Here is a 115343-nt window from a genome sequence, read left to right as displayed (position 1 = left end):
GCAGGAGCGGCTCGGGCACGCGATCGACGTCGCCGAACACGCGCGCCACCGGCGGCATGTACTGGGCCACGGCATTGCTGCCCCTGACGCTGCGATCGAAGCCGATGCCGTCGCGATCGGCGCGGTGATAGTAGACCGAGGTCCAGTCCGCGCGCGGACCGCCATCGACCCAGGGGCCCGGGCCATAGTGATGGCCGCGCGCCATCAGGTGGTGCAGGCCCAGCGGGGTCATGTAGTCCACCGCCGCCTCGCGCGAGGCCATCATCATCTCCACCACCGGCCGCACCACCGCCGGGTCGGACGAGAAGGTCATCGCGGCCCAGTCGCGGGCGATGTCACGCGCGGACTGATCGGGATTCCACGCCAGGCGGCCGAACGCGTACCAGTTGGCCTGATCGAAGTGGGAACCGCTCCAGTTGCGGTCGGCCCCGACGTTCGCCACGCCCGCCATCCCGGTCAACGCCGAGCCATGCAGCGAACCGTCCACGACCCGGGCCACCGTGGATCCGGCGCCGCGCGCGTGGGTGTCGGCGCGCAGTGTCTCTTCGTAGAGGGTGCCCAGATAGACCAGGTGGGTGGCGAAGCCCAGATACTCCTTGGTGATCTGGAATTCCATCATCAATGGGGTTTTCGGCATCGCGCCGAACAGCGGATGGAACGGCTCCCGCGGCTGGAAATCGATCGGCCCGTTCTTCACCTGCAGCAGCACGTTCGGACGGAACCGGCCGTCCTGGTGGATGAACTCGGCATGGGCCTGCTTGGCGCGGTCATCCGCGACCTCGTGCGAATAGACGAAGGCGCGCCACATCACCACCCCGCCATAGTCCGCCAGCGCATCGGCCAGCAGGTTCGCGCCGTCGGCATGCGAGCGACCGTAGTCCTGCGGGCCGGGCTGGCCCTCGGAATTGGCCTTCACCAGGAATCCACCGAAGTCGGGAATCAACTCGTGGATCTCGCGCGCCTTGTCGCGCCACCAGCGCCGCACCCGCGGGTCCAGCGGATCGGCGCTGTCCAGTCCTCCGATCTCGATCGGCGCGCTGAAGCGCGCGCTCAGGTACACACGGATGCCATACGGTCGGAAGACGTCCGCCAGCGCCGCCGCCTTTTCCAGATACATCGGCGTCAGGCTCAGGGCATTGGCATTGACGTTGTTGAGGACGGTGCCATTGATTCCCAACGATGCGTTCGCCCGCGCGTAGTCGGTGTAGCGCGGATCCCGCCAGTCCGGCAGCTTGTGCCAGTCCCACAGCGAGGCGCCCGCGTAGCCGCGCTCGACATGGCCGTCCAGATCGTCCCAATGGTTGAGCAGCCGCAACTTCACCCGCGGGGCTTCGCGGATCTCCAGGACGTCCAGCGAAGCACCGGTCTGCAACAGCCGCAGCAGATGGAACACGCCGTACAGCACGCCGATGTCACCGCCGCCTGCGACGACGAGGGTTTCTTTTCCGTCAATGTTCGTCTGGCGCAGGAGATAGCCTTCCGGCCCCAATCCGCGCACTTCATCGCCCAGCGTCGCGATCCACCGCGAGGAAGCGGGCGTGCCCAGCAGCAGCGTGCCCTCGCCGATGGGGCCGGAGGACAGGCGCGGCGCCCGCCCCAGCAAGCCCTCCAGTCCGCGCAGCAGTTCGTCGCGCGCGGCGCGCTGGGTCGGCGTGGCCTCCGGCGCGACCAATTCGCGCAGGCGCGCCCGGGCTTCCACGGCCTGCGCCGGAGCCATCGGCACGTAACGCATCCACAGCGCGTAGCCGTCCTCGGCGCGCGCCGCGCCCGCGATCAGCACCATCCACAGCAGCACGAGTTCGGCCAGCACCGGCAGAACGCGCCGCCGGCCCGGGTCGCCCCGACGCAAGGTTAGCGTTAACATTCGCCAGCCAGGCGGGCACGCGGGCGTGATGTGTTCCATCATCATCCTGCGAGCCTGGCCGGGTTCGGGCGGCCGCGGAAAGACGCGGCCATGGTCGAAGAAGGGAAAACAGGTTGGACAAGCCGAAGAAGTCGATCCGCCGCAAGAGCAGCGGCGTGACTATCGATGAGGTGGCCGCCCTGGCGGGCGTGTCGCCGATGACGGTCTCGCGCGTCATCAATGGCCAGGGAAAAGTGCGCGACACCACCCGCGAGCGGGTCATGCAGGCGGTGCGCGAACTGGACTACACGCCCAATCTGGCCGCCAGTTCGCTGGCGGCGGCCCAACACACCCGCATCGCCCTGATCTACACCAACCCCAGCGGCGCCTATCTTCGCGAACTGCTGGTGGGACTGCTGCGCGTGGCCTCGCGCACCGCGATCCAGCTGGTAGTGGATTACTGGGACGGCCTGGGTGGCGAAGCCGAGCGTGAAGCGGCGCGCGCGCTCGCCCACCGCGTCGATGGCGTGATCTTGCCGCCGCCGCTGTGCGAATCCCGCGTCGCGGTGACCGAACTGGTCAAGGCCGGCGTGCCGGTGGTCGCGATCGCCTCGGGACGTTTCAGCAACGACATCTCCTGCGTCAGGATCGACGACTTCACCGCCGGCAAGGAGATGGCCGAGCACCTGATCGAACGCGGCCATGCCCGCATCGGCTTCATCCGCGGACGCAACGACCTGAGCGCCAGCTCGCGGCGCTATGACGGCTTCGTCACCGCGCTGCACGAAGCCGGCCTGGAAGTCGACACCGACCTCGTCCAGCAGGGCGACTACACCTATCGCTCCGGACTCAAGGCCGCCGAGAAACTGCTTGCGCACCGCAAGCCGCCGACCGCGATCTTCGCCAGCAACGACGACATGGGCGCCGCCGCGATCTCGGTCGCCCATCGGCGCGGGCTGGACGTGCCGCGTGATCTTTCGGTGGTCGGTTTCGACGATACCTCGGCCGCGACCACGGTCTGGCCCGAACTGACCACCATCCACCAACCCATCGCGTCCATGGCCAACGCGGCCGTGGACATCCTGCTGCGCAGCATCCGCCGCAAGGGCGACAGCACCCGCGTGCTGATGGACCATGTGGTCCCGCACCGGCTGGTCAGCCGCGAATCGGTGGCGGCACCGCCCAAACGTCGCTAGCGCGTCGCAAGGCCTGCCCGCACCGCACCCGGCAGCGGCATCGTCGACAGGCAGCGGCATACCGGCCCGGCGGACCAGCGCGCGTGCGATATCGGGGTTCCACATGCCCATGCTGTTTCCCGCCCCTCCCGATGACACGGATGCCTGATCAGCTGATCCGGCCGTCCGCCCTGGTCTGTATTCCGTCCGAACAAACCTGCGTCCCGATGCACGGCGCACCACGCCTGCCGACTCCCACGCCGGCCCGCTCATCGCGATGCCGGCGCCGGTCCGGGCTCATCCCTCCATCTGTTCCAGTTCCTTGCCCTTGGTCTCGTGCACGTACTTAAGGACGAAGAACACCGAGATCACCGCCGCGGCCAGGTAGATGCCGTAGGTCGCCGCCAGGCCGATGGCGGCCAGCAGGATCGGAAAGGTCACGGTGATGGCGAAGTTGGACGTCCACTGCGCCGCACCCGCCACCGCCAGCGCGGAACCGCGGATCTGGTTGGGGAACATTTCCCCCAGCATCACCCACATCACCGGTCCCCAGGACAGGTTGAAGAACACCACATAGAGATTGGCCGCCACCAGCGCCAGCGTGCCCATGCCGCCGGGCAGTTGCAGATGGCCGTCCACCAGCGATCCGCTGGCGAAGGCCCACACGACCAGTGCCAGCGACGCCGCCATGCCGGCCGAACCGATCCACAGCAGCGGCTTGCGCCCGATGCGGTCGATCAGCAGCACGGTGACGAGGCAGGCACCGATGCTCAGCGCGCCGGACAGTACGTTGATCAGCAGGGCGTCGTTTTCCGAGAAGCCCACCGCCTGCCAGAGCACCGCGCCGTAGTAGAACACCACGTTGATGCCCACCAGTTGCTGGAAGGTGGCCAGGCCGATGCCGACCCACACGATCGGACGAATCCGGCCGGTGGCCTTGTTCTTCAGATCCGACAGGCGCGGGCGATGGTGATCCTCGGACAGCGAGGCATCGATTTCGGCCAGTTTGACGCGCGCCTCGCCCGCGCCGAACAGACGGGTGAGCACGCGCATCGCTTCGTCCTTGCGGCGCTTGACCACCAGGTAGCGCGGGCTTTCCGGAATGGTCAGCAGCAGCACCAGGAACAGCAGCGAGGGAAACGCCTGCATCCAGAACATCCAGCGCCAGGCCGCCTGGCCGCCCCACAGCGCCCCGGTCGAAGCGCCCGCGGCGCGGGCCAGCAGATAGTTGCTCAGGAACGCCGCGAACAGGCCGCTGATGATGGCGATCTGCTGCACCGTGGCCAGCCGTCCGCGGTACCGCGCCGGCGCCACTTCGGCGATGTAGGCCGGCGATATCACGCTGGCCGCGCCCACCGCGAATCCGCCCAGCACGCGCGCGGCCACGAACACCAGTGAACTGTGCGCGGCACCGGCGCCGATCGCAGACAACAGGAACAGCGCCGCCGAGATGATCAGCACGCTGCGCCGGCCCCAGCGATCGGCCAGCCGGCCGGCGAAGAACGCGCCGATCGCGCACCCCAGCAGCATCGAGGCGACCTCGAAGCCCAGCCCCGCCTTGCTGGATCCGAACGCCTGCTGCAGGCCGTCCACGGTGCCGTTGATGACCCCGCTGTCGAATCCGAACAGGAATCCCCCGATGGTCGCCACCACGCTGATCAACACGATCAGCCGGGTGTTCTCGTTCTCCGTCAACGCCTGGCTCATGCCGTCCTCCCCTTGCTCAGTTCATGACCGTTGCGATGGCCACCCGACCGCTCAGCGCAACAGGTACTGGTTGAGCAGATTCTCGTAGCGCTCCTGCTTGCCACTGATCTGCCTGGGTTCGCCGTTCCCGGCGGCCAGCGCCGCCAGTCCGGACAGGTCCAGCCTACCGCTTTCGAAGTCCTTGCCCGCACCGCTGTCGAAGCTGGCATAACGCTCGGCGCGCCATTGTTCCCACGGGGATTCGGTCAACAGCGCGTGCGCGACCTCCAGGCCGCGCGCGAACGCGTCCATGCCGCCGATGTGGGCCAGGAACAGGTCCTCCAGATCGGTCGACTCCCGGCGCACCTTGGCGTCGAAATTCAGCCCGCCCTCCAGCCCGCCCTGGCGCAGCACCACCAGCATCGCGCCGACGGTGTCGTACAGGTCGGTCGGGAACTGGTCGGTGTCCCAGCCATTCTGGGCATTGCCGCGATTGGCATCGATGCTGCCCAGCAGCCCGTGATCGGCCGCCACCTGCAGATCGTGTTCGAAAGTGTGGCCCGACAGGGTGGCGTGGTTGGCCTCGATGTTGAGCTTGAAGTCCTTCTCCAGGCCATGCTCCTTCAGGAAGCCGGCCACGGTGGCGCTGTCGAAGTCGTACTGGTGCTTCATCGGCTCCATCGGCTTGGGCTCGATCAGGAAGTTGCCCTTCAGCCCGATGCTGCGGCCGTAGTCGCGCGCCATGGTCAGGAAACGGGCGAAATGGGCGATCTCGCGCTTCATGTTGGTGTTGACCAACGAGGCGTAGCCTTCGCGACCGCCCCAGAACACGTAGTGCTCACCGCCCAGTTCCACCGTGGCTTCCAGCGCCGCCTTCACCTGCACCGCCGCGCGCGCGACCACGGCGAAGTCCGGATTGGTCGAGGCGCCATTCATGTAGCGCGGATGCGAGAACAGGTTGGCGGTGCCCCACAACAGCTTCATGCCGGTCGCCCGCTGGCGCTCCCCGGCCAGGCCGACCATGTGCCGGAGGTTCTTTTCGTAGGTGGCGATGTCTTCCGCGTCCGGCGCCAGATCCACATCGTGGAAGCACCAGTACGGCACGCCGAGCTTGGTGAAGAATTCGAACGCCGCATCCACCTTGGCTTCGGCGGTGGCCATCGGCGAACCGGCCTCCCACGGGAAGTGCCGCGTGCCGGGGCCGAACGGGTCATGGCCGGCATTGCAGAACGTATGCCAGTAGCAGACCGCGAACTTGAGGTGCTCGGCCATGGTCTTGCCGCCAATCCTGCGGTTCGCGTCGTAGATCTTGAAGGCCAGCGGATTGTCCGAGCCGCGGCCCTCGAACGGGATGCGGCCGATGCCGGGGAAGTATTCCTTGGCGCCGATGAAGGGCTGCGTGCTCATGCTGGATTTCCTTGGGTTGTGCCGGAGGAGAAGCGTCAGCCGCGCTGCAGCGGCGTGACGGCATCGAGGTACTGGAGGAAGCGCCGGTAGCCGTTGGCGTACGCTTGCCTGCGTGATGGATCGGGCGTGGCCGACAACGCCGGGTCGGTCGTCACATGCGCCTGCACGACGGTGGCGATGGACGCGGAGTCGCCGTTCGCGCGAGCGCGGGCCCACAGCGCCTGCAGGGCCGCGCCAAAGGCCGCGCCTTCGGCCTGTCGCGGCACGTCCACCGGCAGGCCGAACACATCGGCCACCAATTGCCGCCAGGCCGCGCTGTTGGCGCCGCCGCCGGTCAGCACGATGCGATCGAAACGCATCCCGGCGCGGACGAAGGCGTCATAGCCGTACTTCAGGCTGTAGGTCGCTCCTTCCATCGCCGCGCGATACAGGTGCGCCGGACTGAGGTTGTGCACGTCCAGGCCGGCGAGCACGCCCTTGCCCAGCGGCAGATCCGGGGTGCGCTCGCCGTTGAGGAACGGCAGCATCACCAGCCCGTCGGCGCCGGCCGGCGTGGACTGCACGAGCGCGTCGCCGTCGCGCGCGTCGAAGCCGAACAGGCGCGCGACCTGCTCGGTCGCCACCGTGCAGTTCATCGTGCAGATCAGCGGCAGCCAACCGCCGGTGGACGAGCAGAACGCCGCCCACGCGCCGGCCGGATCGACCACCGGCGTGTCTGAGTACGCGAACAGCGTGCCCGAGGTGCCCAGGCTCATCGCCAGCCGGCCTTCGGCCACGCAGCCGGTGCCGATGGCCGCCATCATGTTGTCGCCGCCGCCGACCGCGACTTTGACGGTGGCGGGCAGGCCCAGCTTCGCGGCCATCGCCGGCATGATGTCGAACAGCGCGTCCGGCGCGGCGATCGGCGGCAGGCAGGCCGCCAGATCGCGATCCGGATCGGTGGCATGCAGCATCGCCTTCGACCAGCCGCGCGTGCGCACGTCCAGCCAACCGGTGCCGGAGGCATCGCCGTACTCGCAGAAGCGCTGTCCGGTCAGCACGAAATTCAGGTAGTCGTGCGGCAGCAGGATCGTCGCCAGCCGCGCGTAGGCCTCGGGACGATGCTTGCGCGTCCACGGCAGCTTGGAGGCGGTATAGCCGGCCAGGATCGGATTGCCGGCCAGCTCGATGGCGCCTTGCGCGCCGCCGACCGCCGCCATGATGTCGACGCACTCGCCGGCCGTGCTGGTGTCGTTCCACAACTTGGCCGGCGCCAGTACCTGTCCGTCGATGTCCACCGCCACGAAGCCGTGCTGCTGGCCGGACACCGCCAGCGCATCCACGCGCGCGCGGATCGTCGGGTCGATGCGATCGAAGCAATCGCGCATCGCCTCCACCCAGTCCGACGGATGCTGCTCGCGGCTGCCGTCCTCGCCACTGGTCAATGCCAGCGGCGCACTGGCATTGGCGACCACGGCGCGGGCCTCCGGGTCGTACACCACCACCTTGAGGCTTTGCGTGCCTGCGTCGATGCCTGCGGTCAGTGCCATGCGAAGTCCCCGGAACAGAAAGTTAGCGCTACCATTTCGGCGGTAAAAAAAATCCGCGTCCGCGAATACCGCCGGGAAAGCCGCTGCCGCGGCCCGGTCCCTAGCCTGCGGCCACTGTATACACGACCGCGCCGGAGTACATGCTGCGGCGCAGAATACCCGTCCCGACAAGGACTTGCGGACGGCGGACCGTGCGCTTTCATGCCCGCTGCTCCCGCGCCGGGGCAGGACGTTGCCGCCACACCTCGGCGTTGGCCGGGCAGTAGCGTTCAATGAAGTCCTGCTGCGCCGGCATCGCCGCCACCGCCCGCGTGATCGGCGCGCGGATGCCGTCCAGCAGGCGCTTCAGATCCGGGTCGGACAGGCCACGCGCCAGCGGATGGTGCGCCTGCGGCTGCAGGCCCTGGCCCAGCATCACGTGGGTCCAGGAATCGACGCGGAACAGTTCGTTGGCGCCCTGCCAGGCGTGCGCGCGCTCGCGCCACGCCTGCAGGCGGACCGCCAGCGAATCCGGCAATTCCATGTGGCGGCATTCGCGCCACATCGGTTCCTCGCGCTGGTTGGCGTGGTAATGCAGGATGATGAAGTCGCGCACGTGCTCCATCTCGATCCGGCTGGTCTCGTTGTACAGCCGCACCAGCGCGTCATCGATGCCATCGAGCGGAAACAGTTCGATCAACCGCACGATCGCGGTCATCGCCAGATGCAGGCTGGTCGATTCCAGCGGCTCGATGAAACCGCTGGCCAGGCCCAGCGACACCACGTTCCTGTTCCAGGCCCGCAGGCGACGCCCGGTCCGGAACGGCACCCGCCACGGATCGCGCACCGGCGGCGCGCCGACGTCGGCCAGCAGTTTGGCGCTGGCTTCGTCGTCGGACATATGACGGCTCGAAAACACCAGGCCGCAACCGACCCGGTGCTGCAACGGGATGTGCCAGCGCCAGCCGGCCGCATGCGCGATCGCGCGCGTGTACGGCACCGGCGCGTCGGTCGGCTCGGTCTGCACCGCCACCGCGCGATCGCTGGGCAACCAGCGGTTCCAGTCCTCGTAGCCGGTTTGCAGGGTCTGCTCGATCAGCACACCGCGAAAGCCGGTGCAATCGATGAACAGATCGCCCTCGATCACCTGGCCATCCTCCAGCAGCAACGCGCGCACGTCGCCGGTCCCGGCGTCCTGGCGCACCTCGCGGATCTTGCCCTCGATCCGCTTGAGTCCATTGCGCTCGGCATGCCGGCGCAGGAAACGCGCGTACAGCCCGGCGTCCAGGTGGTAGGCGTAGTTCACCGCGGGCTGCCCCCCCAGGGCGAACCGATCCCGCAGCGACGCCTGGGTTTCCAGGCAGAAGTCGCCGAGCGCGGAGGCATGGCCGCGGCGCAGGCTCTCCAGCCAGAAATGGTGGAACGCGCAGACCAGGGTGCCCTGACCGGTGATGCCGAACGGATGGATATAGCGCTCGCCGTGCCGGCGCCAATGCTCGAACGAGATCGACAGCTTGAACGTGCCGGCCACGGCCTGCAGGAATTCTTGCTCGTCGATCTGCAGGAAGCGATGGAAGCTGCGGATCGGCGGCACCGTCGATTCGCCGACGCCGACCGTGCCGATCTGCTCGGATTCGATCAGGGTGATGTCCAGCAGCCCGCGGAACTGGTGCGCCAGCGCGGCGCCCGCCAGCCAGCCGGCGCTGCCGCCACCGGCAATCACCACCCTGCGTATCCGTCCAGCTTCCATCCGTCCCCTCTCCCGGCGTGCCGGTCAGCGATTGAGTTTGTCGATCAGCATGGCGCGCAGCTGCCGCGCCATCGCTTCGTCCAGCGGCCCCATCACCCCGCGCGCATCTTGGGGCAGGTGCGCGCCGGCCTGATCGGCGGCGCCGAACACGTAATGATCGAAAATCGCGCGCCATCCCCGCTTCTCGCGCTCGGGCCGATCCCGAATCGTCCACAGCGCGTGGTACAGCGCGTGCATCGGCGTCGGCAGATAGGCCGGCGCGCTGCTCCACCAGTAGTTGATCAGTACGTTGAACGGCTCCAGCCCCTGCACGTGGTGCCACCACAGGCTCGGCATGAAGATCGCGTCGCCGGGTTCAAGCACCGCCTCGCGCGCGGTCGCCCACGCCTCGGCGAAGCGCGGGTGGCGCTGCAGATCCGGTGCGGCGAAATCCACGATGCTGACCGCCTGCCCGCCGGGCGTCGGCGCCAGCGGTCCCGGATACAGGTTGGCGATCTGTTCGGGCGGGAACAGGGTGAAGCGGCGCCGTCCGACGGCGCAGCAGGCGATGTTGTTCAGGGCGTCGTAATGGCATGACGCGGTCACCCGGTTGCCGATCCAGATGCTCGGCGGCGCGTGGATGCCCTGGGCCGCGAGCCCGAGATCGTTGCCGGCGCGCAGGCGCGGAAGACGGGCGTCCACCGGCAACGACGCCACGTAGTAGGTCGGTGGCCGTTCGTCTTCGATGTGCCGTGCGATCCCGTCGAGTACATCACCCAGGCCATCGCGGCGCACCTCGCAGTTCAAGCCGGTGAAGCCGGCATCGTAGAACGGCCGTCCCGCCACCTCCGGCGCGCCCCACGAATAGGTGACCGGCTGGCCATTGTCGTGATCGCGCAGGTAGTCCATCGCGGCGCGCATCGAACTCCGGCCGGCCCGCACCAGTTCCCAATCGCGCGCGACCCCGCGCAGCACGACCGGCTCGCCGCCGGCCAGCAGCGCCTGCACGGGCACGTTCTCACCTGGCGACAGCGCCAGTTCGGGCAGCGGCGTGGCGGCAGGCAACATCGCTCAGGCTGCCCGTGCCTGGCGCAGGCGACGCTGCTTCTCGGCCATCAACCGGCGCAGGTTCTGCATCGACGCCTGGATCAGATACGCCCCTTCCAGATATCCGGCGCGGTGGAGCCCGTGCAACGCCCCCGCGTCCAGCGCGGCCAGGCGTTCCCGATCCAGGCCATGCAGGCCGGCCAGGCTCACCCGGTGCTGGTCGTCCAGCTGCAATTCCAGGTCCAGCGGCTGGATCAGCTCCAGCGCGTCGAACGCGGCAAACATCGACGCGCCGGATTCGATGCCGTCGCGGACGCCGCGCAGCACCGCCGAGACATGATCCAGGTAGGGACTGTGCCCGCCGTGCGGCAGGAACACCGCTTCGCCTTCGCTGAAACTGGCGCGCGGATGATCCAGGTCGACATGGATCACCGGTTCGTGCCGGAGTTCGCCCTCCACGCTGCGCTCCTGGAAACCGATCAGGAACGGCCCCTTGGCGACGATGCCCGGCAGGTAGGTGGCGTTCCAGCGGCCATCGCGCAGGAACAAGTTCTCGCGCGCGTCGAAGCCCAGCAGGGCGACCGCCTGCCAGGCGCCGTCGCGGTTGCGGTCGCGACGGAAGAAAATCGGATACTCGCGCTGCAATTCGGCGAACTCGGTCGGGAACGCGGTGACCATGCCGACATCGTCGCCGAACTCCGGCCCGAAGCGGGTGATGACCCGCAGGTCCTTGTGGGCGACGTTGTTCAGCAGTTCGTGTCGTGCCATGGTGATTCGGGACCGGGTGGCGTGCGCGGAGTTATGCACCGTCCCTGCCGGAATTGGAAGGGCCGCCGCCGAAAGCCGGGCGGGCGACCGGTGGGTGAAAAGGGATCGCTGCCGGAGCAGCGATCCCATCCTTCACGATAGCCGGAGAGGGCGGTATCGCAGGACCCTAGAACTTGTAGCGGACACCGAGCATGTAGCGCGGACTCTGATCGACCAGCTTGATTACCTGCTTCTCCGAGCGGCCGTGCCAGCGCACGTCCTCGCCGGTCAGGTTGATCGCCTCGAAGCCCAGCGACCAGCGGTCCGACAGCGCGTAGTTGACGCTGAGATCCCACTGCTCGTATTCCTCGACGTAGTACGGATTGCGGTTGGATCCGTTCTGGTTCGCCGCGATGAGGTACTCGTCGCGCCAGTTCCACGCCAGGCGGACCGACCAGCCATACTTCTCGTACATCAGCATCAGGTTGGCGGTGTCGCTCAGGCCCAGCAGCGCGAACTGGTCGCGGTCCAGCACCGTGTTGTCGAAGCCGACGTCGCCATTGACGATGGTGTAGTTGGCGAACAGACCGAAACCGCTGTCACCGAGGAAGTACTGGCCGCCGATTTCCCAGCCGCGCAGCTTGGCCTTGTTCTGGTTGACCGGCCGGTTGACGTCGAACAGGTACAGCGGATCGTCCGCCTCGCCGACCAGGTTGTAGTCGGTCTCCATCTCCAGCACCTGCGCCGAGCTGCCGTCGTAGGCGGCCAGGCCACCGGTTGCACCGGCGTTGCGCAGCATGGCCAGGGCCGTGAACAGCGCCGTGTCGTTGGCCGAGCAGGCGGCGTCGACGTCGTTGCCGGCGCCGCTCACCTGGGTGACGCAAGCCTGGCTCTGCAGGAAGTCCAGTGCCGCCTGCGCATCCGGACCGGAGGTCGGGTCGGTCAGGCCGTACAGCGATTCGCGGACCACGGTGTTGCCGATGAAATTGTCGACCGCCTTGTTCCAGTAGGTCACCGACACGTAGCTGGCATCGGCGAAGTACCACTCCAGCGCCAGGTCCAGGTTGTCCGATTCCAGCGGCTCCAGCGCCGGGTTCTGGGCGTCGCCGCCAGCGCGCGTGGACGGATTGACCAGCACCGAACCGGTCGGCTGGTTCGGGTTCGGACCGGCGTACAGGTTGCCGTACGGCGGACGCGCGATCGTCTTGCTGAACGAGGCGCGGCCCTTCAGGGTGTCGGTGAAGTCAATCCCGAAGTCCAGGTTCGGCAGCAGGTAGCTGTAGCGGTTGGTCTCGCTGAACGGCTGCACCTCGTCCGAGCGCAGGATGCGGAAGTCGTTGTTGGCCGACCACTCGATCGCGTTGGGCACGGCCACCGCCGAAGTGGAGGTGACATCGGTGCGCTCGTAGCGCACGCCAATCCGCGTCTGGGTGGCCATGCCGCCGAGCTCGCCCTGCATTTCCAGCTGCAGGTAGACCGAATCGGTCTTTTCCTCGATCTTGTTGTCGGCCGCCAGTTGCGGGTTGTAGCGGTTGCTCGCCCCGTACTCGCCGGCCGCCCACCGCGCCAGGTCACTGGTGTTGCCTCGCCATGCGCCGGGCGCCGCGCCGTTGGCGCTGTAGTCGTCGAACAGGCCGATGATGCTGGTCCGCCGCAGCAGATCGGTCAGGCCCGGTTCGTCGCCGGCATTGGCCACGCCCCAGTCGCCGAGCGTGGCGTACATCTCGGTCGCCTGCCGCCGCCTCATCGTCATGCGCGAGGAATCGACGCCGAACTGGAAGCGGCCATCCTCGAAATCGAACTCGCCGTCGATCCGGCCCTGCTTGATCTCGGTTTCCTGGGTCTGCGCGTTGATGCGCAGCACCTGCGAGCCCAGTTGCTCGGGCGGGAAGTCGGGATTCAGGGTGCCGCCGGTGCCGGCCACCGCCGATGCCGCGTCCGGATACCAGGTGCGGGCGCCGAGCGGCAGGCCGTTGTTGAAGCGCAGCTCCTGCGCCCAGTTGCCGCCGCAATACGGACCGACCGTGCAGTTGTTGGTGCCGGCCAGGCTGAAGTAGGTCGCGCCGCCACCGGTCAGCGGGTCGTTCGGCTTGCTGCTGGACTTGGTGTTGTGGGCGTCGAAGTTCAGCCGGAACCGATCGCTGACGTCCCACTTGGCGTTGAAGCCCAGCGAGTCCAGCTTGTACTTCTGCTCGTTGTGCTGCTGCTCGTAGCCGAAGTCCTTGGCACCTACGATGTCGCGCAGGTAGACCGGCGTGGCGACGGCCTCGTTGGTGTCGAATGCCAGGTGGGTGAAGCTGTTGGCACGCTGCAGCCAGATTGTCTGCTCACCGCGATCCTCGGAGATCTCGTTGGTCGAGTACGTGTAGTCCAGGGTCAGGGTCAGGCTGTCGATCGGCGCGAACTGGATCACCGCCTGGCCGTTGATGCGCTCGCGTTCGAAATCGGCGAAGGCGTAGCGCAGGTCGTTCGGCATCGCGTAGAGCTGGCCGATGGCCGGCGCGTTGACCACCTCCGCGCCGGCGCGCAGCGCCGGATCGGTGCCGGTCCAGCGCTGGATGTTCCAGGCGTTCTCGGTCGCCTGCACCGAACCGCCGTGGCGCTTCTGGTAGCTGGCCGCCAGGCCGACGCCCCAGGTCTTGTCGTCGTTGGTGTAGCTGAAGATGCCCGAGACTTCGGGCGTCATGTCGGTGTCGAACGGCTGCGAGTCGTCGTAGACCGCCTTGGCGCCGGCGCTGGCGACCACGCCGGTGTGGTTGAACGGCCGATCGGTCTGGATGTTGATGGTCGCGCCGATGCCGCCGCTGGGCACGGTGGCCTGGCCGGTCTTGAAGACCTCCAGCGCGCTGATCGCCTCGGAGGCCAACTGGGCGAAATTGAACGCGCGGGTGCCGCCGTCCACGCCGCCGATCGGGATCTGGCCCGGCGCGCCGAACGCGTCGGCGCCGGGGATCTGGCGACCGTTGAGGGTCACCATGTTGAACTGCGGGCCGAAGCCACGCGCGGTGACCTGCGCGCCCTCGCCGTCGCGGCGCTCGATCGAGATACCGGTGATGCGCTGCAGGGACTCGGCCAGGTTGGTGTCCGGGAACTTGCCGATGTCCTCGGCGGTGACGCCATCGACGACGCCGATGGCGTCGCGCTTCATCCCCATCGACTGATCCAGACTGCTGCGGATGCCGCTGACCACGACCGTGTCCAGGGTCTTGGCCTGGTCGGTCGCCTGCGACGTGGATTGCTGGGTGGTGTCCGCAGGCGTGGCCTGCATGGCGGCGTCCTGGCCGAACGCGGGGTTGATGACCAGCACGCCCCCCACGAAGGTGAACATGGCCTTCGATTTGAATCTCGCCAACGTCCGGCTCATGAACTTGCCCTCAGGTCTGGAGTTGCACGGAAACTGCACGCGTTCATGGATCTCCCCTTTCACGATCAATGGATGTATCGCCCTCCCAAGGGCGCCCACGGGCATGGCCCGTTATTTCCAGACCGGAACCGGGCGCGGCGTCCGAGGGCGCACGACCTGGTATTCCGGCTTCAAAACGTGGTTGGACGACTAGCGCGCGATGGAGGGGCAGGCCATTGACCGGGCTGTGCAGCAGTCGAGTGGTAGCGCTACCATTACGTTGGGCCGCAGACTAATCACGCGTCTTCGTCCTTGTCACCATGCAGCGCAGCAAATCGACGCAAAGTTCCCGAAACACCGCGCCGAGTACGTTGGGAGGAACCGTGATGGAAACGATTCCAGCCACGGGACTGCGCGTGTAATGGAGGTTTCCCGCCCGCAGGCCGCCTGAACCACGCAGAATGGCCGGATGAATTCCCGCATGAACAAGACCAGCAAGTCGGTCCGCCGCAAGGGACGGGCCATCACCATCGACGAAGTCGCCGCGCACGCCGGCGTCTCGCCGATGACCGTGTCCCGCGTGATCAATGGCCACGAAGGCGTGCGCGACGCCAATCGCGAACGGGTGATGCGCAGCGTGCGCGAGCTCGGCTATCGGCCCAACCTGGCCGCCAGCGCGCTGGCCGCGGCGCAGCACACCTGCATCGCGCTGATCTACACCAACCCCAGCTCCAGCTACCTGCGCGAGCTGCTGGTCGGCGCCTTGCGCGGCTCGGCGCGCGCGGCCGCGCAATTGGTGATCGCCACCTGGGACACCCTCGACGCGGAAGGCCAGCGCGCCGCCGCGCGGCAGTTGGCGCAGAGCGTGGCGGGCGTGATCCTGCCGCCGCCGCTATGCGAGTCCAAGGCGATCGTCGCCGAGTTCGCGCAGGCCGGAATTCCGGTCGTCGCGATCGCGTCGGCGCATTTCAGCGACCGGATTTCCTGCGTGCGCATCGACGACCATCGCGCCAGCCACGAAATGACCACGCACCTGATCGCGCACGGCCATACCCGCATCGGCTACATCAAGGGCGATCCCAACCAGACCGCCAGCGCGCATCGCCTGCGCGGCTACCAGGAAGCCCTGGCCGAGGCCGGCCTCGCCTTCGACGAGGCACTGGTCCAACCCGGATATTTCACCTACCGCTCGGGCCTGGAAGCGGCGGAGAACCTGCTGTCCCTGCGCCGCCCGCCGACCGCCATCTTCGCCAGCAATGACGACATGGCTTCCGCGGTGGTCTCCGTCGCCCACCGCCGCGGCCTGGACGTGCCGCGCGATCTCTCCGTGGTTGGCTTCGACGACACCTCGGCGGCGACGATGGTCTGGCCCGAACTGACCACCGTCCACCAGCCGGTCGCCTCGATGTCCGATGCGGCCATCGACATCCTGCTGCGTGAAATCCGGCGCCCGAATACCTCGGCGCGCACCCTGGTCAACCATGTCGTCCCGCATCAACTGGTGAAGCGCGCGTCGGTCGAAACCCTCGCCAAGCGCAAGACGGGCGGGCGATAGCAGATCGGGAAACAGGGACCGCGCGGAGAAAGAGTAGCGCGGGACCACCGGTGAAGTTCCCGATGGCGCTTCCGTACCGGCACACGCGGTCGCTTGACGTTGGGTGCTACCCCGTCAATGTCAGAATCGGTATGTCGCGGCCAAGGCGAAGTAGCGTCCGTAGATGTCATCGACCGCTATGTTGTAGCCGCCGGTGTAGTAACGATAGTCCACGGGACGTCTGTCAAGCAGGTTGTTGATGCCGAGCGAATATGACCAGCCTTCCGGGCTTGAATAGCGGGCATTGAGTCCAAAAAGCGTCGCCGCCGGATTGGCGCACTTGCCGGCATCGCGATTGGCCTCGGGGCAAGCCTGTCCGGCGGAATAGGCGTACGAGGCGCCGAAATGGCGCATGGTCAAAGTCGTCGTCCAATTGCCATGTTGCCATCGCACGTCGCCCAGCAAGGTCAGCTTGGGCGTGTCATGGCCGGCGCGCTCGACCGCTTTGGGCTCGGTGATGCTCGACGTGGCATATCGACTGAGATAGTGGGCCGCCAGGCGGAAGCTGATCTCTCCCAGTTCGTCGTTCCTCAGCAGATAACTGGATTCGAACTCCCAACCTCGGGTTTCGGACTTGCCGATATTGGCCAGATACCTGTTGGCGCGATAGAGCACGCCATTGGCGTCGCGAACCAGGCCATCCGGGAAAAGAGATGGGTAGCGGTAAGCATCGGCAATACCGAACTCATCGGTGCGCGATACATGGTAGGTGTCCAGGGTTGCGCGGAATGCCGGTGTCGGAGTCCAGGCCACGCCGAGGGTCAGGCTGCGGGAGAACTCCGCGCGCAGACGAGGATTGTCGCTCACGCCATACTCGACCCGGCATCGATCCGGACCTACCTGGACGCACGGCAGCAACTGTGGAGTGATGCGCATGTACAGGATTTCGGTCGCCTCTTCGAAGGGCACACGTGCATCGTTGAGACTGGGCGCCCGATAGCCTTGCCCGAAGCTGCCACGGACAAGAAAGGACTGGCTTGGGTTCCACTTGAATCCGAACCGGGGAGACGTATTGGACCGAAACCCCCGGTGATGATCGAGACGGGCGGCCAGGTCGACCTGTAGCGTCCGATGCAGCGGCAGATCGAGTTCGGCGAAAATGGCGGAATCGCGACCACGAAGATCGTACGGTTCAATGACGGCCGGGCCAAATGAAATGCTGTTGTTGATCTGCAAGGGATCCGGATTGCTCCTTCGCCGGGCGGAATGAATCGCCATCCCCACCACAACCTGCGCCGTCGCACCATAGGCATCGAACAATGGGCGGTTCGAGGTGGCTTCCAGCGTGTCCACTGAATAGGACCCGGTCGGCCGGATGGACGCTCTCATCTCGTTCATGACATCCGTATTGTCCGACCCATCGATACGGATACGATTGACGTTCTCCCTCACCTTGGCCACAAGGAAAACGTTATCGATGGCGCTACGAACCCGACTCTCGCTGCGGGAAAGCGCGACGTTCCAGTTCCATCCGCCCGCCAGCCCTTCGAGGCCGATCGATACGTGATTTAGGATATTCGTGCTGTGGTTCCGGGGAGATCCGAATTCATAGAAGGGGTAATAGACATCCGCGTCCGGGATGGGAGCCTTCGCATAGTCCGGGTGAGAGGGAGTCATGGGAAAAAAGCCTCGGCTCGGCGAATACTGCAGCGTCTGCTCGCTCAGGCCATGCAATCCGGAGAAGTACAGCGAGAATGAACTGCTCAGCTCCTGATCCCATCGGACAAGCAGGGATCTGTTACGCAAGCCGGGCTGCAAGGTTCGATACCTCGCGGAGTCGAAGCGACAATAGGGGGAATCCGGATTCTCCCCTGCTGCCTGGCACTGAGGAAGCGAAAGTAAAGGCTTGTCATCCCAGGTCGCGAACCCGAGGAATGGGCGATCGTCCGGCAGTCCAACCCGGGAGCGGTCATTTGTATGCCATCCGCGCCGGTCACCACCGAGTTCGTCTTGCGAAGAAGTCGTCGCCGCAAGCAGTAGATTTCCGCCTGATCCTGTCCGCGTTCCAAAGATCATGGAGGTTTGGCGAAACTGGGCATCCGCCTGCTGCGAGGTACCGAACCGCGTGGAAATCTCGCCTCCCTCATGATCTTTCTTCAGGATGATATTGATCGTGCCCGCCATAGCGTCCGCGCCATAGATCGCGGAAGCGCCACCGCGCAGGATCTCGATGCGATCAACGAAACTCAAGGGAATGCTGTCCAGATCGATCAAGCCACCAAGATCGCTGGATGCGAGCCCGAAGGGGGCAATACGCTTTCCGTCCAGCAAATAGAGCGTTGCGCGCGGTCCGAGAGAATAGAGGCTGGCACCCGAGGCAACCACCGTCGGGTAGTACCGTCCTTCGCTGGCCACCGTCATGGGGTGGTGACTCACCAGGCCGGGGCGCTCACTCAGCAAGTCGTGCAGCGTTTGTCGTCCACTGCGTTCGATTTCGTCCGCGGTTATTACGGTCACGGGGACGGACAATTCCAGGGAAGATTTCGGAATGTGCGTGCCGGTGACGTCGACGGTGGCGAGCCCGGTCACGCTGACTTCAGAGGTGGTTTCCGTCTGTCTGGAAAGGACGCTGGCGACGCGGACCTGATTCTTCACGCTCCGCAGAAGGTAGGTGTTGGAATTCACCGAAACCGCGGTCAGGCCATGCTCCGCCAGCAGTCGGGCCAGACCGACTGCAATCGTATGGTCTCCCCGCAAACCGGGGCTGTGCTTGCCACGCACCAGCATGGGTGAGTAAAGCAACTGGATATTCGATTGATTGGCAAAAGCCTGCAGGGCTTCGTCCAGCGTACCCGGGACGATTTCGTACCGGGATGACGCGGGAGAGTCCCTCGGCCCCGCGCAAGCGTTTTGCGTGGCGATGGCCAGGAACGTCAGAACGAATAGGCACGCCAGTCGGCGTCTGAGGGATTCGCGATACACAGTCATCACGCGGTGTTTTCCGCAAGACTGATCGGCATGGTCGACCGTGCTCCCCAGCACCTACTGCTTCGTTGTGGACAGTTCGATCCGATTTCCGGCGACGGGCTTCGCCTGCAGGCCCCAGCCTTGGCGCAGGGTGGCGAGCAGTCCTGGCTGGTCGTCGGCATTGAATACGCCGCTGATCCGGATCTCGCCTAGTTCGGGCTGGGAAAGAATCAGTTGTTCATGAGAATACCGATTGAATACCGCAATCAAATCGGCAAGGCGTTCTTCCTTGAATACCAACCGCCCCCGCGTCCAGCTCTCCGCGACACCGCGATCAACGCTTTCGGGGGATCCCAGCTTGCCATTCGCGTCATAGGCCAGTTGTTGCAACGGGCGCAGTTCAATGGCGTGACCGGGTTTGCTTCCGTGTGCATCCACGATGACGCGTCCCTGCAGCAGGGCAACGACAGTGCTCGCACCCCGTCGTTCCACCTGGAAGACGGTACCCAGCGCCCGGACGCTGCCGACGCCCGAGCTCACCACGAACGGCCTATTGCCATCGTGTGCGACACTGGCCTGGACACGACCTCTCAGCAGAACGATGTGGCGCCGCGAACGCTCGTAGGCCACCTCAACGCGCGTGTCGGTATCAAGCACCAGCGTGGATCCGTCGGGCAGATCGACATGGCGCTGCTTCCCTATCTCCGTTGCATATGGGATGGGTTGAGTGCTGCGAAACTCGGCAAGCATCCAGAGGCCGCCGCTCACGGCCAGCATCAGGACGGCGGCCCAGGCCAAAGGACGAAGCCAGGTACGCTTGCGTCGCGTGGTCGGTATGCGGATGGTCGGGCGAGGTTCCGGAGCATGCGACGTCATATCCGCGCGCAATGCCCCGGCCAACTGGTGAATGCGTTCAACCTCGGCGTAATCGAGCGCATTCCGGGAGGACATGGCCAGCCAGCCCTCGAAGGCGGCGTGGTCGGACGCGCTGCATTCGGGTGATAGCAAGCGTGCCAGCCAACCTTCAGCCGAATCGGGAAAACCCTGGAGAGGAGGTGTCGCGGTGTTCATGGGAGCTCTCCGGGTGCGCCCATGGGGCGCGTTTGAATGGAGAGCTGCTTCCTGAGTGAGGTCAGTGCTTTCCCCATGTGCTTCTCGACCGCTTTGACGGAGATGCCGCAATGCTTGGAGATTTGACTGTAGCTCATCCCTTCGATGCGGTTAAGCAAGTAGATTTCCCGACAGCGTTCCGGAAGGAGACTGATGGCCGCGCGTACCCGTGCCAGCTCTTCCCGGTTTTCCGCCCACTGTTCCGGCCGCGGCATCTCGTCCTGGATGTCGTGCGCCTGGAGATTCATATCGGACAAGGATGTCTGATGCATGCCGGATTGCCGCCGCCGGGAATCGTGGAGCGCGTTGAGTGCAATCCGGTAGAGCAGCGGTCTCAGGGCTTCGACCGGCAAGTCGCGATAGCGTGTCAGCTTGTAGAGGCTTTCCTGCGCGATGTCCTGGGCGTCGTCGAGCGAGAGCCCCCGGCCACGCAGATAGCTGACCAGCATCGGGCGTTGCTCGCCCAGAAATCGTTCGAAGACCTGATGGCTGATCCCAGCGTCCAAAGTGGCACTCATTGGCCCCACCCGCCGAAGGAAGTCGCCTTTGCGGCCGATTTTATCAGTCCCAAATGCAAATTCACTACCGTCGGGGACTGACCATCCTTGCCGGTGCGGTCCGGGTGGCGACGGCTATCCCGCTATGACGGGTGCAAGCTATGGGTGTGGTCTTGCGATGGCGCCATACCTTTTTCGCCTTCACTCCTCGAAAAAGTACGCGGCGGATTCCTCAGACTTCGCAGCCCTCGGCCACCTGCTTGAGTTCGGCCTTGGTCCGGCGAATCTCCGTTGATCCACGAAAGGCTGGCTGGTGCTGCCTTGGATGCCGGATGGATGCAATCGGCCCCTGTGCCCCCTGCCCCTAACTGGGCTTCGATGGGCCTTTGTCCGCGCTGAAGCCATTGACCATTCCATGAACGGTTCATCCCCGCCGGTCGCGGAGGGAGGTAGGGAGGCAGGCGCCTGACTGCGTTTAGCTCCTGAGAGCAGTGGGCGGAGGCGGCAAGAACAATGGACATGGCGACGCGTGAGCGCGTGGCGCGTCAGCGTGCGGAGGGGACGGAACGTCCGTGGGCGGCACGGTGGGGGTCCGTCGGACCTTCTGGACAGACAGGCGCCCTGAATGACCGAACCTGTTCGCCGGCCGCATGGGCCGGGCGCGCCACGTGGTGGGCGGGCACCGGAATGTTCCTCTCCGTAGCGTCCGTTGGCGTTGGCGTCGCCTATGCCAGCGTCGGATTGGCGCGCCTTGGTCTCGACCCGATTCCATTGCTGCTGCTTTCCCTGGCCAGCCTGGTGATGGGGCTGCGAGCGCCGTGGGTCTTGCTGGGGGCGCTGACGCTGATGTTGCTGGCCTGCGTGGGCTTGGACGTGTTCCACCCTGCTACGGCGGCGCTGGCCGCCGAGGTCGGCAAGCCCCTCTCCATCGCCGGGTTCTGGCTGATCATCGCGTTGGTCCTGGATCGCACGGTGGCCGCCCTGCGCAACAGCCTGGAAGAGTCCGAACGACGCAACCGGGCGCTGGAACATGCCTATATGCGCCTGGAGGAAGAAATCGCCGCGCGCGACCGCACCCGCGAGCAGCTGTTCCATTCGAGAAAAATGGATATGACCGGGCAGCTGGCCAGCGGCCTCGCGCACGATTTCGGCAACGTCCTCACCATCATCCTGGGATACGCCCAGAAGCGAAACCGGCTGGCCGCCGACGGCGGTGAGCCAGCGCTCGTATCGGCGCTAGAGCGCGTGGAACTGGCCGCCGGCCGTGCCATGACCGTCAGCAGGAAGCTCATGGACTTCAGCCGCCTGGACCTCTCCTATCCGGAGACCTTCGATGCCGGCACCGCACTGGACGATCTGCAGACGATGCTCCGCCAGTTGCTCGACCCGCAGGTTCGTTTGTCGCTGGAGCGACCGGAAGTTGGTCTCCCCATCCACATGGACAAGGGCAACTTCGAATTGATGATTCTCAACCTCGCCGGCAATGCCCGGGACGCGCTCCCGGACGGGGGAAGCTTCCGCATCACCGCTTCACGGAACGACACGCCCCACCTGCTCACCCTGACCCTCAGCGACAACGGCCCGGGGATACCCGAGTCGATACAGGCCAGCGTATTCACCCCCTTCTTTACCACCAAGCCCAAAGGCGAAGGCACCGGGCTGGGCCTGTCCCTGGCGCGCGACATAGTGATGGACGCGGGCGGTGAGATCAGCATCGAATGCCCGCCCGCGGGCGGGACCTCCGTGCAAATCACGCTTCCCTTGGTGTCACTGGTCGGGTAATCGCCAAGGAGAAGCATCGGCTCCCCAGAACCTTCAACGCATTTTTGTTCCAGCCCTTATGGGGCCAGATAAAAGTCCATGGGGATGAGTTCGACAGCCCACCCTCCCTCTTCGCCCAAGATGGCGGCCGGGTGCATGGAGGCGATGCGCAATGCCTCCTCAGGGCTGTCCGCCTCAATGATGAACAGGCCACCCACCACTTCCTTCGCCTCGGCGTAAGGTCCATCGGTGACATGCGTCTTGCCGCCACGCGGACGGAGCGTCCGCCAGTTGCTGGTGTCGCCCAGTGATGCGGACACCCGCACCTTGCCGGTCGCGAGCATCTTTTCGTCCAGTGCGGGGCACTGGCTCTCCAGCGCTTCCACTTCGTCTGGACTCATTGCGGCGAACTTTTCGGGGGAGAAATAGGCCAAGCCGAGATACTTCATGGGAGTTCCTTTGAACAGGGGTGTGTTTGACGACGAAGCGGAGGGCTGGAAATCGACTGTGCTTACGCAAAACTGGGAAGAGGACTACTCCCTAAATGGCCCACCCGCCATGGAAAGATACTCTGCCCCCCTTTTTTAGCTTCACTTGGCGCATTTTTTTCGCCGTAGCCCGATTCATGGCTACCCGGTGCTCCCGGGAGCACTAGCCTTTGTGCTCACACATGATTCTTGCCCCAGCATCTAGGCGCAAGCCATGTTCCTTGCAGGCACATCGGGCACCGTGATAGCGTTCCGGAACCTCCAACATCCCGCTCGACATGAAGTATTGATGTGCAGGCAGATGGCCTGCTTCGCTACAGAATCCTGGATTCAATGAGCAAGGCTCATAAGCGAAAGGCAATGGCCGGCTCCAGGCGCCAGCCCCCATACGAGAAGTTCCAGGCTTACGCTACGGCGAACATTCTCTTGTTCTATCTCAGAGTCCGCGGCTCATCAGCGAGATAGATCTACCTGACTACACACGCTGTACCTGCCAGCACTGGCATATGAATGCTCTATCAGGCGTAGACCCTGTCATGGCCTGACGGACATTTCCGCACAACTTCAACCAAAACAGGAAAGCGCTATGAGTAATTCACTCACTGGCGGCGTGCGCGTGCGCGCCGACAACGGAAAGTTCTATGACATTGAAGCAACCGACTTTTAGCTCGCAGAAAGTGGGCGCCGTCATCTTGGCGATGGGGAGTACCAGTTCGAGCGCCTGTACGTGGCCAATCTCTGGACCGACAACGTCAACATCGAAGTCCGGTTCGAGGTCGCTAGTCGAAATGGGATGGTGCGCGCCTATGTACCGACCGTGGTCGATGCCACCTATATCGAAGACGATCTTGCGGAAGTAACCGTCGACGAGGATGAGGACGAGGACGAGGACTCCGACTAACATCTCACTCGCAGAAGGTCCGGCCATGGCCGGACCTTCTCATACCCTCCTGAAGGTCTATCGAGCAAGTTTTCAGACTGAACGCGAGTGCTTACTGCTGCTGCTTGTCGGCCGGCGAACTGTTCCTAGCCAAAGCCCTGGCCGGCGAAACAGTGCCCCTTTAACCTCGCGAACAGAAGAACTCCAACCTACTACTTGGGTGCTCCATCTTCATCATCGAAGTGAATGACACCAATCCCATCCGCTTGCAGTGGCCGAGTAGCGCCCAAGACTCCTTCTGCGCATCGTTCGTTGTATTGCTCAACCATCTGCGCAAGCATGTTGTTCAAGTAAACCATCCTATCGAGCAGTTCATCAGGAAACAGTGGATTGTCGATATTTCGAACCCATAGCTTCGCGTTGTCATTTGCGATGCGGGCCAAGGAAATCAGTGTGTCCCCATGCAAGCAAACCGCAGGCGTCGCTCTTGTGGGCAAGCGGACTATGGCGAGATTAGTTTCAGAACTCAATATTTCGGCATTCATCATCAGCGTCCCTTGGCGTCGAAAACTGACGCAGTCGGCCTCTAGCATACTACTAGTAGCGATAGGCCAAGAGTCCGAATCCCGCCTCAAAGTATTTCATAAGTATTTCGGCTTCATGGACTGATGTTACGACCAGCTCCTCCAACAATATAGTGCAAGTCCCTTGCCTAGAATCAAACCTCCTGTCTGTCACTATAAGAAATCCATCAAAGCTGGCACCAGGCAAAGTGGAGTCCCTAGAAAACAAGAATGAAACCCTGTCTCCCACGGCCGGAACAGCGCAGAGATCAAGGCTTCCCGTGACATTCCCATAGGCATCATCTGGAGAAGTGAAAACTGAGAAATCAATCGCTACTTTCATCATTAGCTCTACCGAGATACAAAGGTGAATAGAACCTTCGCCATACAGTTCTATTCACCGCACCCTTTCCTAAAGCAGAATTACCCCCTGCTTTATCCTGATTCAGAGATTCGATGTCTCCACGGCGCTGCATGCCTAGCTGTGTCAGGCATTCCTAGAAAGGTAAAGATACCTCTCTGCGTCGGGGTAGTGAATCAAACCTCCATCAGAGGACTCGACGAGCACCCCAGACTTGAGATAGCCCCACTCATCAGCGGAGTATCCCGCCGCATAACGGCCAGCATCTATCACCGCCACGACAACACCGGTGGCTTCGCCACCAACAGCAACGACGTCGCCTAAGTTAGCTGGCGTACCATCTTTGTAGTTTCCTGTTCCCAACCCCTGTTTCCTCGCGATAGTCCGAAATACCGGTCACCTTGCTTCATCCGCGCCGATCAGCATGAACATAAGAACTAATGAAATAAGTTGCTCGCACAGGCGGTCGGCGGCATCAGTATGCTGGACCAATGACTACCAAGGCTTCACCTATATTTAGACTCCTCACGAACAAAACCTAGTCGTTCCAGCAACTGCATTGATCTTTCAACATCGTCGCTATCATCAAATACATCTTCATCGCATGACACCATCCATTCAATGTCGCTCGATGCTTTGACTGCTTCACTGGGCACCCGAACTTCTGAAACCTTGAATGACATACCTTTGGAGATCTTGCCTATTTCCAAGCTGCTGCCAATTGACAAGTAGTCATTCACCTGAGGAGTTCTAGACAAATCGACCGTTCCGGCCGCAAAGCCGGCATGCCTGCCATCAACCATCTTGAAATCGATAAAGACATAGCACTTCATGGATCAGGTATCCCTGGAAGTTGGAGAGCCACGTACCGGTCGTACTCAGCTCCCATGTTGCAGCCTAATTTGTGGCCAAGATTGATCATGTTCCTAATTAGCTCTAATAGCTCGCGCGTGGTGCTTTGGTGTCCCTCCCACGTGGTATGTGTACCAGTGGCCGCAAAATTGGGCTCATGCCTCGCCAGTTCATAGAGATTATGTATGAAACGATCTCTCCGCATCCGGTCAATCTGACCTTCCGCGATATCAATAAACTTGTTTACGTTGAGCTTGAGTTCTTCACATTTATCGTCCCCCTTGCAGTACTTGGCCATTATTGACTGCTCAGCTGGGTTATACAGCCCCCTGTTGGATCCAGCCGCCGCGCCCGTACTGGCCATTCCAACGGGTTCACAGCTAATGACGTTGAAAAATACTCCGTAGGTAGTTCTACACGCTTGGAGCCCCTGAGGATCAACGAACAACAAGGGCGAACGTCCCGTGTACGCGAAGGTTGAGATGCCACCCGACAGTCCAATAGAGTCGCTTTGGATATATCGGCCTGAGCCGGGCTCATAGTCCCGGAAGTAGTTGTAGTAGAGGTTTGAAGCCACGTCATACCGCTGCCCCGGAAACCGCATGTCCAGCACGAAGGGAATGCCATCCCCATCCGGGTCCTGTTGCGGGGCGGTGCTGCCGAAGGCTTCGCCTTTCAGGTCCCAGGTCCACACCGGTACGTTGCGCGCGGCTTCAATCACCACGCGCGGGCTGCCCAGGTGGTCGGGCTGGAGGTAGTGGACCTGGTTGCCGTTGGCCAGCAGGCCCACCGGCAGGTCGTCCATCCACAGGGCCTGCTGGACGGGCGCGCCGCTGTCGTCATAGTCGCCCAGCCAGTGGCCGGCTTCGTCATAGACGGTGTAGGTGTTGGTGGCGCCCAGGTAACGCCGCACCTGTTCGCCGCGGCCGTTGTAGGCGTACTGCCGGGTGGTCACGCCGGACTGCTGCACGAGGCTCATCCGGTTGGCGTCGTTGTAGGCGAAGCCACGGTTGGCGTCGATGGCGGTGGTGTTGCCGACCGCGTCGTAGGTCCGGGGGACACCGGCCACGTCCGTCAGGCGATGGCTGGTCGTCGGGTACGTGTAGGCCGAGGAGCCCGCCGCCGTGGTGTGGGCGGTGCGGTTGCCGGTGGCGTCGTAGGCGTAGACGTCGATGGCGGCCTGGGTCGGGCCGTCCTCGGTCCGGGTCAGTCGACCCAGGGCGTCGTAGCCGAAGCGGATGGCCGGGGTCGCCATGCCTTGCGCCGTGCCCAGCGTCGTCAGGTTGCCCACCGCGTCATAACCAAAGCCCAGTGACAGGCCCCCGGTATTGGGGTCTTCGATGGTGAGCGGCCGGTAGTCCTGGTCCAGCGTCCGGCTCAGGCTGCGGCCGTTGCCGTAGGTCCAGCCGGCCACCGGGCCGAAGGGGTGGTAGCTGGCCTGGTGCAGCAGCACCTGCCGGGGCTGGCCGCTGCGGGTGACGCCGACCTCGGTCACCTGCCCCTGCGCGTTACGGCCGTAGTCCACCGTGGTGCCGTCCGGGTAGACCATCGCCTGCAGGTGGCCGGCCAGGGTGTAGGCATAGCGGACCACGAAGCTCATCCCGTTCGTGGTCTGCACCTTGCGCACCAGATGACCGAAGCGGTTGTAGCAGTAGCGGGTGCTGCCGCTGGCATCGTCCATCCCGCTCAGCCGGCCCACGCCGAAGGTCTCCCCCGCTTCGCACGCGGTCGGCACCGTGTCGTAGGTGTAGCTGACGTTGAGGGCGGTGTCCGGGTAGTTCACCGCCGTCAGCCGGTTCAGGGCGTCATGGGCGTAGGTCGTGGTAACCCCGCGCGCATCGGTCTGGCTGGCGCGGTTGCCGGCGCTGTCGTAGGTATAGGTGGTAGTGCCGGTGTCCGGGCTCTGCAACTGGGTCAAGTCCCCCAGCCCGTTGTAGGTGTAACTGGTATTGAGCCCCTTGGGGTCGGTGACCTGAGTCAGGTTGTCCATCAGGTCGTACTTGAACCAGGTTCCGGCGGCAATACCACCCACATTCTGCAACGTGCGCACCAGCCGGTTGAGCGGGTCGTGGTCGTGGTCGGTGACTCGGCCCAGTGCGTCAGTGACCGTGTTGGCGTTGCCGTTGGCGTCGTAGGTGAAGTCGGTCGGGTGGGCCTGCGCGTCGGCCTGGGTCGCCAGTTGGCCCAGTTGATTGTAGACCCGGCTCAGCGTTCGCTTGAGCACACCGCCCGCGTCCTTCGTCTCCTCGGCGATGCGGTTGCCGGCATTGTCCAGGACATAGTGAATCGTATTGCCGGCGTTGTCGCTGATGTCGGTCAGGCGATGGGCCGCGTCGTAGGTGTAAAGCGTGAACGCCCCATCGGGCTGGGTGATCTGCTTCACGAGGCCAGTGGGCCAATACGCCACGCGGGTGATGGCGTCGTCGGTCTCCACGGCATTGTCCGGACCCCGCACCTTACTGGCCGTCAGCCAGCCACGCGGGTGGTACTCGTAGTCGGTGATGATGCCATTTGCATCTTTGGCTGCAAGAAGCCGACCTTCACCATCGTAGCCCAGCAGTTCAGCGACATGGCCCTGGCTATTGGTCACACGCCACAGATCGCCCTTCCGATAAGCGCACTGTGCTGGTGACAACGCACACCCAGCACTATCACTGGCGTAGTAGGCATATGTCGTGACGTCATTGAGATCAGTCCGAGACCCGTTGACTGAAATCAACAAGCCTTCTCGCGGACATGCCCCGGCAATCACATCAGCCTGTTCACAATACGTGAGTGCTAGAACTCGACCAATACTTGTAGCAGGATCCGTTCGCGCCAATGTAAGCAACTGACCGCGACTGTTGTAAGTCCAGTTGGTTCGCGAAACAAATTGGTTGTATCCACTATACACGCGCCGCTCTACTGGCAGGCTGTGCTCGTTCGACCAATCAGTCAGGGTAAGTCGCTTTGTTTGCGGCAAGTCATTCGACTCTGACCGCAAAGTTTCGAGGCCGCGCGTATCGTAGTCATAGGACTCAGCAATGCCGTTGCGCACGACACGATCCTGGAATCCATTCATGTCGTACGAATAACTTGTTTCTTCCGTGACGCATCCCGTACAGGTTGTCATGGAAGACACTGGCAGTACCACTCCATTAACTGCCGCAAACTGGGTTGTTCGCGTTGCCCCTCCTGGAAGGGTAACTATCGCTTGTCCATTGTATGACTGGGACTGATCCAACTGGTACGCGCCAGAACTTTGTCCTACGGCGCCTGCAAGGCTCGTCCCAATCGCACGAGAGGTGTCGTAGGTCGTTGAGGAGTAGCGCACGTTGCTCTCATCCACAATTCCCGTCAGCAGCCCCTCTTCCGCACCCGCGGCTACAAGCGCCGACTCGTCGTGCAGGTATCTCTTACTGGTTCCATCGGGGTAAACCGTACGTGTCAGATAGCCGTTGGCGTCGTACTCATAGCTCAACTGCCCACCGCCGGGGGTGACAATATTGTCGACTCTACCGTTCACGTCATAGTTGTAAACAAGCTTTCGACCGGCCTGATCAATGACCTCCTGTATTCTTCCGACGGAGTCATAGATCAGAGAATTCAAGCCACCCAGTCGGTTAGACATCTCAATCAAACGGCCACTGGCCTGGAATTTGTATGTCAGACCCTCCCCATCGTCCAGTCGCCATCCACTAATATCGCCTCCCGCACCATAAGAGGCACTCAGGCGTAGCTTGCTGCCTCCGAATGCCACCCAATTCTGTCCACTCCGAAAAAACCTCGAAACCCGCCCGTCCTCGTGGATGAAGTAGGCGGTATCTTCCTCGCCAGGGAAGCTCACCTTCCGAATTGACTGAACATACCGATATGCGCGCTTCTTTCCCAGTATCAGCCGTGACGACTCAATGGGATGCGCGGGAACCGCCGAGTTGTATGTCGACCTGATAGTGAGTGGCAGCGGCCCCGTTCCCACATAGTCCGCGACAACTTCAAATCTATTGCCCGTTCCGGCATTGATGCCATCAAAGCAACCGTCTTTACAGGGTGGGACCCCTAGATTCCTGTCCTCGTTTGGCTTTCCGCACTGACGGGTTTGCGGATCCCAGGACTGTCCGTTCTCACATACCAGGTTCGCGTAGTGATTGTTGGCAACGTTTGAATCATAGAGTCCACATGGCAACTGACTGAATCTGTTGTTTGGATCACTGATGTAATGCCCATACACATGACAAACAAAGTACCAAACTATCTTGCCACGTACGATGTAGTAGCCTTGGGGACAGTTATATCCCTTCTTGACCATGGTCGCGTGGACTCCTGCCGCCGCGCCATCTGCAAGGCATCCCGCGTTTGCATCGGGGGCAGTGGGGTAGTGCTTATCCGAAGCGTTTGCGTTCTGGATCCCCACCCATAGCAACACTAGTCCCACCAAGAGCAGCATAGCCTTCCGCATGATGCTTCCTGGCCCACGAGAAGAAGGTCTCTCTCCCCCAGCACTTTCCAGACAAGTGGATTCCACCAAACAATGCCAATCCCGCTCTCTGCGCTCCATGGTCCCTCCTTGGTTATCCTTGTCATGACAGGTTTTCTGCTCGACATCTTCGCGCATATTGCAGCAAAGATACGGCTCCTATTCATTCCATTTCACAACTTAGACAGTCTACGCAGAAGGACCGGAATGACCGCCCCCCTTTTGCCCATGAATCTGTTTGCCCCCTCGGGGGGCATGCCTCAGAGCGCTATTTCCTGAGCATTACTTATAGAACTAGCCGCTCATCGTTACAACGTACTCTGACTCATTTCCAGCGGAAGCGACATGGTAGCCGGACTACCCTCATCTTGGAAAAGCGCAATCTCAGGCCATACGATTCAAAGTCTTGACAGGCCAGACGTACCCCTCCACTAGCGGCGCCGCCTGATTTGCGCTAGTTTATATATTGGGGGTTGCAGGAAGATTTGGTCGCCGCCGTTTCGCGGCATCAGAAACAATTACTGGATGGATTTGCCCCGATGGCGCGGATTGCAGCGCAGCGGTCGCATGTTAGCTAAAGAGTTCCTGCAACCCTCATTTCTCACACAGGGATGTGATATGAGCAAGCTCGCTGCCTTGAAAGCATGTTCTAGCATTGGCGATCTGGCTCTGCTTCTCGGCTTCAAAGCCCAAACGTTGGGATATATCGCACGAGGCCTGCGTGATCCCGCGAAATACACGTCATTTGATATCCCAAAACGTTCCGGTGGAAAGCGCACCATCCATGCACCGGTGCCAAAGCTAAAGCTCGTGCAGCGGAAGCTTTGCAACCTTCTTGAGGAGTGTCAAAAGGAAATAGAGAGTACTCTCGGCGTCGAGAAGCGATTGGCGCACGGCTTTAAGAAGCACCACTCGATCTTCACCAATGCTGATGTGCATCGCCGCCAGAAGTATGTTCTTAATTTTGATCTTGAAGATTTTTTTGGAACGATTAATTTCGGCCGAGTTCGCGGCTTTTTCATAGCAAACCGGCACTTCAAGCTCAATAGCGATGTGGCGATGCTTATCGCTCAGCTAGTTTGCTGTAACGCAAAGCTTCCACAGGGAAGCCCTTCATCGCCCATAATCTCCAATCTAATTGGGAATATTCTAGATATAAGGTTGGCCAAGTTAGCTCGCGCAAATGGATGCTCGTACTCACGCTACGCGGATGACATCACCATTTCAACGTCTTTGCCGGATTTCCCGTCCGCCATCGCCAGCCTTGTCACCGGAAGTCATGTCTGGACACTTTCAAGTGACGTGATGAACACGATATCGGCTTGTGGTTTCAAATTAAACCCAAAAAAAACGCGACTGCAATACCACCATTCGCGCCAGGACGTGACCGGGATCGTAGTCAATCGTCATGTCAATGTAAGTTCTGACTATCGCCGCAAACTGCGCGCTATGGTGGATCGCCTACGGTCTACTGGAAGTTTTACCTATTCAGCGACCGAGCTAGATACCGCAGCATCGACGAAAGTTTCCGTAAAAACTGGGACTCGGAATCAACTGCAAGGAATGCTCAGCTTTGCATTGCAAGCAGAGCGATATCGACAAGCCTCGACTTCGACGCCGGCTCCTGAATGCCTGACAGGCAATGAGAAGCTCCTCCGTCGGTTTCTTTTCTATACGACATTTGCAAGCCACGAACGCCCACTCGTAATCTCGGAAGGAAAAACCGACGGCATTTATCTCGCCTCTGCGATAAGAAGTCTCGCCGCTACTTTCCCAGAGTTAGTCGCTCCCAAGACTGGGGTCCCTGCGGTTCGATTTTTGCGCCTAACCCGCTCGATGGAACGCCTGTTTGGGCTCTCAGGGGGAGACGGACCACTGAAGGAATTCGTTCATCAATACGCAGAAGAATATCGCCATATCAAGGGGCCAAAAGGTTCAATGCCAGTGATTGCCATCTTCGACAATGACACTGGGGCAAAAGGAGTTCTCGGGTTGCTCAAGGGATTTTACAAAATGCCCATGCCTGCTGGCGCGCAGTCCGTTCACGTTCACGGAAACTTGTACGTCGTGCTGACCTCACCTCATATCACAGGAGCACCGAGTCATTGCATCGAAGATTGTTTCGATGCCGCAACGCTTGCCATAACACTCTCTGGCAAGACGTTGAGCCTGGCCAACAAGACGCTTGGCCCCAATGAATATGGAAAGGCATGGTTTGCGGAGAAGGTCATTAAGCCTAACGCCAAGACGATTGATTTCGCGGGCTTCAATGGCCTACTTGGGGTGATCTCTCAGATCGTCAAAGGTCATACGCCACCGCCGGTGGCGCCACCCGCACCTTCATCTGTGGCACTTCCTCTTGTCACCCCGAAACCATCCATTCCATAGAGCTTTTAACATTGACGGCTTAAAACAAGACTGATTGCCTAAGCTATTCCCGCCCTTACTCCCCACAATCACTATCTGATGTCGTCTGCGATGCCACCCAAAAAGAACCCGGCTAACGCCGGGTCCAAGGGGACTGCAAAGGACACTTCGGCAAATCAGAAGGTATACCGGTAGTTGGCAAACACCTGCCGCCCCACCGGGCTGTAGGAACGCCAGAAGAAGGGATAGCTGGTGAAGCTGTCGTCTCGGGGATGCAGTTTGTTGAAGACGTTGACCGCGCTGAAGCCGATGGTGGCCTTGGGCGTAATCTTCTTCTGTACGTCCAGGTTCCACAGGAAGTACGGCGCGATGCGATGGGTTTCGTCCCAACTGGGCAGTGATCCGTAGCGATAGCCGTACAGGTTGGTGCGCCAATCGTTCCTCTCCCAGCCGACCAGCCAGTTGGCGCGACTGCGGTAGTTGAAGTAGCGGCGATGGTCGCGGATGTTCTCCACCTCGTCATCGGCGAACCGTTGCAGTTCGAGCTTTGTGACGTGGGTGTAGTTGAGCTGGAAGTTGAATTTGCCCAGACGGTCCGTGTCCAGCGCGTACTTCCAGGTAGCGTCGAAGCCTTCCGAACGGGTCATCGCCTGATTGACGGGATAGGCAGCGTAGCGAGTCACCTTGCCGTTGCTCAGCGAGGAAGTATCGCGGGTGATGAGGCCCAGGAAGTGGAGGCAGGACGGAGAGGTGGTGTCCACCGGGTTTCCCCGGGTGTCCGTGCCCAGGCGGCAGTCGGCGTAGTTACGCATCAAATAGTCTGAATGGATTTCGCCTACCTGGTTCTCCAGCTTGATGCTGTAGTAATCAAGGCTGATGGACATCTGGTTCATCACGTCCCATACGACGCCCGCGGTGCTGGAACGTCCCTCTTCCTCTCTCAGATCCTTCCTGCCCTCGTAGGTCCGGAATACCTGATAGTTGTAGTCCGCGCCCGAGCAGTCCGGCGAGGCCGGGTCGATGCCTTTCACCCGGCAGAGATAAGCGTCGGTGATGTAGGTATAGCCGCCCGAGTGTCCGGCGTAAACGTAGTGCATGTCGGGTGCCCGGAAGCTGGTCGCATGGGTGCCACGCAGCAGCAGCGCACTCAAAGGACGCCATTCCAGGCCCGCTTGCCAGGTGAACGCGCCATCCACGTCGGTCTGGTCGTCGTAGCGGTCATAGCGGCCGGCCAGGTTGGCCTTCAGGTTGTGCAGCAGCGGCGCGCTGAACTCCACACCGAGCGCGTAGCGGTCGCGACTCCCGCCACCCCGGGTGCTGGTCAGGTTGTAGATGCTGTCCTTGCCGGCATAGTCGGGCGTGCTGCGCACATCGGGAGCCAGTGAATACTTCTGGCGTGCGCCTTCCACGACGAGCGCCATGCCGACCGGGCCGGCCGGCAGGTCGAACAGATCGCCCGTCAGGGTGAATTGACCTTGGCTGGATTGGGACTCCGCCGTCGAGTGGACGGTCGTGATCAGCGATTGGTAGTCCGCTGTAGACAACGGGCTGAACAGGCGGTCGACCCGCACGTGATAGCTCGGGTACTTGTTCGTCCCGACATGTCCCAGCAGGTCGCCAAAGAAATAGTCGTTGACCTTGTCCGTGGTGAAGTAAGGCGTCTTGATGCTCATGTCATAGCGGGCATGGGACATCGAACCTTCCCAATCGAAACGGCCGTCCCGCCACGTGCCACGGACCCCCAGGTGCAGGCTCAGCGTGTCTTCCTCGAAGACGGACTTCTGCGAGCCTCCTGTTTCGGAGGGCGTGAAGATCCTCTGCGCCTGCACATAGCCAATGTCGGGGTCATGGACCCAGCCGGCCGTCTGCCAGAACCGCGTTGCACTCGCACCGGTATTCTTCGAATGGGTGTACAGCAATTGGCCGTAGGCCTGCGTGTCCTGGCCAAAGTCAAAGGTGCCGGACAGGTATGCCGATGCCTTGTCGAAACTGTTCTGAATGGACTGGGTGGCCGGATAGCCGAAATAGCCGCACCGGTTCTCGTCGGTGACATTGCGCGCGGAGCGGTAGGGCTGGAAGTCCGGCGAGGTCGCAGTGCAAGCATAGCGAAGCGCATCCGCCGAATCGGAAAGCTTGCCGCTCGCGTCCGGCCACACATAGCCCGGGCCATTCCGGTACAGGTACACACCGCTGACGGCAGTCGCGTTATGCGGATCGTTTCGGTACCGGGGATTGTCATGGTAGGAATCCATGAAATCGCGCTGCGAGGCGAGGATGGACTCCCGGTTGAAGTACTCCAGCGCGTAGATCAGGTTCCAGCGATCGCCAGTCTTTCCGCCGGTCCATTGGAACAGGCCGGTATCGCCACCGCCGCGCGTTGTGGTACCGCCTCGAACGTACAGCGAGTCGCCGTCGAAATTGGACTTGGTGATGATGTTGACCACGCCCGCCACGGCATCGGAGCCGTAAATGGCGGACGCGCCGCCGGTCATCACCTCAATGCGCTCCACCGCCGCCGCCGGAATGCTGCTCAGACTGACCGCGTTGGACTGGCTGTTGTAGGGCATCGGATAGTCGGCCAACCGCTTGCCGTTGAGCAGGACCAGTTGATAGCCGGGGCCGAGACTACGCAGGTTGATGAACTGCGCGTTGGGCGTGAAGCCGCTCTGGTTGATTTCGTTCTGCACGCTGCCGGTGAACTGGCTGAGCGTGGAAAGCGCCTCGTAGACGGTCGAGAAGCCCTCCTTCTGGATATCGTCCGCCGTGATGACGGTCACCGGCGAAGGGCCTTCGATATCGACCCGCTTGATGCGCGAACCGGTGACCGTGACCTTGTCCAGGTTGGTGGCGGACGGCTTGTCGGCGCGGCTTACTTTGTCCTTGTCTTCCTGCGCCAGCGTCGGCCCATGGAACGAGAGCGACACAACAGCGAACACGACGGCCGCGCCTATAGGGCAACGGCCTGATACGGCGTGATGGACTTGCATGACTTCCCCTTAGTCGATTGCAGGGAGTTAGCCTCTCTGCACACGAACCCAATTGGTTCGCAATTCGAACATAGGAAGACGACCGCCTACATGCAAGCTTTTGATTTCAAAGTATTTGATGTCACGTTTGTAACGCCGTTCCTGCCTGGCGGTTTAATCGCGCGGCGCATGCCAGGGCGAAACACATCGCCCTGGCATGGCCATCGACTGCGGTTTGTCCATCGTCATGGACATCTGACTTTCGTGCGCTGTCCGCACAAGCCTTCAATAAGCCGAACCACCCGCCTGGGTGGAACTCAGCACACCGGCTTCGGCCGTGACCGTGTAGGTGGTGCCACCCACCGGCGCCCAGTTGACCAGATCGAAGCCATCGCCGGCGGCGATGCGTGCGACGCCGATGTTGCGGTAGGTCAGCGGTTGCTTGGCCGAGCACACCTGCGGCAATCCCGGCGCTTGCAGGAAGTACACCTTGCCGGTGCCGACCACGCTGGCATAGCCGCCGTTGGCGACCAGCAAGGCGGTCGCTTCATCGACGGCGATGCCACGCGGCGCGGAGCTCCAGCCATTGGCCGCCACGCGGCACAGGAAGGCGAGGTTGCGGCCCATGCGGTCGCGCGCGGCGAAGTGGGGATCGCCGATGATGCCCTGCAGCGTCGACACCGCGGCGAAGTTACGGTCAAAGGTCAGATAGCGGTTGAACGGATCCGCCAACGCCTGGCTGCTGGTCGCGCCCTGGCTGGCGTTCGCGCTGTAGACGAACTGGGTGAGCACGTTGAGACCGGCGCTCGTGCCACCCACCGGCACGCCCTGCGCGATGCGCGCGTTGAGCGTGGACTGCACCGGCGTGCCCTTCCAGAAATTGATGTAGTTGGACTGATCGCCGCCGGCAATCCACACCACCTCCGCCTTGGCGATGATGGCCGCGACGTCTGCATGGTTTGCCGCCGCCGCGTCCGGAATGATCAACGTGGCGACCGAGTTCGCGTTCGGGCACAGGCCCTGCACGTACGGGTTGTAGGCGTCGGCGCCGGTGGCGCGGATGATCAGGAAATCGCCGTTGCCGCCCAGGTTGCAAAGCCACTGGAAGGCGGCATCCACATCGCTGCCGCCGCCCATCAGGACGGTGCCGGACGTGGTAGCCGGCGAGACATCGCTCGCACTGCCGACGCGGACATACGTGTAGGGCGGGGCCTTGCCGGCCATCGCGGAAGTAGCCAGGACCGAAGCGAACAGGAACACCAGCAGACTGCGCATGGAACACCTCATCGTTGGGTGACAAAAACCCAGACGAGCCAGTTGTCCCCATCCCCCACGCACCGCGACAGGCGGTCGCGTGCGGGCGCCTTGCCCGAAATCCTTCTTACGCCCGCACCCAAGCCCTCCAAGGCAGGCCCTGCTCCGCCAACGCATGCCAGGGCGGAACACATCGCCCTGACATGACCGTCGCCCGGTGCTAGCGCATCGCGCGCTTGCGCTTCAGCACCTTCCGCTTGGGACCGTCGCCAGCCTCAGCCGGCCGGACCGATATCCACTCCGACTGGCTCATGATCCGGTCCACCTGGCGCTCCATGTTCTCGAAGCTCGCATACCAGCGGTGAATCGCCATGGTCGGCTCGTTGTCCTCATCGCCACCACACGCGGCGCTGAGACAGCTCATCAGATTGAGCTGGTTGCGCAACTGCTTCAACTCGTAGATTGCGGCTTCGGAAAAGAAATAACCCGTGCGTGGCAACGGGGTCGCGGGGGCATCAGAACTCATCGGCGGTACTCCAGTCCGTGGGGAAAGAACCCCGTTTGCGGAAGGGCAAAACGGGGATGTCGGGAGGCTAGAAAACCGCGTAACGTCGGCGGGCGTATTCCCTCAAGAAGAGGTGTTTTATTAGCCGCCCTCCCGACGCAGAGCTGACATGCGTCGGAGTACCGATATGGTGCTGGTACCAATGAGAGTCACCTAAAACTTCGTCGGCAACTCTACGTTACGAAGGAGTTTCTAGACTCCGGCGACGAGTCTGCCTTCATCGTCGAACACGTTCAATGCTTTGGCGTTCAATGTTAGTGGAGTGACTCTCTCGTCCTGCAACTCTTGTTTTGTTTGTTGCAACGCTTGCTAGTGTGGTTCCGGCAATCGACCCTCATCACTTCATATATCTCATACAACGGCTAGTTCCCGAGACGTGAAAATCCGTTGCTAATGGGTTGTGCAGGGGTGGTCGAACGCACACATGTCTCGCAGGATATTCGACGCTCGCGACCGAAGCGATGAACAGGAAAGTTACTCAGATAAGGATGCGTTCCATGCTGAAAGCGAGTTTCCATATACCAAATGGAAAGCCTTCGCCCGGATACCTTCTCAATTTGTCGAAATCACTTTCTACCATCGGTGCACGTTTGATCCCGGATCTGTCTCGCTTCCATCACCTGCCACCCCGGAACATGCGCGCTCATCAACGCTTTAAAGACCCGCCCATGAGTTGCATAGCGCAGGTGCAGCAACTCGTGAACGATCACGTAGTCCTGAAATTTTGGCGGCTGGTCGAGGAGATCACAGGCCAACGTGACTATCCCCGACGAAGAGCAGGATCCCCACTTTCGACGCATTTCCTGCACTCGAACTACCCGAGGATTTACCTTTAGCTTTAGCGCCCACGCCATTGCGCGACGTTTCAGTTCTTGCTCTGGGTAAAGGGGTGACTTCATCCGTCCGAATCCTCGATCAGCAATCCGAGTACTAGATCGACGGTGCGCGCACGTTTCTCGGGCGGCAATCCAAGCAATGGCTTGTAAATCGCCGCGCGCAAGCGACGCTGCTCGTCGGGATTGACCTGAGCATTGGGGAAACGGCCCAACAGCTCTTCGATATCCTTCGCCAGAGCCATTGCGTCCAAGCCAGCTGTCTTGACCGCGGCGTCTTCGCGCAGCACCCAGAAAACGCCGAAAGCACGCGCCGAAAGGCCGCTTTCACGCGCCTCCTTCATCGCGGCATCCTTCTCGGCTGCCAGCGCCGCAAGCTGATCCATCGCGGCAAGACCCGTGGTCTTGCGCTCCTCCAGATCTTTCAGGATGCGTTCGGCGCGTTCCTTCAACGGCTGCAACACCGGCGCGGCGGCGGCATCATCGTCAATCTCCTTCTGCAAGCCGCGCACGAGGTTGAATACCTTACCCTCTTCCGAACCCTTGTCACCGCGCAAAGATTGCAACGTCGCCACATCGAAGATCACGCTCTTAGTCAGCCGCCCTAGGCCCTGCTGCTCGGCACTTTCCTCGATAAGCCGCCGCGTCTTATAAGCCAGGTCGGCGACGAAGCCCACTTTTTCCGCATAGGCATTGCGCACCGCTGCGTAAAGCTCGCTCAGCTGCTTGTAGCTGGCGATGTGATCCCGCAGTTCCGGCGAGGGCGAGAGGATTTCCCACAGCGCCTCGATTTCCTTGTACTTATCGAAGAAGGTCTTGCGCGCTTCCGGGTCAAGGAAACGACCGAACACCAGCTTTTCCAACCGCTCGTCCGGCGTACCGTCCATTTTGGCATCGAGGTATTCCTGCTTGGCCTGCGCGATGCGCTGCAGGAAATCCTGCAACAGGACATCCAAGTCCTCGATTACGCCACCCATGTCGCTGGAGTCGAATTGCAACGCCTTCTTTAGCTCGCGCAATACGCCGACGAAGTCCACCACTAGGCCGACGCGCTTTTGCACTCCGTTAGCGTCCACATAGGGCCGGTTCACGCGCGCGATAGATTGCAGCAACACGTGGTCGCGCATGGGCTTGTCGAGATAGAGGCAGTAAAGCGGCGGCGCGTCGTAGCCGGTAAGCAACTTGTCGGTGACGATCAGGATTTTCGGGTCTTCGGCCGGTTTCTTGAACAGCAAGCGCACTTGCTCTTCGGCTTCATCGGAAAGCTGGAGCTTCGCCACCAGCGGGCGGTCGATGACGTCCGCCACGTTCTGCGTATAGACCGGCGCACTCCACTCCGGTGGCAGCAGTTTGTCCAGCGCCTGCTTGTACTTGGCGCAGGCTTCGCGGTTGACCGCGACGACAAACGCCTTGTAACCCAACGGCAGCACGTTTTCCTGAAGGTGCTCTGCGATGAAAGCCGCTACCTTTTCGATACGGTCGTCAGCGGTGAGAAAGGTGCGCAAGCCCACGGCGCGGTCGAGCACCTTGTTGAGCTCCTCCACATCGGTGACGCCTTCGGCCTCGGCCAGGGCAAAGAATTCCTTGTCCAACCGCTCGGCGGGCACCGTCATCTCGCTAGGGGCCATCACGTGCTTGATGGGCAGCGTAGTTTCGTCGGCGATGCTCTCGGCAATCGAATACTTGTCCAGATAACCAGCTTCGTCCTGAGTACCAAAGATCTTGAACGTGCCTTCGCCCTGCACGCTATGCGCAATGGGCGTGCCGGTGAAGCCGATGATGGTGGCCTCGGGCGTGGCCGCCATCAGGTACGTGCCCAAGTCCTTTGCCACAGAGCGATGCGCCTCGTCGATAAAGACGTAGACGTTCTCACGTAGATTGCTGTTTTTGCGAACCTCCTCGAACTTGTGAATCATCGAGATGATCAGGCCGCGGAAGTCAGCGTCCAGCAGGGCCTGCAGTTCAGCCTTGTTGTTTGCGCGCCGAACAGCGATGTCCTGCTGCTGCATTTCGCCCAGCAGGCGCTCGACCCAACCCTTTAGCTGGCCTTCCAGTTCGGTGCGATCTACCACCAGCAGAACGGTGGCGTTGTCAAAGCGTGCCTTGTCTTCCAGGATAAGACGTGCAGCCGTCAGCAGCGTGAACGTTTTGCCAGAGCCCTGGGTGTGCCAGATGAGGCCGCGATTCTTGGCAGGATCGGCGCAGCGGCCGAGGATAGCGTCAATGGCGCGGCGCTGATGTTGGCGCAGCACGGACTTCCGGGTTTCTCCGTCCTGTACGTAGAACAGAATCCAGTGCTGCAGGGTGCGCAGAAAGTCAGTCGGCTCAAAGAATGCCTGTACGGCAAAACGATAGGTCTCCTCCGGCGCCTGCTTCCAGCGCGCCATATCGCGGCGGTTGGCGTTCCAGGTCACGCCGTACCAATAGTCGAGCAGGTGAGTGACGTTGAACAACTGGGTCGTTGCCAGCAGTTCGGGGGTCTCCAGTTCGTAGCGGCGCAGTTGCTTGATGCCGCGCTCGATGGCACCGCCATCCTTGGGGTTCTTGTGCTCGACGATGACCACGGGGATGCCGTTGACCACGAACATCACGTCGGCGCGATTGCCCTTGGGGCGCGCAGGCGGCTTGATCTTCCATTCCCAGGTGACATGAAGTTCGTTCTCGGCCGGGTGTCCGAAATCGATTAGCATAACGGGCCGGTGTCGCTTTTCGTCCTCGTCGTACCAAGAGCGCTCTCCGCGCAACCAGGAAAGCAATTCGCGGTTGCCGTCGATGGTCGCCGGGAAAGAGTCTAAGGTTTCGACGATCGACCGGACAGCATCTGGCGTCAGCCAGGGATTGAAGGCGGCGAGCTTAGCTTCAAGCACATCGCGGAAAAAAGTGCCCGCATCACCGCCGCGCTTCGCGCGGGCGTCGTCGGGCGTGATCGTCGTCCAGCCGATTTCGGCCGCGTGCTTTACCATCGGAAACTGCACGGTGCCCGCTTCGCTGATTTTCAAAGGCCTGCTCATGCCGCGACCTCCGTGGCTTGCGATTCTGTCAGTGTCGACAGATCCAGGTCGGCGACGCGGATCTCGCCGTTCATCAGCTTGTGTAGCAGGGCCTGGAACATTTCTTCGAGCACAGCGCGCTTTTGCCGGTGCAGGGCGATCTTGCGATCTAGGGCGTCGAGAATGGCGACGATTTCGCGCTGTTCGTCGAGGGCGAGAGGCAGCGGAAACGGCAGGTCTTTCAGGAACGCGCAGGTCAATGCGCCCTTTGTGCTGCCGCCGCCTGATGCCACCTGCCGAAGATTGTCGTATTGGGTTTCGAGGTAGCCCCGGACGAACCCCGGCACTGCTCGCTCGATGTCGGTCTGAACGTACGCGACGTGTTGGCTGATGGTGGCTTCGATGTTGAGAACCGCGCAATGGCCAAGGGTCTTGCCCTGACCAGTAATCGCCATTAGTACAGCACCTGGTTTGACCCTCGGCAGATGGCATCCTTCCAATGCCGTTTCGGTGACGAACTGGTCTGCCTGCTCAATCTCGCGGTCATAGACCTTGGCACTCGTCAGCCACGGAAACTTGCCGCCAACCCAATATGCTGGAACCGTGCGCTTGGGCGTCGAGCCATTGCCAATCTTGCCAAGCGAGCCGAGTGACACAACCTCCCAGCTTTGCGGCATTAGACCGATCTCGGTTTCTTTTTGCACCTCGCCGCGCAGGCCGCGCGTGAACAGGCGGGCCATGGCAGCACGTTTGAGTTCTTGGGCCTGCTCAAGTTGCGCCGCCTCAGAACGACTACTGGCCCGAACCTGCTCAACCAATGTGCCAATGATGCGCTGTTCCTCGAATGGGCGACGAGGCACTTCGATTTCGCGGAAGCGCGCACCAATTATGCTGGCCTGTGCAACATGCGAGCGCGCCAGCATTTCAGATTTGCCCGCCATCCAATGATGCAGGATGGCGAAGTTGAGGTATGCAGGGTCATATGACGGCTCCGCCACGCGTATGCGCGTCATATGATTGGAAAATACCGGATGCAGCTCGCTTGACCATATCGCGCACTTGCCGACCAGTTCCTTTGTATTCGTATTATTGAAAACAATGTCTCGCGGCTGAAGCTTTGGTTTACCAGCAGCGGCAGACGTAGGAATTGATTTGATCTGGTTCAGATAGATGTCGCCGTCTGTCCCGACGTTGAAGGGACGGATGTGCGGCACGCCTTCGCCGCTCTCGTTGTGTCCGCCGAATGGAAATCCGGTTGTGACCTGAATCGCTCCTGCATCCATTAGGTCGCCAAGCGACACCCACTCGATGTTTGCGTCCTCCATCCTTCATTCCTCCTTGATCTCGGAAAGCATGGCAAACAGCGCATTGTCGATTTCACGACCGGCGTTAGCGAGACTCCTGGCCTTCTCGATCAAGTCGCTGAGGCTCGCGCCGCCTGCAATTTCCGTTTGCCCCACCCACCGGCTTGGACTCAGGTTGTAATCCGCTTCCTTCGCCTGCTGCAAAGTGATTACCGCCAGTTCGCGCTCGACTGGCTCACCCTTCAGATACATCGCCGCCAGTTGCCGAATGTCCTCCTCCGGCAGATAGTTCTTGGGCTTGCCCTTACGGAAGTGCCTACTGGCATTGAGCAATTGAATCCTACCCTTGCGCGCGACGGGCTTACGCTTGTTCAACACCACAATCACACCCGCCGCCGTGGTGTTGTAGAACAGGTTTTCGGGCAAAAGAATCACACCATCGATCAGGTCGTGATCGACGAACCACTTACGGATGTTGCGCTCCTTATCTTCGTTCTTGCTGCCGGATCCGCGCGTTACCGCGCCAGTGTCCAACACCACTGCAGCACGTCCATCGGCAGATAGGCAGGCCAACGTGTGCTGCAGCCAGGCCCAGTCGCCCTTACCACTGGTAATGCCACCCGCAGTCTGAAATCGGTCGAACGGATCGTTTTTGAACAAATCCTGCGCGAACGGCTGATTCCACATCGGGTTGGCCACCACGATGTCGTGCCCGCGAATCTTCCCACTGGCGTCACGAAACTTGGGGTTGATCATGGTGTCGCCGCGCGCCAGCTCCACCTCCATGTCGTGGATGATGGCGTTCATGCGCGCCACCGCGAAGCTCTCAGCCTGCAGCTCCTGACCGCTTAGCTTGAGTGGTACTCGGCTGGTGGGGTCCAGCTCCCTTGCCACGAGCTGCAGCTTAATCAGCAGCCCCGCCGAACCACAGGCGTAGTCATGACAGGTTTCGCCAGGGCGTGGACGCAGGATGTGCGCCATCAAGAAGCCCACCTCGGTCGGAGTGAAGAACTCGCCTGCACTCTGCCCAGAGCCTTCGGCAAACTTGCGCAACAAATATTCGTAAGCGCGGCCCAGGAAGTCGGGCTGCACGTCGGCCAAGCCGAGGCGATAGCGTGGATCGGAGAAAGTTTCGACTACGCCACGCAGCTTGGCGGGGTTGATGTCGCGCTCGCCATTGCGCTCCGCCGCGAAGTCAACCACGTCGATCACACCCGAGAGGTCGGGGTTCTGTTTGACCACGGCGCGCACGGCCTTGGTCAGGTGCTCTCCAATGTCGCGTGGGGTTGTGGGGCGACCCTTGTCGTCCAGCGGCCAGTTGTAGGCTTCGCGTCCGCTGATCACCGCCCAACGCGCTTCGGGGGGCAAATAGAACCGCAGCAGCGAGTGATCCGTTTCGGCGATTTCCAGTGCAGTGTCCTTGTCACCGTACTCTTCGGCCAGGCGCGCAATTTCGTCATCGAACACGTCGGACAAGCGCTTCAGGAACAAGAGCGGGAGCAGGTAGTCCTTGAACTTGGCGGCGTCTTTCTCACCCCGGATGGAGCAGGCCGCGTCCCAGAGCATCTGCTCCATCGACTTGGTCGAGGGGGTCATACCGAGACGAGTACGCGTGCGGCGTGCCAAAGCGGGGGCGACACCAGCCTCGGCTGCCTCCCCCTCTTCGACCCCAGCCTCCAAGGCCAGGGCAGCAATCGCCGAGGCCTGAGCACGCTGGGGCTTGCTTGTCTCGCCTTCCCAGCGGTTCACTGTGGCGAAGGAAACACCAAGCCGGTCGGCAAGCTGTTCCTGAGTCAGGTCGAGCTTGGCCCGGATGGCGCGGAGGATGTGGGCGGTCGCGGCTTTATTTGTCATATTTGATATATTTGACATATAGCAAATTATTGTCAAGCCTTTCGCACATTCTTGAAATAGCCTCAGCGAGCTGCTCAGTCCCACCGGCGACCACTCTGTCGTAAGTGGCTGATTTCTTGAGCCACTCAGATCAACCCCCACCCCCACGCTGCGTCGTCGCCGCCTCCACCAGCGGGTACCCACTGAACGGCTTGACCTCGTCCATCAGGAAGTACGAGACGATCTTCTCCACGCCGTAGTCGCCGCCGAGCAGCAGGCGGGCGATGTCTTTCCAGTGGTGCACGTCGTTGACGATGACCCGCAGCAGGTAGTCGTACGCGCCTGAAATGCGGCAGGCCTCCACCACCTCGGGCATGGCCAGGATGCGGCGGTCGAATTCGGTGAACTCTTCCAGCGCGTGCTGCTTGAATGAGACCTGGGCCAGCACGACGGTCGCGGAGCGGATGCGGTCCACGGCCACGTGGGCCCGGTAGCCGCGGATGAGTCCCTTGGCCTCCAGCGTGCGCACGCGGGCCAGGCAGGCGCTGGGCGAGAGCGCGACCCGCTCGGCCAGGGCCTGGTTGGTGATGCGCGCGTCCTGTTGCAGCACATCCAGGATCTTCAGGTCGATGCGGTCCGGCGTTTTGGCGGTCATGGGTGTCCGGCGGTTGGGGGGTGCCGCAGGTTGTTCACCATTTGGCGGTCCTCGCCGCAGATTCTGCATATTTTTTGCGGGAGACCAACCACATCTTCGGCCTACCGCACAGCAGCATCATTCGAATCAATCAGTTACGGCAACCCTGGCGTCCGTTGATTCTGCTGGACAGCGGTGGCCTTTTTCACTTTCACTCGGGTCAGCCATGTTGGCCGAGGCGCGAAAGCCGCCGGCGGCCCTTTCCATCGCCATCCCGGGGAACCGTGTCATGTCATCGCATCCGCGTCTTCGCAAGCTCACCCGCGCCATCCGTTTCGGTTGCTGTTTCGGCCTGATGGCCAGTACGCCTGCCTGGGGACAGGACGCGGCGCCGCAGACGGATCCGGACGCCGCCACCAACCTGGAAACCGTGGTGGTCACCGCCGGCAAGTTGAACGAGTCCGTCCGCGAGATTGCCGGTTCGGTCTCGGCGGTCACCGACCAGCAGTTGCAGGACCTGGGTGCGCAGTCGTTGGCCGACTACATCCAGCGCACCCCCGGCGTGGTGTTCAACAGCTACCAGCCCGGCGTTTCCCATGTGGTGATGCGCGGCATCGCCACCAGCTCGGGCAATGTGCAGGGCCAGCCGACCACGGGCTACTTTCTCAACGAGGTGCCGCTGACCGAGCCGGGTTGGACCATCGCCATTCCCGATGTGGATGCCTTCGACCTCAATCGCGTCGAGGTGCTGCGCGGGCCGCAGGGCACGCTGTTCGGATCGGCGTCGATGGGCGGCGCGGTCAACTACGTGGCCAACGTGGCCGATGCCAGCGGGTTTGATGCCTCCGCCGAGCTCACCGTCAGCCAGACGAAGAACGCCGACGTGGGCTTTGCCGCCAAGGCGATGGTGAACGCGCCGCTCAAGGAGGACTTGCTGGCCGTGCGCGCGGTGGCGCAGTACCGCGATGCGCCGGGCTTTCTGGACAACATCGGCACGGGCCGGAAAGGCGCCAATGACAGCACGCTGGAGGGCGGCCGCCTGTCGGTGGTGCTCACCCCCAGCGAAGCGACCACCCTGACCTGGCTGAGCCTGTTGCAGAACAGCGACAGCGACGACAACAGCTATCAGATCGTCGGCCTCGGTGACCTTGAGCGCAACACCGCGCTGCCGGAATTCACCAACACCAAGATTGCCGTGCACAGCCTGCGGCTTGACCAGGATCTCGGCTTTGCGGATCTGACGGCGCTGCTGGCGCACCAGAAGAAGCAGCAGGACTGGCGGTTCGACTACACGCCTATCCGTGCGGCCTACAACGCCGACCTGGGCCTGGACCTGAGCACGCCGCTGTACATCGTGTCCGGCGGCGAGAGCCGGGGCAAGAGCATCGAGTTGCGTCTGGCGTCCAAGCCGGGCGGCCGCGTGGACTGGCTGATCGGCGGCATGTACTTCGACTCGGACAAGGATCTGTACGAACGCATCGGCGCCGAAGGCGCGGCGGGGGCGTTCGATCGTTCGCCGCTGTTCGGACCCGGCAGTGGCGCGGTCATCGCGCCGGACGGGCAGATCTTCAACAGTTACTTCACCGATCTCGCCGGCTCGGAGGCCGCGCTTTTTGGCGAGGCCAGCTTCCATTTCAATGAGCAATGGAAGCTCACCGCCGGCGGCCGCCTGTTCCGCAACAAGGTGCAAACAACCAGCACCCAGGTCGGCTTCTCGACCTATCCCGGCAATCCGATCATTTCCCGGCAGCAGACCGAGGAGGACGGTTTCAATCCGAAGGTGGCGCTGACCTGGCAACCCAGCGCCGATGTGATGGTCTATGGCCTGGTCTCGGAGGGCTTTCGCTTTGGTGAGCCGAACACCGCCGGTCTCAGCGCGTATCCGGTGCCGTCGGGTTCCAAGAGCGACAGCCTGATCAACTACGAACTCGGTACGCGCACCACATGGGCCGATGGCCGTCTTCTGCTGGATGCGACGCTGTTCTACGTGGACTGGAAGGACATCCAGCTGCGCCTGCAGACGCCGGACCTGTTCAACTACGCGAGCAATGGCGGCAAGGCCTACAGCCGCGGCATCGAGATGGCCGCCACCTGGCGTCCGACGGACGCCTTCGAATGGCAGGGTTCGGCGACCTGGCAGCGCGCGCGGCTGGACGAGGATCTGTTCATCCTCTACTACGGCACCGCGCCGGCCGGCTCGCAATTGCCGGGTTCGGCCGACTGGACGGTCAGCAATCTGCTGAGCTACCACTTCGACACGCGCTTCTCGCCGACGATTTCGCTGTCGCACCAGTATGTCGGCGGCGGCATCAGCGACCTCAACTCCGCGGTGCCGGGCGTCACCCCGAATCGCCAGGGCAACTACAACCTGTTCGATCTGCGTTACCGGATGACCTTCGGCAACACCGAGGTGACCCTGTTCGGCAGCAATCTCACCGACAAGCGCGGCATTACCCGCACCGTGCCCGAGACCAATGGCATCGGCCAGGGCGTGGTGCGGCCGCGCACCTACGGCGTGACCGTGCATTGGCGCTACTGACGCGATGGAAGGGAGCGGCTTAGTGAAAGCGCGTTCGATGGGACGCTGGCAGTTGGCCACCCGCCGCAAGTCGCTGGAGGCGGTGGTGGCCGACGGCGAGCGTGCCGGCCTGCATCGGCGGCTGGGCGCCGGCAGCCTGCTGGTGCTGGGCGTGGCCAACATTCTTGGCGCCGGCATCTATGTCGTCACCGGCACGGCGGCGGCCAGCTTCGCCGGTCCCGCCGTGGTGCTGGCCTTCGTGCTGGCGGCGTTGGCCTGCGGGTTCACCGGCCTGTGCTATGCGGAGCTGTCCTCGGTCATCCCGGTGTCGGGATCGGCGTATTCGTACTGCCAGGTGACCCTGGGCGAGGGTGCGGCGTGGGCGTTGGCGTGGATGGTGATCCTGGAGTATCTGCTGGCGGCCGCGGCGGTGGCGGCGGGGTTTGCCGGCTATCTCACCAGCCTGCTGGGTGACTGGCACGTTGCAGTGCCAATGGCGCTGGCCACTTCCAGCGTCACCGCCAGCCAGCAGGGCGGGCATACCGAACTGGCGTTCAGCGGCGGCATCAATCTGGTCGCGATGTTGGCGGTGCTGGCCGCGGCGGCCGTGCAGATTGCCGGCGTGGGGCGCTCGGCCTGGGCGAACCTGGTGCTGGTGCTGATCAAGATCGCGGTGTTGCTGGCGTTCGTGGCGGTGGGTTCGCAGTTCATCGATGCGGCCAACTGGCGGCCGTTCCTGCCGGCGAACGAAGGCGGCTTTGCCTATGGCTGGCCTGGCGTGCTGCGGGCGGCGGCGATGCTGTTTTTCGCCTACCTCGGGTTCGAGACCGTTTCGATGGCGGCCGCCGAAGCGCGCCAGCCGCGTCGGGATGTTCCGGTGGGCATCCTCGGTTCGCTGGTGGTCTGCACCATTCTCTACATCGCCGCGGGCGCGGTGCTGACCGGCCTGGTGCCTTTCCGTGAACTCGGTGTGCCGGATCCGGTGGCGCTGGCGGTGGATCGCATCGGTTGGCCCGGCTTCGCGGTGCTGATCAAGATCGGGGCGTTGACCGGACTGGGCTCGGTGCTGCTGGCCAATGCCTATGGCGCCTCGCGTATCAGCCTGAGCATCGCCCGCGATGGCCTGCTGCCGGCCTTCTTCACCCGCGTGCATCCGAAGCTGGGTACGCCCTGGCTGGCCAGCGTGGCCTTTGGTGCGGCCAGCGCGCTGCTGGCCGCGCTGCTGCCCATCAGCATCCTGGGCGATTTGATCTGCCTCGGCATCGCCTCGGCCTTCATCGTGGTGTGCATCGCGGTGATGTGGCTGCGTTCCCGGCGTCCGGACCTGCGCGGCGGTTTCCGTGTGCCGCTGGGCGGGGTGTGGATAGGCCGCACATGGATTGGCGTGGTCCCCGTGCTGGGCATCGTGATGTGCCTGGCGATGATGGCCCCGGTCCTGGGCGACATGGTGGCGCAGGTGCGGCGCGGCGATGTGCTACCCGCCAGCATCCTGGTGGTTTACGTATTGGCAGGCGCCTCGCTCTATCTCGGTTATGGCCAGCGCCGGGCACGCCGGCAAGTCCAGGATTCCAACGCATGACCTTTCAAGCTTTTCCCCTGGCCCAGGCGCTGCAGCTGGGCTGCCTGGATGCGCACGATCAGTCCGCCCTGGTGCATCGCGGTGAACTCTCGCCACGCGAGCTGACCGCCGCCGGCATCGTGCGCGCACGCCATCTCGACCCCACGCTGGGCACGCTCAGCCATGCCGACTTCGAGGGCGCGCTGGATCGCGCCTCGCGCGTTTCCCCCGACGCGCCGATGGCTGGCGTGCCGTGGCTGCCGAAGGATTCGGTGCGCTATCCGGGCATGCCCACGCGTGGCGGCTCGCGTTCGCGCAGCAGTGTTCCGGCGACCGACGCGCCGCCCTTCGTCCAGCGGTTTGATGCGGCCGGACTGGTGGCGATTGGCAAGAGCGCCATGCCCGAGTTCGGTCTGATGGGATCCACCGAGCCCCTGCTCGGTCCGGTCACGCGCAATCCCTGGAGCCTGGATCATTCGCCCGGCGGTTCCAGCGGTGGCGCGGGCGCCGCGCTCGCCGCCGGTATCGTGCCGTTGGCCCATGGCAGCGACGGGGCCGGATCAATCCGTATTCCAGCGTCTGCCTGTGGTGTGGTCGGCCTGAAGCCCGGGCGCGGCGCCACGGTGGCGGTGCGTGGTCGCCATGCCATCGAGGATCTGATCGTGGCCGACAGCCTGATGTCGCGCAGTGTGCGCGATACGGCCTGGGCGTTCGCGGCCGCCTACCCGGATGCCGACTTCAGCGTGCAGGCGCTGACCCGTCCGCCCAGGCGTTTGCGAATCGGCGTGATTGACGCCTCCTTGCCCGGGTTGGCGCCCGATCCTGCGGTTTCCCGCGTGCTGGAAGACGTGGTCGCGCTCTGTTCGTCGCTCGGCCATGAGGTCGAGACCACGCAATATCCGCTGCCCGGTTCTGATGTTTGGCAGGCGCTGTACATCCTGTGGTCCAGGCTTGGCCTGGATGCCGTGGAGATGGCGGCCGCGCAAGGCGGCGACGACTTCGCCGCCCGGTCGCTGGAGCCGTGGACGCACGGGCTCGCCCGTTACCATCGCACGCGTTGCGGGGTGGCGGAGCTGGAACAGGCGTATGCGGTCGTGGCCGCGCTGCCCACTGCGTTCGCCGCGCTTCATCAACATGTGGACGTATTGCTGACGCCAACGCTGCGCAGCCCGCCTCCCCTGCTGGGCGAATTGTCGCCGGATCGCGATTTCGAGGAACTGCTTCCCGCGATGTTCCATTGGATGAGCTATACCCCGCTGCAGAATCTGGCGGGCACGCCGGCGATATCGCTGCCGTTGGGGCAAAGCGATCGATTGCCGATTGGCGTGCAGTTCGCCGCCGATCGCGGGCAGGAGCCGTTGCTGCTGCAACTGGCGGCCGAACTGGAGCAGGCGGCGCCCTGGCATGACCGCTGGCCTGATGTTTCCGCCGCCGCCGCAGTGAAGGAGATCCGCTGATGGGACATGCCCGTGACAGCCGCTACGCGGCGCGAACGCAGGACGACGTGCTGCGCCTGCTGGCCGACCATCCGCTCGCCTGGCTTGTGTCATGCGGTGGCGAGGATGCCGCGTTCACTCCGCTTCCATTGCGCGCGGAGTGCGACCCCAACGGCACACTGTTGGCGCTGCGCGGCCACCTGGCCAGGCGCAATCCGCATGTCGCTCGCCTGCAACGCGACGGCCGCGCGCAGGCACTGGTGATGGGGCCGCAGGCCTATGTGTCTCCCAGCTGGCTGGATGACCGCACCCAGGCGCCCAGCTGGAACTATGCCGCCGTGGCTTTCGACCTGGAGGTCACGATGAGTTCGGACGAGGATGACATCCGGACGGAACTCGAGGCGCTGACGGCGCAGATGGAGTCCGGTCGTCCGCGTGCCTGGTCGCTGGAGGAGATGGGCGAGCGCTATGTGCGATTGGCCTCGGGCGTTGTGGCGTTGCGTGGTTCGGTTCGCGAGGTGCGTGCCACCTTCAAGCTTGGCCAGGACGAAGCGCGACATGACCTCGCTCAATTGCTGACGGGTCTGGAAGCCGGTGGCGAGCACGCACTGGTCGGCTGGATGCGGGATTTCGCCGGTGATGCGAAGGAGCGCGCATGAGCCGCAGCCTGGAGGCGCTGGACCCGCAGATCCGCCGTTTCATCGAAGACGTCTGCCGGGAAGGCGCGCGGCTGCGCGGTGGCCGCGCGCTGGACTGGCCCGAGCGCCGGCTCATCGCGGCCCAGGCGCGCACGCCGTGGCGCGAAGGCGGTCCCCGCATGCTTGCCACCCGCGACTATCGCCTGCCCTCTGCACACGGTGAGTTTGGTCTGCGCGTGTTGTATCCGCAGGTCGTGGAGGCGCAGCCCTCCCCCGCATTGGTGTACTTGCACGGCGGCGGATGGTGCATGTTCGGACTCGATACGCATGACCGTCTTCTGCGGGAGTACGCCGACGCTTCGCGCCGGGTGGTGGTGGCGATCGACTACAGTCTGGCCCCCGAACATCCCTATCCGGCCGCGCTCGACCAGGCCGCCATCGCGCTGGATTGGTTGAAAGAGAACGGAGCGGAGGCGGGTATCGATACCATGCACATTGCGTTGGGCGGTGATTCCGCTGGCGCCAATCTGGCCGTGGCGGCCGCGCTGCGCCTTCGCCAGGCCGGACAGCTGGCGCGCATATCGGCGTTGGTCCTCAACTATGGCGCCTGGACGCCGGTTCTATCCGCTGTCGCGCGGCAGACCCTGGGGACGTCCGAGGACATGCTCAGCGGCGCGGAGATGGACGAGTTCTGGGCCGCGTATCTGGGGCCCGAGGCGGAACGCACGGTCACTCCGCTGTCGGCGCCGCTTCTTGCGGAACTGCATGACTTGCCACCCGCCCTGCTGCTCTGGGGCGACCGCGACGTCCTGGCCGAACAGAACGCGGCGATGGCGCAGCGGCTGCAACAGGCGGGCGTGCAGGTAAGCACCCACGTCTATCCCGGCGCGCCACACAGCTTCATCGAGGCGATGTCGGTCTCCGATCAGGCGCGCGACGCCATTGCCCGTGGGGCAGAATGGATACGCCGACACACTCCTGTTTTCTCCTCGCAAGGACTTCCTGCATGAGGCCGATGCTTCACCGTCTGTTCGTCATCGGCCTGATGATGGCGGCTCTACCGACCTTGGCCTTGGCACAGGCGTCACCGGTGATCCCCACGCCGGACATGATCATGGCGCTCAAGATCGTCGGCGATCCGCAGATCGATCGCGAGGGCCGCTGGATCGCCTACACCGTGGGGACACCCCGGAGCCACGGGAAGCGGCCGCTCAGTCGCATCTGGCGCGTGCCGGCGACGGGCAAAGGGGGCGCCCAGGAAGTCGTCGCTCCCGAAGACGCCAACGAGGAACATCCGCGCTGGAGTGCGGACGGCCGCTACCTGTACTTCATCTCCAATCGACCTTCATCCGCGGCGGATGACTCCAAGGACGTGGCCGACGCACAGGTGTGGCGGGTCGACGCGAACGGCGAAAATCCAACCGTCCTGACGCATTCGCCCGGTGATGTCAGTGCGTTCGAAGTCGCGCGCGACGGAAGCCGCATCGCCTATCTGGCTGCGGACGCACCCAGTGCCGCCACCGTCGCCGCGCGCGAGGCCAAGGATGACGCGGTGCTGGCGGATCACCCCACACAGTTCTCACGCGTATGGCTGCGTGACCTGGGCAACGGGGAAGCCCGGGCACTGACCGCGCCGGATCTCCAGGTTCACGACCTGGCCTGGTCTCCGGATGGGCGACGCCTTGCCATGCGGGTATCCCGTGGCACCACGCTCAATGACTATTGGTATCGCTCGCGCGTGGTGCTGATTGACGCCGATACCGGCGAGCTGGCCAAGGAACTGGAAGCGCGCGCGTCGGCGCATCCCCTGCAATGGTCGCCCGACGGAACGCGACTGCTCTATGGCCACCTGGGCGAGTACGGCATGGTCGCCGACGTCACCGTGCACGACCTCGGGAGTGATCGGAAGACGGTGCTGGCGCCCGGCTGGAACGGCACGTTGTGGCTGGCGCGCTGGCAGGATGATCGCACCCTGCTGGGGCTGGGCCAGCGCGGTGTGCGGGGCGCGTTCCTGCGCCTGGACGCGGCGACCGGTCAGTGGCGCGAAGTCGCACGGCCCCGGATTCCGTTTGCTTCATTCACCACGACGAGCACCGGTCGAAGCGCCTATCTGGGCATTCGCGACGACCAGCCCGCCGAGGTATGGACCCTGGATGGCGGCACGCTCGCCGCACGCACCGACACGCATCCGCAGGTCGCTGGATGGGCGCACGGCCAGGTGCGGGAACTGGCCTGGACGTCCTCGCGCGATGGTTTGGGCATCACCGGCCTGCTGGTCACGCCGCCCGGCTGGAAACCCGGCACGCCATTGCCCACGCTGGTGCAGGGCCATGGTGGCCCGGCATGGGCCTGGTGGTCGGGCTGGCTGGGCTCCTGGCATGACTGGGCGCAGCTGCTGGCGACCCACGGCTATGCGGTGTTCCTGCCCAATCCACGCGGCTCGGAAGGCGGCGGCCATGCCTTCGCCGAAATGGCGCGTGGCGACTGGGGCGGCGGGGATTTCCAGGACATCCTCGATGGCCTGGACATGCTGGAAAAGGAAGGTGTGGTCGATCCTCGGCGACTGGCCATCGGCGGCTGGAGCTACGGGGGCTACATGGCGGCCTGGGCGGTCACGCAGAGTGATCGCTTCCGCACCGCGATTGTCGGAGCGGGCGTCATCGACATCGGCGCGATGGCGCTCACCACCGACACGCCCGACTACCTGCCAGGCTATTTCGGTGATCCGGTAACGCAGCGCACGCGCTATGACGCGCACTCGCCGATTCGTTACGCCGACCGGGTGAAAGTGCCGGTGCTTATCCTGCATGGCGAAGAGGACAAGCGCGTGCCGCTGTCGCAGGGCGAGATGTTGCATCGCGCACTCGTCTTCAACGGCACGCCGGTGACCATGGTCACCTATCCGCGAGGACCGCATTGGTTCTTCGAAACCGCCCACGGTCGCGACGTACAGCAACGTGTTCTGGACTGGCTGGATCGGCAACTGGGAACGGGGCGGTCCCCATGAGTTTCGGTATGGAGGTCGCCTTCATCGGGGGCGGGCACATGGCGCGCTGCCTGGTGGAGGGATTGCTGAGCCAGGGCCGGGATCCGGCACGGATCACGGTGGCCGATCCCGTGGCGGCCACCCGTGATGCCTTGTCCACGCAGTTGCAGGTCCGGGTGTTCGAGCAGGGTATCGACGCGGTCGCCACCGCCGACTTGTGGGTGCTGGCAGTGAAACCACAGGTGGCCCGCGCGGTTTGCGAGGCGCTGGCCGGACAGGCGGCGCGGACGCGACCATTGGTCATCTCGGTCATGGCCGGCATCACCCATGCGCAGCTGAGGCAATGGCTGGGGATCGACACCCTCGTGCGCAGCATGCCGAATCAGCCTGCGGCCATTGGCGCGGGAATCACCGCGCTGTATGCGGATCCCGCGCTGGACGTCACGTCGCGGACGGTCGCCGAGGCGGTCTTCAGCAGCACCGGCACCACCGTCTGGATCGAGCACGAGACACAGATGGACATGGTCACCGCCATCTCCGGCAGTGGCCCGGCCTATCTGTACCGGTTGGCCGAAGCCATGGAGGGCGCCGCCTGCGCGCGCGATCTGCCGCCCGAGATCGCACACCATCTCGTGGTGCAAACCCTGCTTGGCGCCGCGCGCATGCTGCAGGTCTCGGGAGAATCCCCGGCGCAACTGCGCGGACGGGTCACCTCTCCCGGCGGCACCACCGAGGCGGCCATCCAGACCCTGGAGAATGGCGGTTGGGCGAAGCTGATCGATGAGGCCGTGGACGCCGCGCATGCACGCGGACGAGCGCTGGCCGAACAGTTCGGTTGAACCTGCGACAGGCCCGTGCACCGAATCGTCCACTTGGATGGGGGATACGCAGCCGGCTCATTCGCAACGACATCGGAAGTGACGGCGTGTTGCGGCCCGAACATCGAGCACGCCCGGAGTGCTTTTGGTGGGCCCACCAGGACTCGAACCTGGAACCAAAGGATTATGAGTCCTCTGCTCTAACCATTGAGCTATAGGCCCGCTGCCGGGGCATTGTAGCGGGGGGCGGGGGCGGAAACGAAGAACCCGCCTTGCGGCGGGTTCTTTGCTTTGCTGGGTTTGCCTGCTGGCTGGAATCAGTCGATGTCCAGGAAGCTGCGCAGCTGCTCGGAGCGGCTGGGGTGGCGCAGTTTGCGCAGGGCCTTGGCTTCTATCTGGCGGATGCGCTCGCGGGTGACGTCGAACTGCTTGCCCACTTCTTCCAAGGTGTGGTCGGTGTTCATGTCGATGCCGAAGCGCATGCGCAGCACCTTGGCTTCCCGCGGGGTGAGGCCGGCCAGCACGTCGCGGACGGTTTCCTGCAGGTTGATGTTGGTGGTGTTGTCGATCGGGGACTCCACGTTGGTGTCCTCGATGAAGTCGCCCAGGTGGGAATCCTCGTCATCGCCGATCGGGGTTTCCATGGAGATCGGCTCCTTGGCGATCTTCATGACCTTGCGGATCTTGTCCTCGGGCATGTCCATTTCCTTGGCCAGCTCCTCCGGGGTGGCCTCGCGGCCGTACTGCTGGAGCATCTGGCGGGAAATGCGATTGAGCTTGTTGATCGTCTCGATCATGTGCACCGGGATACGGATGGTGCGCGCCTGGTCGGCGATCGAGCGGGTGATCGCCTGGCGGATCCACCAGGTGGCGTAGGTCGAGAACTTGTAGCCGCGGCGGTATTCGAACTTGTCCACGGCCTTCATCAGGCCGATGTTGCCTTCCTGGATGAGGTCGAGGAACTGCAGGCCGCGGTTGGTGTACTTCTTGGCGATGGAGATCACCAGGCGCAGGTTGGCCTCGACCATCTCCTTCTTGGCCTTGCGGGCCTTGGCTTCGCCGTAGGCCATGGCGCGGCTGATTTCCTTGATCTCGGCCAGCGGCAGGTGCATCGCCTGTTCGACGGCGATGGTGGCTTCCTGCTCGGCGATGATCTGGTCCTTGACCTCGCGCAGGCCGGAAGACCACTTCTGCTTGCGCTTGAGGACTTCGTCCACCCAGCCCAGGTTGGTCTGGTTGCCTTCCCAGGCGCGCAGGAAGTCCTTGCGCGGCATCTTGGCGATGTTGGCCGACAGGTGCATCACGCGGCGCTCGTGGTCCTTGATCTCGTTGACCACGTCGCGCAGCTTGCGGACCAGGGTGTCGGTCAGGGCGAGCGGCAGCTTGAGGGTGACGAAGACCTCGGCCATCTCGGTGCGGATCTTGGTGACGGCCTTGTTGTCCGGGCCGCTCTTGGCGTGCGCCTTCTTGAACTTGGCATAGCCGTCGGCCAGCGCCTGCATGCGGCGGGCGACTTCTTCCGGATCCGGACCGGTGGGCGCCGCCTCTTCGGCCGCGTCGTCACCGCCATCCTCGTCTTCGTCGTCGCTGTCGGCGTCGCTGTCGGAGGCTTCGACGGCTTCCGGCACTTCTTCCGCCGGTTCCTCGACGTCGTTGAAGCCGACCACGACTTCGGCCAGGCGCTTCTTGCCGGTCTTGTGCAGTTCGTACTCTTCCAGCAGCAGTTCGATCGACCACGGGAAGTTGCCGAGCGAAGCCTGGACCTGGCCCAGGCCTTCCTCGATGCGCTTGGCGATGGCGATTTCGCCTTCGCGGGTCAGCAGCTCGACGGTGCCCATTTCGCGCATGTACATGCGCACCGGGTCGGTGGTGCGGCCACCTTCGGTGTCGAGCGAGGTCAGCGCGGCGGCGGCTTCCTCGGCCGCGGTCTCGTCGACTTCGCGACCGCCGGTGTTGCCGTCGGACAGCAGCAGGGTTTCGGCATCGGGGGCGACTTCATGGACGTCGATGCCCATGCCGTTGATCATGCCAATGATGTCTTCGATCTGTTCCGGGTCGACCAGGTCGTCCGGCAGGTGATCGTTGACTTCGGCGTAGGTCAGGTAGCCCTGCTCAAGACCCTTGCTGATCAGCAGCTTGATTTCAGATTGTTGGGCAGGACGTTCGTTGGCCATGGAGGTTGCGCCACCGGCAGGAGAGGAGGAAGGAACCTAGTATTATACCAGCCCGGGCCACCCCTCGTCCCTGAAAACCATCGTGGGGACGCTGTGTCCGCCTGTCTTGACGTCAGGGGCGGAGCAGGAAGGTCACGGGCCCGTCATTGACCAGGCTGACGACCATATGGGCGCCGAAACGCCCGGTTTCCACCCCTGGCGCGTGTTTTTGCCGGCAGATTTCGACCAGTCGGTTGAATCCCCGTTCAGCCTCCTCCGGCGGGGCGGCGGTGGTGAAGCTGGGACGCATGCCGGAGCGGGTATCGGCGGCCAGGGTGAACTGGCTGACCAGCAACAGGCCGCCGCCGGTATCGGTCAGGGAGCGGTTCATCTTTCCGGCGTCGTCGGCGAACACCCGGTAGCCCAGCAGGCGCTCGGCCATGCGCTGGAACTGCGGCTCGGCATCGCCCGGCTCCACCGCCACCAGGGCCAGCAGGCCGCCGCCAATGGCGCCCACGGTTTCGTCGTCCACGGTCACCGACGCCCGGGTGACCCGCTGTATCAAGGCAAGCATGCGGCCATGCTCGCGGCCCGGCCGGTCACGGTCAACCGCTAGACTGATCACGATGAAGCCGCAGACCACCGCCCTCCTCCTCTACACCGCGATCGCCTGGTTCATGCGCCTGCCCTGGCCGCTGCTGCGGTGGCTGGGGAACCGGCTGGCCTGGCTGTGGCTGCGCACCGACGCCCGCGAGAGCCGGGTGGCCCGGCGCAACCTGGAGCTGGCCTTCCCCGGCCTGGACGACCGCGCACGGCAGGCGCTGCACCGGGACATCCTGCGCGCCACCACCCGCCAGCTGATGGAAACCCTGCGCTTCTGGACCCAGCCACACGCGCGGAACCTGGCCTGCCTGCGCGAGCTGCACGGCGCCGAGCTGTACGACCAGGCCCGCGCCGCCGGCCGCAGCGTGATCATCGCCGCGCCCCACTACGGCAACTGGGAACTGCTGAACCAGTGGCTGGCCTCGCGCGGGCCGTACGCGTTCGTGTACCGGGTGCCGGAGTCGCCGGTGGGCGACGCCTTCCTGCTGCGCGCGCGCGGCGCGGCCAACATCACCCAGGTGCGCGCCGAGGGACCGGCGGTGCGCCAGTTGTGGAAGCAGCTCAAGGACGGCGGCGTGGTGGCGATCCTGCCGGACCAGCAGCCCAAGGCCGGCGACGGCGAGTTCGCGCCGTTCTTCGGCGTGCAGGCGCTGACCATGACGCTGCTGTCGCGGCTGGCCGAGCGCACCGGCGCGGTGGTGCTGTTCGCCTGGTGCGAGCGGATTGGCGACGGCCCGGATTTCGCCCTGCACATCGAACCGGCCGAGCCGGCCATCGCCGATCCGGATCCGGTGGTGGCGGTGACCGCGCTCAACGCCGGCGTGGAGCGGATCGCGCGTCGCGATCCGGCCCAGTACCAGTGGACGTACAAACGCTATACCCTGCGGCCACCGGGCAGCGGCGAGGACAATCCTTACCTCTGAACCCGCGTGACGATTCGAACGCGACAAGGGGACGACATGCGTGCAATGGGATTGTGGCTGGCGCTGTGGGCGGCGCCGGCGCTGGCGGCGGGCGATGATCTGGCCGAAATGAACGCGGTCAGCCGCGCCTGGGATCGCTACGCGGAGCTGGTGAACGCGAACAAGCCCGAAAGCGCGGATCTGCTGGCGGCCTCCAGCTTCACCCATTTCACTTTCCTGCGCGACGCCGCGCTGTACGCCTCGGCCGACCAGCTGCGGCGCCTGCCTTCCGATGATCGGATCAAGGCCTACCTGCTGCGCGCCACCCAGGACGAGGCCGCGCTGAAGAAGATGGACGGCGTCGCGCTGGCGCGCCTGTTCGCCAGCAAGGGCTGGATTTCGGTGCGCAGCGACGAGGAGGACGGCCCCGTCTCGCTGACCCACGTGACCATTTCCGGCGATCACGCCGTGTCCGAGCTGGGCCCGCCGACCGAGAGCAATTTCCAGTTCGGCCCGGATTTCGTGCGCGAGAAGGACGGCTGGAAGTACCGGCTGGAATCCTCGGCGCTGGCGGCGTCGGCGGCTTTTGACCAGTCCGCCACCAATGCCGGCGTCACCAGCACCCAGATGACCGAGTTCGTGCTCGGGCGGATCCTGGAAGCGGAGCCGCCGCGGCTGGCGGTGCTGGATCGCGCGCCGGTGGACGATGCCGCCGCGCGCATCCGCCTCAATGAGCAGTGGCCGGACTACGACAGCGTGTTCCGCTTCCGGGTGGAGGCGCTGTGGCGCAAGGCCGAGGCCGAGGACGGCCTGGCCCAGTTGGCGCTGGGTTCGATGATGCTGGACGAGAATCCGCAGTACGTGCAGCGCGATCCGAAGCAGGCGCTGGAGTGGCTGGAACGCGCAAGCAACAACGGCAACACGCGCGCGGCGATGTATACCGCCGGTCTGCTGATGCAGGACCCTTCGCAGTTCGGCGATGCCCTCTACCGGCGCGTGCTGCCGCATCTGCAGCGCGCGGCCAATGCCTCCAATGGCATGGCGATGGTGGAGTTGTCGCATTTCTACGCCGAGGGACTGGCCGGTCTGCCACAGGACTGCCGGCAGGCGGTCGACTGGCAGGCGCGCGCGGAGGAAGCGGGCGTGGAGCACGCGCGCAACGAACAGGTGTGGACACTGGCGACCTGCCCGGTCCCCGGGCAGCGTGACCCGGCCCGCGCGCTGGAGCTGGCGCGGTTCATGATCGAACGCAAGGACAAGCTGTCCTCGGGCGAACTGGACACTGTCGCCGCGGCCTTCGCCGCCAACGGCAAATTCGAACAGGCGGTCGCCTACCAGGCCGAGGCCGTGGCCAAGGCCCCGGAGGAGTACACCGACCGCAAGGCGCTGGCCGCCACCCTCAAGCGCATGAAGGGACGGCTGTCCGACTACCGCAAGGGTCGCGACTACGTGCTCGACTACAGCATGTACGAACAGGCGAAGGCGGAGAGTCGCTGATGAGCGACCTCCCCGTCGAAACGCCAGACGCGGCACCGCCCGCCGCGCCGGACACCGCGTCCGGCTGGCAGCCCGTGCCACCGCGCGGTGGCGTACTGGCCGCCTTGGGCGGCGCGATCATCGGCATCCCGCTGGCGGTGGGCGCGGCGTTCGTCAGCCAGGCGTCCGGCTGGCTGTCGCCGTGGCTGGCCGCGCCGGCCGTGTTCCTGATCGGCGCGGTGCTGTGCGGTTGGCTGAGCCTGCGCCGGCACCTGCGCACACGCTGGAAGCTGGACGAGTCCGGCTTCGCGGTGCGGCGCGGCAACTGGTGGCAGAGCGAAACCCATGTGCCGATTTCGCGCGTGCAGCACCTGGACCTGAAACGCGGCCCGCTGGAACGCGGCATGGGCCTGGCGACGCTGGTCGTGCACACCGCCGGCACCCGCCAGGCCACGGTCAGCGTGCAGGCGATGGATGCGGCCGACGCCGAACGCCTGCGCGACCGGCTGGCCCGGCAACTCGACCTCGACGACGCGTTGTGAGCGTTCCCGAGCCTCCCCCGCTCCCTTCCGCCGCCGACGCGCCGATGGCGGTGGAGCAGCGGTTGCATCCGTGGTCGTGGCTGTTCGTGCTGGTGCAGCAGCTCAAGCAGTTCATCCTGCCGCTGATCGCGCTGGTGGTATTCGGCGGACGCGGGGATCCGGACAATCTGTGGGCCACGCTGGGTCCACTGATTGCCGTCGGCATGCTGGTGATCCTGTCGGTGGTCCAGTACTTCACCTATCGCTACCGGATTGGCCGCGATGGCCTGACCATCCGCAGCGGCTGGCTGCATCGCAGCCTGCGCGAGATTCCGTTCGCGCGCATCCACAACGTGGGCATCCACCAGTCGTTGCTGCATCGCCTGTTCCAGGTGGCGGAAGTACGGCTGGAGTCGGCCGGCGGGCAGAAGCCCGAAGCGGAGATGCGGGTGCTGAGCCTGTCGGCGGCCACCGCGCTGGAGAACCTGATCCGCCATCGCGGCCAGGCCGCGCCGGCATCGATGACCGATGCGCCGTCCCTGCCCGCTTCGAACACCTTGCTGGCGCTGCCGCTGACGGAAGTGATCCGGCTCGGGCTGGCCTCCAACCGCGGCATGGTGGTGGTCGCGGCGGCGTTCGGCCTGGCCTGGCAGGTGCTGCCCGACAAGATGATGGCGGGGCTGGTGCGGCGCTATTCGCGCGAAGCCTTCGGCTACGCGAGCCATCTGGAATGGACGTGGCAGAGCGGCGCGCTCGCCGCGCTGGCAATCCTCGCGCTGGTGCTGGTGCTGACCCGCCTGCTGTCGGTGCTGCTGGCGCTGGTGCAGTTCCATGGCTTTCGCCTGAGCGAATCCGATCGCCGCCTGACCGTCGAACGCGGCCTGCTCACGCGCCTGCGCACCAGCGTGTCGCGCCGGCGCATCCAGGCCTGGACCTTGCGCGAAGGCGTGGTGCAACGCTGGCTGAAGCGGCGCAGCCTGCACATCGATACCGCGGTGGCCAGCCGGGTGGATCACGACGATGGCCGGGCCTTGAAGGTATTGGCGCCGATCGCCACGCGGGACGCCTGCGATGCGCTGGTCCGCCATCTGCTGCCGCATTCGGACTGGCCGCCCACGCGCTGGCAGCCAATGCCGGCGCGGGCGGCGTGGCGGCTGTGGCTGCCCGGGCTGATCCTCACGCCGCTGCTGGCGCTCGCGCTGTGGTTTCCGTTCGGCGCCTGGGCGGGCCTGGCATTGCTGGCCTGGCCGCTGACCGGTTGGGCCGCATGGCAGAACGCGCGCCGTTCCGGCTACACGGCCGGCGATGAACTGATCGCGGTGCGCGGCGGCTGGTGGTGGCGCTGGTGGCGGTTCGCCGAGGTCGACAAGCTGCAGGCGCTGCGGCTGGCGCGCTCGCCGATCGATCGCTGGCTGGGCACGGCCACGCTGTGGCTGGACACCGCCGGCGACAGCGGTCTGGCCTCGCCCCTGCGATTGCGCTTCCTGCCCGAGCCGGAAGCGCGGGCGATCTACCAGCGACTGGCGCAGGCGCTGGCGCGCCGCCGCCTGCGCTGGTGAGCGCTCAGCGCGCGGCCGGTCCCCAGTAGCCGAGGTCCTTGCGGATCTGCAGCCCGCGCAACAGGCTGCCGAACGGCTTGCGCGCCAGCGGACCCAGTTCGCCGCGCAGCAGCCGCTCGGTGGCAATCATCACCCGCTGCGAGGAATGCCCGTCGTGATAAGGATGGATCGCGGTGGCGTAGTCGGCCAGCGCGGCGCGCAACGCGTCGTCCGGCGCGAACGCGCGCGCCAGCATCTCCGGCAGGCGCGCCGGATCGTCGAAGTCGATCATGTGCGGCTTGGGCGCACGGTTGCGGAAAGTCACCACCGGCTTGCGCTGGACCACGAATTCGCTGACCACCGAAGTGGTGTCGGCCACCAGCACGTCGGCCGCGCGCTCGGCGCTGATCAGATCCTCGGTCTCGACGAACACGGCATTCGCGCCGGCCAGCGCGCGATAGCGCGCGAACAGGTCCGGCGCGCACTTGGGGTGCAGGGTCAGCAGCCAGAAGCGCTCGCCGGTGGCCACCTGCGCGGCGATGGCCTCATGCAGGTGCGGGGCCGCGCTCAGGCGTTCGGTGAAGGTCGACGCGAACATCGCCACCGGCCGCCCGTTGGCCTGCGCGCGCCATTGCCGGACCCGCGCGTCCTCCGGCCCGAACAGCGGATCCAGCTTGGGCCAGCCGGTCTCGACCACCTTGAAGTGACCGGCCTCACGGGCCAGCGCCTCGAACGGCGCGGTGGTCGCCGGCCCTTGCGTGCAGTACAGGTCGAACATGCCGCGCACCCGGAAGTGGCCGCGCGCGGCATCGCGCTTCTCCACGTTGAAGCCATGGAACAGCTGCACCTTGGCGCCGGACACGAAGGTCGGCACCCAGTTGGCGGCGCTGAACACCGCGCGCGGGCGCAGGTCGACGGCCTGGCGCGCGTGTTCGATCATCCTCACCGGCGCAGGCAGCCGCGAGCCGGCGGCACCATCGACGAACCAGGCGTGCACGCCGTGTCCGGCGGCTTGCAGCGCATCGGCCAGCGGCTGCAAGATGGGCAGCGCATAGCGTTCCGTCGCAAACAACAGGTAATCCGCCATCAACGCCTCCTCGAACCACCGGGTCCCGATTTCGGCCTGCATTATCGCGTTTAACGAAGCGGACCGCATTGGCGACTGCCTGGCCTCGCTGGCGTTCTGCGACGAGATCGTGGTGGTGGATTCGTATTCCACCGATGCCACGGTGGCGATCGCGCAGGCGGCGGGCGCGCGGGTGCTGCAACGGGCCTTCGACGGCTTCCGCAGCCAGAAGCAGTTCGCGATCGAACAGGCCCGGCACGACTGGGTGCTGTGCCTGGACGCGGACGAGCGCGTGGACGACACCTTGCGCGGCGCCATCGAGTCGGCGCGCGCGACCGGTTTCGAGGGCGCGGCCGGTTACCGGTTCGCCCGCCTGTCGGACTATTTCGGCCGCTTCCTGCGCCACGGCAACGCCTATCCGGATCGGGTGCTGCGCTTGTTCGACCGCCGCCGTGGCGGCTGGCGCGGCAAGCGCGAGGTGCACGAAGCGGCCAGCGTGGACGGCGCGGTGAAGACCCTGCGCGGGGACTTGATCCATTACCCGTACCGTTCGCTGGAACAGCAGTTGCTCAAGACCCAGCGCTACGCGCGGATGATGGCCGAGCACGATTTCGCGCGCGGCAAGCGCGCCACCCTGGCCAAGCTGGTGCTGTCGCCGGCCTGGCGCTTCTGGCGCGGCTACCTGCTGCGCGGCGGCTTCCTCGATGGCTGGCACGGCCTGGTCTACGCCTACGTGCGCGCCAACTACGTGCGCCAGAAGACCGTCATGCTGTGGCTGCTGCAGACCGGGCAGCCGGTCGTGACTCCCGTTTCCCCCGAACCTGCGAACAAGGCCTGACCATGTGCGGCATCGCTGGCGCCTGGTCGCCCCAACCGCGCACGGGCGCGGACGAACTCCACGCCCTTGGCCGGCGCATGGGCGAGGCCATTGCCCACCGCGGTCCGGACGACAGCGGCACCTGGGTGGACGCGGATATCGGCCTGGTGCTGTCGCACCGGCGCCTGTCGATCCTGGATCTGAGCCCGGAAGGCCACCAGCCGATGGTGTCGGCCGACGGCCGCTGGGTGATCGCCTTCAACGGCGAGATCTACAACCACGCCGCGCTGCGCGCGGAGCTGGAAGCGCTGGGACACCGGTTCCGCGGCCACTCCGACACCGAAGTGCTGCTGGCGGGCATCGCCCAGTGGGGCGTGCAGGCCGCGCTGGAGCGCGGCAACGGCATGCTCGCGCTGGCGGCCTGGGATCGCCAGGAGCGGGCCCTGTGGCTGGCGCGCGACCGGGTCGGCAAGAAGCCGCTGTATTACGGCTGGACGACGGACGGCACGCTGGTGTTCGGCAGCGAGCTGTCCGCGCTGCGCGCCCATCCGGGCCTGCGCCACGAGGTGAATCCCGACGCGCTGGCGCTGCTGCTGCGGTTGGACTACATCCCCGCACCGTACGCGATCCTGCGCGGCGTGCACAAACTGCCGGCCGGCACCCTGCTGCGCCTGGATCCGGCCGCGTTGGCGGCGGGCGACGCCGGCCACGATCCGCTGCGCGCGCCACTGCACTGGTGGAATGCGCGCCAGCGCCAGGAAGCCGCGATCGCGCAGGGTTTCGACGGCGACGAGGGCGCCGCGCTGGACGCGCTGGATGCATTGCTGCGCGACGCGGTCGCGCTGCGCATGGAGGCGGACGTGCCGCTGGGCGCGTTCCTGTCCGGCGGCACCGATTCCTCGCTGGTGACCGCGCTGATGCAGGCGCAGTCGGCGCGGCCGGTGCGCAGCTTCTCGATCGGTTTCGACAACACCGACCACGACGAGAGCGCCTATGCCACCGCGGTGGCGCGGCACCTGCGCACCGATCACACCGAACTGCACGCCGACGGCCGCGCCGCGCTGGATCTGGTGCCGGACATGGCGCGGATGTTCGACGAACCCTTCGCCGATTCCTCGCAGTTGCCGACCGCGTTGCTGTGCCGGCTGGCCCGCCAGCACGTGACGGTGGCGCTGTCGGGCGATGGCGGCGACGAACTGTTCTTCGGCTATGGCCGCTACCTGCGCGCGCTGCGCAACGACGCGCGGCTGGCGCGCCTGCCGCGGCGCCTGCTGGCCCGGCTGGCCGGCAATCCTGGCGAACGCTCGCGGTTGGGCGGACTGGCCGCCGCGCGCGCGGAACTGGCGACCGGCGATCTGCAGGGCGTCGCCCTGCAGCGGGTCAGCCGCTGGCGGCGGCCGGAATCGGTCGTGCGCGGTGCCCACCGCGCGATCACCGCCTACGACGATCCGGCCGCGCTGCCGGCCAACGGCGGTCCCGCCGACCAACTGATGGCGCTGGATTTCGCCTGCTACCTGCCCGAGGACATCCTGACCAAGGTCGACCGCGCCAGCATGGCGGTGGCGCTGGAGGCGCGCGCGCCCCTGCTGGACTGGCGGGTGGTGGAGTTCGCCTGGTCGCTGCCGCTGGCGATGAAGTACCGCGATGGCCAGCTCAAGCACCTGCCCAAGCGCCTGCTGGAACGCTACCTGCCGACCGCGCTGGTGCATCGGCCCAAGTCGGGTTTCGGCGCGCCGGTCGGCGATTGGCTGCGCGGTCCGCTGCGCGACTGGGCCGAGGCGCAGCTGGACGAGCGCCGCCTGCGCGAGGAAGGGCATTTCGATCCGGCGCCGATCCGCGCCATCTGGGGCGAATTCCTCGCCGGCCAGCGCAAGTGGCACACGCACCTGTGGGGCGTGCTGATGTTCCAGGCGTGGCGCGAGCAACAATGAATGCAATTACGAATTTCGATACGAGCAAGAGGCGCGTCAGTGCATTGAGTTCGCTCCATTGCGCTCGCGGCGATATCCAACTCTGCTGTCAGCTCGATCAGCAAAAAGACGGAGCGTCACTTGCTCGCGTGGGCAACGCGCACGGCCACCTCGATGTTCCCCATCGCCCAAGTGGAGGAATATCCGCCTCCAAGTTGACAGTATGAAGACGGTGTTCGATCTGCATGCTTGCTTGTTTAGGCCGCTGAACGGAGAATGAGCGAGCGTATTAGTCAATACGCTTCTGCTACTCAAACAATGGAGTTGTATTCATGAGTATGGTTCGCGTTTTTTCCGGTGCATTGTTGTTGGTCTCCTTGTTCGCGTCCGCGAGCAGCCAGGCGGTAGAGCCTATTATCAAAGCTCGTATCCAGATGCGATTGGATAGCGATTTCAGCAAGTGCTGGGATTTTGCGGAGGGTGATACCTCCAACAACGTCACGCTGCAGGTCTGGGGCTGCCAGACCGACAAGCAACAATGGTTCGCATGGCTTTACCCTTGGACGCCCGGTTCCCAGCAGGTCCGTGTGAACTTTATCAGCCGCTCGAATGGCACCTGTATCGCGGTTGAGAATGACTCGCTCGCTAACGGTGCGCGTATCGTCCAACGCGCATGCGATTTGGATAATCCCAGCCAGCAGTGGGTTCGACTGACTCGCGATCCCTATCTTTACAACAAGTCCAAGTACATGAACGTTCGCAGCGGCAAGTGCATGGACGCGCCGTATTCCAGCAACGGAACCGTGCTGCAGCAATGGACCTGCGCTTCTGCTAGCTACTGGCCGCAGCAAATGTTCAGGGCAGTAGAGATTCCTCCGTACGCCCCATAATCACGTAGCACGCGGTTTACATACCGAAAATCTGCGTGGTGACATGGCGCCATCCGATCAGGGTGGCGCCATGCTCTCATAATCTTTCGTTTTCTCTCGTCTAGCCACATAGCATCGACGCTCCGTTTATAGGTACTGCGAAGCCTTTTTCGCACGCATGTGCGAAAACATCTTCGATTGCCATATCTCGCTTCACATCACAATTTTCATCCCAGATGATCACCCAGAATGGTAGAGCGCGTGGATGATCCGCGCGCAGATTATTCAAAATGACAAGGAGTTGTAGCGTATGAGTATTGCTCGCGTACTGTCCGCAACCGCGCTGGCTGCCGGCCTGCTTGTATCGTTCCGCAGCGAAGCATTGGACATTGTCGGAGTTTTCCAGATGCGTCTGGATAACAATGCCAGCAAGTGCCTGGATTTTACCGCAGGCGACATGTCGAACAACGTAACTCTGCAGCTTTGGGGATGTGCAAACAACTACAACCACCAGCTCTGGTGGGTCTATGGCCTTCCCTATGCCGGCAACGATCAAATCCGGGTGATGTTCCAGAACTTCAACAATGCCACTTGTATCGCCGTCGAGAACGATTCCATTGCTAACGGCGCCCGCCTCGTGCAGCGGATCTGTGACGTCAACAACCCAAGCCAGCAATGGATTCGTTTGACCCGTGGCCCCAATATGGGTGACCGCTCGAAGTTCATGAACATCCGTAGCGGTAAATGCATGGATGCTCCGTACTCGAGCAACGGAACCGTACTGCAGCAATGGGATTGCGCTTCCGCGAGCTATTGGCCCCAGCAGATGTTCAGGGGAACCTTCATCCCGGTCCAGGGTCCGCCGATCTGGCCACTCTGATGCGTTGACCACAAGCACTCGCCGGTCCCAGCGGCCGGCGAGTGCCCTGTCAGGAAAATGGGTATGACTGCTTGGGATGCCTACGTGTTTCCGGGTATTTCGCCGTCTACACGTTACGTCCAAAGAGATTGAGAAACGCCCTACGGGCGGGAGCTATCTGACCGGCATCAGATACAGCCTGTCCCATGCGTGATGCAAATGCCTCGTCTGATCGTTTGAAGAAGGCTCGCGCCGCGGCCGAGCGCTTCACGATCTCTTCCTCTGGCAACGCCAGTGCCTCGGCCACCGCCCGTTCTATCACGGCACCATCCACCAGATAGCAGGTTGCCAAATTCTGTGGCCGCGTGGCGACATGCTGAATTAGTATGCCGCGTTCATTGCTCACCAGTTCGTTCATGGGTTCCGCATCCGTGGCCAGGACGATGGCTCCCACACTCAGACCTTCCATGATGTAGTGACCAAAACCTTCGGTTTCCGAGGGACAGATATGGAACAGGTGCTCATTCTGCAACTGCAGGAGTTCCGTATCGTCGATGTAGTCGATCCGGTGGTGGATATTGTGGACGGGTGCGAGCGCCTTCGCTTTCGATGGGTGCTGGATTACGGTCAGCAGCGGCCATTCCGGATGGCGCAGCCAGGTTTCCAGCAACACATCCGTCTGCTTTGCGCTGCTGCGCCCGGCTAGATGGAAAAAAGTTCGTTGACGCGGAACCGCGCCGCCGTCATAGCGGTCTTCGCTTGTAAATCCGATGTACTTCACATCGCACCCAAGCTGTTGGAAAATCTCAACCGCATGCCGGGTCTTGACGAGAACCCGATCCATCTTTTGCAACAGCTTCACATCACTGGGCAGGCACCATTCCGGGTTGGGAATGAACATATTGCGCCCTGCCAGCGGCAGGAACTCGGGCTTCAGATGCTCCAGTTGCAGGTTGATGTCAAAGCCGTATCGACCGTTGCGCACGAGTCCCCACCACGTCTTGACTCGTCGCACCCATGGCCCAAACCACTTGCGCAGCTTTCCCCGCCCTCTCGCCGGCTGAAGAGTAACCACCATTCCGCTTCGTTGGAGTGTCCGCTGGATCAACCGCAGATCTCGGCTCAAACCCACGCCGTTGTCCCAAGCAATCAGATTGACGCGCATGCGCCTGTCCCCAATCAAAGTACACCTACACTGAACAGCAACATTGTAGCCTTCCCCCTATCTACAGTAACGATTTGCCACGGCAGGCGCACAGCGGTAACCGATGGCGTTCAGCATGCTGGGCTGGGGCTGAATGCGCGAAATCATTTACAGTCAATAGAGGCTTGATGGTTGACCAGCCACCAGCTACGTCGGTTTGCGGTACCGAGAGGCACTGCGGATGGGCGCTCGACGCATGCGGGAAGTGACTCGTTCTGGATCATCAACACGCGTTGTTCAGGAGTCTCTCGCAGCCAGGCCAGGCCGCGCTGCCATTGCAGCTCGACCGGCGCGCGGAAACCGAACTCGGTCACCTCGCCTTGCGCCTGCAGCAGTTGCTGTTCCTTCCAGTCCACCAGCCCGATGGCGGTGTCCACGCCGGCGCGTGCGCGTGCTTCGGCCATCACGTCGCGCGCCGAGTTCTCGCCGTCCAGCAACGGCGCCAGCGCCATGCCGTAGCCGACCCACAGCACCAGCACGGTCACCAGGGTCAGCGGGATCGCGCGCGCGCGCCGCAGCCACAACGCGGCGGCGACGATCAGTCCCCCCATGACCGCCAGCGCCAGCCACAGGTGATCCGCATGCGGATCGCCGGCCAGGCCGCGCTCGGCTTCCAGCTTCAGTTCGAAACGCGGATCGCCGGTCAGCGCCATGCCTCCGGCTACCAGCAGCAAGCCGCCCAGCGCCACCGCGAACACCAGCAACCCGGCGCGCACGCCGCGACGCTCGCCCAATGCGGGCAGGAACGGGGCCGCCGCCCACGCCAGCGCCGGCAGCGCGGGCAGGATGTACATATCGCGCTTGCCCGGGCTGGCGCTGAAGAACAGCAGCACCAGCAGCATCCACGCCAGCGGCCACCACACCCGCGCGTCGCGCTGGCGCCAGGCCTCGCGCCACGGCTTGATCAGCCAGGGAATGAAGATCGAGAACGGCAACCAGAACAGCGCGATGACTTCCAGGAAGTACCACGGCGGCGCCTGGTGGTGCCATGCGGCGACGTAGCGGGTGGCGGTCTGGCGGAACAGGATTTCGTTGAGATAGGCACGGTGCTCGGGATCCCCGCTGGTCAACGCGGTCACCACCATCGGCACGAACCACAGCGCGATCGCCAACAGGAAACTGGCCCCGCCCAGCCACCATCGGCCCGCGCCCTTCGGCGCCGGCTCGGTCAGTCCCTGCCAGCCGCGCCAGCGCATCAGCGCGTAGGGAATCAGCGCCAGCAACGGCAGGAAACCCACGCCCTTGCTGATCACGCCCAGGCCGGCGGAGAAGCAGCCCAGCCAGTACCAGCGCCAGTTCGGTCCCAGCAGCATGTGCCGGCCGAGGCCGTACATGCCCAGGGTGATGAAGAACACCACGGTCGGATCGATCTGCGCGCGCTTGCCCTGGTAGACGAACTGCATCGCGCACAGCACCGCGCCGGCCGCCCACAGCGCGGCCTGGCGGTTCCAGGTACGGCGTGCGAAGTCGTAGGTCAGCACCAGCGTGCCCAGCGCCGCCAGCAGCGACGGAATCAGGAAGGCGACGTTCCAGTGGCGCACCACCGCGTAGATGGACGCGATCATCCAGAAATACAGCGGCGGCTTGTCCGGATAGAGCTCCTGGCCGCGGTGCGGGAACAGCCACTGGCCGGACTCCCACATCTGCTTGGCCACCAGCACGAAACGCGGCTCGTCGGCCGGCCACGGCGCGCGCATGCCCAGCCCCGCGCCGATTACCACCAACGCGAACAGCAGGAACCACCAGAAGTAATGCTGTTCTTTGATTACTTTGGACATGTCAGAAGATTCTCAAGAGATAGCGGACGTTCCGGTACTCAGGGAAACACGACGACGGCCGGACTGCCCTAGGAGAAATCCGACAATGATCGCGTACGCGCTTGCGCTCAACGCATGGGCGAACATCGATTGCGACAATCCGGCCACGACATATACAAACACAACCACCAGTCCGGTCCGGGCAACAGTCTTCGTTTCGAGGTCCATTGCAGCTCGCCCCAGACGCATGAACAACGCGATCGGAATGCCATAAATCGCCAAGATCATCAGCAATCCCGGAATCCCCATTGTCGCGGCCCATTCCGCCAAGTCGTTGTGTGCATGGCCCAACACGCACATTCCCATGGGCGAACGCGTCTCGCATCCCGGTAGCTGATCAACAAGCGAGCCGAACCGCTGGATTCCGATACCGGAGATGGGGTGCTGAAGAAACGTATCCCATGCCATTTTCCATAACTGGAATCTTGCGCCAATTGGCGAATCCGGATCGCCCTTGAGATAAGCATTCACATTGGGGACGACGGCATCGAGTCGCATCTGGTCGACCAACGATGGCGTGTTCCCAATCAGCAATATCACCACTAGGCTGATGCCAAGGAATGCGAAAAATCGACGCCAGTTCCACCGTTCCTCCTTCCAAGCCACCGAAATCGGCATCAGCAGGATGGACGTGACGAGTGCGGCTCGGCTCCCCGTCATGACAATAGCGGCGACTCCCAATCCCACCACAAGCCATCGCAACAGGCTCGCCGAAGGACGCTGGAAGTCCGGCCCCAGGAACGTGACCACCACGAGGAGGACCAGGATGAGATTGGCGAACACGATCGGATTCCCCAGTCCAGCCCGCTCTGTCCCGGTACTCACCTGCCAGCAGGCCACGGCAAACGCCAACACTAGTCCGGAGACGCTGCTCCACCACAGATCACTTCGCCTGATATCCATCGTCGACGCCAGCCATGCGCACCATGGAATCAGCAACAGCCGGCTGACATTGTCCAGAGTCCGCAAGGGTTGGTCGTGCAATAGCAGCGAGCACAGTACGACGACATTCGTTGCAACCGCGAGCCAACCCACCGTTTTCAGTCCATAGGGCCATATCGAGGGCGGTGACGGTTGTTGCCGCCAAGCTACCAACGACGACACCACGAGCAAGACCCCGAATATCAGCAATCCTTTTTCCACGACCAATGCGCAACCGAGCAAGAGGACGGCCAAACGGGCAACGCTGTGTCCCAGCACTACGGCTGAAACATCCTTTTTCTGGATATTCTTCACATCGTTACCCGCGCTGAGCGATTCGCCTGCGTTGCCATGGACAGTGGTCTTTACTCTGCTACCGTCACGATGTTCGCAGATGCTTGGCAAGCTTGGCGTAGAAGAAGCCGTCCATGCCATCCTCGCCCGGCAGGCGCTGGCGGCCGGCGCCGGAGGCATGGCCGAAGCGCGGGTCCAGCGCTTCGGTGCGGGCGTCGGGCGTGCGCGCCAGGAAGGCGTCGATCTGGCGCTCGTTCTCGTCCTTGAGGATCGAGCAGGTCGCATACAGCAGCATGCCGCCCGGCCGCAGCAGGGTCCACGCCGCATCCAGCAGGCGTGCCTGCAGCGCGCGCAGCGCGTCGATGTCCTCCGGCCGCCGGTGCAGCAGCACGTCGGGCTGGCGACGGACGATGCCGGTCGCCGAACACGGCGCGTCCAGCAGGACCGCGTCGAACGGCTGGCCGTCCCACCAGATCGAAGGTTCGCCCGCATCGGCTGCGCGCAGTTGCGCCCGCACGCCGACCCGCGCGAGCGTTTCGCCCACCCGCTGCAACCGCCGTGCGTCGACATCCATCGCCAGCAGGCGCAACGTGCCATCGCGTTCGAGCAGGTGCGCCGCCTTGCCGCCGGGGGCGGCGCAGGCATCGAGCACACGCGCACCGACGGCGGGTGCCAGCGCATCGGCCACCAACTGCGCAGCGCCGTCCTGGACCGACACGTCGCCGCCGGTGAAGCCCGGCAACGCGGCCACGGCCACCGGCGTATCGACGCGAATCGCATCGGTGGCCAACGGCGAGGCGGACGCGACGAGTTCCGGCAACGTCTGTCGCAGGCGTTCCAGATAATCCGCCACCGGCATGCGCGCGCGGTTGACCCGCAGCCACAGCGGGGCGGCTTCGGCGCTCGCGGCGAAAACCGCATCGGCCTGCCCGGTCCAGTCCTGGCGCACGCGCTCGCGCAGCCACGCCGGCCAGGCCTGTTCGGGTGCGGCGGCCGGCAGGCCTTCGCGCTGCGCGCGGCGCAGGATCGCGTTGACCATCCCGGCCTGGTGCGAGCGCTTCAGTTCCCGCGCGGCTTCCACAGTGGTAGAGAGCGCGGCATGCGCCGGCAGTTGCAATGCATCGATCTGGGCGAAGCCGACCCACAACAGCGCCCGCAGTTCGCCGTCGCGCCGGCCCAGCGGTTTCTGCATCCAGCGGCGCAGGGCTTCGTCATAGCGGACGCGCTGGCGCAACGCGGCGAAGCAGATCGCTTCGGCCAGCGCGCGATCCCGCGGGTCCGGCAGGCGCGGCAGGCCCGCGGCCAGTTCCGCCTTGAGCGAACGCCCCCGGTGCGCGACCGCATCGAGGATGCGCGCGGCCAGTGCACGCACGGCGGCGCCGGTGCCCGGATTCACGCGGTCACCAGATCCCGGCGCGCGTTGAGGTAGTCGGCGGCGGTGATCGCCTTGCCGCCCTCGCGCTGGACCACCCGCAGGCGCAGCGCGCCCTGGCCGCAGGCGATGTCCAGGCCCTGCCGGCCCGCCGTGAGCAGCGTGCCGGGTTCGGCCCGGTGCGCCAGATCCAGCGCGACCGCGCCATGGATGCGCAGGCGTTCGCCGGCCACGCTCGCCTCGGCCACCGGCCAGGGTTCGAACGCGCGCACCTTGCGCGCCAGCGCGTCGGCCGGCTGCGACCAGTCCAGCCGCGCTTCGTGCTTTTCCAGCTTGTGCGCATACGTGGCACCGGCTTCGGTCTGCGCCTGCGCCACCGGGCGCATGCCCGCGCGCAGCAGGCCAAGCCCGTCGGCAAGCACGCGCGCGCCCAGTTCGGACAGGCGGTCGTGCAGTTGCCCGCCGGTTTCCTGTTCGCCGATGGGCGTGCGCTGGGACAGCAGCACCGGGCCGGTATCCAGCCCGGCTTCCATCTGCATCAGGCAGACGCCGGTTTCGGCGTCGCCGGCTTCGATCGCGCGCTGGATCGGCGCGGCGCCACGCCAGCGCGGCAGCATCGACGCATGCACGTTCCAGCAACCGTAACGCGGGATGTCCAGCACCGCTTGCGGCAGGATCAGGCCGTAGGCGACGACGATCATCAGGTCCGGGGCCAGTTCGCGCAGGGCTTCCTGCGAGGATTTCTTCCTCAGCGATTCCGGTTGCAGTACCGGGATGCCGCGCTGGATCGCCTCCAGCTTGACCGGCGAAGGCGTCAGCCCGCGGCCGCGGCCGGCGGGCCGATCCGGCTGGGTGTACACCGCGACGACTTCATTGCGCGCGTGCGCCGCGCGCAAGCTGGGAACGGCGAACGCCGGCGTGCCGGCAAAAACGATTCTCATGGAAGACGAGGTATCCGGAGAGGAAGAAGGAGGATGGCGGCCGGCGCGACCCGCAACCTGGCTCTTGCGAATCCCAAATCCCGAATCACCAATCCCGCGGCCGTCAGGCCGCAGCCTGACGCCGCTGCTTGGCCAGCTTCTTGCGCACCATCTCGCGCTTGAGCGGCGAGAGGTAGTCGACGAACAGCTTGCCGTCGAGATGATCCATTTCGTGCTGGATGCAGACCGCCAGCAGGCCGTCGGCACGCAGTTCCTGCGCCTGGCCCCGGCGATCGACGAAGCGCACGGTGATTTCGTTGGAACGGGTGACGTCGGCATAGATGCCGGGAACCGACAGGCAGCCTTCCTGGTAGACCTGGTCGCCGGCCCGGTCGACGATCTCCGGATTGATGAAGACCCGGGGGTCGTTCTTCTCTTCGCTGATGTCGATGACCATGAAGCGCTGGTGCACGTCCACCTGGCTGGCGGCCAGGCCGATGCCCGGGGCCTCGTACATGGTCTCGAACATGTCGTCCAGCAGGGTCTGGAAGGCCGGCTCGGTCACCCGCGCCGGGTCGACCGGCACCGCCTTGGTGCGCAGCCGGGGATCGGGGAATTCGAGGATGGGAAGCAGTGCCATGGTGTGTCCGAGATGGGGGCGCCAGTGGAATCCGGCAAGGCCTCACGGATTCTAACTCGGGCGCTTGCGTTGCGCCGGGTTTTCTGGACTATAGTGCGGACCACCTGTCGGGGAATCAGGTAGATACAGCCATGTTTAAACATTTTCGTACGGTTCTCGCCGTTGCGGCGATTACCGTGGGCAGCTATGCCGCCGCCGCAGAAATGGCGGGGGACCACCCGGACACGTACGTGGTCAAGCGGGGGGACACCCTCTGGGACATTTCCGCCCGCTTCTTGAAGAAGCCGTGGCTGTGGCCGGAGATCTGGCAGGCCAATCCGCAGATCAAGAACCCCCATCTCATCTACCCCGGCGACGTGCTCAGCCTGGCTTATCTGGATCGCGTGGCGGTCCAGGCCGGTCCGCGCCAGGAAGCCCCGCTGAACGCGATTCCGCTGTCCGACGTCGAGCCGTTCCTGAAGAACCTGAGCATCACCGACAGCTTCCAGCATCTGCCGTACGTCGCCGGGCTGGAAGAGAACATGCTGCGCGCCACCGCGGGCCAGAACGTGTACGTGCTCGGGCTGGACCAGGCCCAGCCCGGCCAGCGCTACGCGATCGTGCGCCCGGGCCTGCGCTACACCCAGACCCGGGTGAAATCCAGCGGCGAGTACCTGACCTACAAGGAAGACCTGGACTACCGCGGCGCCCGCATCAAGGGCGCGCCGGCGGACTGGAACCGCCAGTGGTCCAGCTCGGCGCTGTCCGACGGCGGTCCGGTCGAACTGTTGGGCTACGAGCTTGAGCAGGTCAACGTCGGCACCATCACCCGCGGCCTCGTGCCCGGCAGCGAAACGGTCACCCTGACCCTGCAGGACAGCGGCAAGGAAGTCCGTGCCGGCGATCGCGTGGTCCCGGTCGAGGCCAAGCCGTACGACCTGCAGTTCTTCCCGCATCCGCCGGCCACGGCCATCGCCGAGGGCAAGCTGCAGATCCTGGCCGTCGCCAACGCGCTGACGTCCGGTGGTCCGCGCGACGTCGTCGCCATTTCCGGCGGCAGCCGCGAAGGCATCGACAATGGCACCGTGCTGTCGGTCTGGCGCCGGGGCGACCATGTCGCCAACAAGGTGCGCTGGCCCAATTCCTCGCGCATGGACGATTCGCCGCGCAACGGCGCCGGCCGGGTCAGCCTGCCGGACGAGTACGCCGCGCACGTGATGGTGTTCCGCACCTTCGACAAGGTCAGCTACGGGCTGGTGATGGAAGGGGTGAAGGCCACCCGGGTGGGCTACGAGCTGAAGCATCCGGACGCCACCTACTGAGTCTTCGGACAAACCCTACGCAACACCGCGACGGCGCCCGAGGGCGCCGTCGTCGTCTCCGCACTAGGCTGGCCTCATGTCCCGCCACGAAGACGACTCCGAGGCCCTGTTGCGCCTGACCCTGGCCGGCGGCGGCAGCGCCGCCCGCCGCCGCCTGCTGGAACGCCATGGCAGCCCCGGCGCCGCGTTCGCGGCCGGGCCGCGCGGATGGCGGGCGGCCGGACTGGACGATGGCCAGGTCAGCGCCTTCGCGGCGCCGGCCGCTGCGGGACTGGCAATCGCCCGGGAGTGGCTGGCTGCTTCGCCCCGCCATCACCTGATCGGCTGGGATTCGGGCGACTATCCGCCGCTGCTGCGCCATTGCCCGCATCCGCCGCTGGCGCTGTTCGTCGATGGCGATCCGGCGCTGCTGTGGCGTCCCTCAGTGGCGGTGGTCGGCAGCCGCTCGCCGACCGCCGGCGGACGCGACAACGCCGCGGCGTTCGCCGCCGCGCTGGCCCGGGCGGGGGTCGTGGTGGCCAGCGGCATGGCCGCCGGCATCGACGCCGCCGCGCACGAGAGCGCCCTGGGCCAGGTCGAAGGGACCACCGTCGCGGTCCTGGGCACCGGTCCGGAACAGGCATATCCACGCCGGCACGCGCCATTGCGGGATCGCATCGCCGCGCACGGCGCGGTGGTCAGCGAGCATCCCCCGGGCACCGGCGCGCATCCCAGCCACTTTCCCCGCCGCAACCGGATCATCGCCGGCCTGTCGCTGGCCACGCTGGTGATCGAGGCCGCCGAGCGCTCCGGCGCGCTGATCACCGCTCGCCAGGCGGCGGACAGCGGCCGCGACGTGTTCGCCGTGCCCGGTTCCATCCACAATCCGCTGGCGCGCGGCTGCCACCGCCTGATCCGCGACGGGGCCGGCCTGGTCGAACGCGGGGACGAACTGCTGGACGCCCTCGCCCCGCAATTGGCCGGGACGGTCCGGACCCTGCGCGAACAGCTCGGCGAACCTGAACAGACCCCTCCCGAACGGTCGCTTTCGGCCGGCGGCGGCCGGGACCCCGACTACCAGAAGTTGTGGCGCGCGCTTGGTCACGACCCAACGGGTATGGATCAACTGGTGGATCGGACCGGATTGACGACCGCCGCCCTGTCCTCCATGCTGCTCGCCATGGAACTGGATGGGCGCGTATCGGTCGAACACGGCCGTTACTGCCGCAAAGGCTAGTTTCTTTCCTCCACAGCGCCACCGTGCGCAGGCCGAGGGGCAATGAAAGAGAGCATCCTGGATGTACTGCTGTACCTGTTTGAACACTATTTCACCGAGGACGCGGACCCCGTCCGTGATCGCGACTCTCTCCAGAACGGCCTGATCCAGGCCGGCTTCAGCCCCGCCGAAATCAACAAGGCTTTCGACTGGCTCGACGCCCTGGCCGATCAGCGGCCCGGCGCGCCGCAACCGCGCGTGGGCGGCCCGACCCGCATCTTCCATGGCCCGGAGCTGGAAAAGCTCGACGTGGAAGGCCGCGGCTTCCTGATGTTCCTGGAACAGCACGGCATCCTCGATGCCGATCAGCGCGAACTGGTGCTGGATCGGGCGATGGCGCTGGATCAGGACGAGCTGGATCTGGACGACCTGAAGTGGGTCGTGCTGATGGTGCTGTTCAACCAGCCCGGCTCGGAAGCGGCCTACGCGTGGATGGAAACGCAGATGTTCGTGGACGAACCTGAACCGGTACACTGAGCCGACTTCAACCTGCTTTCGGGGGAAAGCATGGCCCAGTGGTATTACGCGGAAGGACCGGGGCGGAACGTTGGACCACTGACCACGGAGGAACTGGCGGCCTGCTTCCGGCGGGGCCAGTTGATGCTGGATTCCCAGGTCTGGCGCGAGGGCATGGCGCAATGGCAACCCTTGCGCAGCGTGGCCGCCGAGCTGGGCCTGGACGCTACCGCGTCGGCCACCGCGCCGATGCCGCCGCCGCTTCCCGGCGCGCCGGGCCACGCCAGCCCGCGCCCGGGCGCTCCGGCAATCGCGCCCGCACCGCGAGGGATGAGCCGCGGCACGATCATCCTGATCATCTGCCTGGCGGCGATCATTCCCATGCTGGCCATCCTCGGCATCCTGGCGGCGATCGCCATACCCGCGTACCAGCAATACACCTCGCGCGCCAAGCTGATGGAACCGATCGCCGCGGGCGACGCTCTGAAGCCGCTGATTGAACGCCATCTGGCCGAAGGCCGCTGCCCCGACAACGACGCCGACGGCTTCCAGCCGGAAGCCGCCTACGCATCCCCGCATGTCGCCGGCATTCTCGTCGGCGAGTTCGACGACGGCACGTGCGGGGTGGAGGTGCGCGTCCGCGGCACCGGCAATTCGCGCATGGACGACCACGCCATCTGGATTTTCTACGACGGCCAGTCCCGCAGCTGGGGCTGCACCTCGGACATCGAGGACCCGCTGCTGCCGGAGCGGTGCCGCGGCTGATGCCGCATGCCGGCGATCCCGCCCCGCGGTGGTCGCCCATCTAGGCGTTGACGAGCGCTTGCGGTAACGTTCGCAGCGCAACGGTTTGGGGAAACCAGCATGTCCACTTGGTATTACGCCGGGGCCGAGCGGCAACCGCTCGGCCCGTTGTCCACGGATGAACTGAAACAACACTTCCACAGCGAACGGATCGCACTGGACACGCTGGTCTGGCGCGACGGAATGATGCAGTGGCGACCACTGGCGGACCTGGCCCAGCAGCTCGGCCTGCTGGAGATGCCGCGGGCACCGTTCGATGCCTCACCCGCGTCGCCCGCCGCGTTCGTGCCCCCGGCGCCACCGACGGTTCCCGCGCCGCCGACGATCGCACGCGTGGAAGCCGAAGAGGTCGCAGCCGCCGTCACCGCGCCGCCCGAACGGATGCCGGCACCATCGGCCGCACCGGCGGGTAGCCGCGCGGTGTTCAATCTCGGCAGCGATCCTTCGCCCACGCCGGTGTACGAGCGTCCGGAGATCATCGAGCGCATGGCCGCGGCGGGCACCGGCGAGACCGCTGCCTCCCGCAACCCGTACCTGGCCGCCCGCGCGCCGCTGCAGGCGCAGCCCTCCTTCGTCGCCGACCAGAATGTCGTCTACGCCGGATTCTGGAAGCGCGCGGCCGCGACGATCATCGACGGCTTCATCCTGTCGCTGGTGGTGGGCCTGTGCGGCGAACTGTTCGGCGTGATCCTCAGCGATCTCGCCGGCGGCGGCGAATTGGCCACGGCGATCACCACCTCGCTCAGCACGCTCGCCCTCAACGCGCTCTACTTCGCCTGGTTCCATTCCACCTTCAACTACGCCACGCCGGGCAAGATGGCGATCGGCATCAAGGTGGTGCGCAGCCATGGCGAACCGATCTCGTTCCTGCGCGCGCTGGCACGCTTCTTCGCCACCATCCTCAGCACGCTGACGCTCTTCATCGGCTACCTGATGGCCGCGTTCACCGCGCGCAAGCAATCGCTGCACGACATCATCTGCGACACCGTGGTGGTCGACAAATGGGCCTACACCACCGAGCCGGAGCGCCAGCGCAGCGAGCTGGGTCTGGTCGCGATCGTGGTGCTGGGCCTGTATGGTCTGGTCATCGTGGCGGGCGTGGTCCTGATTTTCTTCGTCATCGGCCTGGCCGCGACCACGCAGCGGTTCGGTTGAACAAGCAACAGCAACAGGAGCGGTACAAAAAATGAGCAGTTGGTTTTTCGCCATCGGCGAGCAGCGCCAAGGTCCGATCAGCACGGAAGAACTGGGCACGCGTTTCCAGCGTGGCGAAATCACGCCGGATGTGCTGGTCTGGCGCGACGGCATGGACGGCTGGCGCCCGCTGGGCGAGATGGCCGCGGAACTGGGCCTGGCGATTCCGGCCGCCGCGCCCGCCATTGCCACCGTGGTCAACGAGCCGGCTTCGCCGTACGCGGCACCGGCCGCGCACGTTCCGCTGCAGTCCGCGCCGGTGTTCGCCGGCCAGGTGGTGATGGCCGGTTTCTGGAAGCGTTTCGCCGCCTCCTTCATCGACGGCATGGTGATGATGGTGGTGACCCTGGTGGTCGCCCTGGTCGGCCTCATGCTCACCGGCGGCGCGGCCGCGCTGAATCCGCAGGCATTCGCCAACGACATGATGCGCGGCACCCTCGGGGTGACCTTCATCCTGGCGTTCTATGTGCTGCCGATCCTGGCCCAGGCGGTCTACTTCACCTGGATGCACGCGTCCGCGTCGCAGGCGACCCTGGGCAAGCTCGCGGTCGGCATCAAGGTGGCACGCACCGATGGCCAGGCGCTCACCCTGGGCCGCAGCTTCGGTCGCTGGTGCGCGTACTTCTTCCTCAACCTGGTCAGCTGCGGCGTCACGACGCTGATATCGGCATTCACCGTCGGCCTGACCGAGCGCAAGCAGGCCCTGCACGACATGATCGCCGATACCCTGGTCGTGGACCGCTGGGCCTTCACCGCCCATCCGGAACGGCAGCGCCGCGACCTGGGCGCGGTGACCTGGACGATCATCGTGCTGGCGGGCCTGTTCTTCGTCGCCTATATCGGCTTCTTCGTGTTCGCCATGGGCATGGCCGCCATCGCCGGCGGCAACCAGTAATCCCGGCGGGCGATGAAGCACTGGTATTACGCGGACGAGGCGCGGCAGCCGCAGGGCCCGGTGGATGCCGCGATGCTGCGGGATCTGCTGGCCGGCGGACGGATTTCCCACGCCACCCTGATCTGGCGCGACGGCCTGTCGCAATGGCAGGCAGCCGGCGATTTCGCCCGGGAACTGGGCCTGGACACCGGCGCGCGTTTCCGGCAACCGCCGGTCGTCGCGGAAGAAGTCGCGGAAGAAAGGGACGGGTCGACGGCCGGGGCCATTACCGATACCGCGTCGTTCCCGCCCCCGGACACCACGCCTGAAACGGACGCGTCCCCATATGCCGCGCCCGAGGCCGCAGTCGGGCTCGTGTCGCAGGTCGTGCAGGGCGGCGAGGTCGTCTATGCCGGTTTCTGGAAACGCACGGCGGCCTACACCATCGACAGCTTCCTGCTGACCATCATCACCACGGTGATCAGCACCGTGACCGGGCTTGCGATGCTGCCGCTGGTCATGGCCGACGCGACCCAGCCGCTGCTCGTCCTGGTGCTGCAGGTCGCGTCCTATCTGGTGCAGATCGTGGTGATGGCCGGGTATTTCGCCTGGTTCCATGCCTCACCGCACCAGGCGACGCCCGGCAAGATGGCGGTCGGCATCAAGGTGGTGGACACGCAGGGCGCGCCGATCAGCTTCTGGCGCGCCATCGGCCGGTTCTTCGCGACCTTCGTCAGCACGCTGCTGCTCATGGCGGGCTACCTGATGGCGGCCTTCACCGGCCGCAAGCAGGCCCTGCACGACCTGATCTGCGGCACCCTGGTGGTGGACAAGTGGGCCTACACCCACTATCCGGAGCGCCAGCAGCCGAAGCTGGGCGTGGTCACCTGGATTGCCCTCGCCCTGGGGGGACTGCTGTCCCTGATGTTCCTGCTGGCGGCCGGTGCGCTGGTCGCCGCCATGGGAGGCGTTTTCGGAAGGTGACGGGCTTCACGGAACCCGTTCAGGGTTGACAGCCGTGCCCGGGCATGATTCCACTAGTAAATAGCGAAACCTGAACGCCCGGGGCCACGGCTCCGGGCGTCGGCTTCTCTGCCGCCCGCTTTTGCGCCACCCTTGCCGGCCACGCGCCGCCCCCACCGCCCATCGGAAGGACATGTCCAAGCACCTCCTCATCGTCGAATCGCCGGCCAAGGCCAAGACGATCAACAAATACCTCGGCAAGGACTTCCACGTCCTGGCGTCCTACGGTCACGTGCGCGACCTGGTGCCGAAGGAGGGGGCGGTGGATCCGGACAACGGCTTCGCGATGCGCTACGACCTCATCGACAAGAACGAGAAGCACGTCGATGCGATCGCCAAGGCGGCCAAGGCGGCCGAAGACATCTATCTGGCGACCGACCCGGACCGCGAGGGCGAGGCGATCAGCTGGCACATCGCGGAAATCCTGAAGGAGCGCGGCCTGCTCAAGGACAAGCCGCTGCACCGGGTGGTGTTCACCGAAATCACCCCGCGGGCCATCCGCGAAGCGATGAACCAGCCGCGCCAGATCGCCAACGAACTGGTCGATGCCCAGCAGGCGCGCCGCGCGCTGGACTATCTGGTCGGCTTCAACCTGTCGCCGGTGCTGTGGCGCAAGGTCCAGCGCGGCCTGTCCGCCGGCCGCGTGCAGTCGCCCGCGCTGCGCATGATCGTCGAGCGCGAAGAGGAAATCGAAGCCTTCATCGCGCGCGAGTACTGGTCCATCGAGGCCGAATGCGCGCACCCGCGCCAGTCCTTCACCGCCAAGCTCACCCGCCTGGACGGCCAGAAGTTCGAGCAGTTCACGGTCACCGACGGTGACACCGCCGAAGCCGCGCGCATGCGCATCCAGCAGGCCGCGCAGGGTTCGCTGCATGTCACCGACGTGACCAGCAAGGAACGCAAGCGCCGGCCCGCGCCGCCGTTCACCACCTCCACCCTGCAGCAGGAAGCCGCGCGCAAGCTGGGCTTCACCACCCGCAAGACCATGCAGGTCGCGCAGAAGCTGTATGAAGGCGTGGCGATCGGCGAGGAAGGCACGGTCGGCCTGATCAGCTACATGCGTACCGACTCGGTCAGCCTGTCGGTCGAGGCGCTGAACGAGATCCGCGACGTCATCGCCCGCGACTACGGCACCCAGGCGCTGCCGGACAAGCCCAACACCTACCAGACCAAGTCCAAGAACGCGCAGGAAGCGCACGAAGCCGTGCGCCCGACCTCGGCACTGCGCACGCCGGCGCAGGTGGCGCGTTTCCTCAGCGACGACGAGCGCAAGCTCTACGAACTGATCTGGAAGCGCGCGGTGGCCTGCCAGATGGTGCCGGCCACGCTCAACACCGTCAGCGTCGACCTGGCCGCGGGCAGCGAGCACAGCTTCCGCGCCAGCGGCACCACCGTGATCGATCCCGGCTTCCTGGCCGTGTACGAGGAAGGCAAGGACCAGAAGGGCGCGGAAGACGACGACGAAGGCCGCAAGCTGCCGCCGATGAAACCGGGCGACCGGGTACCGCTGGATCGCATCCACGCCGACCAGCATTTCACCCAGCCGCCGCCGCGCTTCACCGAAGCCGCGCTGGTCAAGGCGCTGGAGGAATACGGCATCGGCCGTCCCTCCACCTACGCTTCGATCATCCAGACCCTGCTGTTCCGCAAGTACACCGAGATGGAAGGCCGCGCCTTCAAGCCCACCGACGTGGGCCGCGCGGTCTCCAAGTTCCTCAGCGGCCACTTCACCCAATACGTGGACTACGACTTCACCGCCCGGCTCGAGGACGAGCTGGACGCGGTCTCTCGCGGCGAGGAGGAATGGGTCCCGCTGATGGAGAAGTTCTGGGGCCCGTTCAAGGAACTGATCGAGGAGAAGAAGGAATCGGTCGATCGCAGCGAGGCCACGGGCGCGCGCGAACTCGGTACCGATCCCAAGTCCGGCAAGCCGGTCAGCGTGCGCCTGGGCCGGTTCGGTCCCTACGCCCAGATCGGCGACAAGGACACCGACGAGAAGCTCGAATTCGCCTCGCTGCGTCCGGGCCAGTCGATGCACACCATCACCCTGGACGAAGCGATCGAGCTGTTCAAGCTGCCGCGCAAGCTGGGCCAGGACAATGGCGAGGAAGTCAGCGTCGGCATCGGCCGCTTCGGCCCGTTCGCCAAGCGCGGCAGCACCTACGCCTCGCTGAAGAAGGAAGACGATCCGTACACGATCGATCTGGCGCGCGCGGTCTTCCTGATCAACGAGAAGGAAGAAATCGCCCGCAACCGCATCATCAAGGAATTCGACGGCAGCGACATCCAGGTGCTGAACGGCCGCTTTGGTCCGTACATCAGCGACGGCAAGCTCAACGGCAAGATTCCCAAGGATCGCGAGCCCGCCTCGCTGACCCTGGCCGAAGTGCAGCAGCTGCTGGAGGAAACCGGCAAGCCCGCGCGGCGCGGTTTCGGCGCCAAGAAGGCCACCGCCAAGAAGGCCGCGGTGAAGAAGGAAGCCGCGCCGAAGAAGGCCGCCGCCAAGAAGACGGCGACGAAGAAAACCGCGACCAAGAGCACCACGACCAAGAGCCCGGCCACCAAGAAGGCCACCGCGAAGAAGGCCGCCGTGACCGTCACCGAACCGGCCAAGTCGCTGCTGACCCCGGCCAAGGTGGAACCCGGCAAGAAGCGGGTCGCCAAGAAGCAGAGCGACGACGCGCCGTTCTGATTCGCTGCCTCAAGCCGCGCCCCGCGGGGCGCGGTGGACACGCGGGCCTGCCGTGGCAGAATCGCGCCATGAACGATGCCCTGCCCTTGTCCGCCGCCGTGGAATGGCTCCAGCACGGCGGCGTGATCGCCTATCCGACTGAAGCCGTCTGGGGCGTGGGCTGCGATCCGTTCGATGAAACCGCCGTGCGGCGCCTGCTGGCGATCAAGGAGCGTCCGGTCGAGAAAGGGTTGATCCTGATCGCCGCCGATCTGGAACAGCTTCGCGCCTGCCTGGATCTGGACGCGCTGCAGACCGATCGGCTGGCCGAGGTGCTGGCCAGTTGGCCGGGTCCGCACACTTGGGTGATGCCGGCGAACGCACGGGTGCCACGCTGGCTTACCGGCGAGCATGACGGCATCGCCGTCAGGGTCACGGCGCATCCCACGGTCATCGCGCTGTGCCGGGGCTTCGGCGGTCCGCTGGTCTCCACCAGCGCCAACCTGAGCGGGCAACCGGCACCACGCGATCGCGCGGGTCTGGATCCCGCGCTGGTCGAGCGCCTGGACGGCGTCAGCGAAGGCGAAACCGGCGGACTGGATCGCCCCTCCTCGATCCGCGACGCCCGTACCGGCGCGCAGTTCCGGGCCTGAATCCGTCCGCATTGTCCCTGCCGCCGTTCGCGCGCAAGATGCGGGCATGCGCATCGTCCTGGCCGCCTGCCTGCTTTTCCCGCTCGCTCCGGTGGGCGGGATCGCCGCCGCGCAGGAAGTGACGATCTACCGCTGCGTCGGCAAGCAGGGACAGGTGGCGCTGCGGGATTCTCCCTGCCTGCCCGGCGAGACCCAACAGACCCGCAGCATGCAGCGGCCACGCGATCCGGCGCCGGTCGCGCGACCGGCGGTACCCAGCATCACGCCCGCGCCGCCGGTGCCGGCGCCCACCGAGCGCATCGTCTACCGGAATCCGCCGCGTGCGATGTACGAATGCATCACCCCGGACGGCGAGCGCTATACCAGCGACGATGGCGAAGGCCGCCCGCGCTTCGTGCCCTACTGGGCGGGTGGCTATCCCTATCCGGCCTGGCCCCGTCCGCATGGCGGCAGCATCTCCGGGCATATCCCGATCGGCAACGGCGGCAACATCACGTTCCAGAGCGGGAATCCCACGCCGCTGCCTCCGACACCGCGTCCTCCCGGGCATGGGCCCGGCAACGTCATCGTGCCGGCGGGCGGTATCTGGGTTCGCGACCAATGCCACGAATTGCCGCAGGCGGAAGTCTGCGCGCGGCTGTCCGATCGCCGCTATGAAATCCTGCGCCGCTATGGCAGCGCGATGCCCAGCGAGCGACGCACGCTGGATCTGGAACAGCGTGGCATCGATGCGCGCATGGCCAACGATTGCGGGAATCCCTGATGTCCTACCGTCTCGCCTGGCTGATGCTCCTGGCGGCCCCGGCCGCGCATGCGGACGAAGTGGTGATCTACCGGTGCACCGATGCCGCCGGCGCGCTCACCGTGCAGAACATGCCCTGCCCCAAGGGCAGCCGGCAGCAGGTCAAGCGGATGCCGGCGCTGGCGACCGTACCGATGGCACCGGCGGCATCCACGCCCGCCGCCGCCCCACCGGCGACGCCCGCCGCTGCGCCCGAAGCCGCGGTCCCGGCGGCAGCGACGGCGCCAGCCGAATCCACACCGGTCGCGACGGCCGCGCACCTGCCGCCCCCCAATCTGTTCCGCTGCACCACCCGCGACGGCGGCGGCTACCTGACCGAGGACAGCGAGCCCGCCTCGCGCTGCGAGCCGCTGCAGACCATCGGGCTGGATGGCAATCCGCAGGGCGGCGCGGGCCAGGCCTGCGAAGTGGTGCGGGACACCTGCGCCCGGGTTCCCGACGAAGGCTTGTGCGAAGCGTGGAAGAAGCGCCGCGACGAAGCCGAAGTGGCCTGGCGATTCACCCGCACGGAAACCAGCGAGAAGAACAAGGCCGAGTTCGAGCGTGTGCAGCGCATCCTGGCCGAGAGCACCTGCGGCGGCTGAACCCGCGGCAGCAGCAACTTGAGCGGCAGCAACCACCTCCGGGTGGGCATCGGCTCAGAATCCGTAGCGAAGAAAGCCCCCGTCCACGGCAATGCATTCGCCGGTCACGTAGCTGGCCGCCGGCAGGCACAGGAATCCCACCGCCGCGGCGACCTCCTCGGGCTCGCCGATCCGGCGCATCGGCGTGCGCGCGATCACTTCCTCGTAGTAATCCGCGTCGGAAAGCGGCCCCGACGTGCGACGGGTGCGGATGTACCACGGCGCCACCGCGTTGACCCGCACACCGTCCTCGGCCCATTCGGCGGCCAGGTTGCGGGTCATCTGGTGCAGCGCGGCCTTGGTCATGCCGTAGGGCGCGCCGCTGCGCACGGCGGTGATGCCGGACACGCTGCCGACGTTGACGATGGCGGAACTGGCGTGGCGGGTCAGCAGCGGATGGGCGTAGCGCGAGAGTTCGAATGCGGAGAACAGATTGGTCTCGAAGATGCCGCGCCACTCGTCCTCGGTATAGTCCACCGCCGCCTTGGTGACATTGCCGCCGGCGTTGTTGATCAGCAGATTGAGGCCGTCGGCATGATCCTTCACCCAGTCGAGGATCGCGCGCCGCTCCTCGTCATCGGCCACGTCGGCGGCCATTGTCGCCACTTCGCGCTCCGGAAATTCCTCGGCCAGATCGTCGCGCGCAGCGTCCAGCAGATCCTCGTCACGGGCCACCAGCATCACGTCCGCGCCGAACCCCAGCAACTCGCGCGCGATTGCCAGGCCGATGCCGGCGCTGGCGCCGGTGATCAATGCAGTCTGCCCGTCCAATCGCCAACGATGGGATGCCATGCGCCACTCCGTTCGAATGGGGGTAGCATACCGCCAGCCATACCGGAGGGGCATTGCATGAAAACGCGCCCGATCGCCTGCCTGCTGCTCCTTTCGTTGTGCGCCTGCCGACCGGCGCCACCGCCGACCGAGCGCCCACCGGAACCCCAGGCGGCGAGCGCCGCCCACCTGCGCGATGCCCTCCAGGCCCCCATCGACAAGGCCAAGGCGGTGGAGGAAGCCGCCCGCAAGGCTGCCGACGACCAGCGCGCCGCGATCGACGCGGCCAAGCAGCAGTAGCCCTGCGCAAACCATATCGGCAGGCGGCAGACCGGCGACAAAAAACCTCCGCGCGCTTGCGGAACGCCTCCACGAATACCCCCTTCGCAGAAGGGGGTGGGCGCCGCGGGCGACCGGGGGATTGACCCGCCATGCGGCGATTGGGGAGGGCTTGCTTTTGCGTGGAAGAGCAAATCCCCCTCAGTCCCCCTTCGGAGAAGGGGGAGGCAAAGCAACGCCACAAAAAAGCCCTCCTTGCGGAGGGCTCTTTTTTTTGCCGCCACTGGCGCGCGTCGCGTGATCAGAATCCGCAGAAGCAGTACGCCAGCGCCTTGACCGGCGCGCCGCCCTGGCGGTCCTGCAGGGCTTCCTCGACGAATCGCAACTGCGTGTTGGCTTCCGGCAGGCGCTGCGCCAGCATCGCGCGGGCGATGTCGGAATCCTTCAGCCACAACGCACCGATGCGGCTTCCGGCCATCCGGCCCATGAACTGGGCAAACGGCGAAGCGTTCTGCTCGATGTAGCGAACGCGGTACTTGTCGGCGCCACCAAGCTTGGCCAGTTGCGCGGCGTAGTCGGTTGCCGCCTGCATGCCGCCGAGTTCGTCGACCAGGCCGCGCTCCTTGGCCTGCGCACCGCTCCAGACGCGGCCGCGGGCGACTTCGTCCACCGCCTCGACCGGCTTCTTGCGCGCGTCGGCGACCTTGCCGGTGAAATCCGCGTAGCCCTTGTTGATGATCGACTGGATCACCTGGCCGACGGCCGGATCCAGCGGACGGGTGATGTCGAACGCGCCGGCGAAGCGCGTGGTGCCCACGCCGTCGGTATGCACGCCGATCTTCTCCAGCGTGCGCGGCACGGTCGGAATCATGCCGAAGATGCCGATGGAACCAGTGATGGTCGACGGATCGGCATAGATGCGATCGGCGTTCATCGAGATCCAGTAACCGCCGGAGGCGGCCAGATCGCCCATCGACACCACCACCGGCTTGCCGGCGGCCTTCAGCGCGGCCACCTCGCGGCGGATCTGCTCGGAAGCGAACACGCCGCCACCCGGGGAATCCACGCGCAGCACCACCGCTTTCACGTCCTCGTCGTCACGCGCTTCGCGCAGCAACGCGGAGGTCGATTCGCCGCCGATGCGGCCGGCCGGCTGTTCGCCGTCGGTGATTTCGCCTTCGGCCACCACCACCGCGATCTGCGGCCGCTTGTCCAGCGTGGCCGCGCGCTGCGTGTCCAGATGGGCGAGGTAGCCCTCCAGGGTGACCTGGCGGAAACCGGTGTCCGAATCCTCGTCGGCCACGCCGCGTTCGATCAGCAGGTTCTCAACGTCCTCGCGGGTCTTCAGGCCATCCACCAGCTTCTGCTGGAGGGCGAACTTGGCCAGATCGCCACCGGCGGCGGCGATGCCTTCCGGCAGCGTATCGATGCCCGCGGCCAATTGCTGCGGCGTCAGCTTGCGTGCCTTGGCGACGTCGCCCAGATAGCGCTGCCACACGTCGTTCATCCAGAACAGATCCGCTTCCTTGGATTCCGGCGAGGCGGCGTCCAGCACATAGGGCTCGACCGCGGACTTGAACTCGCCGACCCGGAACACGTGCACGTCCACGCCCAGCTTTTCCTGCAGGGCTTGGCGGAAATACTGGCGATAGCGGCCGAGGCCTTCCAGCAACAGGCCGCCCATCGGATCCAGATAGACCTCGTTGGCCTGCGCCGCCAGCAGGTACTGGTGCTGGCCCAGGTTCTCGCCGAACGCCACGATCTGCTTGCCCGAGGCGCGGAAGCGCTCCAGCGCCGCGGCGACTTCACGCAGCGAGGCGTAACCGGTCGGCTGCAGCTTGTCCACGCGCAGCATCATGCGCTCGATCTTCTTGTCCTCGCGCGCCGCGTCAATCGCGCGCACGAGATCGCGCAGCTGGATTTCCTCGGCGTCCTTGTCGTTGAGCAGCTTGGCCAGCGCGCGGGTCGCCGGGTCGGTGCTGTACTGCTCGACCAGGCGTCCTTCCGGCGCGACCACCAGGGTGGTGCGATCGATCACCGGCTTGACCGCGCTGCTCGAACTGATGCCGGCCAGCAGGATCATGAACATGATCAGGAACAGCAGGAAGCCGAAGAACAGCACGTTCAGGAACAGCTTGCGGGCGAAATTCACCACGTTCCAGGCGCCAACGAAGAAGGTGGCGACGGGTCCGCGGGCGGGAGGCGGTTGGTTCATGGGGGTGGAGACTCCGGTATTCCTGGGGCCAGCTTAACGGGTCGGCCCCCGGGGCGGCATGCCCCTTTAGTCACCGTGCGCCAATGTCGGTCAAGTCGCGTCCGCTGCCAGCAGGCGCCGGCTGCTGCGGTTGAAGCGCCAGCCCAAGCTGATGGCGGCGGCGGTGAGGCCCATGATCAGGCCCAGCCACATGCCCTGCGGACCCCAACCCAGCCACAGCCCGAAACCGGCGCCCAGCGGCATGCCCAGGCCCCAGTAGGAGAACATCGCCAGCCACATCGGCGCGCGGGTGTCCTTCAACCCGCGCAGCGCGCCGGCCGAGAGCACCTGAATGCCGTCCGGGAACTGGAAGGCCGCCGCGTACAGCAGCAACGTGCCGGCCAGGGCCGCCACCGCCAGATCCTGGGTATACAGGGACACCACCGCGTCGTGGCCGAACAACAGCACCAGCGCGGACAGCGCCTGGGTGGCCAGCACGATCGCGTAACCGGCATGCGCGGCCCGGCGGATGCCGGCCGGATCGCCGGCACCCAGCGCATGGCCCACCCGCACGGTGGTGGCCTCGGCCACGCCCATCGGCACCATGAAACACAGCGCGGCGACATTGATGGCGATCTGGTGCGCGGCGGCGGACACAGCGCCCAGCCGCGCGATCAGCAGCGCGGTCACGATGAACAGGCTGCCCTCCATCAGCACCGTGATGCCGATCGGCAGGCCGGTCCGGAGCAGCTGCCCGATCGCGGCCCAGCGCGGCGGTTCGAAATGGCTGAACAGCTTCAGGTGGGCGAAGCGACGCGAATTCCACAGGTACAGCGCGAAGCAACTGGCCTGCACCCACATCGTGATCGCCGAGGCGGTGCCGAGTCCGGCCGCGCCCATTTCAGGCAGGCCGAACTTGCCGAAAGTCAGCACGTAGCCGACCGGCGCCAGCACCAGCAGGCCGCCGAAGCCCAGCAACATGGTCGGCAGGGTCCAGTGCATGCCCTCGCTGAGATAGCGCATGCAGAAGTAGAAGGTCAGCGCCGGCACGCCCCAGCGGATCGCATGCAGGAAACCGGTCGCGCCGGGAATGATGTCCGGGGCGATGCCGAACGCGCCCAGCGCGTAGGGCGCCAGGCTGAGGAAGCCGAACATCAGCAGGCCCAGGCCCAGCGACAGCCAAAGTGCCTGGCGGAACAGCGGCCCGATTTCGTCGCGGCGATTCGCGCCATCCAGTTCCGACACCGACGCGGTGAGCGAGATGAGCGTGCCGATCGGCACCATCATCGGCAGCCATAGCAGGGCCGTGCCGACCGTGACCGAGGCCAGGGTCTGGGTGCCGTGGTGCCCGGCGATGACGTTGTCGACGAAGCCGATGAGGCCGGTGGAGACATGGCCCAGCACCAGCGGCAGGGCAAGTTTCGCGGAAGCGCGGACCTCATCGCCGAAACGCGGCGAATGGGAGACGGTGGAGGACATGGGGGAGACCGCCGGACTACGGTCGCGCGGTCGCGCGCTGGCACCGGGTCACGGGAGGCCGGTATCTTACCCGCTCGCGCCAGGGGAAGCACAACCGCAGATGAGCAGCCAGACCGACGCCTTGCGTCAAGACGACCATGCACCCGCCACTTGCGAAAACTGCGACACGCCGTTGCAGGGCGAGTTCTGCCATCGCTGCGGACAGACATCGCACAATCCCCTGCGGCATGCCGGCCACGCCATCGAGGAAGTGTTCGAATCCTTCTGGCATCTGGACGGGCGTATCTTCCGCACCCTGCGTGCGCTGTGCGCGCCGGGCCGCCTGGCCAACGCCTACCTGTCCGGGCACCGCGCGCCCTACGTCGCGCCACTGCGGCTGTTCGTGATCGTCAGCGTGCTGACCTTCTTCATCGCCCAGTTCGCCGTGCACATCGGCGAACCCTCGTCCGACGCGGTGGTCAAGAGCAATTTCGAGGAAGTGACGACCGTCGCCGAAGTCGAACGCCAGCGCGACGAAGCCATTCGCGGATTGCTCGAAGGCAAGGCGGCGGTCGGCGACATCCCCGGCGCCAGCACCGGTTTCGATCGCAGCATCAAGGCACTGCGCGAACAGGCGCGGGAACGCATCGCCGAACTGGATCCCACCCACCCTTCGCTGCAGCAGCCCCTGGAGGCCACCGGACCCGCCGCCACGCCGGCACCCGAGGTGACCAAGGCGCCGTCGAACGCACCGCCGGGCATCCGGCTCACGCCCGATTCCTCCACCGGGGACGCCCCATCCGCGGCCTCTCCCTCCTCCGTTGTCGCGGACAGGGATCAAGCGACGCAGGCCGAACCCAAGGGGTTTCTCGACCGCTGGCTGAAGAAGAAGGCGCAGCGCGCGGAAGAGAACTGGGAGCGCTTCCAGAAGGATCCGGAGCTGTTCAAGAACGCCGGGCTCAAATCCATTCCCACCGCGCTGTTCTTCATGGTCCCGATCTTCGCGGTGTTCCTCAAGATCGCCTATCTCGGTTCGGGCCGGCTGTACCTGGAGCATCTGGTCGTCGCCCTCTACAGCCACGCGTGGCTGTGCCTGGCGCTGCTCGGCATCTTCGTGCTGATGGCGCTGGACGAATGGATCACCCCGCATGCCGGCTGGTTCTCCAGCGTCACCGGCTTGCTGCAGTTCGTGCTGTGGTGGTGGATGCCGATCTACCTGCTGCTGATGCAGAAGCGGGTCTATGGACAGGCCTGGTGGCTGACGGTGCTGAAGTACCTGGCCGTCGGCATGGTCTACCTGTTCCTGGTGAGTTTCGCGGCGATGTTCGTCCTGCTCACCAGCTTCATCAACGCATGACGATCATCTACGAAGTCGATCTCGCCATCGACGCGGACATCGCCGAGGCCCACGCGCGCTGGCTGGACGCGCACGTCCGCGAGATGCTCGGTTTCGAGGGATTCCTGGAAGCGGAAATCCTGGATCGGCGGGATCCGCCCGCCGGGTCCGGATGGGTGGCGCGCTGCGTGCGCTATCGACTGGCCGACCATGCCGCGCTCGATGCCTACCTGCGCGATCACGCGCCGCGCATGCGGGCCGAAGGCATTGCCCGTTTCGGCGAACAGGTGCGCGCGAGCCGGCGGATTCTCGCCATCGCCGCCCGCTACTGAGTCGCGCCGCGCCAGGCGTTACTGATTGCGGCGCCGGTGCAGCCAGTCGCCTCGACGCGCCGGCTCCACCCGCAGCAAGGCTTGCCGGAACGCGGCGCGCTCCTGTGGCGGGATGCGCTGCGCCAGCGCCGCCAGATCGTCGCGTTGGGTCGCGTCCAGTTGCCGCAGCAACGCCAGCAGCGCATCGCGCTCGGCCGCCGGCACGTAGGCGAACAGCGGCTGCAGACGCGGCCAGTCCGCGCCCAGTTCCGGCCCCAGTGCCCAACCCCGCTGCTGCAGGGTGTCCTGGCTGTCGTAGAGCGTACGCAGGCGTGCCTGTTCTTCCGCCGGCAGGGCGGCGAACGCCTGCGCGGCCGCACGCAGTTGCGCGCGCTGCGTTTCGTCCAGCGCGCGCCAGGCCAGGTAGCGCCCCCGCTGGCGTTCACGCTCCATCGGCGCCAGCCCGTCCCAGACCTGCGCACGCGTGGCGGCCTGGGCGCGTTGCGCGGGTGCGAGCGCGGACCAGCGCGCCTGCCGTTCCGCCAGCCATGTTTCCGTCGACGGCGATTGCGCATGGCCGCACCAGGCCGCGCCCGCCACCAGTAGCGCCAGCAGCGTCGCGCGGCGCTCAGAACGTCGTGTCACGGCCTTCCTCCTGGGCACCGGCTTCAACGGCGCCATCAGCCGCTTTTCCCGCGGGCAGTGGCTGGCGGGTTCCGGCCAGGTACCACGCATAGAAGGCCGCGTCGTTCGACAGCGTTTCGCTTTCCGGATCCAGCAGCAGATCCAGATCCGGATGCAGCGCCAGGACCTGGTCGGCCGCCACCGTTGCCGCGGCGGCTTCGGCGGGCGGCAGCGCCTCCTGTTCGATATCCGGTTCCTCGGCCAGTCCAAGGCCGGTGCGGCCGACCTCTTCCAGCGAGTCGCCGCCGCGTCCGAACAGCCCGCGCGGATTAAGGAAGGTCACCGCCAGTCCCCCGGCGCAGGCCAGCACGATCGCGATCACCGCCCAGCGTCGCCAGCGCCCGCGGACGGGCATCGCAGCGACGGCCCGGGGCCTGGTGGTTGCCGGTGCCACCGGTACCTGCGTTTCCGGTCGCGGAGACCGGGATACGGGCGCCTCGGGCCTGAGCGCGGCTTCGCGCAATCGCGCCAACCGGGCCAGACGCTCGGGAGGCAGGTCCCGCATCTGTTGCTGGATCGCCTCGGCCAGCGCGCGCCAGCCGGCGGCGTCGGGCTGGCCGGCGGCGTCGGTGGGACACGCCGCCGCCAGTGCGGCGCGGTAGCGGGTCATGTCCACGCCCAGCACTTCCACCGCCTCGTCTTCCGGCAGGCCGGCCGCCAGCCGGCTCAGCAGCGCCTGGCGATCCTCCGGGGCCAACGTGGCCAGATGGGCGACCACGCCTGGCCAGCGCGCGCCCGCGGGCGGGCGATGGAGGGCCGGCGACGCCATCATCTTCTGCCAGAAACCGCGTGGCCAGTCGGCCATGGGCTGGGACGGCGCCTGTGCGGCGAAAGCCCGCATCGCGGTGGCGAGGGCGGCATCGCCATGCTCGGCGTCGCCGCACTGGAGCTGCGCGAACAGCGCGCCGCGGCGTTCGACCCCCCGCAGGAAAGCCGCCAGGGCGGCGGGCGCCGGGACGGCGGACGGCGATGGATCAGTCATGGAATCGCGGGCTCATCGCCGCGAATCATAGCGGCCACGAAGGTGATTCCGGACGCTTGACACCGCTTGGAATCCTGCTCTCCCAAGCGCCGCAAGGCTTTCGCCGATTTGCGTTGTGCACAGCGGTCACGCGAATGTCATGACCCGCCGGCCGACGGTGGGCGACCGTCACATTTCAACTTGGTTTCACAATTAAGTTGCTGATTCAAAAGTAAAAAGTTGCGTTGGCGTTTTTTTCACCAAACACCAGCCGAGGCCCGAAAATGGGTCATCGGCGCGTGGAGCAATGGCGACATGCACAGATTTATCCACAGCTCGTGTGGATAAGCCGGAATCTCTTTGACTCACACGCACTTGCGTGAACTTCGTCATTTTTTTGACAGATTGATCCCGCAACCCCATCCGACCCGCAGCGCTTGACCGGCTCGCTAAACTGCGGAGATGCCGTCGCCCGAAATTCTCCGCGTCGCCCTGCCCGTTCCGCTGCCCCGACTGTTCGACTATCGCCCGCCGGCGGGCTCGACGGTTTCGGCCGCGGACGTGGGCCGGCGCGTGCGCGTGCCCTTCGGCAGCCGCGAACTGGTGGGCTGGGTGGCCGACACCGGACCGGCCGAAGAGACGGTAGAACTGAAGGCGGCCCACGCATGGCTGGACGCCACCCCGCTGCTGCGCGGCGAACTCCTGGACTCGCTGCGCTGGCTGGCGCGCTACACGCATGCGCCGCTGGGCGAGGTGTTCGCCACCGCCCTGCCGGCGCCCCTGCGCCAGGGCGAGCCGGTGCCCGCCGCCGAACAGGCCTGGCAGTGGCGATTGACCGAAGCCGGCCTCACCGCCCTGCCGCGCCTGCGCGCGGGCAGCCGTCCGCGCCAGCTCGCCGAATGGCTGTCCACCGGACCGCAGCCGGAGGACCGGCTCGCCGCCCGCATGGAGCAGTGGCGCGATGCGGCCCGCACCCTGGCCGGGCGGGAGCTCGCCGAACGGATTCCGGCCCCGCCCGGCGTCAGCGAAGCCACACCCCGTCCCGGCCCCACCCTCAACGAAGAACAGCAACAGGCGGCCGACGCGCTGGCCGAGGCCAACGGCTTCTGCCCGTTCCTGCTCGACGGCGTCACCGGCAGCGGCAAGACCGAGGTCTACCTGGGCGCCATCGCCGCCTGCCTGGCGCGCGGCCGGCAGGCGCTGGTGCTGGTACCCGAGATCGGCCTGACCCCGCAGACCCTGGCGCGCTTCCGCACCCGCCTGGGCGTGCCGGTGCACGTGCTGCACTCCGGCCTCAACGACAACGAGCGCGCGCGCACCTGGGGCGCCTGCGCGCGCGGCGAGGCGCGGGTGATCGTGGGAACCCGCTCGGCGGTATTCACGCCGTTGCCGGAGGCGGGCCTGATCATCGTCGACGAAGAACACGACGGCAGCTACAAGCAACAGGACGGCATCCGCTACCACGCCCGCGATTTCGCCCTGGTGCGGGCCAAGGCGCTGGACGTGCCGATCATCCTGGGCAGCGCCACGCCGTCGCTGGAAACCCTGCACAACGCCCGCAGCGGCCGTTACCGGCACCTGCGCCTGCGCCGCCGCGCGGGCGAGGCGCAGCCCCCGCGCGTGCGCGTGCTGGACGTGCGCAAGCGCGCGCTGGAAGCCGGCCTGTCGCTGGAACTGCAACAGGCCATCCGCCAGGCCCTGCAAGCCGGTGGCCAGGTGCTGGTATTCAAGAACCGGCGCGGCTACGCGCCGGTGCTGCTGTGCCATGACTGTGGCTGGAGCGCGCACTGCAAACGCTGCGACGCCTCGATGACGGTGCATGCCGGCGGGCGCCGGCTGCAATGCCACCATTGCGGCGCGCGCCAGCCGGTGCCGCTGGCCTGCCCGGACTGCGGCGGGCTGGCCCTGCAACCGCAGGGCATCGGCACCGAACGGCTGGAGGAACACCTGGTCGGCGCGTTCGCCGAGGTGCCGGTGCTGCGCATCGATCGCAGCACCACCCAGCGCCGCGACGCGCTGGCGCGGCACCTGGACACGCTCGGCGACCAGCCCGGCATCCTCGTCGGCACCCAGATCCTCGCCAAGGGCCACGACCTGCCGCACCTGACCCTGGTCGCGGTGGTGGGCATCGACGAGGGCCTGTTCTCCGCCGACTTCCGCGCCGGCGAACGCCTGGCGCAACAACTCATCCAGGTCGCCGGACGCGCCGGACGCGCGGACAAGCCCGGCGAGGTCTGGTTGCAGACCCACCATCCGGATCACCCGCTGCTCAACACGCTCATCCAGGGCGGCTACCACGCCTTCGCCGATGCCGAGCTGGTGCAGCGCGAAGCCGCCGGCTTTCCTCCTTTCGCCCATCTCGCGCTGTTGCGCGCGGAAGCCCAGCAGGTCGACGCGGCGCAGGCATTCCTGCTGGCCGCGCGGCAACTGCTGCGCGAACACGATCCGAAGCTGGAACTGCACGGACCCTTGCCGGCGCCGATGCCGCGACGCGCCGGCTATCACCGCATGCAACTGGTGCTGTCCTCCCCCGAGCGACGCCTGCTGCATCGCCTGCTCGACGCCGTCATTCCGCTGTTGCACGCGCTGCCTGAAGCACGCCGGGTGCGCTGGTCGCTGGACGTGGATCCGCTGGACCTCTACTGAGCCGACAAGCGCGGCGCCGGGCATCCGGCCTTAAAACAGTCTTTCCGCACACCGCCGCCATCTGCCCAACGAGGCGCGGGCGGGCCAGTTAACGGGTGCCGGTCGCCGGCCTCGCAAAAAAAAAATGACGCTCGCCCGCCATGGAACGCGGTTTGGGAACCAGACACGCCCGGAAAGCCCCGGGCGCGCGGTTTTCCCACCCTCCATGGAGATGCGTTCATGCACACCCGGCAATCTGTTTGTTCCGCTTCACCCGCCCGCCCGCGCCTTCACTGCCTGGCGTTGACCCTGTCCTTCCTGATCGCCGCCCCGGCCTGGGCCGGCGACGTCTGCGATTTGGCCACCGCCGGCGAGGACGGCGCGGGCGCCGACGCATTGGGCAGCAATTCGCTGGCCTGCGGTACCAACGCCAGCGCTTCCGCGGGCGGCGTCGCGCTCGGCGCCAGCAGCGTGGCCACGTTCGAGAGCACCGCGCTGGGCACCAGCGCGCTGGCCACCGGCAACGGCAGCACCGCGATGGGCAGTTGGCGCGATCTCAACAACGATGGCCTGGTGGGGTTGGACGAAATCACCATCGCCAGCGCGCAGCGGACGACCGCCGTGGGCGCGGCCGCGCAGGCGACCAGCGATTTCGCCACCGCGCTGGGCGGCAACGCCAACGCGTCCGGCTGGGCCAGCATCGCCATCGCCGGCAGCGCCTCGGGCGAAGCCGGCATCGGCGTGATGGGCGTGGCGACCGGCGACTACAGCATCGCGGTGGGCTATTCCAGCCTGTCCTCCGGCAGCGGCAGCACGGCCATGGGTCTCTATGCCGAATCGTCCGGCGAAGACAGCACGGCACTGGGCGGACATAGCCACGCCGATGGTGCCGACAGCACCGCCGTGGGTCATTCCAGCCGGGCCGGCGGGGCTGGCAGCGCGGCCCTGGGCCACGACGCATCCGCCACGGGCCGCAGCGCCGTCGCGATTGGCGAGAACAGCGATGCAGGCGGCGAGAACGGCACCGCCGTGGGCGGATGGCGGGATGTCAATGGCGACGGCATCCGCCAGGCGGATGAATCCACCGAAGCCGCCGCGCTGGACAGCAGCGCGTTCGGCGCGGGCGCGAAGGCAAACGCCGAATCGACCAGCGCCTTCGGCGCAGCGTCGGCAATCCATGCCACCAACGGCACCGCGCTGGGCGCACACAGCATGGTCACCACGCAAGGCGACAACGCCGTTGCACTGGGCGCCGGCTCCATCGCGGACCAGGCCAACACGGTATCGATCGGCAGCGTCGGCAGCGAACGACGCATCGTCAACGTCGCCGCCGGCACCGGTGCCACCGATGCGGTCAACCTGTCGCAGTTGCAGGCCACCCTGGCGACGGCCAACGCCTACACCGACACCGCGGTCGCCACCGGCGGCACCGCGGCCAATGCCTATACCGACAACCGCGAAGCCGCCATCCGCGACGACATGGAAGCCGGCGACGCCGAAACACTGTCGGCGGCCAATGCCTACACCGACAGCCAGATCGCGCAATTGGTGGGCCTTGATGCGGGCACGATCAGCGACCGCTTCGACAACATCGACCGTCGCCTGCAACATCAGGATCGACGCATCGATCGCCAGGGCGCGATGGGGTCCGCCATGCTCAACATGGCGATCAATGCCGCCGGGTCGCAGAGTCCGCGGGGCCGTGTCGCCGTCGGCGCCGGCTTCCAGGGTGGCGAACAGGCGCTGTCGATCGGCTATGGCCGCCGCATCGGCCAGCGCGCATCGTTCTCGTTGGGCGGTGCTTTCAGCGGCAGCGAGAAATCGGCCGGCATCGGCTTCGGCGTCGATCTCTGATCGGCGTGTGGGCGGCGCATGCCTTCATCGCGCCGCCCGCTTTTTTGACAACGGCCCGGAGCCACCGCGGATGCGGGTACGTCACAATCGCGCCCGCGCCGCCTCCATCCGTTGCAGTTCCTGGGCGTGCGGACTGAGCTGTCGCCGCAATGGCGCCTCGGCGCTGGCCAACTCGCGTCGCGCGTTGGCGCTGTCGCCGGCGGCGAGCAACGCCTCCGCATACGGCACGCGCAACTGCGCGGTCACCACGCTGTCCGCGCCGGTGAAGCCGGTGGACATCGCCACCGCGCGTTTCCATTCCGCAACGGCCTCCGGAGCACCGCGCCGGCTGGCGATCTCGGCCAGCAGCGACTGCCGCTCCAGCGCCGCGGCGGGATTGTCGGCCGGCACATCCGGCAACGATGCCCGCGCCTCGTCCCACAGGCCCTTTCGCAGCAGCCATTCGGCCTGGACCAGCCGCGTGTTGATCCGCTCCGGCGAATCACTGTCTGCAACGAAGAATCCCTGCCAGGCGGGCAGCGCGCGTTCCATCAGCGCGCTGGCCTCCGGCATCCGTCCCATCCGCGCGAGCACGCGTGCCCAATAGACCTCGTTGCGGACCCGGGTGCGGTCCCCGGGAGGCCGGCGCGCGCGCCGTATCTCGGTCGCGACGCGGTACAGCGGTTCGGCGGCCGCCAGATCACCGCGCTGCTCCTCCAGCGTCGCCAACTGGCTGGCCACCACCGCATAGTCGATGCTGTCCCGGCCGAGGACCCGTTCGGTGATGCCCAAGGCTTCGCGATAGTGCTTGCCGGCGCCGATGTAATCTCCGGATTGCTGCAGCACCATCGCCAGTTTCATTTCGGTATCGGCGGCACGCTCGCTCTCACGGCCGATCAGCGCCTCGGCCAGCGCCACGTTCTCGCGCAACAACCCCGCCGCTTCGGTGAAGCGTCCCCGTGACCCGAGCACCATCGCCAACCCTTGCCGGCTGTTGTGCAGGGTCACGCTGCGCGGGGCCTGCCGCACCTTGATCGCCAGCGCGCGCCGATAGTGGGATTCGGCCGCTTCGGCATCCCCTTCCGTGCGGTACAGCAATGCCATGTTGTGCAGCAGCCCGGCGGTTTCCAGCGCGTCCGGGCCGTACACCTGCAGATGCAGTTTCAACGCCTGCGCGTAGGCGGCCCGGGCACCGGGAAAATCCACCGCGGTCTTTTTCGCCAAGCCCAGCACGTTGTAGGAATCGGCGAGTGCCGCCGGCGTGCGATCGTGCGCCATGCGCAGAGACAGTGCCTGCTCGGCGGCCACCAGCGCGTCATCGGCACGCATCTGGTTGCTCATCAGCGTGGACAGATGGCTGTAGGCCTGCGCCGCCAGATCGGGGCGGCCGAGCGAAGGCTGCCGCAGGGCTTCGCCGGCCTGCCGGAGCATGGCTTCGGCGCGCTCGCGCTCGCCCAGATTGGCATAGGCGCGGCCCAGGACCAGGCGCATGCGCGCCAGCACCGCGGGACTCTGCGCCAGTTCGGCGTCCACCTTGGCCACGCCCACATCGAGCACATTGCGCGCGGTGGGTTCTTCGGTGCCCTTCGCGCCCCGCATGCGCGGGTCCGCGGCATTGAAGGTATCCACCAGGAAGTCGCTGACCTGTTCCGCCGTGGCCGCCTCGCGTTCCGCGCGATCACGCTCCATTTCCAGGCGGGCGACGAACAGCAGCGCGGCCACCGACGCGGCACCGGCCAGCGCGACCGCGCGCCAGTGGCGCCGCCCCCAGCAACGCAGGCGATAGGGAAACGTCGCGGCGCGCGCGCTGACCGGCTGGTGGCCGCGATGACGCAGGAGATCGCCGGCGAGCGCTTCCACCGAGGGATATCGCCGCGCCGGATCGATCGCGCAGGCACGCATCACGATGGCGTCGAGATCGCCTCGCAGGCGACGCCGCCAGGCGCAATCCGGCGCTGCGGCTTCACTGGGCTTGGCGACGGGCTGGAACGCGTCATGGAGACCACGCTCGATGCGCTGGCCCGACAGCAGTTCCGCCAGCAGTACGCCGAGGCTGAACACATCGCTGGCCGTATTCACGGGTGCGCCGCCGCTGCGCAGCTCCGGACTGGCATAGGCCGGCGTGCAGAAGCCCGCCGCATCGTCACCGCCGGCGGCACCCATCCAGCGGGCAATGCCGAAATCCAGCAGCACCGGCTCGCCATCCGCGCGAACCAGCACATTGCTGGGCTTGAGATCGCAGTGGATCACCAGTTGCCGGTGCGCCGCCTGCACCGCGTCGCAGACCTTCAGGAACAACGTGATGCGTGCGTCCAGATCCAGCCCGTGCGCGTGGCAATACGCGTCCAGGGCGACGCCGTCGACGTACTCCATCACCAGATAGGGCTGCCCGGCCGGAGTGGTGCCGCCGTCGTACAGGCGCGCGATGTTGGCATGCCGGAGTTCGGCCAGGATCTGCCGCTCCGCGATGAGTCGCTGCACCAGGGCGGGGTCGGCGAGCGCGCTGCGCAGCAGTTTGATCGCCACGCACTGCCGGAACGATTCGTCGTCGCGCTCGGCCACGAACACCGTGCCCATGCCGCCGCTGGCCAGCCGGCGCATCAGGCGCCAGGGGCCGATGCGATCGCCGACACTCAGTTCGGGTTCCGGCGAGGCGCTCAGCAGATCACGCAAAGGCTCCAGCGCGCGCTCGAAGCTGGCGGTGCGCGCCCGCAGCATCGCCATCGCCTCTTCGATCAGGGCCGGATCATCGCTGACGCGTTCCAGCTCCTCCCGCCATCGGGAGGGCGGCAGATCGCAGACGGATTCGAACAGGTGCCGCAACGACTCCCAGTGCACGGATTCCATCGTCTCCCCCGTGGGGCCGCATGGCCGGTCAGGCCAGCTCCTTGCGCAGCCAGGCCTTGGCCACTTTCAGGTCGCGGTCGATGGTAGAGGGAGAGACCCCCAGCACACAGGCGATTTCGTCACGTTCCATGCCACCGAAATAGGCCATTTCCAGGCCCTGGGCCGCCCGTGGATCCCGACGGGCCAGCCGCTGCAGCGCCAGATCCAGCGCCAGCACGTCGAACGCCTCGTTGCCGGCGACCGATTCGGCGTGCGACAGCGTGAGCACCGCGACTTCACCGCCACGTTTCTCGGCCAGTTGCACGCGCGCGTGATCGACCATCACCGCGCGCATCTTCAGTGCCGCCATCGCGAAGAAATGCGCCCTGTCCTGCCAGTCGATCTCGTTGCCGAGCAGGCGCAGCATCGCTTCGTTGACCACGGCGGTCGGCTGCAGGGTGTGGCTTGCGCCATGCCGATGCCAGCGCATCCGAGCCATTTCGCGCAGGGTGTCGTAGACGTCGGACAACAGGCGATCCCGCGCCATCGCGTCGCCGGCACGCCAGCCCTGCAGCAGGCGGGTGAGGTCGTCTCCCATCGCCCCTCCATCACGACCCGGCAAAGAGGCCGCGTGCATGGTAGCGAAGTTCTTCGGCATGGCGCATTGCATGGAGGAAAGAACGGGAATTTTTCCTGCCGGCGGCCAATGCCGCCGACACCCGCGATCGGCAGGCGCGCCGCGCCCGTTCCCGGCCTGCGCCAGGGCCGCGTCATCACGAACCTGTCCGCGCGTTGTTTCCCGGGATATCTCCTCCTGGCGGCCATGCCCGCCGGGTGTTCTCCAGCCGAAATGTGGAGTGCCCGCCCGTGCATCCCGTTCCGATTTGCTACCAGCTGAATCCCGCGCCGGCCGATACGCTCTTCTCGCCGCCGCCGAACGCCGCGCCAATCGAAACGCTGGCGCGGTTTCCGACCACGCGCTGGTAGCCGATCGCCATTGCCTGTTCCCCGCCTTGCGAACCGACGCCCACGCCGACCCGGTTCCTGCCCGCGAGACCGGCGGTGTTCATGGCCATGCCGGCATAGGCTCCGCTCATCGCGGCCATCTTGTCGATCCGGCGATCCATCTGGTTGATGCGACGATCCACGTCGCCGCGGAAAGCCTCGAAATCGTCAGCCAGTCCGGTGAGTTCGGAGAAGCGGGCATCGGTATACGCATTCGCGGAGGCAAGCGTCGCCGCATCGCCGGCATCGGCGTGGTCGCGGGCGGCATCCAATGTCCGCGCGTCACCCGCGTCGGCATGACTCCTCGCCGTGTTCAAGGTCTGCGCATCGCCCGCATCGGCGTGATTCCTCGCCGCGTTCAACGTCTGTACGTCACCCGCATCGGCGTGACTCATCGCCGCGCTCAACGTCTGCGCATCGCCCGCATCGGCATGGCTCATCGCCGCGCTCAACGTCTGCGCATCGCCCGCGTCGGCATGGCTCATCGCCGCGCTCAACGTCTGCGCATCGCCCGCGTCGGCATGGCTCATCGCCGCGCTCAACGTCTGCGCATCGCCCGCGTCGGCATGGCTGTTGGCGGCCGTCAACGCGTTCGCGGTCGCGTTGTCGGCGTAAGCCTGGGAGGCGGCGTTGCCCGCCGCCATGTCACTGCGGACAGCGGCTTCCCGCGCGTCGGCATAGCCATTGGCCGAGGCCAGTGTCGCGGCGTTGCCACTGTTCATCTGCGCAACATTGACCGCGTCGTTCGCGGCGGTGCCCGCCGCGACATGGGTCACGCGGCGCTGGGATGATGCGGATCCCACCGAGACGACGTTCGCCTCGCCGCCATCGTTGCTGCCGGCACCCAGTGCCACCGAATTGCCACCCGTGGCGCTGGCGCCATTCCCGAGTGCGGTGTTGCCATTCGTTCCCGCTGTCCCGGTTGCCCCAGGGAAGCCGCAGCACATGTCAGCGCCATTCCCTCCCGATCCGGCCACGCTGTTGTTGCCCAGCGCGATGTTGTCATTGCCGCCGCTCCCACCCATGCCCCCTGTGCCCCCCGCGACACCCTCGCCGCCGCCGCCGCCCAACCCGGCCTGGCTGTTCTGGCCGATCGCGATGTTGCGTGATCCCCCGGTTCCACCCACGCCACCGTTGCCGCCCGCCGTGCCGTTGGCGCCCGTGCCGCCGTTGCCCGACTGGGCGCCGTTGCCGATGGCCGTGTTGCCGGTGCCACCGGCACCACCGGCCGAGCTGGTCCAGCCAGGCTGATTAGGACCGGGCTGGCCAGCATTGCTCGCGGAACTCCCCGTGCCGCATGCAATGTCCTGGCTGCCGGGATTCTGGGTGCAGGGCTCGGTTCCGGTTCCGCCGGTCGCTTGCGCGAACGCTGTGGGCATCGGCAGCACCAGGGCCGCAGCCAGAAGTACGCCGCAGACCCCGGGTACGAGAACGGAAACCGTCGGGAATCGGCGGCGGACAGTGTGGACGGAATCCATGGGGGCGCTCCAGCGTGACGGACGGTTTCCCCCGGAAGACGTCTCGTCTTCCCGGGCGCGCAAGAGCGTGCCCTTCGCCGTCCGCATCGGACATCCCCGGAATCAGGTAGTCCCCTGTCGACGCATGCAGGCCTGGCTCAGGCCAGCAGTGGAAACTCCAGCCGCAGTCGGGTACCCCCGGTGTTCGATTCGATGCGGAGCTGCCCGCCGAGGCGCTGGGCGCGCGCCCGCATGCTGCCCAGCCCGGCACCGGGGGCCAACCCATCGCCCTCGCCCGCCAAGCCCTGTCCGTCGTCCTCGATATGCAACTGCAACCGGTCATCCGCCCTCGCCAGGCGGACATTCACCTGGCGGGCCCGGCTGTGCTTGAACACGTTGGTCAGCGCTTCCTGCAACAGCCGCATCAGGTCCAGGCTGCGCGCGGGACCGAGTTCGATGCCGTCCAGTCCTTCCAGTTGCCACCGGCTGTCGATATCGGCGGTTTCCAGCAATCGGCCCAACCGGTGCCGCAGCGGCGCCAGCTGCGCCGCCAGTGCCGCCTGCTCCCGCGCGGTACTGTCGATCACCAGTCGCAGGTCGTCACGCATCTCCTTCAGCGTGCCCACGATCTGCGCCTTGGTCGTGTCTTCCGGCGCGTTCTCCAGTTGGGCGATGGCGCCCACCAGGGTGCCGCCGAAACCGTCGTGCAGATCGCGCACCAGTTGCAGGCGTTCTCCCGCCCGGCCATGCGCCAGCTCCAGCGCGTGCTGCTGCGACAGCGTGTCCGACAGGCGCGACGTCGCCGCCGCCACTTCCTGTTGCAGCTCCTCGTTGAATCCTTCGATGCGCCGCATCGCGGCGACGAAGCGGTGGGACAGGACGAAACCGATGCCGATCAGCGTCAACACCGAGGTGAGGCTCAGCAGATAGGTGTCGCTGTGCACCCAGCCGAAGAACAGGGCGAAGTCATAGAAAGACACCAGCACCGGCAACAGCAGGCAAGCGGCCAGCACCAGGAAATCGATCCGCCGCCGCCGCCACGCCTGCGCCAGGAAGTAGCCGATGCCGAGGTAGAAGAACAGGCCTCCCAGCACGATCCACGGCGTGCGCGCCGGTCCCATCCAGCCCGGCGCCAGCAGGGCGGTTGCGACCGCGGCCACGCTCGCCAGCGCCATCATCGTCTCGATGCGCGGAAACCGCCGCTCCGCGTAGCGGAACAGGAACATCGTGTAGCTCGCGCCGGTCACCAGGTACATCGCCGCCACGAACGCCTGCCAGCCGTCGGTCGTGGTGAACGGCCAGGGACTGGAAACGATGTAGTTCGCGCCGTACAGCGATCCCGCCAGCTCCGACAGGGCGAACCAGCCGTAGACCGAATCCTGGCGACGGAACAGCCACAACATCAGGAACAGGCCGCCCATCACCACGCTCATGGCGACGTTGATCAACTTGATGTCGTGGCGCGCGAAACGTTCCTGTCGATACAACGCCTGCACGGCAGCGGGTTCGCCCACTGTCACGGTACCGAATCCGGGCTGGTAGGCCGAAAGGCCCGAAACCCGCACCATCAGGGTGTTCTCGCCCTGGCGCAGCAGCGCCGCCGGAATCAGTTGGTAATACGGCGCCACCCAGGCACGTGAAAGCGGCTCTATAAGACTCGGGTCGCGCGCCACCAGATTGCCGTTGACGTAGATCGCGCCTGACAGGCAGATGTAGTTCACCAGCAGGCCGATGGGCTGGCGGGTATCCGCCTGTTGCCATCGCAACCGATACCAGACGACGCCATCATGATCCGGCCAGCGCGTGTCCCAGAAATCGACCAGTTGCACGGGCTCCCAGCCACTGTCCGGCGGCGCGGATTCCTGCCAACCGGAACGCACCGCCTCGGCGCGATCGATCGTCACCATCTGGACCGGTTGCGCCCCCACCAATCCGGACCACAGCAGGCACCACAGAAGCATCCAGACACGTCCATGCAATCTCACGGCAGCAGCCCCATCGCCCGGGCTTCGAAGACCGCCGCCGTGCGCGAGCCGACCGCGAGCTTGCGATAGATGTTCTTGGTGTGGCATTCGATGGTGAGACGGGACAGCGACAACAGATCCGCCATCTCGCGATTGCTGAACCCCTGCGCCACCAATCCCAGGATTTCGCGCTCGCGATCGGAGAGGGAAGCTTCCTGTCGCGCTTCTCGTGTGGTCGAGGCGGCGGGCGCCGCCATGGCCGCCGGCAGCAACGCCAGGATGCGGCGAGCGATCATCGGATCGATGGGCGCACCGCCTTCACGCAGGCTTTTCAGGGACATCAGGATCTCGGCGTCATCGCGCTCCTTCAGCAGATACCCGACCGCACCCGCCCGCACGCCCGCGAGGATGATTTCCTCCTCCGCCCAGGCGGACACGATGACCGCCTGCGTGCCCGGTGCGTGTTGCTGCATCCAGGCGATGAGGTCGATGCCGCTGCCATCCGGCAACTGCACGTCCACCAGCGCCAGCGCGAAGGGGTGTTCCCGCAGGCTCGACCGCGCGGACGCCAGGCAATCGACGTCCACGATCCGCGCGTCCGGTTCGGCGATCCCGGCCACCAGCCGTGAAATCCGGCGGCGGACGACAGGATCGTCCTCGATGACCAACACTGCATCCAGTGTGATCGGCTGTGGCTGCATCATTCCCCCTGCACCGTCGCACATTTGTCGGCTCCGGCGGCCAAGTCTAACTTGGACCGGGATGACCCGCGCATGCACGGGTGCGTGCTTCCGTCTTGCGTATGCCCGCGTCCATGCCAGAATTCCCTGCATGGATACCGTCGCTCTCCTCCCGTCGACGTTGCCGTCGGCACCTGTCCGGCATCATTCCTGGGCCGCGCACGCCCGCGGAGGGCTTCGATGAGCGCTTCCCGTCCCCACGTCGTCATCATCGGCGGGGGTTTCGCCGGCTTGTGGGCGGCCAGGGCGCTGGCCAAGGCGCCGGTGCGGATCACCCTGATCGATCGCCGCAACCATCACCTTTTCCAGCCGCTGCTCTACCAGGTGGCGACCGCCGGCCTGTCCGCGCCCGACATCGCCGCGCCGTTGCGCCACATCCTGCGCCGCCAGGCCAACGTGGAAGTGCGACTGGCCGAGGTCACCCGGGTGGACCCGCAGTCACGCCGGCTGCAACTGGGTGATGCCGGCTCCCTGGGCTATGACTACCTGCTGCTGGCCACCGGCGCCACCCATGCCTACTTCGGCCACGACGAGTGGGCCAAGCACGCTCCCGGCCTGAAGACGCTGGACGATGCGCTATACCTGCGGCGTCACCTGCTGGTGGCATTCGAACGGGCCGAGGCCGAGCCGGATCCGGCGCGCCGCGCCGCCTGGCTGAATTTCGCGATCGTCGGCGGCGGTCCCACCGGCGTGGAACTGGCCGGCACGCTCGCGGAGATCGCGCGGCATACGCTGAAGAACGAATTCCGCAACATCGACCCGGGTGAGGCGCGCGTGCGCCTGATCGAAGCCGGTCCGCGTGTCCTGGCCTCCTTCCCCGAAGATCTGTCCGCGCGCGCGCGTCGCCAGTTGGAAAAGCTGGGGGTGGAAGTCAGCACCGGCGTTCCGGTCACCGCCATCAGCGAGGCGGGTTACCAGCTCGGCGATGCCTTCGTGCCCGCCAGGACGGTGGTCTGGGCGGCGGGTGTCGCGGCTTCCCCACTCGCGCAATCCCTGCATGTCCCGCTGGATCGTGCCGGGCGCGTGATCGTGCAGCCCGATCTCAGTGTTCCCGGGTATCCCGACATCTTCGTCGGTGGTGATCTGGCCGTGGTGCAGAGCCAGGGTCGGCCCGTCCCCGGCGTCGCGCCCGCCGCCAAGCAGATGGGGCGCCACATCGCGGCGATGATCCGCGCACGAATGGCTGGCAAGCCCACCAGCGCTTTCCGCTACCGGGACTTCGGCAACCTCGCCACCATCGGCCGCATGGCGGCGGTGGTCCATTTCGGCCGACTCAAGCTGTCCGGCCTGCTGGCCTGGTGGTTCTGGCTGGCCGCCCACGTATTCTTCCTGATCGGATTCCGCAATCGGCTGGTCGTGCTGCTGAACTGGGCCTGGGCCTACTGGAGCTACCAGCGCGGCGCACGCATCATCTTCGGCGCGCCGGACAAGACATCTTCGGATCAGTGACGATCCGCGCGCGCGGCGAAACAGCCGGGACGCGCGTTGTGCACGTGCAGGTACGCCACGTCTTCGCGCTGGAAAAAGGACGCGATCAGCGGTTCCAGTTGCGTACCTTCCACGACTTCGGCCGCCTGCATCCAGCCATCCGCATCGTAGGCGCGGACCGATAGCAGGCGGCGCAGGAACGCCTCGGGAATCCGATCCTCGAATACCGCCGCCCGGGTCGCTTGCTGGCGTACGAATATCGGACCGCTCGCCCGGTACGGACCCGCCGCCCCATGGTGCTGGAACGGCAGCAGCAGGAGAGTCTCGCCGCTCCGCGCATCGTCCAGCGAAACCCGGCAGGGAAAACCCCGATCCTTGTCGGCGACCACGCGCCGTATCGACTGCGCGGCCAGCGCCGCGTCGTCCAGTGCCCACAGATGGGTGAACAGGTCGGGAGAGAGCCCAGTGATTCGGTAGGCCATGACGGAAGGTCCAGGGGGCGGAGGTGCAGCATCCTCCAGGCAACGTCGCGTCACCATCCGGTTCTTGCGCGGAATACCGCGTCCTTCACTCATCGATGGAGACGCAGCGTGGACAAACAAAACAAAACGGCCCCGTTTCCGGGGCCGTTGCTTGTTTCGTCGAAGCGCGCCGAAGTCAGGCGGCGAACAGCGCCTTCATCTTCTTCAGCGCATTGGCCTCGATTTGCCGGATGCGCTCGGCGGATACGCCATATTCGTCCGCCAGTTCCTGCAGGGTGATCTTGCTGTCGGCATCCAGCCAGCGGCGCTTGATGATGTCGCGCGAACGCTGGTCCAGGCCCGCCAGGCCTTCACGCAGCAGTTCCAGCTGGTTGTCCTCGCTGTCGGCACGCTCGTAGGCCTGCGACGGATCCTCGTCGCCCGCCATCAGGTAGCTCACCGGCGACGGCGGCGCATGATCATCGTCCTCGTCGCCAGGCGCATCGAAACCGATGTCGCGACCGGACAGGCGCGATTCCATTTCGAGCACTTCGCGCTCGGACACGTTGAGATCCTTGGCGACCGCGCTGACTTCCTCCGCGTTCATCCAGCCCAGGCGGGTCTTGGACTTGCGCAGGTTGAAGAACAGCTTGCGCTGCGCCTTGGTGGTCGCCACCTTCACGATGCGCCAGTTCTTGAGGATGAACTCGTGCATTTCGGCGCGGATCCAGTGCACCGCGAAGCTCACCAGGCGCACGCCCATGTCCGGGTCGAAGCGCTTCACCGCCTTCATCAGGCCGATGTTGCCTTCCTGGATCAGGTCACCCAGCGGCAGGCCATAGCCGTTGTAACCGCGGGCGACATGCACGACGAAACGCAGGTGCGAATGCACCAGCTCGCGGGCGGCGTCCAGATCTTCACCGTCGCGGAAGCGACGCGCCAGCGCCTGCTCGTCATCGACCGTGAGCACCGGAATCTGGTGCACGGCGCCGATATAGGCCTCGAGCGAACCGAGCGCGCTGGGGATGGGGAGGTTGTTCGCCACCAGGGCGGTGGCAGCAGTGTTCTGGCTCATGGGGCTCATCTTAGCAGTCGGGTTGTTCGACTGCTAACCGGTAAAAGAGTTCCCCATCATTCCGGCAGTGGAACGATGGGCGGAAATCATTCAGCTTCCGTAAGGGAAACGGAACCATGAGCGGGCTTCCGGCCACCAGCGATTTGCTTGGTCATTTTTCCTCTCATATCAATAGGTTGCAACATTCCCCGAGCGTCGCCGAACCAAGGCGGACGACTTGCCAGCGTGCCTGGCAGCGATGGTGCCGGCAGCGGCCGGGCAAACAGGTACCCCTGCAGGAAGGCCACGCCGTGGCGGGCCAGGGCATCCGCCTGGGCGGGGATTTCCACCCCTTCCGCCACCACGTCCAGGTCCAGGCGTTCGGCCAGATCCAGGATGGTCCGCAGTATCGGCGTGATGCCGTCCGGATCCGGCAATCGGGTAACAAAGCCCCGGTCGATTTTCAGCCGGTCGGCATGGAGCTCCTGCAGGTGACTGAGATTGGAATGGCCGACGCCGAAGTCGTCCAGCGCGATGCGCACGCCCAGTCGCCTGACTTCGTCGAGGACGGCCAGCACATCGGCGTCCGGAACGACACCCTCACGCTCGGTCAGTTCCAGGACCAGCGCGATCCGCCCGGGTGGAAACGCGGCAAGGAAGCGCCGGCAGTGTTCGGGCAGCCAACGCGCGGACAGATGCGCGGGGGTGATGTTGAAAGCGACATGGAATCCTGCCGGCAGCAGCGACAACATGCCGGCCAGTTCCCGGGCCGCACGAGACATCAGTCCCGCGGTCATCGGCAGGAGGAAATCGGAATGCTCCAGCTGCGGCATGAAGCGGTCCGGAGCCAGCAGGCCGCGCCCGGGATGCTCCCAGCGTGCCAGCACTTCCACACCCGCCCAGTTCCGATCCGCGCAGCGCACGATCGGTTGATAGAAAGGAACGAACTCGCCATCCCGGACCGCTCGCTGGAATTCCCGCTCCAAGGCCCGGTGGCGAATCGTCCAGCGATGGAACAGATAGCCCATTGGCATTCCGGCCAGCGCCATCAGCAGCCACGCTGCGGAGGATGGGCCCCGGGAATGCTTCGCCTGCTCGTCGCCGGCATCCGCGGCGATCGCCACCGGATGGCGTGGCGACGTGACCAGACGGGATTCCGCATTGGCATCCGGCGACAGCAGACGAATCCCGCCAGCGCGCTCCAGCCGCTTCGCACCTACCACCCAGGCCGATTCGCGGCCTTCCTGCAATGATTGGCGGACGTGCAACGCATCCAGCACGGCGATCGCATCATGAGGTCCTCGCGACAGGCGATACAGCAGCAAGGGGCGATCCGGCGCGACCTCGTTCCCGGCGACCAGCGTCACGGCATCATCGGAAAGCCCCATCGCCTCGATCGGCACGGCGATTTCGCCATACAGGGTGCTGCAATAGGCCATTCCATCGCGGGCCAGGACCAGCGATCGCGCCTGTGGCAAGGTCGCCGCTTTCAGCCGCAGCGCATCCACCACCTCCACGCAGTCGCCGGCGGCAAGCGGCAGGCTCGCATCCACGGTGGAATGAACCTGGTCCAGCATCGCCTCGAGCTTCGACATCGCGATGCGCCCGTGGTCGGCCTCCTGCTGCCCGGCCATCATCCACTGGATGTGGTGCCAGCCCAGGCCCAGCAAAAACGGAATTGAGACGATCAGCGCAACCGCACCCGCATGCAGGACACGGCGTGACAGTCTTGCGCAACAACGCTTCCGCACCGCCATCGCCGCCCCACGACCGCCCGCCGCCCGCCCGGTCCGGGCGGGCGCCACGGTATCGGCGGCGGGATGCGCAATATGCATGGGTCTGTCGGAGAGATTTCGCAGAGGGCACGGTAGCTGCGCATGAGGCAGGCTCAGGTCGTGGTTCCCGTGGCCAGGAAAGAGAGCGTCCAGGAAATGGCTGCCGAAGTTTCGACCGCGACTTCCGTGTCGCGGACTACACTTTCACCCAATGTGACTCACCGCAGGAATCGGACATTTCCGAAAAGGCAGTCGGAGGTGATGCTTCGCGTTCAATGACGAGTCATCGCGCTTGAATCGGCATCCCCAGCGGTTCTATTGAGAAAGGCCCCGATAGCGCGGAGCGGCCTGCCGACAATGCTGTTTGACGGATAGACGATCCATTGGCGCTCATTGTTCCGCCAAGCCGATGGAATTCGCACGACCTGCACTCGCCTGTCGTGCCGCGGATACTGAGGCATTGAAGAATGTGCGGATGGCACGGACGGCCGCGTGACGGCCACTTTGGAAAAAGCACGACGCCGCGCCCGCGGCGGCATCTCGTCGCGCTCGATGACCTGCCTCAAGGCGGGTCCGTGTTTGCTTCGACCAGCAACACTTCCGTGGGCGCGCTACTGCGCGCCCACGTCCCTTGCGAAGCCTGTTCGCGTGGTTAGCTTTCGATGGAAGGGAGTTGCTCGGGCTACCGCCGCATAGGCTCGGCTACCGCCTCGACCGCACGAAGCACGCGAAGCAGGTTGCCTCCCCAGATCGCGTGTATGTCGGCCTCGCTATAGCCTTCCTTGAGCAGGCGTTCGGTGATCTTCGGCAACGCCGCGACGTCCTCCATGCCGGCCACACCGCCACCGCCGTCCCAGTCCGCGCCGATCCCGACGTGCTGCGGACCCGCCACCTTCAGGATATGCAGCAGGTGCCGCATGTAATCCTCGAACGTGGCCTGTGGCACGGGGAATCGCTGGTCGATCTCCGCGCGCTCCTTCAGATAGGCCTGGACCTTCGCCTCGTCTCGCCCGCTTTCCTCGCCATACTTTTGCGAAAGCGCTTCAAGCGCGGCTTCGCGCTGCGGATGCTTGGGAATCGATATCAGATAGCCGCCATACGCGTTGACGTGAATCACGCCCCCCTTGGCCGCGAGCTTGCGGATGCGCGCATCATCGATGTTGCGCGGATGATCGAACATCGCGTCGGCACTGGTGTGCGACAGCACGATCGGCGCCTTGGAAAGCTCCAGCAACTGATCGAAGACCTGGTCGCTTGCATGCGATGCGTCCAGGATCAGGCCCAGGCGGTTGGCCTCAACCACCAGCGCCTTGCCCTTGGGGCTCAGGCCATTCCATTGCGGACCCGCGGCATCGGTGGATGAATCGCCAAAGTCGTTGTTCTTGACATGGGTGATCCCCAGCATCCGCAGGCCGAGCTTGTGGTAGAGCTCCAGCAGGCTCGGATCGCTGGCGAGCGGCGAGGCGTTTTCCATGCTGATGAAAGAAACGCGCTTGCCCGTGGCGGCGATGCGTTCGGCGTCGGCGGCGGTCGAGACCAGTTCGAAATCGGCCGCATTGGCGGCGATCATTTCACGAATCTCAACCAGTCGGGTCAGACCGTGGTCGCGAGCGGCGCGATTACCGGCCTCGTCGCGTGAACCCTGCTCGGTGTAGATCACCCAGAATCCGCCGTCCAGGCCACCTTCCTTCATTCGGGGCAGATCCACCTGCGATTGGTCACCGTCATGATCATGGCGATCGCGGATGCTCCAACCCGGACGCGAAAAATTCGCCGGCGTATCCAGGTGCGTATCCAGCACCAGCGCCGAATCGTGCGCCTGCCGCACCTTGGCCGGCGTGACCTCTTTGCCTGCCGCCCATGCGTGCGCGGTCAACGACATGCCTAGGGCGATGGCCAGAACACTTCGCTTCATTCCCCGGATCCCCTTTCTGTTAGGAAAGTCCGATTGTTGGCGATCAGCGGACAAGAAAAAACCCCCAGCCAATAGGCTGGGGGTTTTGGGGTAAAGCCCCTGGCGATGACCTACTCTTGCATGGCTTAAGCCACACTACCATCGGCGCAGCTGCGTTTCACTTCCGTGTTCGGGATGGGAACGGGTGGGACCACAGCGCTAATTTCACCAGGGAGACGGTTGGAGCGTCGCCATCCGAAGGGATGAGGCGCCTGTCTCACATAGGGTCTTGTGACGTAGCGGGCATTGGATTCTCATCGACGCTGCCGTCGAGTCCAAGGCCACTTGAGGTTATATGGTCAAGCCGCACGGATCATTAGTATCAGTTAGCTCAACGCCTTGCAGCGCTTACACACCTGACCTATCAACCACGTAGTCTACATGGTTCCTTCAGGGGGCTTGTGCCCCGGGAAGTCTCATCTTGAGGCGCGCTTCCCGCTTAGATGCTTTCAGCGGTTATCGCTTCCGAACATAGCTACCCGGCAATGCCACTGGCGTGACAACCGGAACACCAGAGGTTCGTCCACTCCGGTCCTCTCGTACTAGGAGCAGCCCCTCTCAAACTTCCAACGCCCATGGCAGATAGGGACCGAACTGTCTCACGACGTTCTGAACCCAGCTCGCGTACCACTTTAAATGGCGAACAGCCATACCCTTGGGACCGACTACAGCCCCAGGATGTGATGAGCCGACATCGAGGTGCCAAACACCGCCGTCGATATGAACTCTTGGGCGGTATCAGCCTGTTATCCCCGGAGTACCTTTTATCCGTTGAGCGATGGCCCTTCCATACAGAACCACCGGATCACTAAGTCCTACTTTCGTACCTGCTTGAGCCGTCGCTCTTGCAGTCAAGCACGCTTATGCCTTTGCACACAGTGCGCGATGTCCGACCGCGCTGAGCGTACCTTCGAGCTCCTCCGTTACTCTTTGGGAGGAGACCGCCCCAGTCAAACTACCCACCATACATGGTCCCCGACCCGGATTACGGGCCTAGGTTAGAACGTCAAGCACATCAGGGTGGTATTTCAAGGTTGGCTCCACCACAGCTAGCGCCATGGTTTCATAGCCTCCCACCTATCCTACACAGACGAACTCAACGTTCAATGTAAAGCTATAGTAAAGGTTCACGGGGTCTTTCCGTCTTGCCACGGGAACGCTGCATCTTCACAGCGATTTCAATTTCACTGAGTCTCGGGTGGAGACAGCGCCGCTGTCGTTACGCCATTCGTGCAGGTCGGAACTTACCCGACAAGGAATTTCGCTACCTTAGGACCGTTATAGTTACGGCCGCCGTTTACTGGGGCTTCGATCAAGAGCTTCGCCTTGCGGCTGACCCCATCAATTAACCTTCCAGCACCGGGCAGGCGTCACACCCTATACGTCCACTTTCGTGTTTGCAGAGTGCTGTGTTTTTGATAAACAGTCGCAGCGGCCTGGTTTCTGAGGCCCTCTTCAGCTCAGCTGCGCATGCAGCCACCAAAAAGGGCGCACCTTCTCCCGAAGTTACGGTGCCATGTTGCCTAGTTCCTTCACCCGAGTTCTCTCAAGCGCCTGAGAATTCTCATCCTACCCACCTGTGTCGGTTTACGGTACGGTCTTCGTGAGCTGAAGCTTAGGAGCTTTTCCTGGAAGCGTGGTATCAGTGACTTCGCTCTAAAGAGCTCGTCTCGGTGCTCGGTGTTAAAGGAACCCGGATTTGCCAAAGTTCCACACCTACCGCCTTTCCCCGGGACAACCAACGCCCGGTACACCTAACCTTCTCCGTCCCTCCATCGCACTCACGCGAGGTGCAGGAATATTAACCTGCTTCCCATCGACTACGGCTTTCGCCCTCGCCTTAGGGACCGACTAACCCTGCGTCGATTAACGTTGCGCAAGGAAACCTTGGGCTTTCGGCGTGCGGGCTTTTCACCCGCATTATCGTTACTCATGTCAGCATTCGCACTTCCGATACCTCCAGCAGCCTTCTCAAGCCACCTTCGCAGGCTTACGGAACGCTCCTCTACCGCGCACACATAAGTGTGCACCCCAA

At 65.1% G+C, this 115343-nt stretch carries 83 protein-coding genes, 1 tRNA gene and 2 rRNA genes (2 of these 86 only partly in view); 37 read left to right on the top strand and 49 right to left on the bottom strand.

The window, feature by feature from the left end; all coding sequences use genetic code 11:
• Positions 1–1783: the 5' portion of an alpha-glucuronidase family glycosyl hydrolase gene (locus tag IB228_RS18965; RefSeq protein ID WP_225562571.1), read on the bottom strand. 338 nt of this gene lie to the left of the window's left edge; only the first 1783 of its 2121 coding nucleotides appear in the window; its start codon is at positions 1781–1783; the stop codon falls past the left edge of the window.
• A 194-nt stretch (positions 1784–1977) separates the two neighbouring features.
• On the opposite strand from IB228_RS18965, the gene IB228_RS18960 reads away from it, so the two are divergent.
• Positions 1978–3039 carry a LacI family DNA-binding transcriptional regulator gene (locus IB228_RS18960; protein ID WP_192199544.1) on the top strand — a complete coding sequence of 354 codons (1062 nt, stop codon included), beginning with the start codon at positions 1978–1980 and terminating at the stop codon, positions 3037–3039.
• Positions 3040–3315: 276 nt separating this feature from the next.
• Here the strand turns inward: IB228_RS18960 and IB228_RS18955 are convergent, their stop codons facing one another.
• The 7 genes from IB228_RS18955 to IB228_RS18925 form a co-directional block, all read right to left on the bottom strand.
• A complete protein-coding gene (locus IB228_RS18955) occupies positions 3316–4725 on the bottom strand; it encodes a sugar porter family MFS transporter (protein WP_192199543.1) in 1410 nt (469 codons plus the stop codon).
• 51 nt (positions 4726–4776) lie between these two features.
• On the bottom strand, positions 4777–6111 hold the full coding sequence (gene xylA, locus IB228_RS18950) for a xylose isomerase (protein WP_192199542.1): 1335 nt from the start codon (positions 6109–6111) through the stop codon (positions 4777–4779).
• Between the two features lie 35 nt (positions 6112–6146).
• Positions 6147–7640: a xylulokinase gene (xylB, locus tag IB228_RS18945; RefSeq protein ID WP_192199541.1), complete on the bottom strand. Its 1494-nt coding sequence runs from the start codon at positions 7638–7640 to the stop codon at positions 6147–6149.
• A 199-nt stretch (positions 7641–7839) separates the two neighbouring features.
• Complete coding sequence (locus IB228_RS18940) at positions 7840–9369, bottom strand: tryptophan halogenase family protein (RefSeq protein WP_192199540.1); 1530 nt, start codon at positions 9367–9369, stop codon at positions 7840–7842.
• A 24-nt stretch (positions 9370–9393) separates the two neighbouring features.
• Positions 9394–10416: a cupin-like domain-containing protein gene (locus IB228_RS18935; RefSeq protein ID WP_183639506.1), complete on the bottom strand. Its 1023-nt coding sequence runs from the start codon at positions 10414–10416 to the stop codon at positions 9394–9396.
• Between the two features lie 3 nt (positions 10417–10419).
• Positions 10420–11163 carry a SapC family protein gene (locus tag IB228_RS18930; protein ID WP_192199539.1) on the bottom strand — a complete coding sequence of 248 codons (744 nt, stop codon included), beginning with the start codon at positions 11161–11163 and terminating at the stop codon, positions 10420–10422.
• Positions 11164–11329: 166 nt separating this feature from the next.
• Positions 11330–14506 (bottom strand): TonB-dependent receptor, encoded by a 3177-nt coding sequence (locus IB228_RS18925; protein ID WP_192199538.1) that lies wholly within the window; start codon positions 14504–14506, stop codon positions 11330–11332.
• Positions 14507–14966: 460 nt separating this feature from the next.
• Between IB228_RS18925 and IB228_RS18920 the strand changes: the two genes are divergently transcribed.
• On the top strand, positions 14967–16040 hold the full coding sequence (locus tag IB228_RS18920) for a LacI family DNA-binding transcriptional regulator (protein ID WP_183639508.1): 1074 nt from the start codon (positions 14967–14969) through the stop codon (positions 16038–16040).
• A 120-nt stretch (positions 16041–16160) separates the two neighbouring features.
• Here IB228_RS18920 and IB228_RS18915 read toward each other — a convergent pair whose 3' ends face one another.
• Genes IB228_RS18915 through IB228_RS18905 form a run of 3 tightly spaced genes read right to left on the bottom strand, consistent with a single transcriptional unit; the run spans position 16161 to position 20614 of the window.
• On the bottom strand, positions 16161–19007 hold the full coding sequence (locus IB228_RS18915; RefSeq protein ID WP_225562570.1) for a TonB-dependent receptor: 2847 nt from the start codon (positions 19005–19007) through the stop codon (positions 16161–16163).
• Positions 19008–19061: 54 nt separating this feature from the next.
• Entirely contained in the window at positions 19062–20057 is a 996-nt protein-coding gene (locus IB228_RS18910) for a FecR domain-containing protein (RefSeq protein WP_192199536.1), read from the bottom strand.
• Positions 20054–20614: an RNA polymerase sigma factor gene (locus IB228_RS18905; RefSeq protein ID WP_192199535.1), complete on the bottom strand. Its 561-nt coding sequence runs from the start codon at positions 20612–20614 to the stop codon at positions 20054–20056. Before IB228_RS18905 ends, IB228_RS18910 begins: the two co-directional genes overlap by 4 nt.
• Before the next feature lie 666 nt (positions 20615–21280).
• On the opposite strand from IB228_RS18905, the gene IB228_RS18900 reads away from it, so the two are divergent.
• A complete protein-coding gene (locus tag IB228_RS18900; protein ID WP_192199534.1) occupies positions 21281–22375 on the top strand; it encodes a HAMP domain-containing sensor histidine kinase in 1095 nt (364 codons plus the stop codon).
• A gap of 56 nt (positions 22376–22431) precedes the next feature.
• Here IB228_RS18900 and IB228_RS18895 read toward each other — a convergent pair whose 3' ends face one another.
• Positions 22432–22803, bottom strand: coding sequence for a YciI family protein (locus IB228_RS18895; protein WP_192199533.1), 372 nt, complete (start codon positions 22801–22803; stop codon positions 22432–22434).
• 766 nt (positions 22804–23569) lie between these two features.
• On the opposite strand from IB228_RS18895, the gene IB228_RS18890 reads away from it, so the two are divergent.
• The gene (locus IB228_RS18890) at positions 23570–23743 is read left to right on the top strand and encodes a hypothetical protein (RefSeq protein ID WP_192199532.1); all 174 of its coding nucleotides are present in this window, start codon (positions 23570–23572) and stop codon (positions 23741–23743) included.
• Between the two features lie 191 nt (positions 23744–23934).
• On the opposite strand, the gene IB228_RS18885 is transcribed toward IB228_RS18890, so the two are convergent.
• The 3 genes from IB228_RS18885 to IB228_RS18875 form a co-directional block, all read right to left on the bottom strand.
• A complete protein-coding gene (locus IB228_RS18885; protein WP_192199531.1) occupies positions 23935–24267 on the bottom strand; it encodes a hypothetical protein in 333 nt (110 codons plus the stop codon).
• A gap of 885 nt (positions 24268–25152) precedes the next feature.
• Positions 25153–25479, bottom strand: coding sequence for a hypothetical protein (locus IB228_RS18880; protein ID WP_192199530.1), 327 nt, complete (start codon positions 25477–25479; stop codon positions 25153–25155).
• Positions 25476–28088, bottom strand: a complete 2613-nt coding sequence (locus IB228_RS18875; protein ID WP_343227107.1) for an RHS repeat-associated core domain-containing protein — start codon at positions 28086–28088, stop codon at positions 25476–25478. The genes IB228_RS18880 and IB228_RS18875 overlap by 4 nt, the downstream gene beginning before the upstream one ends.
• A 2484-nt stretch (positions 28089–30572) precedes the next feature.
• Here IB228_RS18875 and IB228_RS18870 point away from each other — a divergent pair.
• A complete protein-coding gene (locus IB228_RS18870) occupies positions 30573–32342 on the top strand; it encodes a retron Ec67 family RNA-directed DNA polymerase/endonuclease (RefSeq protein ID WP_192199529.1) in 1770 nt (589 codons plus the stop codon).
• A 155-nt stretch (positions 32343–32497) separates the two neighbouring features.
• Here IB228_RS18870 and IB228_RS18865 read toward each other — a convergent pair whose 3' ends face one another.
• From IB228_RS18865 to IB228_RS18830, 8 genes are all read right to left on the bottom strand, one after another.
• Positions 32498–35257: a TonB-dependent receptor gene (locus IB228_RS18865; RefSeq protein WP_343227106.1), complete on the bottom strand. Its 2760-nt coding sequence runs from the start codon at positions 35255–35257 to the stop codon at positions 32498–32500.
• A gap of 315 nt (positions 35258–35572) precedes the next feature.
• Complete coding sequence (locus IB228_RS18860) at positions 35573–36562, bottom strand: cyanophycinase (RefSeq protein WP_192199527.1); 990 nt, start codon at positions 36560–36562, stop codon at positions 35573–35575.
• Positions 36563–36761: 199 nt separating this feature from the next.
• Positions 36762–37067: a hypothetical protein gene (locus IB228_RS18855; RefSeq protein ID WP_192199526.1), complete on the bottom strand. Its 306-nt coding sequence runs from the start codon at positions 37065–37067 to the stop codon at positions 36762–36764.
• A gap of 605 nt (positions 37068–37672) precedes the next feature.
• A complete protein-coding gene (locus tag IB228_RS18850; protein ID WP_255431464.1) occupies positions 37673–37960 on the bottom strand; it encodes a M48 family metallopeptidase in 288 nt (95 codons plus the stop codon).
• Between the two features lie 41 nt (positions 37961–38001).
• Positions 38002–40950: an HsdR family type I site-specific deoxyribonuclease gene (locus tag IB228_RS18845; RefSeq protein ID WP_192199524.1), complete on the bottom strand. Its 2949-nt coding sequence runs from the start codon at positions 40948–40950 to the stop codon at positions 38002–38004.
• A complete protein-coding gene (locus tag IB228_RS18840; RefSeq protein ID WP_192199523.1) occupies positions 40947–42254 on the bottom strand; it encodes a restriction endonuclease subunit S in 1308 nt (435 codons plus the stop codon). The genes IB228_RS18845 and IB228_RS18840 overlap by 4 nt, the downstream gene beginning before the upstream one ends.
• Before the next feature lie 3 nt (positions 42255–42257).
• Positions 42258–44087: an N-6 DNA methylase gene (locus IB228_RS18835; RefSeq protein WP_192199522.1), complete on the bottom strand. Its 1830-nt coding sequence runs from the start codon at positions 44085–44087 to the stop codon at positions 42258–42260.
• Positions 44088–44217: 130 nt separating this feature from the next.
• The gene (locus tag IB228_RS18830; protein WP_141455199.1) at positions 44218–44721 is read right to left on the bottom strand and encodes an Lrp/AsnC family transcriptional regulator; all 504 of its coding nucleotides are present in this window, start codon (positions 44719–44721) and stop codon (positions 44218–44220) included.
• 268 nt (positions 44722–44989) lie between these two features.
• Here IB228_RS18830 and IB228_RS18825 point away from each other — a divergent pair, with 268 nt between their 5' ends.
• From IB228_RS18825 to proC, 7 genes are read left to right on the top strand one after another with little or no spacing between them, the layout of a single operon-like run.
• Entirely contained in the window at positions 44990–47239 is a 2250-nt protein-coding gene (locus IB228_RS18825; protein WP_192199521.1) for a TonB-dependent receptor, read from the top strand.
• 22 nt (positions 47240–47261) lie between these two features.
• Positions 47262–48797, top strand: coding sequence for an amino acid permease (locus tag IB228_RS18820; protein ID WP_343227105.1), 1536 nt, complete (start codon positions 47262–47264; stop codon positions 48795–48797).
• Positions 48794–50233: an amidase family protein gene (locus IB228_RS18815; RefSeq protein ID WP_192199520.1), complete on the top strand. Its 1440-nt coding sequence runs from the start codon at positions 48794–48796 to the stop codon at positions 50231–50233. Before IB228_RS18820 ends, IB228_RS18815 begins: the two co-directional genes overlap by 4 nt.
• Positions 50233–50871 (top strand): FMN-binding negative transcriptional regulator, encoded by a 639-nt coding sequence (locus IB228_RS18810; RefSeq protein WP_192199519.1) that lies wholly within the window; start codon positions 50233–50235, stop codon positions 50869–50871. The genes IB228_RS18815 and IB228_RS18810 overlap by 1 nt, the downstream gene beginning before the upstream one ends.
• Positions 50868–51860, top strand: a complete 993-nt coding sequence (locus IB228_RS18805; RefSeq protein ID WP_192199518.1) for an alpha/beta hydrolase — start codon at positions 50868–50870, stop codon at positions 51858–51860. Before IB228_RS18810 ends, IB228_RS18805 begins: the two co-directional genes overlap by 4 nt.
• Positions 51857–53857 carry a S9 family peptidase gene (locus IB228_RS18800; RefSeq protein WP_225562548.1) on the top strand — a complete coding sequence of 667 codons (2001 nt, stop codon included), beginning with the start codon at positions 51857–51859 and terminating at the stop codon, positions 53855–53857. The genes IB228_RS18805 and IB228_RS18800 overlap by 4 nt, the downstream gene beginning before the upstream one ends.
• On the top strand, positions 53854–54675 hold the full coding sequence (gene proC, locus IB228_RS18795; protein ID WP_192199517.1) for a pyrroline-5-carboxylate reductase: 822 nt from the start codon (positions 53854–53856) through the stop codon (positions 54673–54675). Before IB228_RS18800 ends, proC begins: the two co-directional genes overlap by 4 nt.
• A 125-nt stretch (positions 54676–54800) precedes the next feature.
• Here the strand turns inward: proC and IB228_RS18790 are convergent.
• The 3 genes from IB228_RS18790 to dtd form a co-directional block, all read right to left on the bottom strand.
• A tRNA-Ile gene (locus tag IB228_RS18790) sits at positions 54801–54876 on the bottom strand.
• A 95-nt stretch (positions 54877–54971) separates the two neighbouring features.
• Positions 54972–56828: an RNA polymerase sigma factor RpoD gene (gene rpoD, locus IB228_RS18785; protein WP_183639535.1), complete on the bottom strand. Its 1857-nt coding sequence runs from the start codon at positions 56826–56828 to the stop codon at positions 54972–54974.
• A 112-nt stretch (positions 56829–56940) separates the two neighbouring features.
• The gene (dtd, locus tag IB228_RS18780) at positions 56941–57381 is read right to left on the bottom strand and encodes a D-aminoacyl-tRNA deacylase (protein WP_183639536.1); all 441 of its coding nucleotides are present in this window, start codon (positions 57379–57381) and stop codon (positions 56941–56943) included.
• Between the two features lie 52 nt (positions 57382–57433).
• Between dtd and IB228_RS18775 the strand changes: the two genes are divergently transcribed.
• The 4 genes from IB228_RS18775 to IB228_RS18760 are packed head-to-tail and all read left to right on the top strand — an operon-like array spanning position 57434 to position 61868.
• Positions 57434–58333: a lauroyl acyltransferase gene (locus IB228_RS18775; RefSeq protein WP_183639537.1), complete on the top strand. Its 900-nt coding sequence runs from the start codon at positions 57434–57436 to the stop codon at positions 58331–58333.
• A 36-nt stretch (positions 58334–58369) separates the two neighbouring features.
• The gene (locus IB228_RS18770; RefSeq protein ID WP_192199516.1) at positions 58370–59809 is read left to right on the top strand and encodes an SEL1-like repeat protein; all 1440 of its coding nucleotides are present in this window, start codon (positions 58370–58372) and stop codon (positions 59807–59809) included.
• A complete protein-coding gene (locus tag IB228_RS18765) occupies positions 59809–60330 on the top strand; it encodes a PH domain-containing protein (RefSeq protein WP_192199515.1) in 522 nt (173 codons plus the stop codon). Before IB228_RS18770 ends, IB228_RS18765 begins: the two co-directional genes overlap by 1 nt.
• Positions 60331–60374: 44 nt before the next feature.
• Complete coding sequence (locus IB228_RS18760) at positions 60375–61868, top strand: PH domain-containing protein (protein ID WP_192199623.1); 1494 nt, start codon at positions 60375–60377, stop codon at positions 61866–61868.
• 4 nt (positions 61869–61872) lie between these two features.
• On the opposite strand, the gene IB228_RS18755 is transcribed toward IB228_RS18760, so the two are convergent.
• Positions 61873–62937: a CDP-glycerol glycerophosphotransferase family protein gene (locus IB228_RS18755; protein WP_192199622.1), complete on the bottom strand. Its 1065-nt coding sequence runs from the start codon at positions 62935–62937 to the stop codon at positions 61873–61875.
• On the opposite strand from IB228_RS18755, the gene IB228_RS18750 reads away from it, so the two are divergent.
• From IB228_RS18750 to IB228_RS18735, 4 genes are all read left to right on the top strand, one after another.
• Positions 62933–63751, top strand: a complete 819-nt coding sequence (locus IB228_RS18750; RefSeq protein WP_183641290.1) for a glycosyltransferase family 2 protein — start codon at positions 62933–62935, stop codon at positions 63749–63751. The two genes, IB228_RS18755 and IB228_RS18750, sit on opposite strands and share 5 nt — an antisense overlap.
• Before the next feature lie 2 nt (positions 63752–63753).
• The gene (asnB, locus tag IB228_RS18745) at positions 63754–65661 is read left to right on the top strand and encodes an asparagine synthase (glutamine-hydrolyzing) (RefSeq protein WP_183639540.1); all 1908 of its coding nucleotides are present in this window, start codon (positions 63754–63756) and stop codon (positions 65659–65661) included.
• Positions 65662–65972: 311 nt separating this feature from the next.
• Positions 65973–66530, top strand: coding sequence for an RICIN domain-containing protein (locus IB228_RS18740; RefSeq protein WP_183639541.1), 558 nt, complete (start codon positions 65973–65975; stop codon positions 66528–66530).
• A 289-nt stretch (positions 66531–66819) separates the two neighbouring features.
• Complete coding sequence (locus IB228_RS18735; protein WP_183639542.1) at positions 66820–67389, top strand: RICIN domain-containing protein; 570 nt, start codon at positions 66820–66822, stop codon at positions 67387–67389.
• Positions 67390–67495: 106 nt separating this feature from the next.
• Here IB228_RS18735 and IB228_RS18730 read toward each other — a convergent pair whose 3' ends face one another.
• From IB228_RS18730 to def, 6 genes are all read right to left on the bottom strand, one after another.
• Positions 67496–68533, bottom strand: coding sequence for a glycosyltransferase (locus IB228_RS18730; protein ID WP_183639543.1), 1038 nt, complete (start codon positions 68531–68533; stop codon positions 67496–67498).
• A 143-nt stretch (positions 68534–68676) separates the two neighbouring features.
• Positions 68677–70350 (bottom strand): glycosyltransferase family 39 protein, encoded by a 1674-nt coding sequence (locus IB228_RS18725; protein ID WP_192199514.1) that lies wholly within the window; start codon positions 70348–70350, stop codon positions 68677–68679.
• A 12-nt stretch (positions 70351–70362) separates the two neighbouring features.
• Positions 70363–71625: an O-antigen ligase family protein gene (locus IB228_RS18720; protein WP_183639545.1), complete on the bottom strand. Its 1263-nt coding sequence runs from the start codon at positions 71623–71625 to the stop codon at positions 70363–70365.
• Positions 71626–71689: 64 nt separating this feature from the next.
• Entirely contained in the window at positions 71690–73000 is a 1311-nt protein-coding gene (rsmB, locus tag IB228_RS18715; RefSeq protein WP_343227104.1) for a 16S rRNA (cytosine(967)-C(5))-methyltransferase RsmB, read from the bottom strand.
• Positions 72997–73917 carry a methionyl-tRNA formyltransferase gene (gene fmt / locus IB228_RS18710; protein ID WP_192199513.1) on the bottom strand — a complete coding sequence of 307 codons (921 nt, stop codon included), beginning with the start codon at positions 73915–73917 and terminating at the stop codon, positions 72997–72999. The genes rsmB and fmt overlap by 4 nt, the downstream gene beginning before the upstream one ends.
• 103 nt (positions 73918–74020) lie before the next feature.
• Positions 74021–74536: a peptide deformylase gene (gene def, locus IB228_RS18705; RefSeq protein WP_192199512.1), complete on the bottom strand. Its 516-nt coding sequence runs from the start codon at positions 74534–74536 to the stop codon at positions 74021–74023.
• Positions 74537–74667: 131 nt separating this feature from the next.
• Between def and IB228_RS18700 the strand changes: the two genes are divergently transcribed.
• The 11 genes from IB228_RS18700 to IB228_RS18650 all read left to right on the top strand — a co-directional run bounded on the left by IB228_RS18700 (position 74668) and on the right by IB228_RS18650 (position 86153).
• A complete protein-coding gene (locus IB228_RS18700) occupies positions 74668–75837 on the top strand; it encodes a LysM domain-containing protein (RefSeq protein ID WP_192199511.1) in 1170 nt (389 codons plus the stop codon).
• A 76-nt stretch (positions 75838–75913) separates the two neighbouring features.
• Positions 75914–77053: a DNA-processing protein DprA gene (gene dprA, locus IB228_RS18695; RefSeq protein ID WP_192199510.1), complete on the top strand. Its 1140-nt coding sequence runs from the start codon at positions 75914–75916 to the stop codon at positions 77051–77053.
• A 42-nt stretch (positions 77054–77095) separates the two neighbouring features.
• Entirely contained in the window at positions 77096–77569 is a 474-nt protein-coding gene (locus IB228_RS18690) for a DUF494 family protein (RefSeq protein ID WP_141455174.1), read from the top strand.
• A 30-nt stretch (positions 77570–77599) separates the two neighbouring features.
• Positions 77600–78313 (top strand): GYF domain-containing protein, encoded by a 714-nt coding sequence (locus IB228_RS18685; RefSeq protein WP_183639550.1) that lies wholly within the window; start codon positions 77600–77602, stop codon positions 78311–78313.
• A gap of 99 nt (positions 78314–78412) precedes the next feature.
• The gene (locus IB228_RS18680) at positions 78413–79507 is read left to right on the top strand and encodes an RDD family protein (RefSeq protein ID WP_192199509.1); all 1095 of its coding nucleotides are present in this window, start codon (positions 78413–78415) and stop codon (positions 79505–79507) included.
• 31 nt (positions 79508–79538) lie between these two features.
• Complete coding sequence (locus IB228_RS18675) at positions 79539–80441, top strand: RDD family protein (protein ID WP_192199508.1); 903 nt, start codon at positions 79539–79541, stop codon at positions 80439–80441.
• Between the two features lie 12 nt (positions 80442–80453).
• On the top strand, positions 80454–81404 hold the full coding sequence (locus IB228_RS18670) for an RDD family protein (RefSeq protein WP_192199507.1): 951 nt from the start codon (positions 80454–80456) through the stop codon (positions 81402–81404).
• A gap of 172 nt (positions 81405–81576) precedes the next feature.
• A complete protein-coding gene (locus IB228_RS18665; RefSeq protein WP_192199506.1) occupies positions 81577–84135 on the top strand; it encodes a DNA topoisomerase I in 2559 nt (852 codons plus the stop codon).
• A 68-nt stretch (positions 84136–84203) separates the two neighbouring features.
• On the top strand, positions 84204–84767 hold the full coding sequence (locus tag IB228_RS18660; RefSeq protein WP_192199505.1) for a Sua5/YciO/YrdC/YwlC family protein: 564 nt from the start codon (positions 84204–84206) through the stop codon (positions 84765–84767).
• 46 nt (positions 84768–84813) lie between these two features.
• Complete coding sequence (locus IB228_RS18655) at positions 84814–85530, top strand: DUF4124 domain-containing protein (protein WP_192199504.1); 717 nt, start codon at positions 84814–84816, stop codon at positions 85528–85530.
• Complete coding sequence (locus IB228_RS18650) at positions 85530–86153, top strand: DUF4124 domain-containing protein (RefSeq protein WP_192199503.1); 624 nt, start codon at positions 85530–85532, stop codon at positions 86151–86153. The genes IB228_RS18655 and IB228_RS18650 overlap by 1 nt, the downstream gene beginning before the upstream one ends.
• Before the next feature lie 54 nt (positions 86154–86207).
• Here IB228_RS18650 and IB228_RS18645 read toward each other — a convergent pair whose 3' ends face one another.
• Positions 86208–86984 carry an SDR family oxidoreductase gene (locus IB228_RS18645; protein WP_192199502.1) on the bottom strand — a complete coding sequence of 259 codons (777 nt, stop codon included), beginning with the start codon at positions 86982–86984 and terminating at the stop codon, positions 86208–86210.
• Between the two features lie 57 nt (positions 86985–87041).
• Between IB228_RS18645 and IB228_RS18640 the strand changes: the two genes are divergently transcribed.
• Positions 87042–87263 carry a hypothetical protein gene (locus IB228_RS18640; RefSeq protein WP_192199501.1) on the top strand — a complete coding sequence of 74 codons (222 nt, stop codon included), beginning with the start codon at positions 87042–87044 and terminating at the stop codon, positions 87261–87263.
• 280 nt (positions 87264–87543) lie between these two features.
• Here the strand turns inward: IB228_RS18640 and sppA are convergent, their stop codons facing one another.
• Positions 87544–89457: a signal peptide peptidase SppA gene (gene sppA, locus IB228_RS18635; protein WP_192199500.1), complete on the bottom strand. Its 1914-nt coding sequence runs from the start codon at positions 89455–89457 to the stop codon at positions 87544–87546.
• 90 nt (positions 89458–89547) lie between these two features.
• Positions 89548–90915 (bottom strand): MATE family efflux transporter, encoded by a 1368-nt coding sequence (locus tag IB228_RS18630; RefSeq protein WP_192199499.1) that lies wholly within the window; start codon positions 90913–90915, stop codon positions 89548–89550.
• Between the two features lie 100 nt (positions 90916–91015).
• Here IB228_RS18630 and IB228_RS18625 point away from each other — a divergent pair, with 100 nt between their 5' ends.
• The gene (locus IB228_RS18625) at positions 91016–92251 is read left to right on the top strand and encodes a DUF3667 domain-containing protein (protein ID WP_192199498.1); all 1236 of its coding nucleotides are present in this window, start codon (positions 91016–91018) and stop codon (positions 92249–92251) included.
• Entirely contained in the window at positions 92248–92562 is a 315-nt protein-coding gene (locus IB228_RS18620; protein ID WP_192199497.1) for a DUF4286 family protein, read from the top strand. Before IB228_RS18625 ends, IB228_RS18620 begins: the two co-directional genes overlap by 4 nt.
• A gap of 18 nt (positions 92563–92580) precedes the next feature.
• On the opposite strand, the gene IB228_RS18615 is transcribed toward IB228_RS18620, so the two are convergent.
• Entirely contained in the window at positions 92581–93186 is a 606-nt protein-coding gene (locus tag IB228_RS18615; RefSeq protein ID WP_183639564.1) for a DUF3106 domain-containing protein, read from the bottom strand.
• Complete coding sequence (locus tag IB228_RS18610; RefSeq protein ID WP_192199496.1) at positions 93170–94207, bottom strand: hypothetical protein; 1038 nt, start codon at positions 94205–94207, stop codon at positions 93170–93172. The genes IB228_RS18615 and IB228_RS18610 overlap by 17 nt, the downstream gene beginning before the upstream one ends.
• A 441-nt stretch (positions 94208–94648) precedes the next feature.
• Here IB228_RS18610 and IB228_RS18605 point away from each other — a divergent pair, with 441 nt between their 5' ends.
• Positions 94649–96832: a primosomal protein N' gene (locus IB228_RS18605; protein ID WP_192199495.1), complete on the top strand. Its 2184-nt coding sequence runs from the start codon at positions 94649–94651 to the stop codon at positions 96830–96832.
• Positions 96833–97051: 219 nt separating this feature from the next.
• Positions 97052–98665, top strand: coding sequence for a YadA-like family protein (locus IB228_RS19965; protein WP_192199494.1), 1614 nt, complete (start codon positions 97052–97054; stop codon positions 98663–98665).
• Between the two features lie 81 nt (positions 98666–98746).
• Here the strand turns inward: IB228_RS19965 and IB228_RS18595 are convergent, their stop codons facing one another.
• The 5 genes from IB228_RS18595 to IB228_RS18575 all read right to left on the bottom strand — a co-directional run bounded on the left by IB228_RS18595 (position 98747) and on the right by IB228_RS18575 (position 106621).
• The gene (locus IB228_RS18595; protein ID WP_192199493.1) at positions 98747–101491 is read right to left on the bottom strand and encodes a serine/threonine-protein kinase; all 2745 of its coding nucleotides are present in this window, start codon (positions 101489–101491) and stop codon (positions 98747–98749) included.
• 28 nt (positions 101492–101519) lie between these two features.
• A complete protein-coding gene (locus tag IB228_RS18590; protein WP_192199492.1) occupies positions 101520–102068 on the bottom strand; it encodes an ECF-type sigma factor in 549 nt (182 codons plus the stop codon).
• A gap of 289 nt (positions 102069–102357) precedes the next feature.
• On the bottom strand, positions 102358–103953 hold the full coding sequence (locus tag IB228_RS18585; RefSeq protein ID WP_192199491.1) for a YadA-like family protein: 1596 nt from the start codon (positions 103951–103953) through the stop codon (positions 102358–102360).
• Positions 103954–104090: 137 nt separating this feature from the next.
• Positions 104091–105893: an ATP-binding protein gene (locus IB228_RS18580; RefSeq protein WP_192199490.1), complete on the bottom strand. Its 1803-nt coding sequence runs from the start codon at positions 105891–105893 to the stop codon at positions 104091–104093.
• A gap of 20 nt (positions 105894–105913) precedes the next feature.
• Complete coding sequence (locus tag IB228_RS18575) at positions 105914–106621, bottom strand: response regulator transcription factor (protein WP_225562546.1); 708 nt, start codon at positions 106619–106621, stop codon at positions 105914–105916.
• 195 nt (positions 106622–106816) lie between these two features.
• On the opposite strand from IB228_RS18575, the gene IB228_RS18570 reads away from it, so the two are divergent.
• Positions 106817–108085 (top strand): NAD(P)/FAD-dependent oxidoreductase, encoded by a 1269-nt coding sequence (locus IB228_RS18570; protein WP_192199489.1) that lies wholly within the window; start codon positions 106817–106819, stop codon positions 108083–108085.
• Here the strand turns inward: IB228_RS18570 and IB228_RS18565 are convergent.
• From IB228_RS18565 to IB228_RS18540, 6 genes are all read right to left on the bottom strand, one after another.
• Positions 108079–108546: a DUF1203 domain-containing protein gene (locus IB228_RS18565; protein WP_192199488.1), complete on the bottom strand. Its 468-nt coding sequence runs from the start codon at positions 108544–108546 to the stop codon at positions 108079–108081. The two genes, IB228_RS18570 and IB228_RS18565, sit on opposite strands and share 7 nt — an antisense overlap.
• Before the next feature lie 175 nt (positions 108547–108721).
• Entirely contained in the window at positions 108722–109600 is an 879-nt protein-coding gene (gene rpoH, locus IB228_RS18560; protein ID WP_183639575.1) for an RNA polymerase sigma factor RpoH, read from the bottom strand.
• Positions 109601–109686: 86 nt separating this feature from the next.
• A complete protein-coding gene (locus tag IB228_RS18555; RefSeq protein WP_192199487.1) occupies positions 109687–111414 on the bottom strand; it encodes an EAL domain-containing protein in 1728 nt (575 codons plus the stop codon).
• 622 nt (positions 111415–112036) lie between these two features.
• Positions 112037–113278 (bottom strand): dipeptidase, encoded by a 1242-nt coding sequence (locus IB228_RS18550; RefSeq protein ID WP_192199620.1) that lies wholly within the window; start codon positions 113276–113278, stop codon positions 112037–112039.
• Between the two features lie 88 nt (positions 113279–113366).
• Positions 113367–113481: ribosomal RNA gene (gene rrf / locus IB228_RS18545) — 5S ribosomal RNA — on the bottom strand.
• Positions 113482–113603: 122 nt separating this feature from the next.
• Positions 113604–115343: ribosomal RNA gene (locus IB228_RS18540) — 23S ribosomal RNA — on the bottom strand; it runs 1139 nt beyond the window's last position.

Source organism: Pseudoxanthomonas sp. PXM04, assembly GCF_014851695.1.
In the GTDB taxonomy this organism is placed as follows: Bacteria; Pseudomonadota; Gammaproteobacteria; order Xanthomonadales; family Xanthomonadaceae; genus Pseudoxanthomonas_A; species Pseudoxanthomonas_A beigongshangi.
This window is presented reverse-complemented; position numbering and strand designations above follow the sequence as displayed.

Bases quoted from the DNA above. Each gene is read 5' to 3' on its own strand.
- IB228_RS18955 (WP_192199543.1), bottom strand. From the start codon at position 4,725: ATGAGCCAGGCGTTGACGGAGAACGAGAACACCCGGCTGATCGTGTTG.
- xylA (WP_192199542.1), bottom strand. From the start codon at position 6,111: ATGAGCACGCAGCCCTTCATCGGCGCCAAGGAATACTTCCCCGGCATC.
- xylB (WP_192199541.1), bottom strand. From the start codon at position 7,640: ATGGCACTGACCGCAGGCATCGACGCAGGCACGCAAAGCCTCAAGGTG.
- IB228_RS18940 (WP_192199540.1), bottom strand. From the start codon at position 9,369: ATGGAAGCTGGACGGATACGCAGGGTGGTGATTGCCGGTGGCGGCAGC.
- IB228_RS18935 (WP_183639506.1), bottom strand. From the start codon at position 10,416: ATGTTGCCTGCCGCCACGCCGCTGCCCGAACTGGCGCTGTCGCCAGGT.
- IB228_RS18930 (WP_192199539.1), bottom strand. From the start codon at position 11,163: ATGGCACGACACGAACTGCTGAACAACGTCGCCCACAAGGACCTGCGG.
- IB228_RS18925 (WP_192199538.1), bottom strand. From the start codon at position 14,506: ATGAGCCGGACGTTGGCGAGATTCAAATCGAAGGCCATGTTCACCTTC.
- IB228_RS18920 (WP_183639508.1), top strand. From the start codon at position 14,967: ATGAACAAGACCAGCAAGTCGGTCCGCCGCAAGGGACGGGCCATCACC.
- IB228_RS18915 (WP_225562570.1), bottom strand. From the start codon at position 19,007: ATGACTGTGTATCGCGAATCCCTCAGACGCCGACTGGCGTGCCTATTC.
- IB228_RS18910 (WP_192199536.1), bottom strand. From the start codon at position 20,057: ATGAACACCGCGACACCTCCTCTCCAGGGTTTTCCCGATTCGGCTGAA.
- IB228_RS18905 (WP_192199535.1), bottom strand. From the start codon at position 20,614: ATGAGTGCCACTTTGGACGCTGGGATCAGCCATCAGGTCTTCGAACGA.
- IB228_RS18900 (WP_192199534.1), top strand. From the start codon at position 21,281: ATGTTCCTCTCCGTAGCGTCCGTTGGCGTTGGCGTCGCCTATGCCAGC.
- IB228_RS18895 (WP_192199533.1), bottom strand. From the start codon at position 22,803: ATGAAGTATCTCGGCTTGGCCTATTTCTCCCCCGAAAAGTTCGCCGCA.
- IB228_RS18885 (WP_192199531.1), bottom strand. From the start codon at position 24,267: ATGAATGCCGAAATATTGAGTTCTGAAACTAATCTCGCCATAGTCCGC.
- IB228_RS18880 (WP_192199530.1), bottom strand. From the start codon at position 25,479: ATGAAGTGCTATGTCTTTATCGATTTCAAGATGGTTGATGGCAGGCAT.
- IB228_RS18870 (WP_192199529.1), top strand. From the start codon at position 30,573: ATGAGCAAGCTCGCTGCCTTGAAAGCATGTTCTAGCATTGGCGATCTG.
- IB228_RS18860 (WP_192199527.1), bottom strand. From the start codon at position 36,562: ATGCGCAGTCTGCTGGTGTTCCTGTTCGCTTCGGTCCTGGCTACTTCC.
- IB228_RS18855 (WP_192199526.1), bottom strand. From the start codon at position 37,067: ATGAGTTCTGATGCCCCCGCGACCCCGTTGCCACGCACGGGTTATTTC.
- IB228_RS18850 (WP_255431464.1), bottom strand. From the start codon at position 37,960: ATGGCGTGGGCGCTAAAGCTAAAGGTAAATCCTCGGGTAGTTCGAGTG.
- IB228_RS18845 (WP_192199524.1), bottom strand. From the start codon at position 40,950: ATGAGCAGGCCTTTGAAAATCAGCGAAGCGGGCACCGTGCAGTTTCCG.
- IB228_RS18840 (WP_192199523.1), bottom strand. From the start codon at position 42,254: ATGGAGGACGCAAACATCGAGTGGGTGTCGCTTGGCGACCTAATGGAT.
- IB228_RS18835 (WP_192199522.1), bottom strand. From the start codon at position 44,087: ATGACAAATAAAGCCGCGACCGCCCACATCCTCCGCGCCATCCGGGCC.
- IB228_RS18830 (WP_141455199.1), bottom strand. From the start codon at position 44,721: ATGACCGCCAAAACGCCGGACCGCATCGACCTGAAGATCCTGGATGTG.
- IB228_RS18825 (WP_192199521.1), top strand. From the start codon at position 44,990: ATGTCATCGCATCCGCGTCTTCGCAAGCTCACCCGCGCCATCCGTTTC.
- IB228_RS18815 (WP_192199520.1), top strand. From the start codon at position 48,794: ATGACCTTTCAAGCTTTTCCCCTGGCCCAGGCGCTGCAGCTGGGCTGC.
- IB228_RS18810 (WP_192199519.1), top strand. From the start codon at position 50,233: ATGGGACATGCCCGTGACAGCCGCTACGCGGCGCGAACGCAGGACGAC.
- IB228_RS18805 (WP_192199518.1), top strand. From the start codon at position 50,868: ATGAGCCGCAGCCTGGAGGCGCTGGACCCGCAGATCCGCCGTTTCATC.
- IB228_RS18800 (WP_225562548.1), top strand. From the start codon at position 51,857: ATGAGGCCGATGCTTCACCGTCTGTTCGTCATCGGCCTGATGATGGCG.
- proC (WP_192199517.1), top strand. From the start codon at position 53,854: ATGAGTTTCGGTATGGAGGTCGCCTTCATCGGGGGCGGGCACATGGCG.
- rpoD (WP_183639535.1), bottom strand. From the start codon at position 56,828: ATGGCCAACGAACGTCCTGCCCAACAATCTGAAATCAAGCTGCTGATC.
- dtd (WP_183639536.1), bottom strand. From the start codon at position 57,381: ATGCTTGCCTTGATACAGCGGGTCACCCGGGCGTCGGTGACCGTGGAC.
- IB228_RS18775 (WP_183639537.1), top strand. From the start codon at position 57,434: ATGAAGCCGCAGACCACCGCCCTCCTCCTCTACACCGCGATCGCCTGG.
- IB228_RS18770 (WP_192199516.1), top strand. From the start codon at position 58,370: ATGCGTGCAATGGGATTGTGGCTGGCGCTGTGGGCGGCGCCGGCGCTG.
- IB228_RS18765 (WP_192199515.1), top strand. From the start codon at position 59,809: ATGAGCGACCTCCCCGTCGAAACGCCAGACGCGGCACCGCCCGCCGCG.
- IB228_RS18760 (WP_192199623.1), top strand. From the start codon at position 60,375: ATGGCGGTGGAGCAGCGGTTGCATCCGTGGTCGTGGCTGTTCGTGCTG.
- asnB (WP_183639540.1), top strand. From the start codon at position 63,754: ATGTGCGGCATCGCTGGCGCCTGGTCGCCCCAACCGCGCACGGGCGCG.
- IB228_RS18740 (WP_183639541.1), top strand. From the start codon at position 65,973: ATGAGTATGGTTCGCGTTTTTTCCGGTGCATTGTTGTTGGTCTCCTTG.
- IB228_RS18735 (WP_183639542.1), top strand. From the start codon at position 66,820: ATGAGTATTGCTCGCGTACTGTCCGCAACCGCGCTGGCTGCCGGCCTG.
- IB228_RS18730 (WP_183639543.1), bottom strand. From the start codon at position 68,533: ATGCGCGTCAATCTGATTGCTTGGGACAACGGCGTGGGTTTGAGCCGA.
- IB228_RS18725 (WP_192199514.1), bottom strand. From the start codon at position 70,350: ATGTCCAAAGTAATCAAAGAACAGCATTACTTCTGGTGGTTCCTGCTG.
- fmt (WP_192199513.1), bottom strand. From the start codon at position 73,917: ATGAGAATCGTTTTTGCCGGCACGCCGGCGTTCGCCGTTCCCAGCTTG.
- def (WP_192199512.1), bottom strand. From the start codon at position 74,536: ATGGCACTGCTTCCCATCCTCGAATTCCCCGATCCCCGGCTGCGCACC.
- IB228_RS18700 (WP_192199511.1), top strand. From the start codon at position 74,668: ATGTTTAAACATTTTCGTACGGTTCTCGCCGTTGCGGCGATTACCGTG.
- dprA (WP_192199510.1), top strand. From the start codon at position 75,914: ATGTCCCGCCACGAAGACGACTCCGAGGCCCTGTTGCGCCTGACCCTG.
- IB228_RS18690 (WP_141455174.1), top strand. From the start codon at position 77,096: ATGAAAGAGAGCATCCTGGATGTACTGCTGTACCTGTTTGAACACTAT.
- IB228_RS18685 (WP_183639550.1), top strand. From the start codon at position 77,600: ATGGCCCAGTGGTATTACGCGGAAGGACCGGGGCGGAACGTTGGACCA.
- IB228_RS18680 (WP_192199509.1), top strand. From the start codon at position 78,413: ATGTCCACTTGGTATTACGCCGGGGCCGAGCGGCAACCGCTCGGCCCG.
- IB228_RS18675 (WP_192199508.1), top strand. From the start codon at position 79,539: ATGAGCAGTTGGTTTTTCGCCATCGGCGAGCAGCGCCAAGGTCCGATC.
- IB228_RS18670 (WP_192199507.1), top strand. From the start codon at position 80,454: ATGAAGCACTGGTATTACGCGGACGAGGCGCGGCAGCCGCAGGGCCCG.
- IB228_RS18665 (WP_192199506.1), top strand. From the start codon at position 81,577: ATGTCCAAGCACCTCCTCATCGTCGAATCGCCGGCCAAGGCCAAGACG.
- IB228_RS18660 (WP_192199505.1), top strand. From the start codon at position 84,204: ATGAACGATGCCCTGCCCTTGTCCGCCGCCGTGGAATGGCTCCAGCAC.
- IB228_RS18655 (WP_192199504.1), top strand. From the start codon at position 84,814: ATGCGCATCGTCCTGGCCGCCTGCCTGCTTTTCCCGCTCGCTCCGGTG.
- IB228_RS18650 (WP_192199503.1), top strand. From the start codon at position 85,530: ATGTCCTACCGTCTCGCCTGGCTGATGCTCCTGGCGGCCCCGGCCGCG.
- IB228_RS18645 (WP_192199502.1), bottom strand. From the start codon at position 86,984: ATGGCATCCCATCGTTGGCGATTGGACGGGCAGACTGCATTGATCACC.
- IB228_RS18640 (WP_192199501.1), top strand. From the start codon at position 87,042: ATGAAAACGCGCCCGATCGCCTGCCTGCTGCTCCTTTCGTTGTGCGCC.
- sppA (WP_192199500.1), bottom strand. From the start codon at position 89,457: ATGAACCAACCGCCTCCCGCCCGCGGACCCGTCGCCACCTTCTTCGTT.
- IB228_RS18630 (WP_192199499.1), bottom strand. From the start codon at position 90,915: ATGTCCTCCACCGTCTCCCATTCGCCGCGTTTCGGCGATGAGGTCCGC.
- IB228_RS18625 (WP_192199498.1), top strand. From the start codon at position 91,016: ATGAGCAGCCAGACCGACGCCTTGCGTCAAGACGACCATGCACCCGCC.
- IB228_RS18620 (WP_192199497.1), top strand. From the start codon at position 92,248: ATGACGATCATCTACGAAGTCGATCTCGCCATCGACGCGGACATCGCC.
- IB228_RS18610 (WP_192199496.1), bottom strand. From the start codon at position 94,207: ATGACTGATCCATCGCCGTCCGCCGTCCCGGCGCCCGCCGCCCTGGCG.
- IB228_RS18605 (WP_192199495.1), top strand. From the start codon at position 94,649: ATGCCGTCGCCCGAAATTCTCCGCGTCGCCCTGCCCGTTCCGCTGCCC.
- IB228_RS19965 (WP_192199494.1), top strand. From the start codon at position 97,052: ATGCACACCCGGCAATCTGTTTGTTCCGCTTCACCCGCCCGCCCGCGC.
- IB228_RS18595 (WP_192199493.1), bottom strand. From the start codon at position 101,491: ATGGAATCCGTGCACTGGGAGTCGTTGCGGCACCTGTTCGAATCCGTC.
- IB228_RS18590 (WP_192199492.1), bottom strand. From the start codon at position 102,068: ATGGGAGACGACCTCACCCGCCTGCTGCAGGGCTGGCGTGCCGGCGAC.
- IB228_RS18585 (WP_192199491.1), bottom strand. From the start codon at position 103,953: ATGGATTCCGTCCACACTGTCCGCCGCCGATTCCCGACGGTTTCCGTT.
- IB228_RS18580 (WP_192199490.1), bottom strand. From the start codon at position 105,893: ATGCTTCTGTGGTGCCTGCTGTGGTCCGGATTGGTGGGGGCGCAACCG.
- IB228_RS18575 (WP_225562546.1), bottom strand. From the start codon at position 106,621: ATGTGCGACGGTGCAGGGGGAATGATGCAGCCACAGCCGATCACACTG.
- IB228_RS18570 (WP_192199489.1), top strand. From the start codon at position 106,817: ATGAGCGCTTCCCGTCCCCACGTCGTCATCATCGGCGGGGGTTTCGCC.
- IB228_RS18565 (WP_192199488.1), bottom strand. From the start codon at position 108,546: ATGGCCTACCGAATCACTGGGCTCTCTCCCGACCTGTTCACCCATCTG.
- rpoH (WP_183639575.1), bottom strand. From the start codon at position 109,600: ATGAGCCAGAACACTGCTGCCACCGCCCTGGTGGCGAACAACCTCCCC.
- IB228_RS18555 (WP_192199487.1), bottom strand. From the start codon at position 111,414: ATGCATATTGCGCATCCCGCCGCCGATACCGTGGCGCCCGCCCGGACC.